90 protein-coding genes are annotated in these 91,038 nt (G+C 62.1%); 56 read left to right on the top strand and 34 right to left on the bottom strand.

The genetic code is table 11. The annotated features are described in order from the left end of the window. The 5 genes from EOC93_RS06350 to EOC93_RS06325 all read left to right on the top strand — a co-directional run. On the top strand, window positions 1-238 hold a 238-nt coding region (locus tag EOC93_RS06350), incomplete at its 5' end, for a hypothetical protein (protein ID WP_164759058.1). A gap of 182 nt (window positions 239-420) precedes the next feature. Further along, window positions 421-1,794 (top strand): 3-deoxy-7-phosphoheptulonate synthase class II, encoded by a 1,374-nt coding sequence (locus EOC93_RS06345; protein ID WP_029352996.1) that lies wholly within the window; start codon window positions 421-423, stop codon window positions 1,792-1,794. A 532-nt stretch (window positions 1,795-2,326) separates the two neighbouring features. Next, window positions 2,327-2,746, top strand: a complete 420-nt coding sequence (locus EOC93_RS06335; protein ID WP_095485580.1) for a GFA family protein — start codon at window positions 2,327-2,329, stop codon at window positions 2,744-2,746. 75 nt (window positions 2,747-2,821) lie between these two features. After that, entirely contained in the window at window positions 2,822-3,181 is a 360-nt protein-coding gene (locus EOC93_RS06330; RefSeq protein ID WP_095485357.1) for a diacylglycerol kinase, read from the top strand. Window positions 3,182-3,221: 40 nt separating this feature from the next. Further along, a complete protein-coding gene (locus EOC93_RS06325; protein WP_095485356.1) occupies window positions 3,222-3,806 on the top strand; it encodes a hemerythrin domain-containing protein in 585 nt (194 codons plus the stop codon). A gap of 3 nt (window positions 3,807-3,809) precedes the next feature. On the opposite strand, the gene EOC93_RS06320 is transcribed toward EOC93_RS06325, so the two are convergent. After that, complete coding sequence (locus tag EOC93_RS06320; RefSeq protein WP_095485355.1) at window positions 3,810-4,406, bottom strand: DedA family protein; 597 nt, start codon at window positions 4,404-4,406, stop codon at window positions 3,810-3,812. Continuing rightward, window positions 4,403-4,966, bottom strand: a complete 564-nt coding sequence (locus EOC93_RS06315; RefSeq protein WP_095485354.1) for a DUF1003 domain-containing protein — start codon at window positions 4,964-4,966, stop codon at window positions 4,403-4,405. The genes EOC93_RS06320 and EOC93_RS06315 overlap by 4 nt, the downstream gene beginning before the upstream one ends. 90 nt (window positions 4,967-5,056) lie before the next feature. Between EOC93_RS06315 and EOC93_RS06310 the strand changes: the two genes are divergently transcribed. The 5 genes from EOC93_RS06310 to gltX all read left to right on the top strand — a co-directional run bounded on the left by EOC93_RS06310 (window position 5,057) and on the right by gltX (window position 11,897). Then, window positions 5,057-5,770, top strand: coding sequence for a DNA-3-methyladenine glycosylase I (locus EOC93_RS06310; RefSeq protein ID WP_095485353.1), 714 nt, complete (start codon window positions 5,057-5,059; stop codon window positions 5,768-5,770). A 139-nt stretch (window positions 5,771-5,909) separates the two neighbouring features. Further along, complete coding sequence (locus tag EOC93_RS06305; RefSeq protein WP_127204153.1) at window positions 5,910-7,625, top strand: NAD+ synthase; 1,716 nt, start codon at window positions 5,910-5,912, stop codon at window positions 7,623-7,625. A gap of 55 nt (window positions 7,626-7,680) precedes the next feature. Beyond that, a complete protein-coding gene (locus EOC93_RS06300) occupies window positions 7,681-8,094 on the top strand; it encodes a GNAT family N-acetyltransferase (protein ID WP_127204152.1) in 414 nt (137 codons plus the stop codon). A gap of 489 nt (window positions 8,095-8,583) precedes the next feature. Next, window positions 8,584-10,389, top strand: coding sequence for an ABC transporter ATP-binding protein (locus EOC93_RS06295; RefSeq protein WP_127204151.1), 1,806 nt, complete (start codon window positions 8,584-8,586; stop codon window positions 10,387-10,389). A 134-nt stretch (window positions 10,390-10,523) separates the two neighbouring features. Continuing rightward, a complete protein-coding gene (gltX, locus tag EOC93_RS06290) occupies window positions 10,524-11,897 on the top strand; it encodes a glutamate--tRNA ligase (protein ID WP_127204150.1) in 1,374 nt (457 codons plus the stop codon). Here the strand turns inward: gltX and EOC93_RS06285 are convergent. The 3 genes from EOC93_RS06285 to EOC93_RS06275 form a co-directional block, all read right to left on the bottom strand. After that, window positions 11,815-13,011: a DUF2865 domain-containing protein gene (locus EOC93_RS06285; RefSeq protein WP_127204149.1), complete on the bottom strand. Its 1,197-nt coding sequence runs from the start codon at window positions 13,009-13,011 to the stop codon at window positions 11,815-11,817. The two genes, gltX and EOC93_RS06285, sit on opposite strands and share 83 nt — an antisense overlap. A gap of 85 nt (window positions 13,012-13,096) precedes the next feature. Beyond that, window positions 13,097-15,421: an NADP-dependent malic enzyme gene (locus tag EOC93_RS06280; RefSeq protein WP_127204148.1), complete on the bottom strand. Its 2,325-nt coding sequence runs from the start codon at window positions 15,419-15,421 to the stop codon at window positions 13,097-13,099. A gap of 201 nt (window positions 15,422-15,622) precedes the next feature. Further along, on the bottom strand, window positions 15,623-16,456 hold the full coding sequence (locus EOC93_RS06275; RefSeq protein ID WP_245461381.1) for a LysR family transcriptional regulator: 834 nt from the start codon (window positions 16,454-16,456) through the stop codon (window positions 15,623-15,625). A gap of 144 nt (window positions 16,457-16,600) precedes the next feature. Between EOC93_RS06275 and EOC93_RS06270 the strand changes: the two genes are divergently transcribed. Next, window positions 16,601-17,515 carry an alpha/beta fold hydrolase gene (locus EOC93_RS06270; protein ID WP_245461380.1) on the top strand — a complete coding sequence of 305 codons (915 nt, stop codon included), beginning with the start codon at window positions 16,601-16,603 and terminating at the stop codon, window positions 17,513-17,515. Between the two features lie 244 nt (window positions 17,516-17,759). Here the strand turns inward: EOC93_RS06270 and EOC93_RS06265 are convergent, their stop codons facing one another. Then, a complete protein-coding gene (locus EOC93_RS06265; protein ID WP_127204146.1) occupies window positions 17,760-18,539 on the bottom strand; it encodes an SDR family oxidoreductase in 780 nt (259 codons plus the stop codon). A gap of 119 nt (window positions 18,540-18,658) precedes the next feature. On the opposite strand from EOC93_RS06265, the gene EOC93_RS06260 reads away from it, so the two are divergent. Next, complete coding sequence (locus EOC93_RS06260; RefSeq protein WP_127204145.1) at window positions 18,659-19,480, top strand: UDP-2,3-diacylglucosamine diphosphatase; 822 nt, start codon at window positions 18,659-18,661, stop codon at window positions 19,478-19,480. A 127-nt stretch (window positions 19,481-19,607) separates the two neighbouring features. Beyond that, window positions 19,608-20,825, top strand: a complete 1,218-nt coding sequence (locus tag EOC93_RS06255) for an MFS transporter (RefSeq protein WP_127204144.1) — start codon at window positions 19,608-19,610, stop codon at window positions 20,823-20,825. Here the strand turns inward: EOC93_RS06255 and dgcA are convergent. Next, entirely contained in the window at window positions 20,796-21,779 is a 984-nt protein-coding gene (gene dgcA / locus EOC93_RS06250; RefSeq protein ID WP_127204143.1) for an N-acetyl-D-Glu racemase DgcA, read from the bottom strand. The two genes, EOC93_RS06255 and dgcA, sit on opposite strands and share 30 nt — an antisense overlap. Window positions 21,780-21,879: 100 nt before the next feature. Here dgcA and EOC93_RS06245 point away from each other — a divergent pair, with 100 nt between their 5' ends. From EOC93_RS06245 to EOC93_RS06220, 6 genes are all read left to right on the top strand, one after another. Further along, window positions 21,880-23,067 (top strand): ABC transporter permease, encoded by a 1,188-nt coding sequence (locus EOC93_RS06245; RefSeq protein WP_127204142.1) that lies wholly within the window; start codon window positions 21,880-21,882, stop codon window positions 23,065-23,067. 1 nt (window position 23,068) lies between these two features. After that, on the top strand, window positions 23,069-23,890 hold the full coding sequence (locus EOC93_RS06240; RefSeq protein WP_126106416.1) for an ABC transporter ATP-binding protein: 822 nt from the start codon (window positions 23,069-23,071) through the stop codon (window positions 23,888-23,890). A gap of 14 nt (window positions 23,891-23,904) precedes the next feature. After that, window positions 23,905-25,278 carry an MlaD family protein gene (locus tag EOC93_RS06235; RefSeq protein WP_126106417.1) on the top strand — a complete coding sequence of 458 codons (1,374 nt, stop codon included), beginning with the start codon at window positions 23,905-23,907 and terminating at the stop codon, window positions 25,276-25,278. A 46-nt stretch (window positions 25,279-25,324) separates the two neighbouring features. Then, on the top strand, window positions 25,325-25,993 hold the full coding sequence (locus EOC93_RS06230) for an ABC-type transport auxiliary lipoprotein family protein (RefSeq protein ID WP_206532214.1): 669 nt from the start codon (window positions 25,325-25,327) through the stop codon (window positions 25,991-25,993). A gap of 150 nt (window positions 25,994-26,143) precedes the next feature. Continuing rightward, the gene (locus tag EOC93_RS06225) at window positions 26,144-26,539 is read left to right on the top strand and encodes a DUF2314 domain-containing protein (RefSeq protein ID WP_126106419.1); all 396 of its coding nucleotides are present in this window, start codon (window positions 26,144-26,146) and stop codon (window positions 26,537-26,539) included. A 151-nt stretch (window positions 26,540-26,690) separates the two neighbouring features. Beyond that, window positions 26,691-27,134: an SRPBCC family protein gene (locus EOC93_RS06220; RefSeq protein WP_127204140.1), complete on the top strand. Its 444-nt coding sequence runs from the start codon at window positions 26,691-26,693 to the stop codon at window positions 27,132-27,134. Window positions 27,135-27,213: 79 nt separating this feature from the next. On the opposite strand, the gene EOC93_RS06215 is transcribed toward EOC93_RS06220, so the two are convergent. Beyond that, the gene (locus EOC93_RS06215; protein ID WP_127204139.1) at window positions 27,214-33,675 is read right to left on the bottom strand and encodes a kinesin; all 6,462 of its coding nucleotides are present in this window, start codon (window positions 33,673-33,675) and stop codon (window positions 27,214-27,216) included. A gap of 273 nt (window positions 33,676-33,948) precedes the next feature. On the opposite strand from EOC93_RS06215, the gene EOC93_RS06210 reads away from it, so the two are divergent. The 3 genes from EOC93_RS06210 (at window position 33,949) to EOC93_RS06200 (ending at window position 35,973) form a co-directional block, all read left to right on the top strand. After that, the gene (locus tag EOC93_RS06210) at window positions 33,949-34,317 is read left to right on the top strand and encodes an Hpt domain-containing protein (RefSeq protein WP_095485577.1); all 369 of its coding nucleotides are present in this window, start codon (window positions 33,949-33,951) and stop codon (window positions 34,315-34,317) included. Between the two features lie 100 nt (window positions 34,318-34,417). Beyond that, on the top strand, window positions 34,418-34,738 hold the full coding sequence (locus tag EOC93_RS06205) for a 2Fe-2S iron-sulfur cluster-binding protein (RefSeq protein ID WP_006334837.1): 321 nt from the start codon (window positions 34,418-34,420) through the stop codon (window positions 34,736-34,738). Window positions 34,739-34,944: 206 nt separating this feature from the next. After that, entirely contained in the window at window positions 34,945-35,973 is a 1,029-nt protein-coding gene (locus tag EOC93_RS06200; RefSeq protein WP_126106421.1) for an NAD(P)/FAD-dependent oxidoreductase, read from the top strand. Between the two features lie 270 nt (window positions 35,974-36,243). Here EOC93_RS06200 and EOC93_RS06195 read toward each other — a convergent pair whose 3' ends face one another. From EOC93_RS06195 to EOC93_RS06185, 3 genes are all read right to left on the bottom strand, one after another. Next, window positions 36,244-36,618 (bottom strand): type II toxin-antitoxin system VapC family toxin, encoded by a 375-nt coding sequence (locus tag EOC93_RS06195; RefSeq protein ID WP_095485336.1) that lies wholly within the window; start codon window positions 36,616-36,618, stop codon window positions 36,244-36,246. Beyond that, the gene (locus tag EOC93_RS06190; protein WP_280953365.1) at window positions 36,618-36,836 is read right to left on the bottom strand and encodes an AbrB/MazE/SpoVT family DNA-binding domain-containing protein; all 219 of its coding nucleotides are present in this window, start codon (window positions 36,834-36,836) and stop codon (window positions 36,618-36,620) included. Before EOC93_RS06190 ends, EOC93_RS06195 begins: the two co-directional genes overlap by 1 nt. Before the next feature lie 484 nt (window positions 36,837-37,320). After that, window positions 37,321-37,938 carry a DUF922 domain-containing protein gene (locus EOC93_RS06185; protein ID WP_164759056.1) on the bottom strand — a complete coding sequence of 206 codons (618 nt, stop codon included), beginning with the start codon at window positions 37,936-37,938 and terminating at the stop codon, window positions 37,321-37,323. Window positions 37,939-38,022: 84 nt separating this feature from the next. On the opposite strand from EOC93_RS06185, the gene folP reads away from it, so the two are divergent. The 3 genes from folP to folK all read left to right on the top strand — a co-directional run bounded on the left by folP (window position 38,023) and on the right by folK (window position 39,833). Next, window positions 38,023-38,865: a dihydropteroate synthase gene (folP, locus tag EOC93_RS06180; protein ID WP_127204137.1), complete on the top strand. Its 843-nt coding sequence runs from the start codon at window positions 38,023-38,025 to the stop codon at window positions 38,863-38,865. A 112-nt stretch (window positions 38,866-38,977) separates the two neighbouring features. Next, window positions 38,978-39,337, top strand: coding sequence for a dihydroneopterin aldolase (gene folB / locus EOC93_RS06175; RefSeq protein ID WP_095485333.1), 360 nt, complete (start codon window positions 38,978-38,980; stop codon window positions 39,335-39,337). Continuing rightward, window positions 39,321-39,833, top strand: coding sequence for a 2-amino-4-hydroxy-6-hydroxymethyldihydropteridine diphosphokinase (folK, locus tag EOC93_RS06170; protein WP_127204136.1), 513 nt, complete (start codon window positions 39,321-39,323; stop codon window positions 39,831-39,833). Before folB ends, folK begins: the two co-directional genes overlap by 17 nt. Window positions 39,834-39,881: 48 nt before the next feature. On the opposite strand, the gene EOC93_RS06165 is transcribed toward folK, so the two are convergent. Further along, a complete protein-coding gene (locus EOC93_RS06165) occupies window positions 39,882-40,430 on the bottom strand; it encodes a DUF924 family protein (protein WP_127204135.1) in 549 nt (182 codons plus the stop codon). A 17-nt stretch (window positions 40,431-40,447) separates the two neighbouring features. Beyond that, entirely contained in the window at window positions 40,448-42,283 is a 1,836-nt protein-coding gene (locus EOC93_RS06160; protein WP_127204134.1) for a monovalent cation:proton antiporter-2 (CPA2) family protein, read from the bottom strand. Window positions 42,284-42,530: 247 nt separating this feature from the next. Between EOC93_RS06160 and EOC93_RS06155 the strand changes: the two genes are divergently transcribed. After that, complete coding sequence (locus EOC93_RS06155) at window positions 42,531-42,797, top strand: hypothetical protein (RefSeq protein WP_095485329.1); 267 nt, start codon at window positions 42,531-42,533, stop codon at window positions 42,795-42,797. Between the two features lie 88 nt (window positions 42,798-42,885). Here EOC93_RS06155 and EOC93_RS06150 read toward each other — a convergent pair whose 3' ends face one another. The 4 genes from EOC93_RS06150 to EOC93_RS06135 form a co-directional block, all read right to left on the bottom strand. Further along, on the bottom strand, window positions 42,886-43,440 hold the full coding sequence (locus EOC93_RS06150) for a hypothetical protein (protein WP_095485328.1): 555 nt from the start codon (window positions 43,438-43,440) through the stop codon (window positions 42,886-42,888). A 190-nt stretch (window positions 43,441-43,630) separates the two neighbouring features. Beyond that, entirely contained in the window at window positions 43,631-44,722 is a 1,092-nt protein-coding gene (locus EOC93_RS06145; RefSeq protein ID WP_127204133.1) for a YcjF family protein, read from the bottom strand. Then, the gene (locus tag EOC93_RS06140) at window positions 44,719-46,197 is read right to left on the bottom strand and encodes a YcjX family protein (RefSeq protein ID WP_127204132.1); all 1,479 of its coding nucleotides are present in this window, start codon (window positions 46,195-46,197) and stop codon (window positions 44,719-44,721) included. Before EOC93_RS06140 ends, EOC93_RS06145 begins: the two co-directional genes overlap by 4 nt. Before the next feature lie 64 nt (window positions 46,198-46,261). Further along, window positions 46,262-46,765, bottom strand: coding sequence for a histidine phosphatase family protein (locus EOC93_RS06135; protein ID WP_127204131.1), 504 nt, complete (start codon window positions 46,763-46,765; stop codon window positions 46,262-46,264). Window positions 46,766-47,029: 264 nt separating this feature from the next. Here EOC93_RS06135 and dksA point away from each other — a divergent pair, with 264 nt between their 5' ends. After that, window positions 47,030-47,446 (top strand): RNA polymerase-binding protein DksA, encoded by a 417-nt coding sequence (gene dksA / locus EOC93_RS06130; protein WP_006202025.1) that lies wholly within the window; start codon window positions 47,030-47,032, stop codon window positions 47,444-47,446. 101 nt (window positions 47,447-47,547) lie between these two features. Here the strand turns inward: dksA and EOC93_RS06125 are convergent, their stop codons facing one another. Next, complete coding sequence (locus EOC93_RS06125) at window positions 47,548-48,288, bottom strand: flagellar biosynthetic protein FliO (protein ID WP_164759055.1); 741 nt, start codon at window positions 48,286-48,288, stop codon at window positions 47,548-47,550. Window positions 48,289-48,594: 306 nt separating this feature from the next. Between EOC93_RS06125 and EOC93_RS06120 the strand changes: the two genes are divergently transcribed. Both EOC93_RS06120 and EOC93_RS06115 read left to right on the top strand, forming a co-directional pair. Beyond that, window positions 48,595-51,165, top strand: a complete 2,571-nt coding sequence (locus tag EOC93_RS06120) for a PAS domain-containing sensor histidine kinase (protein WP_095485324.1) — start codon at window positions 48,595-48,597, stop codon at window positions 51,163-51,165. Between the two features lie 84 nt (window positions 51,166-51,249). Beyond that, window positions 51,250-51,960, top strand: a complete 711-nt coding sequence (locus tag EOC93_RS06115; protein ID WP_127204130.1) for a DeoD-type purine-nucleoside phosphorylase — start codon at window positions 51,250-51,252, stop codon at window positions 51,958-51,960. On the opposite strand, the gene EOC93_RS06110 is transcribed toward EOC93_RS06115, so the two are convergent. Then, entirely contained in the window at window positions 51,957-52,262 is a 306-nt protein-coding gene (locus EOC93_RS06110; protein ID WP_127204129.1) for a ribbon-helix-helix domain-containing protein, read from the bottom strand. The genes EOC93_RS06115 and EOC93_RS06110 overlap by 4 nt on opposite strands. Window positions 52,263-52,524: 262 nt before the next feature. On the opposite strand from EOC93_RS06110, the gene EOC93_RS06105 reads away from it, so the two are divergent. The 3 genes from EOC93_RS06105 (at window position 52,525) to EOC93_RS06095 (ending at window position 55,148) form a co-directional block, all read left to right on the top strand. Then, entirely contained in the window at window positions 52,525-52,920 is a 396-nt protein-coding gene (locus EOC93_RS06105; RefSeq protein ID WP_127204128.1) for a VOC family protein, read from the top strand. A gap of 80 nt (window positions 52,921-53,000) precedes the next feature. After that, window positions 53,001-53,531 carry a gluconate 2-dehydrogenase subunit 3 family protein gene (locus EOC93_RS06100; protein ID WP_127204127.1) on the top strand — a complete coding sequence of 177 codons (531 nt, stop codon included), beginning with the start codon at window positions 53,001-53,003 and terminating at the stop codon, window positions 53,529-53,531. A 45-nt stretch (window positions 53,532-53,576) separates the two neighbouring features. Continuing rightward, on the top strand, window positions 53,577-55,148 hold the full coding sequence (locus EOC93_RS06095; protein ID WP_126106437.1) for a GMC family oxidoreductase: 1,572 nt from the start codon (window positions 53,577-53,579) through the stop codon (window positions 55,146-55,148). A gap of 69 nt (window positions 55,149-55,217) precedes the next feature. Here the strand turns inward: EOC93_RS06095 and EOC93_RS06090 are convergent, their stop codons facing one another. Further along, a complete protein-coding gene (locus EOC93_RS06090) occupies window positions 55,218-55,613 on the bottom strand; it encodes a hypothetical protein (protein WP_127204155.1) in 396 nt (131 codons plus the stop codon). Window positions 55,614-55,914: 301 nt separating this feature from the next. On the opposite strand from EOC93_RS06090, the gene urtA reads away from it, so the two are divergent. From urtA to EOC93_RS06060, 6 genes are all read left to right on the top strand, one after another. After that, window positions 55,915-57,225 (top strand): urea ABC transporter substrate-binding protein, encoded by a 1,311-nt coding sequence (gene urtA / locus EOC93_RS06085; protein WP_095485318.1) that lies wholly within the window; start codon window positions 55,915-55,917, stop codon window positions 57,223-57,225. A 125-nt stretch (window positions 57,226-57,350) separates the two neighbouring features. Next, window positions 57,351-58,967 (top strand): urea ABC transporter permease subunit UrtB, encoded by a 1,617-nt coding sequence (urtB, locus tag EOC93_RS06080; RefSeq protein WP_127204126.1) that lies wholly within the window; start codon window positions 57,351-57,353, stop codon window positions 58,965-58,967. Next, window positions 58,964-60,196, top strand: a complete 1,233-nt coding sequence (gene urtC / locus EOC93_RS06075) for an urea ABC transporter permease subunit UrtC (protein ID WP_127204125.1) — start codon at window positions 58,964-58,966, stop codon at window positions 60,194-60,196. Before urtB ends, urtC begins: the two co-directional genes overlap by 4 nt. A gap of 3 nt (window positions 60,197-60,199) precedes the next feature. Then, window positions 60,200-60,946, top strand: a complete 747-nt coding sequence (urtD, locus tag EOC93_RS06070) for an urea ABC transporter ATP-binding protein UrtD (RefSeq protein ID WP_095485315.1) — start codon at window positions 60,200-60,202, stop codon at window positions 60,944-60,946. 70 nt (window positions 60,947-61,016) lie between these two features. After that, window positions 61,017-61,712 carry an urea ABC transporter ATP-binding subunit UrtE gene (urtE, locus tag EOC93_RS06065; protein ID WP_095485572.1) on the top strand — a complete coding sequence of 232 codons (696 nt, stop codon included), beginning with the start codon at window positions 61,017-61,019 and terminating at the stop codon, window positions 61,710-61,712. A 487-nt stretch (window positions 61,713-62,199) separates the two neighbouring features. Beyond that, window positions 62,200-62,376, top strand: coding sequence for a hypothetical protein (locus tag EOC93_RS06060; RefSeq protein ID WP_095485313.1), 177 nt, complete (start codon window positions 62,200-62,202; stop codon window positions 62,374-62,376). 38 nt (window positions 62,377-62,414) lie between these two features. Here the strand turns inward: EOC93_RS06060 and EOC93_RS06055 are convergent, their stop codons facing one another. The 8 genes from EOC93_RS06055 to EOC93_RS06020 all read right to left on the bottom strand — a co-directional run bounded on the left by EOC93_RS06055 (window position 62,415) and on the right by EOC93_RS06020 (window position 70,581). Beyond that, window positions 62,415-63,566, bottom strand: coding sequence for a GGDEF domain-containing protein (locus EOC93_RS06055; protein WP_127204124.1), 1,152 nt, complete (start codon window positions 63,564-63,566; stop codon window positions 62,415-62,417). Window positions 63,567-63,662: 96 nt separating this feature from the next. Next, window positions 63,663-64,469, bottom strand: a complete 807-nt coding sequence (locus EOC93_RS06050; protein WP_127204123.1) for a DUF72 domain-containing protein — start codon at window positions 64,467-64,469, stop codon at window positions 63,663-63,665. A gap of 26 nt (window positions 64,470-64,495) precedes the next feature. Then, on the bottom strand, window positions 64,496-64,966 hold the full coding sequence (locus EOC93_RS06045) for a GNAT family N-acetyltransferase (RefSeq protein WP_127204122.1): 471 nt from the start codon (window positions 64,964-64,966) through the stop codon (window positions 64,496-64,498). Between the two features lie 37 nt (window positions 64,967-65,003). Next, window positions 65,004-67,925: an excinuclease ABC subunit UvrA gene (gene uvrA / locus EOC93_RS06040; RefSeq protein ID WP_127204121.1), complete on the bottom strand. Its 2,922-nt coding sequence runs from the start codon at window positions 67,923-67,925 to the stop codon at window positions 65,004-65,006. Window positions 67,926-68,753: 828 nt separating this feature from the next. Then, window positions 68,754-69,023: a hypothetical protein gene (locus EOC93_RS06035; RefSeq protein WP_095485571.1), complete on the bottom strand. Its 270-nt coding sequence runs from the start codon at window positions 69,021-69,023 to the stop codon at window positions 68,754-68,756. A 122-nt stretch (window positions 69,024-69,145) separates the two neighbouring features. Beyond that, complete coding sequence (locus EOC93_RS06030; RefSeq protein WP_095485308.1) at window positions 69,146-69,751, bottom strand: ATP-dependent Clp protease proteolytic subunit; 606 nt, start codon at window positions 69,749-69,751, stop codon at window positions 69,146-69,148. Window positions 69,752-69,772: 21 nt separating this feature from the next. Continuing rightward, window positions 69,773-70,270, bottom strand: a complete 498-nt coding sequence (locus EOC93_RS06025) for an SRPBCC domain-containing protein (RefSeq protein WP_095485307.1) — start codon at window positions 70,268-70,270, stop codon at window positions 69,773-69,775. Beyond that, complete coding sequence (locus EOC93_RS06020; RefSeq protein ID WP_095485306.1) at window positions 70,267-70,581, bottom strand: metalloregulator ArsR/SmtB family transcription factor; 315 nt, start codon at window positions 70,579-70,581, stop codon at window positions 70,267-70,269. Before EOC93_RS06020 ends, EOC93_RS06025 begins: the two co-directional genes overlap by 4 nt. 236 nt (window positions 70,582-70,817) lie before the next feature. Here EOC93_RS06020 and ssb point away from each other — a divergent pair, with 236 nt between their 5' ends. Together ssb and EOC93_RS06010 are read left to right on the top strand one after the other, a co-directional pair. Further along, the gene (gene ssb / locus EOC93_RS06015) at window positions 70,818-71,342 is read left to right on the top strand and encodes a single-stranded DNA-binding protein (protein ID WP_127204120.1); all 525 of its coding nucleotides are present in this window, start codon (window positions 70,818-70,820) and stop codon (window positions 71,340-71,342) included. A 127-nt stretch (window positions 71,343-71,469) separates the two neighbouring features. Beyond that, entirely contained in the window at window positions 71,470-71,895 is a 426-nt protein-coding gene (locus EOC93_RS06010; protein ID WP_127204119.1) for an OsmC family protein, read from the top strand. Between the two features lie 51 nt (window positions 71,896-71,946). Here the strand turns inward: EOC93_RS06010 and EOC93_RS06005 are convergent, their stop codons facing one another. The 4 genes from EOC93_RS06005 to EOC93_RS05990 all read right to left on the bottom strand — a co-directional run bounded on the left by EOC93_RS06005 (window position 71,947) and on the right by EOC93_RS05990 (window position 74,098). Further along, window positions 71,947-72,345, bottom strand: a complete 399-nt coding sequence (locus EOC93_RS06005; protein WP_245461379.1) for a DUF4440 domain-containing protein — start codon at window positions 72,343-72,345, stop codon at window positions 71,947-71,949. Beyond that, window positions 72,342-72,971, bottom strand: a complete 630-nt coding sequence (locus tag EOC93_RS06000; RefSeq protein WP_029352879.1) for a MarC family protein — start codon at window positions 72,969-72,971, stop codon at window positions 72,342-72,344. Before EOC93_RS06000 ends, EOC93_RS06005 begins: the two co-directional genes overlap by 4 nt. A 180-nt stretch (window positions 72,972-73,151) precedes the next feature. After that, window positions 73,152-73,529, bottom strand: a complete 378-nt coding sequence (locus EOC93_RS05995; RefSeq protein ID WP_127204118.1) for a VOC family protein — start codon at window positions 73,527-73,529, stop codon at window positions 73,152-73,154. A 32-nt stretch (window positions 73,530-73,561) separates the two neighbouring features. Beyond that, window positions 73,562-74,098 carry a hypothetical protein gene (locus tag EOC93_RS05990; RefSeq protein WP_127204117.1) on the bottom strand — a complete coding sequence of 179 codons (537 nt, stop codon included), beginning with the start codon at window positions 74,096-74,098 and terminating at the stop codon, window positions 73,562-73,564. 137 nt (window positions 74,099-74,235) lie between these two features. On the opposite strand from EOC93_RS05990, the gene EOC93_RS05985 reads away from it, so the two are divergent. Continuing rightward, window positions 74,236-75,090, top strand: a complete 855-nt coding sequence (locus EOC93_RS05985; RefSeq protein WP_127204116.1) for an AraC family transcriptional regulator — start codon at window positions 74,236-74,238, stop codon at window positions 75,088-75,090. Between the two features lie 191 nt (window positions 75,091-75,281). Further along, on the top strand, window positions 75,282-78,083 hold the full coding sequence (gene gyrA / locus EOC93_RS05980; protein WP_126106452.1) for a DNA gyrase subunit A: 2,802 nt from the start codon (window positions 75,282-75,284) through the stop codon (window positions 78,081-78,083). 58 nt (window positions 78,084-78,141) lie between these two features. On the opposite strand, the gene EOC93_RS05975 is transcribed toward gyrA, so the two are convergent. Beyond that, a complete protein-coding gene (locus EOC93_RS05975; RefSeq protein WP_095485300.1) occupies window positions 78,142-78,294 on the bottom strand; it encodes a hypothetical protein in 153 nt (50 codons plus the stop codon). 297 nt (window positions 78,295-78,591) lie between these two features. Between EOC93_RS05975 and coaD the strand changes: the two genes are divergently transcribed. The 7 genes from coaD (at window position 78,592) to EOC93_RS05940 (ending at window position 84,505) form a co-directional block, all read left to right on the top strand. Continuing rightward, on the top strand, window positions 78,592-79,092 hold the full coding sequence (gene coaD, locus EOC93_RS05970; RefSeq protein ID WP_126106453.1) for a pantetheine-phosphate adenylyltransferase: 501 nt from the start codon (window positions 78,592-78,594) through the stop codon (window positions 79,090-79,092). Window positions 79,093-79,167: 75 nt separating this feature from the next. After that, entirely contained in the window at window positions 79,168-79,758 is a 591-nt protein-coding gene (locus tag EOC93_RS05965; RefSeq protein ID WP_127204115.1) for a peptidylprolyl isomerase, read from the top strand. A 28-nt stretch (window positions 79,759-79,786) separates the two neighbouring features. Beyond that, the gene (locus EOC93_RS05960) at window positions 79,787-80,299 is read left to right on the top strand and encodes a peptidylprolyl isomerase (protein WP_091593716.1); all 513 of its coding nucleotides are present in this window, start codon (window positions 79,787-79,789) and stop codon (window positions 80,297-80,299) included. Further along, complete coding sequence (locus EOC93_RS05955) at window positions 80,296-80,694, top strand: hypothetical protein (protein ID WP_127204114.1); 399 nt, start codon at window positions 80,296-80,298, stop codon at window positions 80,692-80,694. Before EOC93_RS05960 ends, EOC93_RS05955 begins: the two co-directional genes overlap by 4 nt. 12 nt (window positions 80,695-80,706) lie before the next feature. Beyond that, the gene (queA, locus tag EOC93_RS05950) at window positions 80,707-81,822 is read left to right on the top strand and encodes a tRNA preQ1(34) S-adenosylmethionine ribosyltransferase-isomerase QueA (protein ID WP_127204113.1); all 1,116 of its coding nucleotides are present in this window, start codon (window positions 80,707-80,709) and stop codon (window positions 81,820-81,822) included. After that, window positions 81,815-82,945 carry a tRNA guanosine(34) transglycosylase Tgt gene (gene tgt, locus EOC93_RS05945; RefSeq protein WP_127204112.1) on the top strand — a complete coding sequence of 377 codons (1,131 nt, stop codon included), beginning with the start codon at window positions 81,815-81,817 and terminating at the stop codon, window positions 82,943-82,945. Before queA ends, tgt begins: the two co-directional genes overlap by 8 nt. 174 nt (window positions 82,946-83,119) lie before the next feature. Beyond that, complete coding sequence (locus EOC93_RS05940; RefSeq protein WP_127204111.1) at window positions 83,120-84,505, top strand: hypothetical protein; 1,386 nt, start codon at window positions 83,120-83,122, stop codon at window positions 84,503-84,505. 27 nt (window positions 84,506-84,532) lie between these two features. Here the strand turns inward: EOC93_RS05940 and EOC93_RS34005 are convergent, their stop codons facing one another. Next, on the bottom strand, window positions 84,533-84,688 hold the full coding sequence (locus EOC93_RS34005) for a hypothetical protein (RefSeq protein ID WP_164759052.1): 156 nt from the start codon (window positions 84,686-84,688) through the stop codon (window positions 84,533-84,535). 231 nt (window positions 84,689-84,919) lie between these two features. Here EOC93_RS34005 and EOC93_RS05935 point away from each other — a divergent pair, with 231 nt between their 5' ends. The 7 genes from EOC93_RS05935 to EOC93_RS05905 all read left to right on the top strand — a co-directional run. Further along, window positions 84,920-85,156 carry an Lrp/AsnC ligand binding domain-containing protein gene (locus tag EOC93_RS05935; RefSeq protein WP_023674883.1) on the top strand — a complete coding sequence of 79 codons (237 nt, stop codon included), beginning with the start codon at window positions 84,920-84,922 and terminating at the stop codon, window positions 85,154-85,156. Window positions 85,157-85,328: 172 nt separating this feature from the next. Then, window positions 85,329-86,741: a circularly permuted type 2 ATP-grasp protein gene (locus tag EOC93_RS05930; protein WP_164759054.1), complete on the top strand. Its 1,413-nt coding sequence runs from the start codon at window positions 85,329-85,331 to the stop codon at window positions 86,739-86,741. A gap of 21 nt (window positions 86,742-86,762) precedes the next feature. Continuing rightward, window positions 86,763-87,704, top strand: coding sequence for an alpha-E domain-containing protein (locus EOC93_RS05925; RefSeq protein ID WP_095485293.1), 942 nt, complete (start codon window positions 86,763-86,765; stop codon window positions 87,702-87,704). A gap of 7 nt (window positions 87,705-87,711) precedes the next feature. After that, complete coding sequence (locus tag EOC93_RS05920) at window positions 87,712-88,506, top strand: transglutaminase family protein (RefSeq protein WP_095485292.1); 795 nt, start codon at window positions 87,712-87,714, stop codon at window positions 88,504-88,506. A gap of 31 nt (window positions 88,507-88,537) precedes the next feature. Further along, window positions 88,538-89,269 (top strand): peptidase, encoded by a 732-nt coding sequence (locus tag EOC93_RS05915; protein WP_095485291.1) that lies wholly within the window; start codon window positions 88,538-88,540, stop codon window positions 89,267-89,269. Window positions 89,270-89,293: 24 nt separating this feature from the next. Next, window positions 89,294-90,700: a pyridoxal-dependent decarboxylase gene (locus EOC93_RS05910; protein ID WP_127204109.1), complete on the top strand. Its 1,407-nt coding sequence runs from the start codon at window positions 89,294-89,296 to the stop codon at window positions 90,698-90,700. A 130-nt stretch (window positions 90,701-90,830) separates the two neighbouring features. Beyond that, window positions 90,831-91,038, top strand: a 208-nt coding sequence (locus EOC93_RS05905) for a DeoR family transcriptional regulator (RefSeq protein ID WP_164759053.1), incomplete at its 3' end; no start/stop codon positions are given.

Raw genomic sequence — 91,038 nt, 5'->3', positions numbered from 1 at the left:
GGCCAATGTCGAAAAGCTCGATGCCGGGCCAAAGGGGGTCGTCATACATTTCCGCAAGCGCGAGTTTTCCAATCCTGTCGGGCTGGTCACGTTCATCGGCGAGCAGGGCTCGCTGGCCAAGATCCGGCCGGATCACAGCGTCGTCTTCAGCCGCGACTGGTCTACGCCCGAAAAGCGGCTGGCGGGGTCCGCCGTCGTCATGACGCAGCTGGCAAGATTGGCGGAGAAGGTGGCTTAACACGGCGTCGGCTTGAGCCTTTCGCCGCAAACATTCCGACGCTTTTTCGCCGCGGCCGCCATTCGCCACACGTCCAAATCCGGTCTAGAATAGGAAATCGGCTTCGTGTATGGAGCCGCGATCCCATATTGGGGTGAAATGGCGGGCGATAGCACCCGCTGGAAAGAACGTTGGGTGCAACGATGACGAAATGGTCGCCGAATTCGTGGAGAGCAAAGCCGATCCAGCAGGTTCCTGCCTATCCGGATCTTGCCGCGCTGAAGAACACGGAAGCCCAGCTCGCCACCTTTCCGCCGCTGGTTTTTGCAGGTGAGGCACGCAAGCTGAAGAAGCAGCTTGCGACCGTCGCTGCCGGTGACGCATTCCTTCTGCAGGGCGGCGATTGCGCCGAGAGTTTTGCCGAGCATGGCGCGGACAACATCCGCGACTTCTTCCGCGTCTTCCTGCAGATGTCCGTGGTGCTGACTTTCGCCGGCGCGCAGCCGGTGGTGAAGGTCGGTCGTGTCGCCGGCCAGTTCGCCAAGCCGCGCTCGTCCGACAACGAGACCAAGGGCGGCGTGACGCTGCCCAGCTATCGCGGCGACATCATCAACGGCATCGAGTTCGACGCCAAGTCGCGCATTCCCGATCCCGCACGCCAGGAGATGGCCTACCGCCAGTCGGCGGCGACGCTCAACCTGTTGCGCGCCTTCGCCCAGGGCGGCTACGCCAGCCTGGAGAACGTGCATCAATGGATGCTGGGCTTCGTGTCCGACAGCCCGCAGGGCGAGAAATACGAGTCGCTCGCCAACCGCATCACCGAGACGATGGACTTCATGAAGGCTGTCGGCATCACCTCGGAGACCAATTACGCGCTGCGCGAGACCGACTTCTACACCAGCCACGAAGCGCTGCTGCTCGGCTATGAGGAGGCGCTGACCCGCGTCGATTCAACCTCAGGTGACTGGTACGCCACTTCCGGACACATGATCTGGATCGGCGATCGCACGCGCCAGCCCGACCATGCCCATGTCGAATACTGCCGTGGCATCAAGAACCCGCTGGGCCTGAAATGCGGCCCGTCGCTGACGCCGGACGGCCTGTTGCAGCTCATCGACCTGCTCAATCCGGAGAACGAGCCCGGCCGGCTGACGCTGATCGCGCGCTTCGGCTCCGACAAGGTCGCCGACCACCTGCCGAAGCTGCTGCGCGCGGTAAAAAAAGAAGGCCGCAGCGTGGTGTGGTCGTCGGACCCGATGCATGGCAACACCATCGAGGCCGCCGGCTATAAGACGCGGCCGTTCGACCGCATCCTGAAGGAGGTGCAGACCTTCTTCGAGGTGCATCGCGCCGAAGGCACGCATCCGGGCGGCATCCATATCGAGATGACCGGCAAGAATGTCACTGAATGCACCGGTGGCGCCCGCGCCATCACCGCCGAAGAGCTGCAGGATCGCTACCACACCCATTGCGACCCGCGCCTCAACGCCGACCAGGCGATCGAGCTGGCATTCCTGGTCTCGGATCTGCTCAAAAAGAGCCACCCGGTCCAGCACAAGCAGGCCGTGAACGGCTGAGGCTGTGATGGTTGCCGACTGATCTGCAACTGCCAATCTCCAACGCTGGCGATTAGCCTTAAGCCAACATGCCTTCGTCATCCTGGGGCGTAGCGACGCGAAGCGGAATGCAGACCGCAGGATCCATGCCGTTACATCAGCCGAAGAATGCAGCGGTTCGGAATAAAACTGCTGCGTAGCGATCCTTCGCGCCGGCATCAAAGGTTCTGCACCGCTGCACCCGGTTGTGCTGGGCGGCGGCAAGCCGTACTTCCAGTCCGGCCTGTCGCTGACGTTGAAGCCGCTTGGCACGGAAAGCCTTACCCAGGGCGTGACGCTGCTGCGCTACGCACCCGCCGGTTAGTTGTGGCCCGACATCGTTTTTAGCCAGGGTTCGGTCAGCGCCCGCGCTCCCAACCGCAAACCGTGCTGTGCGGAACATGCCCGCCGAATGTCGCATTTGCTTGGGCACAGTCGCTGCAAAACTGGAATCCTGACAACGATGCCGATGCCATGGATGGCGATTGGGATGGCGATTTCGTTGGAGGCCGAGATGGATGACAATCACAGCGGATCATGCCTGTGCGGAGCCGTGCGCTTCAGGACGCGGGGTCCGCTGCGCGGTGTCGTCTATTGCCATTGTTCACAGTGCCGGAAGCAGACCGGGCATTTCGTTGCCGCAACCGCTGCCAAGGACGCCGACATCGATATCGAAGGGAAGGATGCGCTCGCCTGGTATGGTGCTTCCGATGTGGCCAAGCGCGGGTTCTGCAGGACCTGCGGTTCGCTGCTGTTCTGGAAGCATGGCGAACTGGACTCAATTTCGATCATGGCCGGCTCCTTCGACAGGCCATCCGGCCTTTCCGGCCAAAGCCATATCTTTGTCGGCGACAAGGGAGATTATTATTCGATCGACGATGCGCTGCCGCAGTTCGAAAGGTCGGCCCCGTCGATCAAGGTCGCCGACGAATGATTTTTGCAGCGATCGCCTTATTCCCTTGATCCGGCCATTGCGCTATCCCCTGCCGGTGATTCGGAAAGGTTTGGTATGCAGCGGCTGATCGATGCTTTCTTCAATTCGGTGCGGGCGTTTCAGAAATTGGCCGCCAGCGAAAAAGCCTTCCAGCAGGAGCTGATGCTGCTCGTGCTGGCGCTGCCGCTCGGCTGGTTTGTTTCGGTGTCGTGGCGCGGCTATGCGCTGCTGATCGGCTCGGTGCTGCTGCTGATCATGGTCGAAGTGCTGAACACCGGCATCGAGGCGGCATGCGATGCGTTCAGCCGGGAGTTCAACGTCGATATCCAGCTCGCCAAGGATTGCGGCTCGCTGGCGGTGCTGATTTCGGTGGTGATCGTTGCCGGCGTCTGGGGCATCGCCATCATCGAGCGAATCTTGGGGCTACCGATCTAGTATCTCACCTCTTATATGACGGTCACCAAAGGAGACCGTCATGGGTGAAGGTGCCGATTTTCTGCTGCTCGAGCGGGCAGGCCTGCCGGACGATCTGGGCTGGCTGACTGAGAAATATCCGCGCGAGACCTGGCAGGCACATTCCAACATTCACGGCATCGCCACCATGTGGCTGCAGCGGCACGACATGTTCCGCGAGCTCGGCGGCATGCTGACCAATGGCATTGGCGACTATCGCGAGGGCAGGCTGACAGCGCCGGAGTTTGCGCGCTGGTTCGCGCCGCGCCTCAACCATTTTCTCGGGAATCTCGACGGCCACCACAATGTCGAGGACAATCATTATTTTCCGGTCTTCGCCAAGGCGGAGACAAGGCTGAAACGCGGCTTCGAGATTCTCGATGCCGATCATCACACGATCCATGAGGGGCTGGAGCGCAATGCCGAGACGGCGAACGCCTTCATCCGCACGCTTCAGGAGAGCGAGGACAAGCAGCGCTTTGCCGCCGATGCCTATGCCGACGAGAACAGCCGCCTGATCGCCATGCTGACCCGGCACCTTGCCGATGAGGAAGATTTGATCATTCCGCTGATCCTCGATCGTGGCCGCGCGCTCGGCATCGACTGATCCTCACGTCTCCTTAGCGTCCTTGACACGTTCTTTCTTGGCGACATGGTGGGCGATGAACCAGCCGAGGACGGCGGCTGCCAGGCCGATGGCCAGAGCGATCAGCAATCGCTCGTGACGGGCAAGCGCCTGGCCGACGATTCGCTCCGCGCCCAGCCCGAAGACATAGCCGATGGCGGCGAACAATGCGGCCCAGATGATCGATGAAATGGCGTTGAGGATGACAAAGCGCGCCACGGCGATGCCGGACAATCCAGCCGCGATGCCGCCGACCAGCCGCAGGCCATAGATAAAACGGTTCGACAGCACGAAAATGTCGGGATGGCTGGAGACGAGACGATAGGCGTGACTGAAGCCTGGCCGACCCCTCAATTTAATCACGAGCGGATGGTCGGCGAAGCTTCGGCCGAGGGTGAAAAAGAAGGTGTCGCCGACAAAGGCGCCGAAGGCAGCCGCGAGAAAGGCCTGCCACAGGACGAAGACATGCTGATGCGCGAAAAAACCGCCAAGGAGGGCGGCACTTTCGCCCTCGGCGATACAGCCCAGAAAGACGGCAATCAGCCCATATTGCTCGATGAGATTATGGATGGCATCCGTCATGGACGCGTCCGCTGCTTCGACAGAATCTCGTCGATCCGCTTCACCTGTTCGGCCAGTTGCGCAATCTCGTCGCGCATGCCGACGATCTGGCTGTGGCGCAGTTCGTCCAGCTTCTCATGCAACGCCATGATCTCGATCTCGGCCTTGAGATTGACCTCGTAGTCGTGCGCGGCATCGATACGATCGCGCTCGGTCTGGCGGTTCTGCGCCATCATGATCACCGGCGCCTGCAGGGCCGCGACCATGGAAAGCACGAGGTTGAGGAAGATGAAGGGATAGGGATCAAAGGCGTCGCGCGTCAAAAGCCAGACATTGCCCGCAGTCCACAGGATCAGGAAGGCAATGAATGTCAGGATGAAGGACCACGAGCCGCCGATCCGGGCGATGGTGTCGGCGAGGCGGTCGCCAAACGTCTGGTGAAAGGCGACAGCCTTGTTGGTATCCTTGGAGATCGTGGTGCGCTCGAGCGTTGATTGCAGCACCCGGTTTTCAAGTGCGCTGAGGCCGTCCGGCTTTCGCTTCAGCCAACGGTTTGCCAACTCTTCGATCGTCTTGTTCATCGTCGCCTCCGTCGTCAGCGTCCGCGATAGACCTAGAGGCTGCCGGTTCGCACGGGAAGTGGTAGATTGACGCGATAAGGTGAGGAAACAATGATGGATTTTCAGAAAGTCCGCGCCCGCGCGGCCAAACGCAAGGGCGGGGAAGCTGCGCTGGCGTCGCTGCTGGGTCCCATGCCTGACAACGCCGCGGTAGCTGACATTACCGACGACCGCATCCTCTCGACCATGGCCGAGCGTGTTTTCGCGGCTGGTTTCGTTTGGCGCGTCATCGAGCAGAAATGGCCGGGTTTCGAAGAGGCGTTTCTCGGTTTCGAGCCGAAGCGGCTGTTGTTCCAGCCTGACGATTTCTGGCACGAACTGACGGCCGACAAGCGCATCGTGCGCAATCCGCAGAAGATCAAATCCGTCCGCGACAACGCGGCCTTCGTCGAGCGGGTATCGAAGGAGCATGGCGGCTTCGGCAAATTCCTCGCCGATTGGCCGGCCGACGATCAGGTCGGGCTGATGGCCTATCTCGGCAAGCATGGCAGCCGGCTCGGCGGCAACACCGGCCAGTATTTTCTGAGGTGGCTGGAATGGGACGCCTTCATCGTCTCAACCGACATGGCGGCGGCGCTGCGCGACGCCGGCCTGGACATCGCCGAAAGCCCGACCTCGAAGAGGGATCTCGACAAGATCCAGAACCAGATCAATGCCTGGGCGGCGCAAACCCGGCTGCCGCGCCGGCATATTTCGCGCATTCTGGCGATGTCGATCGGCGAGAACCACTCGCCGGAGGCACTGCGCGAATATATGGGCGAATAGGCCGCGATCGATCCGTTGATCGGTCTGACACGATCGACATTCGTCGATCGGTCTGACACGAATGACATATGTCATTCGGTCTGGGTGGTCCAAATGAACGCCATTGCCCGGCGAATTCTGTCGCGCTAAGTCAGCAGGCATGACCGACAACACCGCTTCCGACATATTGCGCATCGCCGTCGCCCAGCTCAATCCGACGGTTGGCGACGTCGCCGGTAATCTCGCAAAGGCGCGCGAGGCGAGGGCGGATGCCGCTCGCCAGAGCGCCGACCTCGTGCTGTTCACCGAGCTTTTTCTTGCTGGGTATCCCCCCGAAGACCTGGTGCTGAAGCCGGCGTTCCTGAAGGCCTGCGAGCGGGCGGCGAAGGATTTCGCTGGTGATACCGCCGATGGCGGGCCGGGCGTCATCATCGGCACGCCACTGAAGCGCAAGAGCGGCACGCACAATTCGATCATCGTTGCCGATGGCGGCAAGATCCTTGCCGAGCGCTACAAGCTCGATCTGCCGAACTACGGCGAATTCGACGAGAAGCGCGTCTTCCAGGCTGGTCCTGAAATCCAGGGACCGGTCAATTTCCGCGGCGTGCGCCTGGGAATTCCGATCTGCGAAGACATATGGGGCGATGTCGGCATGTGCGAGACGCTGGCCGAAAGCGGCGCGGAAATCCTGCTGGTACCGAACGGCTCGCCCTATTATCGCGGCAAGGTCGACGTTCGCCACCAGATCGTCATCCGCCAGGTCATCGAATGCGGATTGCCGATCATCTACGCCAATCAGCTTGGCGGCCAGGACGAGCTGATCTTCGATGGTGCGTCGTTTGCTATAGGTTCTGACAAGACGCTGGCCTTCCAGATGAGCCAGTTCGAGGAGACGGTCAACGTCACCACGTGGAAGCGGAACCGCGCCGCCGCAGGCGCGCGAAGTGGAAATCACTCCGAGGGCTGGGTCTGCTCCGAAGGACCGATGTCGAAAATCCCGGAAAAGGAGGAGGCTGACTATCGCGCCTGCATGCTGGGCCTGCGCGACTACGTCAACAAAAACGGCTTCAAGAATGTGGTGCTCGGCCTTTCCGGCGGCATCGATTCGGCGATCTGCGCCGCACTTGCCGTCGATGCGCTCGGCGAGGAACGGCTGCGCGCCGTGATGATGCCTTACCGCTATACCTCGAAGGATTCGCTGAAGGATGCCGAGGATTGTGCCCGCGCGCTCGGCTGCCGCTACGATATCGTGCCGATCTTCGAGCCGGTCGAGGGATTCCTGCATACGCTGACGCAGCTTTTCGAGGGCACCAAGGAAGGCATCACCGAGGAAAACCTGCAGAGCCGTGCGCGCGGCACCATTTTGATGGCGATCTCCAACAAGTTCGGCTCAATGGTGGTCACCACCGGCAACAAAAGCGAGATGTCGGTGGGCTACGCCACGCTCTATGGCGACATGAATGGCGGCTTCAACCCGATCAAGGACCTCTACAAGATGCAGGTCTACGCGCTGTCGCGCTGGCGCAATACGCACGTGCCGCCTGGTGCGCTAGGCCCTTCCGGCGAGGTGATCCCGAACAACATCATCGACAAGGCGCCGTCGGCGGAACTGCGCGAGAACCAGACGGATCAGGATTCGCTTCCGCCCTATCCGGTGCTGGACGACATCTTGGAGTGTCTGGTCGAGAACGAGATGGGTGTCGACGAGATCGTTGCCCGCGGCCACGACCGGGCGACGGTGACGCGCGTCGAGCACCTGCTCTACATCGCGGAATACAAGCGCCGGCAGGCAGCGCCCGGCGTGAAGATCACCAAGAAGAATTTCGGCCGCGACCGCCGTTATCCCATCACCAACCGGTTCAGGGATGGCGGATAGGCGCCGTTTCTCGCCCCTGTGAAATGGCTGGGGCCGGATGCTCAATGGGATAGCCATGCCTGATTGTGAAATCAGCTTCGACGTGTCGCGGATTGACTTCCGGGCGACCTCCGACCTGCTGATGGCAAGCTATTGGGGCAGCGGGCGCAGCGACGAACTTCACCGCCGCGCCTTTGCCAACTCGCTTTGCGTTGGTGCTTATGCCGACGGTAAGCAGATCGGCTTTGGCCGGGCGATCACCGACCGCACGGTGTTTGCCTATCTGGCCGATATCATCATCTGGCCGGAATATCGCGGGCGAGGCATCGGCACGCGGCTTGTCCAGGCGCTTATCGATCATCCGGATTGCAAGACAGTCACCCATTGGAGCCTGTCGACGAATGATGCCCATGCGGTCTACGAGAAGCTTGGTTTCAGGCCGTCCACCGATGGCCGCTATATGCGTCTCGACCGCATTTCGACCGCCTGAACGAGGAAATTGCACAACCCGCGATTGTTGCAAAAACGTCTCACTGGTTGGACCAGATGCGCTTTCGGTCGCTCGCTGGCTTGGCGTGGCGGTGAGGCATCTCTATAAACGCCTTTCCGCGATTCCTACGCATCGGCCCGAAAATCGGCATCGATTTTCGGAAAGCACGATGCGCAGATTCAAAGTTAGAGCGTACTTTGTGCGTCCGAATGGACGCATGTCGCTCTAACGGGAGGACCGAATGGCAGGATTTGACATCGTTATGCGAGGCCGCGAAGCCTAGGTCTCAGAAGGCGCGCCGGAAGGTTTTCACCTTCACGCCCAAGCCCATCTGACATCAGGCGTTCGTCGATGCCGGTCGCCGCCCGTCTTCGGGCGAGCCGCCAAATATGCCGAACCTCCGCATTCCCGGGCGCTAATTCGCCCAACGCGGGTTTTTTCAATTTTCGACCTTACCGGGACCGGGTTCGCTTGCGCCCGAATGACATCATGGCTCGTTTTCAGATAGATTTGCGCGCGGGCGCCTTTCGCAGCGTCCTTGGCTTCACGCTTAGCCATTGGCGGCGCCAGCCGTGGCGGCTTACGCTCATCATGGGCACGTTCCTGCTGTCGACCTTGGCCGACGTGCTGACGCCGCTCTATTCGGGCCGGCTGGTCGACGCCGTTGCCAGCAGCGCTGCGGCCGACGATGTCGCGTGGAATGCGGCGATGGCGGCGTTTTCCATGCTGGTGGCGCTGGCGCTCACCGGTGTCGTGCTGCGCAACCTCGCCTTCATGGCCATCGTGGAGCTGACCCTGAAGATGATGGCGGATATCGCCGCCGACGCCTTCCACCGCGTCCAGCGCTTCTCCACCGACTGGCATGCCAACAGCTTCGCCGGGTCGACCGTGCGCAAGATAACGCGCGGCATGTGGGCGCTCGATCTGCTCAACGACACGATCCTGATCGCGCTGCTGCCGTCCGTCGTCATGCTTGTCGGCTCGACGCTGCTGCTCGGCTGGTTCTGGCCGCTGATGGGTGCCGTAGTCGCTGCAGGCTCGGTGCTGTTCATCGCGGTGACGGCGCTGCTGTCGCTTGGCTATGTCGCGCCTGCGGCAAGGCTTGCCAACGCATGGGACACGCGCCTGGGCGGCTCGCTGGCCGACGCGGTGAGCTGCAACGCCGTGGTCAAGGGTTTTGGCGCCGAGGAACGCGAGGAAACGCGCCTTGCCAAGGTCGTCGCCAGATGGCGCGCCCGCACGCGCCGCACCTGGGTGCGCGGCACCGTCAACGGCACCACGCAAGGGGCGATGCTGCTGCTTCTGAGAACCGCGGTGATCGGATTTTCGCTGCTTTTGTGGGCGTGGGGGCAGGCGAGCGCCGGCGATGTTACCTTCGTACTGACCTCGTTTTTCGTGCTGCAAGGCTATTTGCGCGACATCGGCACGCATATCCGCAATTTGCAGCGCTCGATCAACGACATGGAGGAACTGGTCGACTTCCAGTCCGAGCCGCTCGGGATCGAGGATGTGCCCGGCGCCAAGCCGATCCGCATCACCGACGGCCGCATCAGCTTCGACGATGTCACCTTCCACTATGGCAGCCACCGCCTGCCGCTCTATCGCGACTTTTCGGTGGATATCGCGCCGGGCGAACGCGTCGGGCTGGTCGGCCATTCGGGCTCGGGCAAGACGACCTTCGTCAAGCTGATCCAGCGCCTTTACGACGTGAATGCGGGAACGATCCTGATCGACGGCCAGGATATTTCCGGGGTGGCGCAGGCGTCGCTGCGCGGGCAGATCGCCATCGTCCAACAGGAGCCGATTCTGTTCCACCGGTCGCTGGCCGAAAACATCGCCTATGCCCGGCCGAGCGCCACGCAAGCCGAGATCGAGCATGCGGCGCGGCTGGCCAGCGCGCACGACTTCATCGTCGATCTGCCGAAGGGCTACGGCACGCTGGTCGGCGAGCGCGGCGTGAAACTGTCGGGTGGCGAGCGCCAGCGCGTGGCGATCGCGCGGGCTTTCCTCGCCGATGCGCGGATCCTCATCCTGGACGAGGCGACGTCGAGCCTCGATTCGGAATCGGAGGTGCTGATCCAACAGGCGATGGAGCGCTTGATGGTCGGCCGTACGACGCTGGTCATCGCGCACCGGCTTTCAACGGTGCGGGCGCTGGACAGGCTTCTGGTGTTCGATCGCGGCCGCATCGTCGAAGAGGGTTCGCATGACCAACTGATCCGGCTGCAAGGCGGCATCTACCGCCGGCTGTTCGAGCGCCAGGCGCTCGAATTGACCAAAGGGCTGGCGATCTGACGGGTTACAGCGCCGCGTGTCTTAATGGACACGCGGCGCTGCCGCCTTTTCATCGCCTTCGTCATGTTCTATGTCTGCCGCTGAGCGCGGGGGCGTGTCTTGTCAATACGAAAACCATCCGGTACGCCCAGCCCATGACAGTTACCGTCCGTTTCGCCCCATCACCGACCGGCCGCATTCATATCGGCAATGCGCGCACCGCGCTGTTCAACTGGCTGTTCGCCATGAACAACAAGGGCCGCTTCATCCAGCGTTTCGACGACACCGACGTCGCGCGCTCGACGCAAGAATTCTCCGACGCCATTCTCTACGACCTGCATTGGCTGGGCATCTTTCCTGACGCCACGGAATACCAGTCACGGCGCTTCGAGATCTACGATGCGATGGTGGAGAAATTGAAGGCGGCGCGCCTTCTCTATGCCTGCTACGAAACCCCGGAAGAGCTCGATCTCAGGCGAAAGGTGCGCCGCACGCGCGGCCTGCCGCCGGTCTATGGTCGGGAGGCGCTGACGCTGACACCTGAGCAGGTCGCCGAATACCAGGCAGATGGCCGCCGGCCGCACTGGCGCTTTCTCCTGCCCAATTTCAGCAGTGATCCCTTAGCGCCGGAGCGCACCGAAATCCACTGGAACGATCTGGTGCGCGGCGAGGAAACCGTCGATCTTGCCTCGCTTTCCGATCCGGTTCTGCTGCGCGAGGACGGCACCTATCTCTACACTTTGCCTTCGGTGGTCGACGATATTGAGATGGGCATCAGCCATGTCATCCGCGGCGACGACCACGTCACCAATACCGGCGTGCAGATCGCGCTGTTCCAGGCGCTGGGTGCCGAGCCGCCGGTGTTCGGCCACCATAATCTCTTGACCACCGCATCGGGCGAGGGCCTGTCGAAGCGGAGCGGCGCGCTCTCGATCGAGAGCCTGCGCGAGACCGGCATCGAGCCGATGGCCGTCGCCTCGCTGGCCGTGCTTGTCGGCACCTCGGAAAATGTCGTGGCGGTGCCTGACATGGCCGAGCTTGCCCGGCGCTTCGATCCGGCCGCGACGTCGAAATCTGCCGCCAAGTTCGATCCGGACGAGCTCTTCGTGCTCAATCGCACACTGCTGCACCATATGCCGTTTTCCGAGGCGCGCGACCGACTGATCGTGCTCGGCATCTCCGGCGAACAGGCCGAGCCCTTCTGGCTGGCGGTGCGCGGCAATCTCGACAGGTTGGCCGATGCAGCGATCTGGTGGCGCACACTTCGCGACGGCCCGCAGGAGCAGCCGGACTTTTCCGATATCGACCGCGATTTCCTTCGCCAGGCGTTCGATCTTTTGCCGGAAGATCCCTGGAACGGGTCGGTCTGGAAGGAGTGGACGGGCAGGATCAGGGAAGCGACCGGCCGCAAGGGCAAGGCGCTGTTCATGCCGCTCAGGCTGGCGCTTACTGGACAGCCTTCGGGGCCGGAGCTTGCAGACCTGTTGCCGCTGCTGGGTCGGGAAGGAACGCTGGCCCGACGGCCCTGACCTTGCGCTGCTCCGGCGGCAGCAAGGTCGTCGGCAAGGGCTTTACGGCGAGACGCTTGATGGCTTCGCGATCGAGCCCGCCTTCGACATTGGCCAAAGTCTCGGGGTCGGCGCCTGGATCGGGTTTGGCGACCGGTACCGGAACGAACGGCGTGGTCTCCACGTCGGCCTCGGACTGCTCCGGGCTTGGCGGATTGCCGGCGACGATCTCGAAATTCCGTCCGGCGTTGCAGCCGCAGGCCGGCTGGCGCGATGTTTCGGGCTGCTTGTAGAGATAGGCGGTCGGCAGTTCGCTGTAGGGCCTGCCGGTTATCGAAGACGTCATGTCAGCCGAATCGTCACCAATGCCGCGCGTATAGAACACCTGCATCTCGGTGCCGGGGCAGCTCGAATCACAATTCTTCTGGTCGCGCTCGAAATCGCCCAGCGAGGCGGCGTTCGACATCGGGAAGAAATAGCCGTCGCAGGTGCGCACGCACATTGTGCGGAATTCGCCGCCAAGACGTGGCAGGTCCATGCCGTCTGGCCGATTGATCATGGCGCGGATACCGCGTTGTTCATCGGGATCGCTCGGCTCATCCAGCGCATCGGGCTGACTTCTGGCGTCGCCCAAAAGCCGATCGAGCAGATTTCCTTTGCCGTTTTCACGGTTCGCTTCGAGGACAGGGGCACGCCTCGAAGGCACGGCGCTGTCGCGGCATCCATTGGCGTCGAGCGAGGCCAGTATGCGCGCTCGATCACGTCGCGAGCCGCCGCCGGCGAGCTGCGCGCGCTTGACCTGCAGGGCATCGAGATTGGCGTTCATGCGGTCGAGCGTGGCCTCGAGTGCAGCGCATGCGTTGCGATTGCGGCCGACCAGCGAAAAGCCGCAGCCGGCGCTGTCGAACTGGCGGCTTGCCTTTGAAATCTGCTCGCGCTGCCGCATGATCGCGTCATCGTATTTCCTGAGCAGAGCCGGCTTGCCACCGCCGCCACGCGCAGCGGCCGCGAGATCGGTCTCCAACTGGCGGCAAACACGGGAGGCGGCCTGCGGCTCCGTGACGGCAAAGCTTGATAACGCCAGGGCACCGAGCAGTACGGCGGCATGCGTCAGCTTCCACCCTCCGCGCGTCATTCGTCTGAGCTCCGTTTACCCGACCGTCGAGAAAGCTACCGCGTTTGTGGTTAACTGTTTGTTCAGCTTACCGTGAAAGCCCGCTCTAGCCCAGATTTACGACCGCCTGCGCCTTGTGAGCTGCTTCGACCACGGCGAGCGCCGTCATGTTGACGACGCCGCGTGACGTCACCGACGGCGTCAAAATATGCGCCGGTTTGTCGGTGCCGAGCAGGATCGGCCCGACATGCAGCGCGTCCATCATCGTGCGCAGCGCGGTGAGCGTGATGTTCGCCGAATCGAGATTGGGGAACACCAGCAGATTGGCCTCGCCCTTCAGCCGCGAATGCGGATAGACGCGCTGGCGCAGCTCCTCCGACAGAGCCGAGTCGGCATGCATCTCGCCGTCGCATTGCAGGTCTGGCGCGATACGCGCCAGGATCGCCGCCGCTTGCCGCATCTTGAGCGCGCTTGGCGAATCGCGCGAGCCAAAATCCGAATGCGACAGCAGGGCGGCCTTGGGCTCGATGCCGAAGCGCTGGATTTCTTCGGCCGCCAGCACCGTCATCTCGGCGATCTCCTCGGCCGTCGGATCGACGGTGACATGGGTGTCGGTGAGGAAAATGATGCCGCGCTGCGAGATCAGCATGGAAAGCGTCGACAGGTCGTGATCCCTGATACCGGCGCGCGGGCCAATGATCAGGGTGACATTGCGCAAATGCCGCTCGAAACGTCCTTCCAGGCCGCAGACCATGGCGTCGGCGTCGCCACGCTTGAGGGCAAGTGCTGCGATCACCGTGTTGTCGGTGCGCACCATGGTGCGCGCGGCTTCCGTCGTCACGCCGCGCCGGCCGGCGAGCTCGATCAAAAGATCGACATAGTGGCGATAACGGGGATCGTCCTCCGGATTGATCAGGCCGAAGTCGACGCCCGGCTTGATGCGCAGCCCGTAGCGTTTCAGCCTGACCTCGATGACATGCGGTCGGCCGATCAGGATTGGCTCGGCTATGCCTTCTTCCAGCACTACTTGCGCGGCGCGCAGCACGCGCTCGTCCTCGCCGTCGGCATAGATGACGCGCTTGGCGTTCGATGTCTTGGCCATCGTGAACACCGGCTTCATGACCAGGCCGGAGCGGAAGACGAAGCGGTTCAGCGTGTCGATATAGACCGTCATATCGGTGATCGGCCGTGTTGCGACGCCGGTGTCGCAGGCGGCCTTGGCCACCGCCGGCGCGATGCGCAGGATCAGCCTGGGGTCGAAGGGCGAGGGGATCAGGAAATCGGGCCCGAAGATCGGCGTTTCGCCGGAATAGGCGCGGGCGGCGACATCGGATGGCTCTTCGCGGGCAAGGGCTGCGATCGCCCGCACCGCGGCCATCTTCATCTCTTCGTTGATGGCGCTGGCGCCGCAGTCCAGCGCGCCACGGAATATATAAGGAAAGCAGAGTACGTTGTTGACTTGATTGGGGAAATCCGAACGGCCGGTGCAGATCATCGCATCGGGCCGTGCAGCTCGTGCTACTTCCGGCATGATCTCGGGATTGGGGTTGGCCAGGGCCAGGATCAGCGGCTTTGGCGCCATGTTCTGGAGCAATTCCGGTTTCAGCACGCCGGCGGCCGAAAGACCCAGGAACACGTCGGCGCCGGGCAGCACATCGGCCAGCGTGCGCGCCTCGGTATCTTTCACGTAGGGGTCTTTCCAGCGGTCCATCTCGTCGACGCGGCCCTTGTAGGCGACGCCGAAACGGTCGGTGACCCAGATGTTTTCGACGCGCGCGCCGAGCAAAACCAGCAAGTTGAGGCAGGCAAGGGCCGCAGCTCCGGCGCCGGAGGTGACGATCTTGATGTCTGAGATCGTCTTGCCGGCGAACTCCAGCCCGTTGAGCACGGCGGCGGCGACGATGATCGCGGTGCCGTGCTGGTCGTCATGGAAGACCGGTATGGCCATGCGGGCCTTCAGCCGTTCCTCGACCTCGAAGCATTCGGGCGCCTTTATGTCCTCGAGGTTGATGCCGCCGAAGGTCGGCTCCAGCGCCGAGATCGTCTCGACCATGCGCTCGATGTCAGGCGCGTCGATCTCGATGTCGAAGACGTCGATGCCGGCGAACTTCTTGAACAGCACCGCCTTGCCTTCCATCACCGGCTTGGAGGCGAGCGGGCCGATATTGCCAAGACCGAGCACGGCCGAACCATTGGAGACGACGCCGACCAGATTGGCTCGCGCCGTGTAGTCAGCGGCGGTTGCTGGATTGTCGCGGATTTCCAAACAGGGCGCCGCGACGCCGGGCGAATAGGCAAGCGCCAGGTCGCGCTGGTTGCCGAGCGGCTTGGTTGCCTGGATTTCAAGCTTTCCAGGCCTTGGATGCTTGTGAAAATAGAGGGCGGCTTCGTCGAGGTCCGACCGGGCTGCTTTTTTGCTTTCGCCTTCCATACGGGCCTCCCTGCGATCCTACCTTGACGCCCTTTTAGCATGCAGCGTTGGTTTTTCACGATGCCAAATGACGCAACCGCCAATTAGGCGGAAGAATCATCAAAAACTCATCTATGTCAGATTGTTGCAATGAAATTCTCACCTGCCGTGTCGCGGCCGGCGCGGCTGTCATCGAGCGCCTCGCGCGGCCGGGTGGTCCGGTCAAGTCGCGTCTGGACGACCATCAAGAAGTCTCCAGACGCTATCGACAATGGTCGGCCGTGGCCGCCGTTTCGCAATCACGGCAAGTGGCCACGCTGGCAGCGATACGCCGGTGATCGGTGCATAGCGGACGCCCCGAAACATAAGGCGCTGTGTCGATCGTGGCAGCAGGGCCGCGCCCAAGCCGGCGGACACGAGCGAGAGCATGGTTAGTGCCCGCGTTGCCTCCTGGACGATCCGCACGTCGAGGCCAGCCTTGGTGAACGTGTCCATGATGCGGGCATGGAGCGCCGGGCCTTGTGCAGCCGGAAACATGATGAGCCCATGGTGGGCAATGTCCGCCAGCGTCACCCCGTGTGTCTGCCGGTCATCTGGCAGAACGGCGACGAGATCTTCAGCAGGATAGTCATGGACGTCGAGACGTTCGTCGGTCCCGAGCGGTGGATGCACGAAACCGACGTCGATCTCACTGCGCGACAACGCCGCAATCTGCTCATTGGTGGACGCCTCGATGAGCTTTGGACGGATGTCCGGATATTTCTCGCGAAGCCGAGACAGGAGATGCGGCAGATGCTCGTAGAGAGCCGCCGAAACGAAGCCGACCCTGATCTCGCCAGCTTCGCCGTCATGCGCTGCGCGGGCGATGTGAAGCGCCGAATCGGCGTGCCGCACGGATGCCCGAGCCTCGTCTACGAAGGCCGAGCCTGCGCGCGTCAGGGTTAGGCGGCGGTTGGCTCGCTCGAACAGCTTGACGCCGAGCTCCTTCTCCAGACGCCCGATCGATTGACTAAGCGGAGGCTGCGCCATGGCCAGCCGCAGGGCTGCACGCCCCATATGCAATTCCTCCGCAACAGCGAGGAAATGTCGCAAATGCCGAAGTTCCATATCTTGATGATATCAAAAATCATTGAACACGTCATCGATAGGATATCGAATAGCTGACAGTCTTTCCGGAACGCAATTGCGACCGGAGATATCATGATGTCCCACTTTACCGTCCTCCCCCTCGTGCTCACAGCAGCCATGATGGCCGCCGCTCCAGCATCGGCAGGAGTGCCGGATCTCGTCCGGGTCGACAGGTTCGTCGAACTTCGGACGGGCGAGCGCCTCTTCGTCCGGGAGGTGCGCCGTCCTGGCGCAGCGTCCGAAGCCAACTCCGCCGTCCTCCTCATCCATGGCGCACGCGTGCCCGGCGTTGCGTCCTTCGATCTGCCCGTTGCGGGCGGATCGCTTGCCGCCGACCTCGCGGCTGACGGGCATCTTGTCTATGTCCTGGATATTCGCGGCTACGGCGCATCGAGCCGCCCTGCGGCCATGAACAGGCCGCCCGACCAGTCCGCTCCTCTGATCCGCACCGAAGACGTCGTGGCGGATATTTCCGCAACGGTCGACGCCATCGCCAAATGGAGCGACGTTTCAAGGGTCAGCCTCGTCGGCTGGGCCACCGGCGGGCATTGGGCCGGCGCTTATGCCAGCCGGTTTCCGCAGACGGTTGATCGGCTCGTCCTCTACAACACCCTGTATGGAGGCTCAGACCGGCATCCCACCCTTGGTACCGGCTCGCCGCTTGAAAATCCCGACCGGCCTGGGACGTTTAGTATCCAATCGTTCGGCGGTTATCGGCTGAATACACGTGCGACCCTATTCAACGCCTGGGACGACAGCATCCCGGTCGCGGACAAGGCTCAGTGGCGCGATCCCGCGGTGACGGCGGCCTATGGTGATGCGGCACTCGCCTCCGACGAGACGGCGTCGACGCGCCAGCCGCCGAGTTTCCGGTCACCGAGCGGCGCCATGGCCGACAGCTTCGAACTGGCATTCGATCGCCGGCAATGGTCTGCCGCGGCACTCACCATGCCAGTGCTCGTCATCCGCTCCGGACGGGATTTCTAGAGCCGGCCGGAGGATGCGAAGACAATCGTAGACGAAGCACCAAAAGCGGAACGTCTGGACATCCCGGACGCCACGCACTTCGTCCATCTCGACCGCGAGGCCGCAGGACGGGGCGTGTTCCTCGACGCTGTGAAGCGGTTTCTCGGTCGCCCGGAGGGATGAACCATGAAGGGTCGTTCATGTGTCCTGCGGGAGCAGCAGCTGCACCAACAGTGTCATACTGGCCGCTCCTTGCGCCGCGCGATCAGAACGCGCTGACATAGGCGCCGCCGTCGACCGGTATGTTCTGCCCGGTCAGGTAGCCGGCATGGACCGAGCACAGGAAGGCGCAGATCTGGCCGAATTCCTCTGGCGTGCCGAGCCGCTTGGCCGGAACGTTGGCTGCTGCCTCGGTCTTGCGCGCGGCGGCGGCAGCCGGATCTTCGGGAGTGCCGGCTTCGTGCGGGGGGCGCAGCCGGTCGGTGTCGATCTTGCCCGGCAGCATGTTGTTGATCGTCACATTGCGGTCGATCACCGTCCGCGCCACGCCGGCAAGGAACGACGTCAGGCCGGCGCGTGCGCCGGACGACAGATCGAGGCCCGGAATGGGAACATAGACCGACAGCGAGGTGATGTTGACGATGCGGCCGAAGCCGCGCTCGGCCATGCCGTCGATCACAGCCTGAACCAGTTCGACCGGGGTCACCATATTCTGGGTGACGCCTTCGAGAATCTTTTCGCGGTCGAGCTCGCGGAAATCGCGAAACGGCGGTCCGCCATTGTTGTTGACGAGGATATCGGGATCGGGGCAGGCGGCAAGCAGCGCCTTCTGCACCTCGCGCTTCGACACGTCGCCGACGATCTCGGTCACCTTGACGCCAAATCTTTCGCGCAGTTCGGCGGCGGTCTTTGCCAGTTGGTCGGCGTTGCGCCCATTGATGACCAGATCACAGCCGGCCTCGGCCAGCGCCATGGCGCAGCCCCGCCCAAGGCCCTTGCCCGAAGCACAGACGATGGCCTTTTTTCCGCGTATACCGAGATCCATGGCGATTTCTCCTCTGATTTGCGCGGCAAACTAGCCCTTTGGCTGGACCAATCGCAACCGTCATACGGTTGTTGCATGAATCGGGGCATAGCCAACGCGAAAGCAACGGTGAGAATCCCATGCCTGGCGCAGAGCCCCGCACTTTCCGCAGCATGTTCATCTCCGACGTCCATCTCGGATCGAAGGCTGCTAAGGCCGAGTTCCTGATCGATTTCCTGCGCCATCACGACGCCGATATCATCTATCTCGTCGGCGATATCGTCGACGGCTGGCGGCTGAGACGGAGCTGGCACTGGCCACAGAGCCACAATGACGTCGTCCAGAAATTGCTGCGCAAGGCACGCAAGGGCGCCACCATCACCTACATCGCCGGCAATCACGACGAGTTCGCGCGCCAGTTCCAGGGCGTGCATTTCGGCGGCATCGTCGTCGCCGATCGCGCCACCCACGAGACCGCCGACGGCAAACGTTTTCTTGTCATCCATGGCGACCAGTTCGATACCGTCGTCCACAATGCGCGCTGGCTCGCCTATCTCGGCGACTACGCCTATGACGGGGCCATGCTCGTCAACCGCGTGGTGACGCGGCTTCGCCAACTGCTTGGCCTGCCTTACTGGTCGTTTTCGTCCTGGGCCAAGGTCAACGTCAAAAAGGCGGTGAATTTCATCGGATCGTTCCAGACCATGCTGACCGAGGAAGCGCGCCGTTCGCATGTCGACGGCGTGATCTGCGGTCACATCCACCACGCCGCGATCGAAAACTACGAGGATGTGCAGTATATCAACACCGGCGACTGGGTGGAGAGCTGCACCGCGGTGGTCGAACATTTCGACGGCCAGATGGAGATCCTGCACTGGGCGCACGTCCTGCCGGAGGCGCCGGTCGGCAGCGAGCTGCTGGTGCCGATCGACATCAAGGGCAGGGCGGTCCAGGCGGCCTGACCAACCCGACCTCAACTCCCTCTAATCGATTAGTCCACGCGGTTCCGCCGACTTTTTCAGCATGTTATGAGATTGCGTGCGCTGCAGGCCGACTCAGCCCAACGGAGCGCCGACGGATTGCCCGCTGATGTCCTCCCTGCCGCCGCTTTCACCTGAACAGCTCGTCAAGCCGCGTCATTTCGAACTGCGCATGGGCCTGATTTTCTTCACGCTTTTCGTGCCGCTGGGGACGCATTTGCCATATTTCCCGCTGTGGCTGCAGGCGGAAGGTTTTGATGCCGAGCAGATAGCGGTCATTCTCGCAGCACCAATGTTCCTGCGTGTGGTGACGACGCCATTGCTGACGGCACTGGCAGACAGGGCGAGCGACCGCGCCCACGTCTATGTCGCGCTGATGGCCGCATCGCTGGCGCTGTCCGCGGGTTATTTCCTGACGCCGACCTACGCCATCGTGCTCGCCGTCTCGCTGGCGCTCGCTGTCGTCTGGACGCCGCATTCGCCGATCGCCGATTCGCTGGCGCTGTCGGGGGTGCGCCGCTTCGGCTCCAACTACGCAAGCATGCGCAAATGGGGATCGATCTCCTATCTGTGCGCAAATCTTGCGGGCGGTTTCATCCTGTCGCGGACCGGCGCCCAGGCTGTTCCGATGATCATTTTCGTGGCGTTTGGCGCTGCACTTGTCGTCGGACTGATCGCGCCGCGGCTCGGCCCCCCCCGCCGTGCTTCGCCGCTTTCGGCGACCGACATTCAGCAATCGGCACCAAAACTCCTCAACGCCTATTTCCTGTATTTCTCCATCGGCGTCGGCGTCATCACCGCCAGCCACGCATTTCTCTACGGCTTCGTGTCGATCTACTGGAAATCGATCGGCATCGGCGATCAGGTTGTCGGGCTGCTTTGGGGTTGGGGTGTGGTGGCCGAGATCGGCATGTTCATGATCTTCACCCGGGTTTTCGGCTCCTTCTCGGTCGTGTCGATCATGGTGATGGCCGGAATAGGCGCGATCGTGCGCTGGATTGCCTTCCCCTTGGTCTGGCCGCTCGGCCTTGGGGTTGCCGGATTTTTCGCAGTCCAGACGCTGCACGCGGTTTCCGTGGCGCTGGTCCTGATCGGCTTGCAAAAAATGATCGGCGAGACGGTCGCGGAGGAACGCACCGGGGCCGCTCAAGGCATCGCCTATTTCTCCAACGGCTTTTTCACGGCCGTGGTGACGCTCATGTCCGGCCCTCTCTATGACCGCTTCGGCGTGGATGGGTTTTTTGCCATGATCCCGATCGCTCTGATCGGCTTGGCGCTGATCGGATTTGCAGCGCGTTCAGCCCCACAGCGCCGTATCGGGCGGTGACACCAGCGAACCTTGGTAGACGAGACCGGGAACACGGTCGCGGGCAAGCAGCAGCGGACCGTCGAGATCGACGAAATCGGCATCCTGCGCCAACAGCACGGCCGGCGCCATGGCAAGCGACGTGCCGACCATGCAGCCGACCATGACGCCAAAACCCAGTTCACGGGCGCGGTCGCGAAGGACGAGGGCTGCGGTCAAGCCGCCAGACTTGTCGAGCTTGATGTTGACGGCGTCGTAGAGGCCGACAAGCGAGGCAAGGCCCTCTGCCTCATGCACGCTTTCATCGGCGCAGATCGGCACCGGATGCGCGATGTGGCGAAGGATGCCGTCACGGCCCGCAGGCAGCGGCTGTTCGATCAGCGCGATGCCGTGCTCGGCGGCAAAGGCCAGGTTTGCAATGACATTGTCGTCCGTCCAGCCCTCATTGGCGTCCAGTATGATACGGCTCGCCGGTGCTGCCTCTCTTACCGCGCGGATGCGGGCCATATCGTTGTCGCCGCCGATCTTGACCTTGAGCAGCGGCCGCGCGGCATTGGCGCGGGCCTGCGCCGCCATCGCTTCGGGCTCGCCGAGCGACAGCGTGTAGGCCGTCTCGATCGCCCTCGGCGGAGCCGCGCAGATGCTGGAGGCGACCGGCTTGCCTGTGATCTTCGCCTCCAGGTCCCACAGCGCGCAGTCGATGGCGTTGCGCGCCGCACCTGCCGGCATGGCGTCGAGCAGCGCGGCCCGGCTGATGCCGTCTTCAATCTGCTCTCGCATCGCCTCGATTGCATCGCGAACACCGTCCATGGTCTCGCCGTAGCGCCTGTAGGGGACGCATTCGCCCCGCCCGCTATGCTCGGCTTGGCTGATAGTGCAAGCGATCACCTCGGCCTCGGTCTTCGAGCCGCGCGAAATGGTGAAGGTTCCGGCGATGGGAAAGCGCTCGGACTCGACCGAAATGACACGCGCCATATTTTTCTGCTCCGGCTGTGCGACAACGAGCTTGTCGGCAAATCGACAGGTGGGTTCCGTCAGGTTAAACAGATTGGCCCGTCAGGCTAAACAGGACGCCATGTTGACCATCCGCAAACGCTTCGCAAGCGGCAAGACCGCCAGGGAGGCCGACCATCAGCCGCGCGTCGCGGTCGGTGAGGAGGGCGGCGTTCTGGGCTGCGCCTTCTCCGGAAACTGGACGACGCGCACCGTGACGCTGGTCGACGCCGAGATGCGCAAGATCGAGAAGCGCAGCGGTTTCCAGACGCTAGCGCTCGACCTTTCGCATATCGAGAAGATGGATACCGCCGGGGCCTGGCTGATCGACCGCCTGGTCAGCGCGTTCGAAAAGAAAGGCGTCGAGATCAGGCTGGAAGGGCAAAGCGAGATCGCCTCGATCCTGCTCGGCGCCGTTGGCGACGCAGTTCGGCGCGAGCCCGATTCCGGCGGCGCAAAGCCGCCCAACATCATCATTCGCGCGCTCGAGGCGGTTGGCCGGCGCGTCTATGAAATGCGCGACGATTTCCTGTCCTCGATGAACATATTGGGCGCCACTATACGCGGCTCGCAGATGAAGCTCGGCCGCGGCCATGCGGTCAATCCGGCGGCGATCTTCAACCAGATCGATCGCATGGGCGTCGGCGCCATCCCGGTGGTCGTGCTGATGTCGGCCATCGTCGGCGCGATCGTCGCCCAGCAAGGCGCCTACCAGCTCAGCTATTTCGGCGCCGATATCTTCGTCGTCGATCTGGTCGGCGTGCTGATCCTGCGCGAACTCGGCGTGCTGATGACCGCGATCATGATCGCCGGCCGTTCGGGCAGCGCCATCACGGCTGAAATCGGCTCGATGAAAATGCGCGAGGAGGTCGACGCGCTGAAGGTCATCGGGCTCAATCCGATCGGGGTGCTGGTGTTTCCGCGGCTGGTCGCGCTGGTGATCGCGCTGCCTTGCCTGACGATCATCGCCAATTTCGCCGCACTTGGCGGCGGCATTGCGGCGGCGTGGCTCTATTCCGACATCGCACCGGCCGCGTTCATCGACCGGTTGCGCGTCGCTATCGATCTCAGCACCATCTTTGCCGGGCTGATCAAGGCGCCGTTCATGGCCATGATCATCGGCACGATCGCGTCGGTCGAAGGCATGAAGGTTGGCGGCAGCGCCGAATCGCTGGGACAGCACGTGACCGCTTCGGTGGTGAAGTCGATCTTCGTGGTCATCATCCTCGATGGGCTTTTCGCCATGTTCTACGCGGCGATCGAGTTCTGACATGGCGACGCAAGGCAGCACAAAGGCGACTGGGGTTGCGGAAGGGGCCAGCGAAGATGAGATCGTGCTTTCCGCGCACGACATCACCGTATCCTTCGGCGACAAGGTCATTCTCGACAGATTGTCGCTCGATATCAGGCGCGGCGAGATCCTCGGCTTTGTCGGCGCCTCCGGCGCCGGCAAGTCGGTTCTCCTGCGCACCATCCTTGGCCTGGTGCACAAACAGTCGGGAACGATCAAGCTGTTCGGCGTCGATGTCGAAAAGGCGAGCGAGAGGGAGCGTCTTCGCATCGACATGCGCCTTGGCGTCCTCTTTCAGCACGGCGCGCTGTTTTCGGCGCTCACGGTTCTTGAGAACGTGCAGGTGCCGATGCGCGAATATCTCGATCTGCCCAGAAAGCTGATGGACGAGCTGGCGATGCTCAAGGTCGAACTGGTCGGGTTGCCGCCGGATGCGGCGCAGAAATTCCCGTCCGAGCTTTCCGGCGGCATGATCAAGCGTGCGGCGCTGGCGCGCGCGCTGGCGCTCGACCCCGACATCGTGTTCCTCGACGAACCGACATCCGGCCTCGATCCGATCAGCGCGGCTGAGTTCGACGAACTGGTCGTCAAGCTGCGCGATACTATGGATCTGACCGTATACATGGTCACGCACGATCTCGACACGCTGTTCACCGCTTGTGACCGGGTGGCCGTGCTCGGCAACAAGAAAGTGCTGGTCGAAGGCACGATCGACGACATGCTCAGAAGCGAGGAACCCTGGGTGAAATCCTATTTCCGCGGAAAACGTGCGCGGCAACTTGATCTTGCGGCGCGCGCATAGCCATAAGTGGGTAAATGGAAACCAGAGCCAACTACGTCATTGTCGGCATTTTCACGCTAGCCGCGATCCTGGCGGCATTCGCGTTCGTCTATTGGACGGCCGCGATTGGCGACAGGGGTGAGACGGCGATGCTGCGGGTGCGCATTCCGGGATCGGCTTCCGGCCTCGGTCGCGGCAGTTTCGTGCTGTTCAACGGCGTCAGGGTTGGGGATGTCAGGCGCGTCTATATCGACGTCGACAATCCGACCGCCGCCATCGCCGACACCGAAATAGACCGCATGACGCCGATCACCAAATCGACTCAGGCCGATATCGGCCTTGCCGGCCTCACCGGCCAGGCCAATATCGAACTCAAGGGCGCCGACCCCAAGGAAGCGAAGCTTCTCGACCAGGCGGAAGCGGAGGGCAAGGTCGCCGAGATCGTCGCCAATCCGTCGGCGGTCACCAACCTGTTGCAGACGGCGCAGAACATCTTCACCCGCGCCGATACGGTTCTCACCCAGCTCGAAGGCTTTACCAAGGACGTTCGCGGGCCGCTGACGCAGACGGTCAACAACGTGCAGACCTTCTCCGATGCGCTGGCCAAGAATTCCGACGGCATCGACAAATTCCTCGCCAGCGTTAGTTCGCTGTCGGACGAGTTGAGAGGGGTCTCAGGCAAGCTCGACGGCACGTTGAAGGCGGCGGAAGGGCTGCTCAACGCCGTCGACAAGGACCAGATCAAGAGCATCGTCGCCAATGTCGATACGGTGACCACGAATCTGAAGGAAACCTCGAAGCAGTTCGACAGGGTCGTCAGGAATGTCGACACCGCGGTGGGATCGATCAACGATTTCGCCCAAAGAACGCAAGGCACGCTGGCCAAGGTCGACGGCGTTCTCGACGGCATTGATCCGGCACAGGTTCGCACCGCGCTGGCCAACATTCAGAAGGCCAGCGAAAACGCCAACGAGGCTGCCGCCGACATCGCCAAGGTGACCAACAAATTCGCCAACCGCGCCGACGATATCGACCAGACGATCAAGGACGCGCAGCAGCTCGCGGAGCGCCTCAACGACGCTTCGGTGCGCGTCGACGGCATCCTCGCCAAAGTCGATACATTGCTCGGCTCGGGCCAGGCCGACGGGATGATAGCCGATGCCAGGAATACGCTGAGATCGTTCAAGCAGGTCGCCGACACGCTGAACGCCCGCCTCGGCACCATCACCGACAATCTGGCGCGATTCTCAGGTCAGGGCCTGCAGAATGTCGAAGCGCTGGTCCAGGACAGCCGCCGTTCGATCACCCGCATCGAAGAGGCGGTGACGGATCTCAGCCGCAACCCGCAGCGGATCCTGTCAGGCGGCGAAGGCGAGGTCCGGCAATTCGACGGCAGGGTGCGGCGTTGACTTCGGCTTTCGCCCGCCCCAAGAACAGCAGGCAAGTGCGCTACGGATGTGGATTGCTCATACGATTCGGGGACAACGGGGATCGCGTGTGAAGTCGGTCGTGCTTAAATTGGGCGGGGTCAAATCGGGCGGGCTCAAAGCGGGAGTGGCACTGCTTACGCTTTCGCTAGCCAGTTGCGCGTTTTTGCCGGGCGGCGGGCCGGCGCCCCTGGACACATTCGAACTGTCGGCACCGCCGCTCGATGCGCGCGGCCACAGCCGCCGCCAGATTCTCATCGCCCAGCCTTCCGCGCTCAAGGCGCTGGACAGCCAGAACATCGTCATCAAGCCGACCGTGCGTTCGATCCAGTACCTCAAGGGCGCGCAATGGGCCGATCGGCTGCCGCTGATCGTGCAGGCGCGGTTGGCCGAGACATTCCAGCGCTCGGGCAGCTTCGCCGGTGTCGGCAAGCCGGGCGAGGGGCTGGCGATCGACTACCAGGTGATCGTCGAGGTCCGTGCCTTCGAAGTCCGGGTCGACGGCGGCGAGCATGCCGAGGTCGACCTGTTCGTGCGGATACTGAACGACCGCAATGGCGAGGTACGCGCCTCAAAGAGCTTTACCGCGAGCGCGCCCGTCTCGGGCAGCGGCAATCAGGCCTATGTCGGCGCGCTCGACGCTGCGTTCGGCGACGCCGCCAAGGACATCGTTCGCTGGACCGATTCGGTGATCTGACACAGCCAGGGACGCCGGGCGCAGCTACTTGGCGGCGGCATGATGGTCAACAGGTTCCTTTGATTGCGACCACCGTGCGAAAACTCGGTAGTCGACGACAGTCGGTTTCGGGTGGTTTCCCGACATCCATGTGGCCGCTAAGATAGAGCAATGCGTGAACCGGATTTCCAATTGGACGGGTGGTGCCTGGATGATGGCGAGGAATATCGTCAGGCGTCGCCGGACACATTCTGGATACCCGATTCGCATGAACGAGAAGGATTGCAACCGGGAGATCACGCGAAACTGATCTTTCGAATTTCGGTCGATGATGAGAATGAACCCGTCGCCGTAGAGCGCATGTGGGTGCTGGTGCGCGAGCGGATCGACGGAGCCTACTTGGGGGTCCTCAATAACGATCCGTATGCAGTTGCTCAGAATGATGAGCTTTGGAGTGGGATTGAGTTACCGTTTTCCGCCCGTCATGTGATCGATATTCGCGAACGTGGCGAGGAAACCATTGCCTTGGCCGCACAAACACCGAAGAAGCGTTGGCCTCAAACGTGATCGCGGTCTCATGTCTGCAACGGGTCCGATAGCAGTCGCCAACATGAAGGTCTGCGGCCCCGGTTCCAAAAAATCCTAACTTGTTGTCGGATCGGTCAAGCCGCGTTCGTCCTTGGCATGGATCGACACTCCAACCATAGGGATAGATGATATGCTCAGTACCGTACGCCTGCACCGCGTTCTGGCAACCAGCCCAGAAAAAGTCTATCGCGCATTCCTTGAGGCGGACGCGCTTGCGAAATGGCTACCGCCCAACGGCTTTACCTGCACGGTCTATCATCTGGAACCCAAAGTCGGCGGCACATTCAAAATGTCGTTCCGCAACTTCACAACCGACAAAAGCCACGCGTTTGGCGGTGAATATGTCGAGCTCGTTCCTGGCGAACGCCTGCGCTATACGGACAAGTTCGACGATCCTAACTTGCCCGGTGAGATGCAGGTGACAGTGATCTTGAAGAAAGTATCGGTCGGCACGGAGCTGGATATCACGCAGGCAGGTGTTCCGGACGTCATTCCAGCTGAGGCTTGTTATCTCGGTTGGCAGGAGTCGCTGCGAAACCTGGCAAGGCTCGTCGAGCCGGAGATCAATCAATAGAGCATCATCCCGAGGACGTCGGCACTGCATAAAAAAGGCGGGAACATCTCCCGCCTTTCTTGTTTCGTTTATCGCCTGATCAATGCAGGCGGCCGCTTGCATGCGCCAGCATCGTGTAAACCTTGCCGGTGTCCGACGTCAGGTAGGTCTGCGCCATCATGTTGTCGCGGTCGTTGCGCGACACGTCCTTGAGCAGCTTTTCGAAATCATCGCAGTAACGGTCGACGGCGGCACGGAACTCCGCCTCCATCTGATATTTGCGGCGGATCTCATCGAAAGTCTGCTGGCCCTTCAGCGTGTAGAGACGCCGCGTGAACACGTCACGCTCGCCGCGCCGGTAGCGGTTCCACAACTCGATCGAGGCATCGTGATCGATGGCGCGGGCGATGTCGACGGAAAGCGAGTTGAGTGACTCCACGACATGAAGCGGCGAGCGCTGGGCAGGGGCCGAGCGTGGCGCTTCCGACGGCGCGGGCTTGGCGGCCTCTTCGCGCGACGCCCCAGTTAAGAGATCGCGCACCCAGCCGCCTTGCGGCGTACGGCCATTGGGGTCGCGCTGGCGCTGCGCCGTCTCAGCCGGGCGTTCCAGGTCGAGCGTGCCGCGCAGTGCGGTGTCACCCGATGGCGCCTGCGGGGCACGAGGTTCCGGTTGCGGGGCCGGAGGACGGCGCTGCGGTTCAGCGGCGCGCGCGGCAGGCGCTTGCGGTGCCGGACGCAGGTTGCGCGGCTCCGAGGTGTCGGTGCTGCGGCCCGATTTCGCAACGATATCCGAGAGTTCCTTCAGCGCGTTGATCTGCTCGGAAACGGCGCGGCGGATGGCCGTGGTCGATTCCTTTGCCTCTTCCGGCATCTCGATGACGCCTTTCTTAAGCTCGGCGCGGGTGAGGTCGAGCTCGCTCTTGATCGAGCCGGCGGTGCGCCGCATCTCCTCGGTCGCGTCGGCAAAGCGCTTCGTTGCCGAATCGACGACGTCGGAAATGGCGGCACGGATCTTGTCCGCCGACTCCAGCGTCTTGCCTTCGGCGTTCTGCAACGTCTGGCCGACCAGCGTCTCGAACGAGCGCATGACCTTTTCGAGATCCTCCGACTTCTTGACCAGGCCGACGGCGAGGTCCTCCAGCGACGACTGTCTCTCGAGCGTGTGTTCGAGGTTGCTCTGGGCCGAACTCAACAGGTCCGAAGCACTGGACAGCAGACGGCTGTGCTCGTCGAACTTGGTGGCAATCGAGGCGACCTCGCGCAAGGTGGAAGACGACAATTCGGTAAGCCGCGTCGTGTTCGAATCGACCAGGCGCGCCGAGCTAGCGAAGGTCTGCGCGGCTTTTTCCGTTGTCGCCGCAAAGCTTTGCGTGCTGCCGGTCAGGCGTTCGTCGACCTGGCCGAGATTGGCCGCCGCCTGCTCGATCAACTGACCGAGCTGCGAGCTCGAGGTGCTCATACGGCCGATGAGATCGGCGACACTGTCGGCGAGCGTCGAGCGTGCGCCTTCGACGGCCGACAATGTTTCGGCGGTGCGGCTGGCGAGCGCGTCGACCAAGGCGGCGTTTTCGCTGCGCAACTTCTCGGTCGCGCGCTCGGTAACCTCTTCCATGCTCTTTTGCAGCTCCGAGCCGCCCTGGGCGAAACGCTCGACCAGCGGCCGTGCCGTTTCGTCGAGGATTTTCGAGATCTCGGCCGAACGTGCCGCAAGCATGGTGTTGAGCTCGCGGGTGTTGGTGCCGATGGTCTTCGCGGCGTCGTTGGTGCTCTGGCCGATATGCTGGCCGACCGCGGTGAAGGTTTCGGCAATCGCGTTGGCGCGCGAAATGAGTTGCGCCTCGGCAGTCGAAACCTGCTCGTTGAGCTTCTGGCCTATCGTCTCGGTGGTGTAGACGAGACGGTTTTCGACGCCGGCAACCTGCTCCTCGACACGAGCCGCCGCCGCTGCTGCGCTGGATGCCAGGCGCTCGTCGGCGCCGGCCAGCGCCTGCTCGATTTCGCGGGCGTGGACGGCAAGTTCCTGACCGGTCAGCCTCGCACGTTCGGCAACCCGCTGCTCGGTGTTGGCAAATGCCCCGACGATGTTCTCGGTATGCTCTCCGATCGTCGACGAGCTGTCGGCGATGCGGGACACCAGACGGTGATCCGCCTCGTCGAAGATACGGCCGATCTCGGATGCGCGGGCCGACAGCGCTTCCGAACCTTCGGCAATACGCGACATCAGCTGCTGGTCGGCGGCATCGAAAATGCGGCCAAGGTCGGATGCCCGCGCCGCGAGCGCCTCGGCCGATTCGCCGATGCGCACGCCGAGCCGTTCGTCGGCGCCTTCGAAATTGCGCAAGATGTCGCCGGCGCGCGCGGCCAACGACTGCGCCGTTTCGACCGCGCGGGCCACGAGCTTCTGGTCCGCCGCATCGAATGTGCCGGCGATCTCGCTGGCACGGGCTGCCAGCTGATCGGCCGTTTCCTGGGCGCGCGCCAGCAAGGAGTTCGATGTATCGTCGACACGGGCCATGATGGTGCTCGATGTGTCTTCGGCGCGGGCAATGAGCGCGCTCGACGTATCCTCGGCACGTGCGGCGAGGCGGCGATCCGCCTCCTCGAAGGTGCGGGCGATATCCTCCGCCCTGGCGAGCAAGGCCGCCGAGGTCTGCTCGGCACGTTCGGCGATCTTGCGATCGGCGTCGCTGAACGCAGCACCCGCCTGCTCATGCAGCGCGCTGGTGACTTCCATGACCTTTTCACGCAGCGCTCCCGCAACGAAGACGGCGCTCTTTTCGAGCACGTTGCGGACGTTGTCGACACCGGTCGACAACGCACGCTCCATGGTTCCGGCGCGCTCCTCGATGATGCCGGTCTGCCGGCTGAACGCCTGCTCGATTTTTTCGACGTCGGCGGCGATTGCCGCGGAAATATCGGTGCTCCTGGCGGCGATCTGGTCGATATGGCCGGACAGCGAACGGTCGACATCCTTGCGGGTGTCGGCGAGCTTGGAGAGATCGTCCTCCAGCGCACGGGTCAGCGCGTCGCGGCCTTCGGCCAGCTTTCCGACATGGCCGGCGATGATGTCGTCTACGTCGCTGCGGCTCGCTGCAATTTTCTGCAGGTCTGCTTCCAGCGCACGTCTGAGGATGTCGCGGCCTTCGGCCAGTTTCTCGACCTGGCCGGCAACCAGCCCGTCGATGCTCGACCGGCTTTCCGCCAGCTTGGCGAGATCGTCTTCGAGCGCCTTGGAGAGGATCGAGCGGTCCTCGATCAGCTTCTCGGCATGGCTGTTTACAAGACCGTTGACGCTGCCGAGATCGGCCTCCAGGGCCCGCGTAAACTGTGCACGATTGTCGGTCAGTTGCTGGGACTGATCGGCGACGACACCCTTGATCGTATTGAGGTCTGCTTCCAGCGCACGTCTAAGGATGTCGCGGCCCTCGGATAGCTTCTCGACCTGGCCGGCAACCAACCCGTCGATGCTCGACCGGCTTTCCGCTAGCTTCGCGAGATCGTCTTCGAGCGCCTTGGACAGGGTCGAGCGGTTTTCCGCCAGCTTTTCGGACTGACTTGATATGACGTCCTTGATCGTGTTGAGATCGGCTTCCAGCGCACGTCTGAGGATGTCGCGACCTTCGGCTAGCTTCTCGACCTGGCCGGCAACCAGCCCGTCGATGCTCGACCGGCTTTCCGCCAGCTTGGCGAGATCGTCTTCGAGCGCCTTGGACAGGGTCGAGCGGTCTTCCGCCAGCTTTTCGGACTGACCTGATATGACGTCCTTGATCGTGTTGAGATCGGCTTCCAGCGCGCGCTTGAGTATGTCGCGGCCTTCGGCCAACTTCTCGACCTGGCCGGTAACCAGACCATCGATGCTCGACCGGCTTTCGGCCAGTTTCGCGAGGTCGTCTTCGAGCGCCTTCGACAGGGTCGAACGGTCCTCTGCGAGCCTGTTCATGTGATCGGAGATAAGGCCATTCACGCTCTGCAGGTCGATTTCCAACGCGCTTGAGAGCTGACCACGGTCTTCCGCCAGCTTTTCCGACTGGCTCGATATGACGTCTTTGATCGTGTTGAGATCGGATTCAAGCGCGCGCTTGAGGATGTCGCGGCCTTCGGCCAGCTTCTCGACCTGGCCGGCGACCAGCCCGTCGATGCTCGACCGGCTGTCCGCCAATTTGGCGAGGTCAGCCTCGAGCGTCTGCGAAAGCAGGCTGCGATCGTCGGCGAGCCTGCCCGAATGTTGCTCGATCAGGCCCCTGATGCCGGACAGGTCGTTTTCAAGCGAACGCGAAAGCTCGGTGCGGTCTTCCGCCAGTTTGGCGGAATGGTTCTCGATGAGACCCTTGATGCCGACGATGTCGCTTTCCAGCGCCTTGGCGAGGATGGCGCGACCTTCGGCGATCTTCTCGACCTGACCGGCGACCAGGCCGTCGATGCTGGCGCGGCTGTCGGCCAGCTTGCCGAGATCGGCCTCGAGAGCGCGTGAAAGAATGCTGCGGCCTTCGGCCAGCTTGCCAACATGGCCGGCAACCATTTCATCAATGATCGTGCGGGCTTGCACAAGTTTTCCGGAGTCTTCGTTCAAGGCCTGTGAAAGCCTGTTACGGCCCTCTTCGAGGCTTTCGAGATGGCTGCCGAGCGAAGCATCGATGGTGGCCCGCGACTCGTTGACCTTGCGCAGATCCTCTTCGAGCGCGCGCGAGATCAGGCTGCGACCTTCGGCAAGCTTCTGCACCTGATCGGTGACAGCCGCGTCGATGCCGGCGCGGCTTTCGGCGAATTTCGCCAGATCGGCCTGCATTGCCGCCGCCATGCGTTCGCGGCTTTCGGAAAGCTTGCGGCTGTGGTTCTCGACGGCTTCCTCGATGCCGACGCGGGCATCGGCAAGCCGCTGGATATCGGCATCGAAGGAGCGTGACACCACATGACGAGCCGCTTCCATGCGCCCGGCGAAATCGCCGGCGCGTGCTTCAAGCATGGACGAGGTCGACGAAACGATATCGGCCATGTCGGCGCCGATCTGGGTCTTGCCCTGATCGATCATCGCCGACAGCGTCTCCTTGCTTTCCTGGAAGGTGTGGGCGATTTCGCGCGCGCGCTCGACCAGGGTCTCGTTGATCTGGCGTGCACGGGCCTCGAGCGCGGCGTTGAGCTTCTGGGTGCCGGTGTCCAGCGCTTCGGCGCGGGTCTGGAACTCACTAATCAGCGTCTGGCCGCGTTCGGCCAGCGTCCGCTCAATGCCGTTAAGGCTGGCTTCAAATTCGGAGTTGAGCGTGCGCGCGGCGCCGCCGAGCAGCGACACCATGCCGGAGGTCCGATCGTCGAGCAGATCGGTCAGCGACCGGGTGAGGCCGTCGGTCGTGTCCGTCAGCTTGGCGATGCGTGTATCGAGAAGGCTGGCGAAGGCTTCGCCGGAGGTCGACAGCCGGTCCGTGATCGATTCGAGCCGGCCTTCCACCGAATCGAAGATCGACATCGAGCTCTGGTTGATCCTGTCGATCAGCGTGTCGCCGGAATTGGTGATGGTCATCGACAGGTTGGTCGAGGCGTTGAGAATGCTGTCGCGAATGATGTCGCTGGCAGCCCCGATTTCGTCCTTCAGCGTCTCATGCGCGCCGGTGATCGAGGCGCGCACGCGTTCGGCGTGGGTGACCACCGCTTCGCGCTCGCTGCCCAGCCCGTCGACAAGCGAACGGATGCGGGATTCATTCTCCGAGTAGGAGCGTTCGATCTGGTTGACTTCGCTGTGGACCAGGGTTTCGAGTTCGACGGCTCGCGCAAGCGTGCGCTCGATGCCTTCACCCATGGCCGCCACCTCGCGGCGAACGGCCTGCCCGATCATCATGACACGATCCTGGGCGATATTTTCCGGCTCGGTCAGGCGGAAGGCCACTTCCGTCATCGACTGAGCGGCAATGCGCATTTCCTGGGCGCGGCGAATCATGGCTGCAAACGCCCAGAACAGGAGGACGGGTAGGATCGCAGCGACCGCCAGGCCGATCAGTTCAGGACGGGCGAAAAACTGGTCGGGCGTGCGGATTTGCCAGATGCCAGGTCCAAACAGCAGATTGGCCAGCGCACCGGCGCCCGCGATCCAGGCGAGCGAAACGAGCGCAACGACCCAGTAGATCGTGTTCGAGGCACGCCGATTGAGGGTGTGCAGCAGCGTTTTGTAATCTTTTTGAAGAGGGTCATTGGCTGGTGTGAAACCGGCCGGCTGCTGGCTATTGCGCGTTTCCACAGGGCGCAGTTCAGCCAGCTTGGCCTTTGCCGCGGGCTTTGCTTTCTGGTCTTGGGCTTTCTGGTCCTGGTTGGCGGCAGGCTCCGCCTTCTGGCTCTGGTTGGCTAAAGGCTCGGCATTCTGGCCTTGGTTGGCGACAGGCTCGGCATTCTGGTTACGGCCTTCGCGTGCCAACTCGTCGGCAGCCTGCGATATCTGCGCTTCCAGGTCTTCCATCGACGCCGCGATGTCGAGGTCGCCGCCGGCATCCCCGCTCAGGTCGATATCAAGCGCTTTTTCGAGTTCCCTGGCTACGTCGCTATCGAGCGTTCTTGTCGTCGTTGTTTTCTTCGCCATGCCTTCGCTACCCTGTACAAGCTGCCGCGGGACTTATTGATTCTGCTTGTCGTGTCCCACGCAAGAGGCTGAAAATGGACCTGTCGTATCGTAATGACACACCGGGGTAAAGAAAACATGCATTCGGCGCGATACGTAAAACTTTAAATATAAGGTTAACAGAACTGTGATTCCGGCGCCGTTATCGCAACATTTTTCCGGGCCAATCATTAACCCGCCGTCCACAGGATGCGCCTATTTTTTTCGGCAGTCGAACAATGGAGTTGCAGATTCATGCGTGGCGAAAACGGCATTGCCTTCTCGATGCCCGGCGGCGACGTATCGGGAACGGCCGGGTCGCGGCCGGTGGACCTGGCGCATCTCGCGCGCCAGACGATGGGCGACCGCAGCCTCGAGCAGGAGGTGCTGGCGCTGTTCGTGCAGCAGGCGCTGTCCGTTCGCGACAAGATCGTCGACGCCGATGTGAGGCAACGACTGCTTCTGGCGCACGGGCTGAAGGGCTCGGCGCGCGGCATCGGCGCCTTCGCCATTGCCGATTGCGCCAGCGCGATCGAACTTCAGCCTGAAGATACCAATACCCTCAAGCGGCTTGGCTCGCTGATCGAAGAAGTCCGCGATTTCGTCGCCGCCATCAGCCGTTAAACCCATTTCCGAAAAAAACGGCATAGAGCGCCGCTTTTGCGCGGCAGTTGACTTGTCTGCCGGAGTGATTATCTCGGCTGAGACTCCCTTCAGGTGACAAATGACCAAGCTGACCTTCATCGCCCATGACGGCACACATTTTGACGTGGATGCCGAAAACGGCTCGACCGTCATGGAAAACGCGATCCGCAACGCCGTGCCGGGGATCGAGGCCGAATGTGGTGGCGCCTGCGCCTGCGCGACCTGCCATGTCTATGTCGACGAGGCATGGACGGCGGAGGTCGGCGAGCCGGAAGCCATGGAAGAGGACATGCTGGACTTCGCCTACGACGTCCAGCCGAACTCGCGGCTCTCCTGTCAGATCAAGGTGCGCGACGCACTCGACGGCCTGGTTGTGCGCGTGCCCGCCCGCCAAGGCTGAGGCGTGAAGGCTGAAGCGGGGTTTATAGCCGATTTTTCCGGCCCCGGCTTGGCAGCGGGCCAATGGTCATGCAGTGTCGCGCCGTTCTCTACAGCGCCGTGCGTCCGCTTGGACGCGCAAAGGGCGCTGTAGCACTGTGATTGGCGCATGATCCCCAGCGAAAATCGATTCCGGTTTTCGAGGCCCTGCGCATCGAAGGCGCATTCATGACCGATATCACCAGGACGGACGCATTGATTGTCGGGGCGGGGCCTGTCGGCTTGTTCGCCGTGTTCGAGCTCGGCCTCTTCGATATGAAATGCCATCTGATCGACATACTCGACCGGCCCGGCGGGCAATGCGCCGAACTCTATCCGGAAAAGCCGATCTACGACATTCCCGGCTGGCCATCGATCTCGGCGCAGGGCCTAGTCGACAAGCTGCTTGAGCAGATTGCGCCGTTCAAGCCCGACTTCACCTTTAACCGCATGGTCTCGAGCCTCGAAAAACTCGATGACGGCAGCTTTCGCGTCGTCACCGACGAGAACGAGGTGTTTGAAGCCAAGGTTGTGGTCATCGCCGCCGGCGGCGGCTCGTTCCAGCCGAAGCGGCCGCCGATCCCGGGCATCGAGCTTTACGAAGGCAAGAGCGTCTTCTACTCGGTTCGCCGGATGGAGGAATTCCGCGGCCACGACCTCGTCATCGTCGGTGGCGGCGATTCGGCGCTCGATTGGACGCTGAACCTGCAGCCGGTGGCCAAGAGCGTGACGCTGGTCCACCGGCGGCCGGAATTCCGCGCGGCGCCCGACAGCGTCAACAAGATGTACGCCATGCAAGAAATGAAGGAACTGGATTTCCAGGTCGGGCAGGTGACGGGACTGACCGGCACGGACGGCCAGCTTTCCTCCGCGACCATCAAGGGACCGGACGGTGACACCGAGGTGCCGTGCACGCGGATGCTGCCGTTTTTCGGCCTGACCATGAAGCTCGGACCGATCGCCGAGTGGGGCCTCAATCTTCATGAGAACATGATCCCGGTCGACACCGAGAAATTCCAGACGTCGGTACCGGGCATCTTTGCCGTCGGCGACATCAACTGGTATCCCGGCAAGCTGAAGCTGATCCTATCGGGCTTCCATGAGGTCGCCCTGATGGCGCAGGCAGCCAAGCGCATCGTCAGCCCCGGCGAGCGCATCGTATTCCAGTATACGACCTCGTCGACCAGCCTGCAGAAGAAGCTCGGCGTCGCCGGCTAGTGGTGAAAGCCTGACGCTTGGTACCCGACGCGTAGGGCAGCTCAGGGTGGAAAGCGGTCGCTCGGCCAATTCCTTTTCCTAGAGCGGAATGCGCCAACCCGTCATTTATTCCTGACGTAATCCTAAGTCGCTCGCAAAGTTCGGCTTTGCGAGCTTTTCAGGGCCTGCAATGGGGCCAGCCTCGGACATCGCCGCCGATTTCGGCGAGCGGCAGCAATGGGTCGTGAGCTGCCGGAGCCGACATCATCCCGCGGCCCAACAATGTCAGCGCTAGATCTTTTCGATGAGGGTGACGACTGGCAGGCTCTCGAAATGCTTGTCACAAGTCAGGAGCGTCGCGTCATGCGCCCGAGCGGTTGCGAAAATGATCGCATCTGCGGTCGCCAATTTGTGCTTCCGGCAGGCTTCGGCGGCCGCTAGGGCGATTTCCGTGTCAAGCGGGGCCACCGTGCAGACCTGCGTAAAGGCGATGGTCTGATCGGCTTTGTCTTCGCCTACTTCGCGAGTGAGCCATTTTGCGAGTTCCAACTGCACCATGGTCGGAACGAGCCAGTCGGCTTGCTCGGGCAGATGCTCGGCCACCTGCTCTCCCGTTGGAGAGCCTATCAGCCATTCGATCCAAGCCGAGGTATCGACGAGCACCATCACAAACGGTCCGACCGGTCGCGATATTCCGTCGCCGAAGCGCCCTTCGCCAGCCCCTTCAGCGCTTCCCGCTTCGGCACAGGGACGAGTAGCACGCCCGTTCCCTTCGGGATGAAGGCAAAGGTCAAACCCGCTTCCCAATGCTGGGCGGTCCGGATCGCCTTGGGGATCGATATCTGGAACTTCGAGGACAGGGTTGCAGTCTCCGGCATTATCATACCCTTACTTAATCGATGCGCCAAACGTAAGACGCAATGAGGGCCAGTGCAAGGAGCTTACGGCAGCCGTCTGGCCTCGGTACATTATTGAGACATCACGGATATACGGTAGCCCGGCTTGGGGATGTCAAATGCAGACGTGGGGCACGCAGGAGAAAAGTGAGACGGCGCCGCTATCGGCGCCGTGGCCGCTTCGCTGACAGATCTGTCAATCGATCCACTCCGTCCGTCCGCCGGCGGCACCGTTTCCAGAGGAAGAGCCGAGGTCGTCCGTCTAAGCGCCGGTGACGGCGATAGGCCGGAAATCGGACCCTCTGAATTTGGGCTGTGGACCTCGTTAGGGCAACGGGGCTTCGAATCCCGCCAGGCGGGATCGCCGGCCGGCATGCGTTTCGTATAACAGCGGCGTGGCAATAGCAGGCGATGCCTGATGTGTCGGGGCGAAGGCCCTGCCAGTGCCTAAATCGTTATCATCTGGCCCAAACTAACCCGGCAGCCGGCCGTTCTCGATGCGCTCCATGCGATAGCGCAGCAGCCGCAGGATGCGGCTTTCGAAATTGATGGTTTCGACGCGATCGAATTGCACCTGGGCCCGGTCGTGCTTGGCAAGAATAGCGGCAGCGATTTCCGCGGCCTTGGTCTTGGCCTCCTGGCAATTCTTCCGCGGGTAGGTCGCCTTCAGCGCATCCTCGAGTTCGCGGGCATGGTTCTTGGCGATTTCGACATGGCGGTCCTCATGGCGCTTGATGTCGGCCGACAACGTGTCCCAGAAAAGCCTTACGCCCGCATCGGCCTTGCCCGAGCGGCGCCATTCGGGAAGGATGACCTTGACCTTGACGGTGACGTTGGCGTCGGCAATCCGGCAGGAATTCGATTTTTCCGCGTAGCTTACGCGGGTGGTGAACGCCATCTGTGTGGCGCCTGGATGCCGCATCCCCGTGCTTTTCACCTGGGGCCCGAGTTTCGTAAGCTGGGTTCCGATATCATCGAGCGTTCTGCCGCCGATGCTGAAGTAGCTATATGTCTTCACCAAGCTCGCTGTGCCCGCCGGCAAGGCGGAAAAAGCGAGCATCAGGGCGCAAAGCAGGGATCGTTTCATCATGTTGCCTCTTTGCCCACCTTGCGTTACGGCCGTTGCCGGCGCAACGGAATTGATCTTTGGCGGATCATACATGGTTGATGGACAATGACGACAGGGCGATGGCAGCTGGCGCATGGGCGCCATCTCGACCTTGGCAGCAAGGCCGTGGTCGTCGGTATCCTCAATGTCACGCCGGACAGTTTTTCCGACGGCGGGCTGTTCGTTGCGCCCGAACAGGCGATGGCCCAGGCGCGCCGGATGGTGGAGGAGGGGGCCTCCGTCATTGACGTCGGCGGGGAATCGACACGCCCCGGCGCATCTGCGATAACCATCGAAGAAGAGCAGGCCCGCGTGCTGCCCGTCATCGAGGCGCTGGCCAGGCTTGGCGAGACGCTGATTTCGGTCGACACCTATCGCGCGGACACCGCCCGGCTTGCCGTCGCCGCCGGCGCGCATATCGTCAACGATGTCTGGGGCCTGCAGCGCGAGCCCGGCATCGCGCGCATCGCGGCAGAGACCGGCGCCGGGCTTATCATCATGCACACCGGGCGTGACCGGCAAAAACTGCCCGACGTGATCGAGGATCAGCTTTTCTTCCTCAGGAAATCGTTGGAAATCGCCCGGCGAAGCGGCGTTGCCGACGACCAAATCGTGCTCGATCCGGGATTTGGCTTCGCCAAGGAAACAGCGGAGGAAAATCTCGACCTGATGGCACGGTTTTCCGAACTCGATGCCTTGGGCTTTCCGCTGATGGCGGGCACATCGCGAAAGCGCTTCGTCGGCGCTGTCACCGGCCGCGACGCCTCGGCCAGGGGTGCCGGAACAGCGGCGACGAGCGTCATCCTGAGACTCAAGGGCGCGCAGCTTTTTCGCGTCCACGATGTCGCAATCAATGTGGATGCGCTGGCGCTTGCGGATGCTATGCTGGCGCGTGAAACCACCGCATAGGCTCGAAAATCGGAATCGATTTTCGAGCCTATGCGTAGATTTAAAGCGTTAGAGCGTCGTTTTGTGCATCCAAGTGGACGCGCCTCGCTCTAATCGAGCGGGACGCTGAGCGATGTATGTCATCCGCATGAAGAACTGCGCCTTTTTCGCCCGGCACGGCGTGCTGGATGAGGAGGAGACACTCGGCCAGCGCTTCTATGTCGACGCTGCGCTCACCGTCGAACCCGGCCGCGCGCTGGTCGATGATTCCATCGAGGATACCGTCCACTATGGTATCGCCTTCGGGGTGATCGAAAGGATCATAACCGGGGAGAGGCGTTTTCTGATAGAAGCGCTGGCGTTGGAGGTGGCCCGGGCGCTGACGGCCCGGTTTCCCCAGATCAAAAAGGCCGAGATCACTGTGCGCAAGCCGAACGCGCCGGTGCCCGGCGTGCTCGATCATGTCGAGGTGACCGTTGTCTGGCCCGAATAACACGGTTTACCTTAGCCTTGGCGGCAATCTCGGCGACCCGGCAAGGTCGATGGGCGCGGCGCTGCGCATGCTGGACGCCGACGAGAACACGCGCGTCGTCGTCGTCTCCTCGCTTTACCGCACGCCACCTTGGGGCAAGCTCGACCAGCCGGATTTTCTCAATGTGGCTGCCGAAATTTCGACTGCTCTCGCACCACATGCATTGCTCGATCTCTGCCTCGACGTCGAGCGCAGACTGAAGCGGGTGCGCGAGGAGCGCTGGGGTCCACGCCTGATCGACATCGACATTCTGGTGTTCGGCGATCGGATCATCCACGAAACCGGGCTGGAAGTGCCGCATCCGCGCATGCTGGAGCGCGCCTTCGTTCTGGCACCGCTGGCCGAGATCGCGCCTGGCCTCACCGTCGGCGGCAGAAGCGTACAGGAGCGGCTTGCCGCTCTCGACAGCGCCGGCATCGAGCAATTGCCGTCTGGTCGGGATTGGTGGCGGGCCTAAGCATCGGACGCAAGACCGGTAGCCACTTTTGGGTCCGACGCACTGAGCTCAGCCGGAAAATCCGCCCCCGTCGAGGAAGACCTGTTCTTCCGGCGTCGTCTCGCGGCCAAGCATCCTGTTTCGATGCGGAAAGCGGCCGAAGCGCTGAATGATCTCCAGGTGCTCGACCGCATATTTCAGGTTGGATTGGGCTTTGGCGGTAAAGAGGTCCATCGATTTGAGCTGGTCGGCGAGATGCTCCGAATGCTCATACGGCAAATAGAGGAAGGCGCGCAGGTCTTCGTCGAGCGCCAGATCCTGGCCGGCGGCGATCGCCTTTTCGGCGAAATGCCTTGCCAGCGGGTCGGTGGCATACATATGGCCGGTGCCACGAAAGCAGTTTCGCGGGAATTGGTCGAGCAGGATCATCAGCGCCAGTGAGCCTTCGGCATGCTCCGACCAGTCGTCACATTCACGCCGTGCGGCAGCGTAATGCAGATCGAGAAACCGGTTGCGGAACTCTGCGTCGAAGGCGTCATGCTTCTCGAACCATGCATCCTTCCCGGCGTCACGCCAGAATTTGGTGACGGAAAGCGCGCGCTCGTCCAGTTCGGTCATCTATTTGCTCCACGTGTTTAGTCCGCAGGCTCGGATTTATGCAGAACGTCGGCGGTCTCTTCATTAAGCGCCTGACCGGTGCGGCGCGGCTGGCTGAGCGGGGTCGGAATGGGCGTGCCGATATTGCCCTTGAGGAAGCGCGCTCCGGCGCGAACGCCTTCGGCAAGCTGCAACTCGAAACGGGCGGCGTCGCGGTGGCGGACATCCTCGATCACCACGGCGACTTCCGCCGGGTCGACGCCCAGCGCCTCCAGTGTAGAGCCGCCGAAGACAAGCGCTGATTCGAAGGTTTCGCGAATTTGGAAATCGACGTCGGCACGAATCAACTGCAGTGCGGTTCCGCGGTCGAAGGCGCGTGCGAGCACGGTCAGCAGGGGAAACTCTGCCTTGATGAGCTCTGCGATGCGGACGGCGACATCGGGCTTGTCGACGCAGATCAACACGGCGCGCGCGCGGCCGGCGCCTGCGGCACGCAGAATGTCGAGCCGCGTGCCGTCGCCATAATAGACCTTGAAACCGAAATCGGCCGCCGCCTGGATCATTTCGACCTCATTGTCGATGATCGACACGTCGATCCCGCGCAACAGCAGCGGCTGGCTGGCGATCTGGCCGAAGCGGCCGAAGCCGATGATCAGCACGCTGCCGGTAAGGCCATCGGCGATGTCGACGCCTTCGAGCGACTGCTCGTCGTGCGGCGTCAAGTACCGCAACGCCAGGGTGGCCAGCGGTGTCAGCACCATGGAGATGATGACGATCGCCGTCAGGGTCGCGTTAGCCTGACTGTCGATGATGCCGACGGTCGCGGCGGCGGAATAGAGAACGAAGGCGAATTCGCCGCCTTGCGCCATGAAGACGGCACGCTCGATCGCTTCCCGGTGACCAGCCTTGAGGATGCGGGCGACGAGATAGATGCCCATCGCCTTTATCACCATGTAGGCGACGACGTAGACGGCGACGAGCCGCCAGTTCTCGACGACCACCTGCAGGTTGAGCGACATGCCGACCGCAAGGAAGAACAGCCCGAGCAGCACGCCGCGGAACGGTTCGATGTCGGCCTCCAGCTGATGGCGGAAGGTGGATTCCGACAAAAGCACGCCGGCCAGGAAAGCGCCCATCGCCATCGACAGGCCGCTGAGCTGCATGGCAAGCGCCGACCCCAGAACGACCAGAAGGGCGGCTGCGGTCATCACCTCGCGGGCGCGGGCATCCGCCAGGATGCGGAAGAACGGATTGAGGAGGAAACGCCCGGCCAGCACCAGCCCGAGGATGGCGGCAAGGCCGATGCCCACCTCCGTCAGCCGCTGGGTCAAGCTCATATCGGCGCCGCCCGGTGCCAGGAAGGCGATCAGGGCCAGCAGCGGCACGATCGCCAGGTCCTCGAGTAGCAGGATAGAGACGATGCGCTGGCCTTTGGGCACGGCGATCTCACCACGTTCTTCCAAGAGCTGCATGACGATCGCCGTCGAGGTCAGCACGAAGCCGGCGCCGGCGACGAAGGATTGCGCGATCGGAAAACCTCCCGCCAGTCCGACGCCGGTCAGCAACAGCGCGCAGACGCCGACCTGCAGCGCGCCGAGACCAAATATCTCCCGGCGCAGGCCCCACAGCCGCGACGGCTGCATCTCCAGCCCGATGATGAACAGGAACATGACGACGCCGAGCTCGGCGACGTGAAGAATGGCTTCCGATTCGGAAAAGATGCCGATGCCGAACGGGCCGATGACCACGCCGGCCGCCAGATAGCCAAGGATGGAACCAAGCCCCATGCGCTTGAAGATCGGCACGGCGACAACACCTGCGGCGAGCAGCGCCACCACGTGGATCAGATCGCTGCCCGCTGCTTCTGCCGCCATGCCTGCCGTTCCGTTCTTTTTAAGGACCGCTGCACGTGCTGCGGCATCGAGCGGCCAAGATAGGGGCTTCGGCGGAAATCGAACAGTCCGAATCCGGAAACCGGTGCGGCAGTGTTGCAGGCGCGCTCCACAAGTTTATGCGCCGGCCGCGTTGCTTGTTTCGGCAATCGGGCGCTAAGGACGCCCGGCTTCGGCCAGTGGAGGGCGAGCGACGATCAAGTCGCGGCCCTTTTTGAGGGAGACTGACATGAAGACGTTTTTGCTTGTTGCCGTCGGCATCGCGGCACTTGCCGGCTCGGCCTGTTCGAAGGCACCTGAATGCACGACCGAAATGCTGACCAAGAAGGCTCAGGACATGACTGCTGCCCTTCAGGAGGCAATTACCAAGGATCCGGCCAAGGCAGCCGATCTCACCGCCAAGGTCCAGGCGATCACGACCAAGTTTCAAGGCACTACGACGGCCGACGAGGCCTGCAAGGCCTACGATGAGCTGACCACCGCCATCAAGAGCTGAGCATCGATTTGAGTTTTGCAAAAAGCGGTGGCCGTGGCTGCCGCTTTTTTGCAACCAGAGTAGGGCATCGCACGGCCTGCCGGCGCAATCAGTTCGGCGCGATGGAGCCGACTTCGAGTGTATCGACGCGCTTCAGCTTCATGCCGATGACCGGCACCAATTGCTGGTCGACGCGCACCGCAATCGTCACCGTCATCGAGTTGTCGTTGGGAACAAGAGCTTGCATGACGCCGCGCAACTGGTTGCGGTTGATGGTGAAGACGACCTTGTTGGCGTTGACCACGTTGCCGCCGACGATGTCGAGGCCGGAACCGGCGGCGCCGCCCATGAAGCTGCCCTTGTAGCCTTCGCGGCCCTTGCGCTGGATCGTCGCCGACATCTGCTGGGTGAACATGCCGACCCGGCAACCGCCGTCGAGCGACATGCCGATCTTGCCGTCAGGTGTCGAGCCGGTGAAACTGCAGGTGAATTTCGTTCCCTTGTACTTGCCGGCGACGATTTCTCCCGGGCCGACCCATTTGCCTTCCACCGATTGAAAGAACTGCTTGTCCGGTTCTGCTGCAAAGGTCTTTTCGACCAGGCCGGCAGTAGTTGAAACCACGACTGCCAGGGGCAGGACGTTGGACAAGATCACGCTTTTCATCGACGACACCCGGCAACAAAGAGACTGGTTTGGAACACGTCCGACCATGAACAAGATTGGTTAATGCTTCGTCACCGCTAGCGCATGGCCCTAAAAATCGGAATCGATTTGGGTTGAGGATCATGCGCAAAATCAAAGCGCTACAGCGTCCTTTGCGCGTCCAAAAGGACGCGGCGCTGTAGGTGGTTCTTCACTTGCCGGAGGCCACCGTTTCCCTTTCTTTCTTTGTCGCAAACGATGTCAGAGCGGACAGGAAATCACCCATGCCGGGCCGTCTCGTGGCGCTGAAGGGCAGGGGCCTCGCGGTTTCCATCGCCGCGATGCCGATGCGTGCGGTCATCATGCCGTTGACGACGCCTTCGCCAAGTTTTGCCGAGAGCCGGGCAGCGAGGCCATGGCCGACGATCTGCTGCACGAAACTGTCGCCGACGGCGATCGAGCCGGTCACCGCCAGATGGGCGAGAACGCTGCGCGCCAGCCGGAAGAACCCCAGCGTGCCCGGCCGGCCGCCATAAAGTTCCGACAGGCGGCGAATCAGCCGGCCGGCTTCGAACACGACATAGGCGACGTCGACCAGGGCGCGAGGGCTGACCGCCGTCACCAGCGACACACGCTTTGCCGCTTCGAGGATCATAACCTTGGCGCGCGCATCGAGGGGGCCGAGGATCTCGGTCTCGGCCAGGCGCACCAGATTGCCACCGTCGATGACCTCGTCGCGCAGCTCAGCCAGCGCGCGTCTGCCGGCCGCGGTTTCGGGCTTGGCCGCGACAAAGGCCGAGAGTTCGTCGACCACTGCACGAGCGGCTTTCGGGTCGTCGCGGGCGATGGCATCGAGTGCCCGCTTCTGAAGTTTTTCAACCTCGGCGAGGCGGGCGATCGCCAGGAATTCGCGGACAAGGATGACCAGAAGCGCCAGCACCGCGATCACGGCCATCCCGGCGGCCAGCCAGCCCAGCCATTCGGCGCGCGCGAACAGATCGCGAATCAGCTGGTCGGTCCAAAGTCCGACAGCCAGCGAAACCAGAACGCCCAATGCGCCGAAGAACAGGCTGCCGAACAACGAACGCTTCCGCGTCGCGATCGCTGGCGGCGGTTCGGCGACGACGATGTCGGGCTCGTCGAAGACGTCGATCTCGGCCGGCACGACGACCGCGCCATCCGTCTTCACCGCGCGTGGCTTTCGCGCTGACGGGGCGTCGGGCTGGCGCAAGGATGCCTGTTCCTTCCTCGGCGCGGCTTCCGGCTCGATGCGAAATGCCGCCGGCTTGCGGGGCGCGGTCATGCCAGATGATCTCCGATCAAGAACTGCAGGGCGCGGTCGAGCCTGATATGCGGCAGCGACAGCGTGACGCCTTCAGCGGTGCGTTCGAGCTTTGGCGGGCGAAAGCGCACAAAGCGGATCGCCGGGTCGTCGTTGCCCTGCCGATGGTCTGGTCCAGAGACATCGAACACTGCATCAATTTTTTCCGGTAAGTCGCCGGGAAATATGGCTGTTTCGGTCTTTCCATCAAATGCTTCGCCGTTGATCCTTTCACCCTTCAACGGTATGCCGATGATGACCGGCAGTGTTTCACGGCCTTGCTTGACCGTGCCCTCCCGGGTCGCCCGCACGGCCGCCAGGGCGACCACGTCGACATCGGCGCCGGTGAAATTTGCCCGCGCCACGGCACGGTCGGCAAGCCGCCGCACGATCGCCTGCAGCCGGTCGTGGCTTTCGTGATGCAGATGGTCCGCCTTCGTCGCCGCCACCAATATGCGGTCGATGCGCCTTGAAAAAAAGTCTGTCAGGAAATTGCCGCGGCCGGGGCGGAAACAGGCGAGGATTTCGGTCACCGCGCGTTCGAGATCGGCCATCGCGCCGGGGCCTGCGTTCAAGGCCTGCAAGGCGTCGATCAGCACGATCTGGCGGTCAAGGCGCGTGATGTGCTCCCGAAAGAACGGCTTTACGACATGCGTCTTGTAGGCCTCGTAGCGGCGCTCCATCATCGCCTGCAGCGACCCCGAACGCGCTCGCCGCTCGCTCAGGTCCGGCAAGGGCGCGAAGGTCAGCGCCGGTGAGCCCTCAAGATCGCCGGGCATCAGGAAACGGCCGGGTGGCAAGGTCGAAAGCGCCCGCTCGTCGAGCTTGCATGCCTTGAGATAGGCGGCGAAGCTCTCGGTGAGGCGGCGCGCCGTCATTTCGTCGGCGTCCGCCTTCGGGTCGACTGCGGCGGAGAGCGCGCGCCATTCCTGCGAAAGGTCGACGCGCACCGGCAGCACGGCCATCTCGAAGGCTTCGCGTGAGAAATCGCCGTAGGATTTGCCGAGCAGCGGCAGGTCGAGCAGCCATTCTCCGGGATAGTCGACGATATCGACCGACACTCTGCCTGATGAAAACATGCGGCTCCAGCCGGAGGCCGATTCATATTCGATGGTGAGCCTCAGTTCGGAAATGGCACGTGTCGAATCCGGCCAGAGGCGGTCGTTGACGAGGGCCGCGATATGATCCTCGTACTGGAATCGCGGTACCGCATCATCCGGTTGCTCTTCGAGGAAGGCACGGGCGATGCGTCCCGATTTCTGCGCGGCGAATAGCGGCAAGCGCCCGCCATGGAGCAAATTGTGGACAAACGCCGAGATGAACACCGTCTTGCCGGCGCGAGAAAGGCCGGTAACGCCGAGGCGCAGCGACGGCGAAAAAAGCCCTGTAGCGCGCCCCGACAGCGTATCCAGGGCAATCTTCGCCTCGTCGGTGAAAGTGGTCAGCGATGATGCCAAATCGGTTCTCTCGGGGCTTCGGTACGCTCCGATATAGACGCTGCCACCTGGATTTGAAACGGCGTCAGAGATCAACCGGCGTCAAGAAGGCTTCGAGATAGCCGGTGCCTTGCGCGGCGTCGGCAAGACTGCCTGGAAAACGGACGACCGCAATGCCGGCGGTCGGGAAGCCGTGGTCTAGCATTCCCTTCGCAGCCTCTTCGCCGTCGCCCGAAAGCGCGATAGTGAGATCTTCCGTCATCGGGTTGTGGCCGATGACGAGCAGCGAGTCTGGCCCGCCATTGCCGCGGATGATGTTGAGATAGAAGGCGGCATCCTCGCTGTAGAGCGCGTCCAGGAACAGGACCCGGCCGGTATCGGTGTGACCGGCAAGGCCTTCCAGCGTTTGCAGCGCTCGCTTTGCTTTGGAGCAAAGCGTGAGGTCCGGAATGTAGTTGCGGGCCCGCATGACCGCACCCATCGTTTCGGCGTCGGCGAGGCCGGATGCGTCGAGCGGACGATCGAAATCGCGCATGCCCGGCAGGGCCCATCCAGCCTTCGCATGCCTCAACAGATAAAGCTTGCTCACCGGCCCCTCGCTTGTGCCTAACACCGAAACTCGTCAAAAGGCGCTGCAGGATTAGCCATGAGAAAGCCCTCTTGCACAATGGCTGATACCCTTCAAACCCAACGAATCATAAACGAATTCGGCCGCGCCCTTCATGCGAATGATGCGGCCAGTGCCGTTTTGCCCGACATTAACAATTGCGTGAAACTGTCGTCGATTACGCTTGTGCAGCATTCGCTCCGCGAATATATAGGCGCCAAAATTGGGGCAGTTTGGGTGAGTCGAATGAACGACATCGTTACCGCCGATTACGTACCCTCCGAAGACGAGCCGTTCATGAACGAGCGGCAGAAATCCTACTTTCGCCTGAAGCTCGTCACCTGGAAGAATGACATATTGCGCGAAGCGCGCGAAACCCTCGAAATCCTGCAGCAGGAAAACGCCAACCACCCCGATCTCGCCGATCGCGCCTCTTCGGAAACCGACCGCGCCATCGAACTTCGCGCTCGCGATCGCCAGCGAAAACTCATTTCAAAGATCGATTCCGCGCTCCAGCGCATTGATGAAGGCACTTACGGCTATTGTGAGGAAACCGGCGAGCCCATCGCGCTGAAGCGGCTCGATGCGCGTCCGATCGCGACCTTGTCGATCGAGGCGCAGGAGCGCCACGAGCGCCGCGAGAAGGTCTACCGCGACGACTGAAGCACAGGCGAGGCGTCTAAAAAGCGGTCAAATAGCGAACTTTGTCATGGCCGGTCTCCGGCCATTTTTGTTGGCTATTCGCTGGGCCGGTTCCTGGCCGGTTACCGTTTCTGGCTGGAGAGCTCGCCGAGAAGCTTCGTCATCTCGTCATCGAGAGACGGCGGCACCTTTGCCGCCGGCTTACTCTCCGGCTTGGCGGGCTGTGGTTCGTCAAGCGAGACCTCGAGTTCCCTCATCAACGTATCGTCGATAGAATCCTGCCTTGCCGGGGAATCCTGTCTTGCCGGCGATGGCGCGTGTCGAACGGCATTGGCGTTCGCCGATCCATAGGCGGGCAGCGGCGTGATCGTCGCCGACTGATGGTTTTGCGCTGCTGGCTTCGGCGCCTGCGCCGTCTGATAGGGCCGGACAGGCGTTGGGGCCGCGCTTACCGGCTGCGGAGGCGGTGCTTGCCTCACTGGCGCAGGAGCGGGTTGAGGGGCGGGCGGCCGCGGTGCCAGCTGATGGCCGCCGCCATCTCCGGTCAGTGCAGGACGGCGCAGCGCCGACAGCCTGATGTCGCGTTCGACGACGACGTCGGTCGGACCTCCGATCAGCAGCAGGTGCTCGATATCGTCGCGGCGCACCAGCACCAACCGGCGGTGACTGTCGACAGCGGTGGCGTCCATGACGGCCAATCGTGTCTTGCGGTTCCTGCCGCCGGCGACGAATGTTCCGAAGGTCAGATTGCGGATCAGCTTGATGATAAGGAGAATGATGACCAAAAGGACAAGCGCGACAAGCGTCCACAGGATCGCCGCGGCATAACCAGGACCCGCCACGCTATCCAGCCACTGCAGCATTGGTGCCCCCAATCGTCTTTCGAAGAAGACGCGACACTAAACTGTTGCGGCAGGCCACTGCAAGTTGCCTTTCATGCTTCGTGAACAGCTTGAAACACCACACTGGATTTTCAGCAAGTTGCTGGTGTGACGAATCCGAAAATTCGCCTGGCGCTGCAGCAAGGTGACGCGAATTTCGAATTCACCACACCGGGCGCCGAACGGCCTCATTTTTAGCGGACATTTGCCGCCAAGGCCTTTTCTGGACCTTGAGAATGTGATTCAACCGGGCAGGGGCAAGTACCGGAATTCACGAGCAGGGGGCACATGGCCAAGGAAGCGCGGGGCGATTTCTATCCGGTACCGATCGTCGACCAGAACACGCGACCGGGTGCGGTAACCCGGCTCATCATCTTCATCGTTGTCTTGACGGGCGCCGCGATCGTCTTCGGCCTTTTCCGCGAGCGTCTTGGCGATCCATTCCTGCTTGGAATGCTTGGTGTGCTGGCGATGATCGGCGTCGGCTTCCTGTTCGCCACCGCCATCGGCTTCGTGCAGATCACACCGCGCTCGACGAGCGACGAGCTGTCGAAAGCCTTCGTCGATTCAATGTCGCAAGGTCTTCTCGTCACCGACACCAAAGGGCGTGTCGTTTACGCCAATCGGGCCTATGCCGACATGACGGGCGCGGCGTCGGCGGCGGATCTCAAGACGGTCGAAGGGTTGCTGTCCGATGTTCCCGAGGCCTCGGTGACCATATACCGGCTCGCCTCCGGCCTGCGCGACGGCCAGCCCGGCGACGGGGAGTTTCGGCTTGCTCAATCCATTCGACCCGGCGCCGAGCCGGGCGCGCGCTGGTATCGCGCCCGCGCCCGCGCCTTCAGCGTCCCGGGCCAGCGGCTGCCTTTGCTCGCCTGGCAACTCGCCGACATCTCGGAAGAACGGGCCGAGCAGGAGCGGTTCTTCCTCGACCTGCAAAAGGCTATCGACCATCTCGACCACGCGCCGGCCGGCTTCTTTTCGGCCGACCAGGAAGGGCGCGTCACTTACATCAATGCCACGCTTGCGGAGTGGCTGGGCATCGACCTGACGAGCTTCACGCCCGGTGCCGTCACGCTTCCGGAGATCGTCGCCGGCGACGGCATGGCGCTGGTCCGCTCGGTCAAGGCCGATCCCGGCACCACGCGCAACGCGGTCATCGATCTCGATCTGACGACAGTGAAGGGCGAGGCGCTGCCCGTGCGTTTCATGCATCGGGTGTCGGCCAGCCGCGAGGGCGTCAACGGTCCGACGCGCACCATCGTGCTCAACCGGACGCAAGGCGAGGACGCTTCCGCCGATCTTCGCGCCTCGGAGATACGCTTCACCCGCTTCTTCAATTCGACGCCGATGGCAATAGCGGCTGTCGACAACGGCGGACGCATCTTGCGCACCAACGCGCCTTTCCTGTCGCTGTTTTCCTCCGTCGTCGATGGGGACGCGGTCGATCGGCGCGTGCGGCTGGACACGGTGATCCATGAGCGCGACCGGCCCGCCTTTGCCGTGGCGTTTGAAAAGGCGCGACAACGGCAGGCCGACATCGAACCGATCGATACGCTGCTGCCCGGCAATGAGGAGCGGCACATGCGCTTCTACGTCAACGCGGTTGCCGACGGCACCAGCGAGGGCGCCGAAGAATCGGCCATCGTCTACGCCGTCGAAACCACCGAGCAGAAGGCGCTCGAAGGCCAGATGGCGCAAAGCCAGAAGATGCAGGCGGTCGGCCAGCTTGCCGGCGGCATTGCCCACGACTTCAACAATGTGCTGACCGCCATCATCATGGCGTCGGACCTTTTGTTGACCAACCACCGCCCGTCGGACCCGTCCTTCCCGGACATCATGAACATCAAGCAGAATGCCAACCGGGCGGCCTCGCTGGTGCGGCAGCTTCTGGCCTTCTCACGCAAGCAGACGCTGCGGCCGGAGGTGCTCAACCTGACCGATGTGCTTGCCGATCTCCGGATGCTGCTGGCCCGCCTGGTCGGCAACGACATCAAGCTGAAGGTCGATCATGGCCGCGACCTGTGGCCGGTGAAGGTCGATATCGGGCAGTTCGAGCAGGTGGTGGTCAATCTGGCGGTCAATGCGCGCGATGCGATGCCGGCCGGCGGCGACCTCACCGTGCGCACCCGGAACGTGACCACCGAGGAGAGCAAGAGCCTTTCCTACCGAGAGCTTGCGCCGGCCGACTATGTCGTGGTCGAAGTCGAAGACACCGGCAGCGGCATCGCCCCCGAAGTGCTCAAGAAGATTTTCGAACCTTTCTTCACCACCAAGGAGGTCGGCAAGGGCACCGGCCTCGGCCTGTCCATGGTCTATGGCATCATCAAGCAGACGGGCGGCTTCATCTTCTGCGATTCCGAAGTCGGCAAGGGATCCGTGTTCCGCATCTTCTTGCCGCGCTACATTGCAGAGGCGAGAAAGGCAGGCGAACCCGGCGAGGCGCCGGCTGCACCGGCAAAGATCGCCGACGCAGCCAAGGATTTGTCGGGCTCGGCCACGGTGCTGCTCGTCGAGGACGAGGATGCCGTGCGCATGGGCGGCATGCGAGCGTTGACGTCGCGCGGCTACACTGTCCACGAAGCGTCCTCGGGCGTCGAGGCGCTGGAAGTCTTCGAGGCGCTTGGCGGCAAGGTCGACATCGTCGTTTCCGACGTGGTGATGCCTGAAATGGACGGGCCGACGCTGCTTGGCGAATTGCGCAAGCGGCAACCGGACATCAAATTCGTCTTCGTTTCTGGTTACGCCGAGGATGCGTTCGCCAAAAACCTGCCGGCAGACGCGCATTTCGGTTTCCTGCCGAAGCCGTTTTCGCTCAAGCAACTGGCCACAATCGTGAAGGATGTGCTTGAATCTTAGGGTTTGCTAATCTCGCACTTGCGTAATGACGCGAGGCTGCCATGATTGCGGGTGAAACGGACGGCGGGTTTTGGGGAGCATGCCGTGACGCCGCACAACGAGGCAGGCAAGGGTGATTACGCCGCAACAGTGCTGTTGCCAGGCGATCCGCAACGCGCCGAATGGATGGCGCAAACCTTTCTGGAGGCGCCGCGCTGCGTCAACCGTCGCAGGGAGGCCCTCGGTTTTACCGGCCTGTTTCGCGGTAAGCCCATCAGCATCCAGGCAACGGGCATCGGTGTCCCGTCGTTCCTGATCTACGTGCATGAGCTGCTCGACTTCTACGGCGTCAGGACGCTGATCCGCACCGGTACCTGTGGCGCTCTGACCGCCGGGCTGAAACTGCGCAGCCTGGTGATCTCGCAGTCGGTACGAGGTGAGAGTGCAGAGAGCGGCCAGGTTTTCGGGCTCTACAACGATGCTGCCGCCCCCGATCCGGCACTATTCGTCCGCGCCTTGGCCAAGGCTGCCGAACTCGACATCGAGCATCAGGCCGGGCTGACGGCCTGCAGCGACATATTCTATCATCCCCAGGGACGGACCCGCTTTGCCGAGGTGCAGGCTGAAGGCGCGCTAGCGGTGGATATGGAGACCAGCGCGCTCTATCGCATCGCGGCACATTTCGGCGCCCGGGCGCTGTCGATCCTGACCGTCGTCGACAATGTGGTGACCGGCGAGCAAACCGACTATTCCGAACGCCAGGCGCTTTTCACCGACATGACTCGGCTGGCGCTCGACGTTGCAGCCGAAAACTAGGCTGCTTGCCGCTTAGGCGCCGTGTGTTCTTCGATGCCTGGCCGATGGCCTTTCAGATAGAGAGCACAGGTCGTGCGCAACATCGACGCGAAGTTCGGAATCTGGCCGTTGATCTCGATGGCCTCGTCATAGAGCTTCGAGATGAATTTCGGCGTCGTCAGACCCTGGCTGTCGGCGATCTCGTCGAGCAAAGCCCAGAACGTCGCCTCGAGCTGGATGCTGGTCGAGTGCCCGTCGATACGGATCGATCGGTTGATCTGTCGATAGCCCTCCGGATCCTGCCCGGCAAAAACCCTGCACATCGGTTACCTCCCTTCTTGTTGGCTTTGGCCATTCTTGTTGATTTTTGGGCGCAATCAGCAGTGATTCGCGCCTTTGAGCAGTGCCTATCGTGACCAATTATCTTCAGCTGGAAAGCGGAAAACAGCAATCGGACTTTCGTCCTTAAGCAGGATGCCACGCGGTCGTTAGATTAGCGCGTGGTAATCGGCTGCCACCATCTTTGCCGAAACGCGCGCATAATCATTCCGACGCGCATATGGCGCTGCTGCAAGGGAGTGTCATTTGGCGAAGGCGATCCACACTATGATCCGGGTTCTGGAAGAGGCCCGGTCCGTCGATTTCTACCGGAAAGCCTTTGGGATGGATGTCGCCGAACGACTCGATTTCGATACTTTCACGCTCGTCTATCTGAGCAATGCCGAGGCGGAGTTCGAGCTCGAGCTCACCGTCAACAAGGGCCGTGAAGAGCCTTATGCGCTCGGTGAGGGCTACGGCCATCTCGCGGTTTCGGTCATCGATCTGGACAGCGAACACGACCGGCTTGGCGCGCTTGGCCTGAACCCGAAAAAGATCGTCGAGTTCAATCGCGACGGAGCGCTGCTCGCGCGCTTCTTCTTCATCGAGGATCCCGACGGCTACAAGATCGAGGTCCTGCAGCGTCGGGGCCGGTTCAAATAGGAGATATCGCGGCCGCGCCGACCTGCGCGGCGCCAGCAACGGCACCTTCACGGTGCAAATAGCAAGCAAGGGAGGAAGAAATGGTCACGATTTACGAAAGCAAGCCCGGGCTGTCGCGCCGCGAGCTTCTGAAACGCGGCGGTGTCGGCGCATTGCTGGTCATTTCAGGCAGCGCCGTCATCAGTCCGCAACATGCCTGGGGTCTCCAAACATCCGCGCTAAAGCCCGAAACCATGGCGACCCTGATCCAGATGGCGCGCGACATCTATCCGCACGACCAGGTGCCTGACAAATATTACGCAATCGCCGTCAAGGCCCACGATGAGCAGGCAGGCAAAGACCCGGCCCACAAGGATCTCATCGAAAAGGGCATCGCCGATCTCGACCTGAAGTCTGGCAAGGACGGCTACACCGGTCTCGGCTGGGAGGAGCAGCGCGTCGCGGTGCTGAGAGAGATCGAGGACACGCCGTTCTTCCAGGCGGTCCGCGGCGGACTTGTCGTCGGCCTCTACAACCAGAAGGAGGTCTGGCCGATTTTTGGCTACGAAGGCGAGTCCTACTCCAAGGGCGGCTACATGGCGCGCGGGTTCGACGATATCGAGTGGCTCTGAGCCTCTCGTCGCAACCGCACACAACAGACATCATGGGAGGAAACCATGGCAGCACCATTTGATCTCAAGAACGATGGCGTGGTCGTCATCATCGGCTCGGGCGCCGGCGGCGGCACGCTCGGCAACGAGCTTGCCCAGAAGGGCATCGATGTCGTCATCCTGGAGGCGGGCGGCCGCCACGAATACGAGGATTTCATCAACGACGAGTGGGATTCATTCGCCCAGCTCGCCTGGACGGACAAGCGCACGACCTCGGGCGACTGGCGGGTGGCGAAGGATTTTCCAAACTTGCCGGCCTGGATCGTCAAGTCGGTCGGCGGTTCGACCACGCACTGGGCAGGCGCCTCGCTGCGCTTACAGGAGCACGAATTCAAGACGCTCTCGACCTACGGAAAGCTGGATGGCGCCAACCTGCTCGACTGGCCGATCACGCTTGCCGATCTTGAACCCTACTACGCAAAGGCCGAAGACAAGCTCGGCGTGACACTCACCAACAACATCCCAGGCCTTCCCGGCAACAACAACTTCAAGGTGATGAAGGCCGGCGCCGACAAGCTCGGCTACAAGGAGTGCCACACCGGCCGGATGGCGATCAACTCCGAGCCGCGCGACGACCGCAATGCTTGCCAGCAGACTGGCTTCTGCTTCCAGGGCTGCAAATGGGGCGCCAAGTGGTCGACACTGTATACCGAAATCCCGAAGGGCGAGGCGACCGGTCATCTCGAGGTCAGGCCGAATGCCATGGCTATCAAGATCAACCACGATGCGTCAGGCAAGGTGACCGGCGTCGTCTATGCCGACAAAGACGGCAAACTCCAGGAACAGAAGGCCCGCATCGTCGCCGTCGCCGGAAATTCGATCGAGAGCCCACGGCTGCTGCTCAATTCAGCATCGAGCCAGTTTCCCGACGGCCTTGCCAATTCGTCGGGACAGGTCGGCAAGAACTACATGCGCCACACCACGGGCTCGGTCTACGGCATCTTCGACAAGCCGGTGCATATGTATCGCGGCACCACCATGGCCGGTATCATTCGCGACGAGGCCCGCAACGATCCCTCGCGCGGCTTCGTCGGCGGCTACGAGCTAGAGACGCTGTCGCTCGGCCTGCCGTTCATGGCCGCCTTCCTTGACCCCGGCGGCTGGGGACGTTCCTTCACCACGGCGCTCGATCATTACGACCATATGGCCGGCATGTGGATCGTCGGCGAAGACATGCCACGCGAGGAAAACCGCATCACGCTGCATGCCGATATCAAGGACGAGCACGGCATGCCGGTGGCGGATGTCCATTTTGACGACCATGCCAACGACACCGCGATGCGCAACCACGCCTACAAACAGGGCTCGGCGCTGTACGCGGCGGTCGGGGCGACGCGGACCTTCCCGACGCCGCCCTATCCGTCGACCCACAATCTCGGCACCAACCGGATGAGCGAAAAGGCGGCCGACGGGGTCGTCAACAAGCATGGCCAGGCGCACGACATCAAGAACCTGTTCGTGTCGGACGGCAGCCAGTTCACCACCGGCGGTGCTGAAAATCCGACATTGACGATCGTGTCGCTGGCGATCCGTCAGGCCGATTATATCGCTGAACAGATGTCGGCTAAGAGCATCTAGCCGTAGCCCCTCCCGGCTGTCTGCTGGCGCGGGGCCTCGCAAGGTTCCGCGCCTCTTTTTGTCGGCTGTTCAACGTTTCGTGCAGGTCGAGGCGGTGAAGGCGCCGTCAGGCTGCTTCATGATGATGTCGAAGGATGGGCTGGTTTGGCCGTCCAGGGTGGCTTGCGTAAGCGAGATCGAGTTGCCGCCGGTCGTGTAGCCGCCCAACGGGCCTAGCCAGGTGATCTCGCCGTTTGCATTCATCTGATAATTGTAAGCCTGCGGAGCGGTCCCGAAGGTCACCGGGCCGCTATAGACGTTTCCTTTGATGATGATATCGCCAAGGCTGAGGAACATGCCAAGCAGATAGACTTCGCAGTGATAGGTGCCGTCGGGCAATTTGCCGTCGGTGAAGTCGGCGTGTGCGCCGCCGGTGGCCGCAGCCAGGAGCACTATGCTGAAAATACGAGAAATCCTGGGGGCCATGACGTCGCTCTTTTGAAGATCGAGCTTGCCCCATTTTCCTGCAGCGCTGCAACGGTTCGCGATCGTCGATGTGTCGTTGCTCAAAAAAAGTGCATTAGTTGGCATGTGAGCAAAATTTAGGCGGCGGCGGGTCATTTTCTCTCAAGCGGAACACGGGCGGCGGCGCTCATCTTTAGCGGCTAATATATTAACCGGCTGATAGAGCTAGGAAATCTCAGCCCACTCAATTTTGCTCCTGGGGTTGGCACAGCCGTTGCATGTTCTGTTTGCGATGCGATCAACCAGCTTGGGAGTTTGAAATATGAGGGGCAGTTTCTCGACAATAACAAAAATGTTTTCGGCAGGCGTGGTCACGGCCGGCCTGCTGATGAGCGTCCCCGCCAGAGCGGCTGACGACACGATCAAGGTGGGCATTCTCCATTCGCTGTCGGGGACCATGGCGATTTCGGAGACGACGCTGAAGGACGCCATGCTGATGCTCATCGAAGAGCAGAACGCAAAGGGCGGCCTGCTTGGCAAGAAACTCGAAGCGGTCGTCGTCGATCCGGCTTCCAACTGGCCGCTGTTCGCCGAAAAGGCACGCGAGCTGATCTCCAAGGACAAGGTCGCGGCGGTGTTCGGCTGCTGGACCTCCGTGTCGCGCAAGTCGGTGCTGCCGGTGTTCAGCGAGCTCGACAACATCCTGTTCTATCCCGTCCAGTATGAGGGCGAGGAGAGCGAGCGCAACGTGTTCTACACCGGCGCGGCGCCGAACCAGCAGGCCATTCCGGCCGTCGACTACCTGATGAGCGAGGATGGCGGTTCGGTGAAGCGCTGGGTGCTTGAAGGCACCGACTACGTCTATCCGCGCACCACCAACAAGATCCTCGAAGCCTATCTGAAGGCCAAGGGCGTCGCCGCCGAAGACATCATGGTCAACTACACGCCGTTCGGCTTCTCCGATTGGCAGACCGAGGTCTCGGCGATCAAGAAGTTCGGCTCGGCCGGCAAGAAGACCGCCGTCGTCTCGACCGTCAATGGCGACGCCAACGTGCCGTTCTACAAGGAACTCGGCAACCAGGGCATCAAGGCCGAGGATATCCCGGTCATGGCCTTCTCGGTCGGCGAGGAAGAGCTTGCCGGTCTCGACACCACGCCGCTCGTCGGCCATCTCGCCGCCTGGAATTACTTCCAGAGCATCGACACGCCGGAGAATGCGAAGTTCATTGCCGACTGGCACAAGTTCATCAAGAACGACAAGCGCACCACCAACGACCCGATGGAAGCCCACTATGTCGGCTTCAACATGTGGGTGAAGGCTGTCGAGAAGGCCGGCACCACTGATCCTGACAAAGTCATCGACGCCGTGGTCGGCGTCTCGGTGCCGAACCTGACCGGTGGTTATTCGACCATGATGCCGAACCACCACATCACCAAGCCGGTGCTGATCGGCGAAATCCAGGCCGACGGCCAGTTCGAGACCGTCTCGCAGACGCCCGGCCTGGTGATGGGCGACGAGTGGTCCGACTACCTGCCTGATTCCAAGGACCTGATCTCCGATTGGCGCGCGCCTCTGTCCTGCGGCAACTTCAATGTCGCTACCGGCAAGTGCGGCGGCAAGGGAACCAACTGATCCTCCCGGGTCTGACGGTCGTGGATTTCTCCACGACCTAGACCGCGAAGCGTCCGGGCGAGCTCCTCCTCTCCTCGAGTCCGCCCGGACGCGAATTTCAACCCTTCGAGAGCCTCCAGAAACCGATGACCTTCATCCGCGCAATTGGGCTGACGCTGCTGCTCCTCCTGGGGATGCTGTCGCCGTCGAATGCTGCCGAAGCGGATCTGCGCGCCATCATCGCCAAATTCGCCACTGCCTCGAATTTTTCGGCGATCGAAGCTGTCGTGCGCGAGCTCGCGGCCACCGGTGATACCGCCGTCGAGCGCCCGCTTGGCGCGCTTGCGGAGGGCGATCTTTACGTCCGCAAGACCGATTCGCAGGTTTTCATCGGTAAGGAAGGTGGCGGTAGCGTTGAGCTGCTCGACCCGCTGAGCGGTGAAAAGTCCGGCGATGCGGCCAAGGGCGAGATCACCAAGATCAAGGTCAACAATACGCTGCGCCGCGCCGTCCGCGATGCTTTGGGCACGCTGACGCTCGGCGCGAAAGACCCGGCTGCGCGCATCGCTGCCGCCGACACCATGTTCAAGACACCCGATGCCACAAACATCGAGCCACTCGATGCCGCAATCGCCAGCGAAACCGTGGCAAGCGTCAAAGCGCTGCTCGAACAGGCCCGCGCCGCATCCGTTCTGGTGTCGGACAGGCCGGAGGCCGACAAGCTGGCGGCGATCGCCCTGATCGGCGCGCGCGGCGACCGCGACGCGCTGTCCCTGCTCACCTCCGTCGAGGCCAATTCCGAGGGCGCGGTCAAGGACGCGGCGACGGCGGCGATCGCCAACATCAATTCGACGCTGGCGCTGTGGGATGCTGGCCAGAACATCTGGTACGGCATTTCGCTGGGGTCGGTGCTGCTGCTGGCAGCGATTGGCCTTGCCATCACCTTCGGCGTCATGGGCGTCATCAACATGGCGCATGGCGAGATGGTCATGCTCGGCGCCTACACGACCTTTGTCGTGCAGGAAGTGATCCGCAATTCCTTTCCCGGCCTGTTCGACTGGTCGCTGGCCATCGCACTGCCGCTCGCCTTCCTCGTCGCGGCGCTCGTCGGCCTTGCCATCGAGCGCGGCGTCATCCGTTTCCTCTACGGCCGGCCGCTGGAGACGCTGCTGGCGACATGGGGCGTCTCGCTGATCCTGCAGCAGGCCGTGCGCACCATCTTCGGGCCGACGAACCAGGAGGTCGGCAACCCGTCGTGGATGTCCGGTTCGTTCGATATCGGTCAGCTTGCCGTGACCTGGAACCGGCTCTGGATACTGGTATTCGCGCTCGGCGTGTTCGCGGTGCTGCTCTATGTGATGAAGCGCACGCCCTGGGGCCTGCAGATGCGCGCCGTCACCGCCAACCGCCGCATGGCCGCATCGATGGGGATCAGGACGCCATGGGTCGACGCGCTGACCTTTGCATTGGGGTCCGGCATAGCTGGCATTGCCGGCGTCGCGCTCAGCCAGATCGACAATGTCTCGCCCAATCTCGGCCGCGGCTACATCATCGACAGCTTCATGGTCGTCGTCTTCGGCGGCGTCGGCAATCTCTGGGGCACGCTGGTCGGTGCCTTCTCGCTCGGCATCGTCAACAAGTTCCTCGAACCATATGCCGGTGCAGTCCTTGGCAAGATCGTCGTCCTGGTCCTCATCATCCTGTTCATCCAGAAACGCCCGCGCGGCCTGTTCGCGCTGAAGGGCAGATCGGTGGAAGCATGATCACGGGACGCTTCTTCGCTGCTGGCGCCGACCGCCGCATCGCCATCACGATCTTCATCCTGCTGACGGTCGCCATCGTCGTGCCGCTGCTCAATCTTGCGGTCTCGCCGACAAGTGCGTTCTACGTGCCGTCCTATATCGTCGCGCTTACCGGGAAATATCTCTGCTACGCGCTGCTCGCCTTGGCGCTCGATCTCGTCTGGGGCTATTGCGGCATCCTCTCGCTCGGCCACGGCGCCTTCTTCGCGCTCGGCGGCTATGCGATGGGCATGTATCTGATGCGCCAGATCGGCTCGCGCGGCGTTTACGGCAATCCGCTGCTGCCGGATTTCATGGTGTTCCTGAACTACAAGGAATTGCCATGGTTCTGGTACGGTTTCGACCATTTCTGGTTTGCCGCGATCATGGTGCTTGCGGTGCCCGGCCTGCTCGCCTTCGTCTTCGGCTGGTTCGCCTTCCGCAGCCGCGTCACCGGCGTCTATCTGTCGATCATCACCCAGGCGATGACCTATGCGCTGCTGCTTGCGTTTTTCCGCAACGACATGGGTTTCGGCGGCAACAACGGCCTGACCGATTTCAAGGATATTCTGGGCTTCAACGTGCAGGCCGATGCAACACGCTCGGCATTGTTCGCGGCCAGCGCCGTCACGCTCGCGCTCGCCGTCTACGTCACCTGGGCAATCGTCGGTTCAAAATACGGCAAGCTGCTGATGGCGGTGCGCGACGCCGAGAGCCGCACGCGCTTTCTCGGCTGGCGGGCGGAGAACGTCAAACTGTTCGCCTTCACCGTGTCAGCTGTCATGGCCGGCATTGCCGGTGCGCTCTACGTGCCGCAGGTCGGCATCATCAATCCGGGCGAGTTCGAACCGTCCAATTCGATCGAGGTCGTGGTATGGGCGGCCGTCGGCGGGCGCGGCACCATCGTCGGGCCGATCATCGGCGCGCTCGTGGTCAATGCCGGAAAATCCTGGTTCACCGGCGTGCTGCCGGAGTTCTGGCTGTTTGCGCTGTGCGGACTGTTTGTCGCCGTCACGCTGTTCCTGCCCAAGGGCATTATCGGCATGTGGGATTCCTGGCGCGGCAATGCCAAGGCGCTGCGCGCGGCATCCATCGCCGAGGAAGCCGGCACCGATCCTGACGTCCCGGCGCCGCCGAAGGTCGTTCGCGGTGCCGCGAGAACGCCTGGCGACTGGTCTGGATCCAGCCCCGAACCGCAGCCGGCGGAGTGAGCGATGTCGAAGAGCAACACCATCCTCTATCTCGACGGCGTCTCAGTTTCCTTCGACGGCTTTCGCGCCATCAATAATCTGTCGCTGGTGCTCGACAAGGGCGAGATGCGCGCGATCATCGGCCCCAACGGCGCCGGCAAGACCACGATGATGGACATCGTCACCGGCAAGACGCGGCCCGACGCGGGCGAGGTTTATTTCGACGGCGAGGTCGACCTGACGAAACATGACGAGGCCGAGATCGCCATGATGGGCATCGGCAGGAAATTCCAGAAGCCGACCGTCTTCGAAAGCCACACGATCGAGGAGAATCTGATGCTGGCGCTGAAAGGCCCGCGCTCGATCTTCCCGGCACTGTTCCATCGCCGGTCGGCCGCGGAAGTGCGGCAGATCGACGACATCCTCGGCATCATCCGGCTCGGCGACAAACGCGACGAAATCGCAGCCAATCTCAGCCACGGACAAAAGCAATGGCTGGAGATCGGCATGCTGCTGGCGCAGGATCCGAAGCTGCTGCTGGTCGACGAACCGGTCGCCGGCATGACCGATGCCGAGACCGAGGAGACCGCGCGGCTGCTCAAGGATATTGCGCGCGACCATTCGGTCATCGTCGTCGAGCACGACATGCATTTCGTGCGCGAGCTCGGCGTCAAGGTCACCTGCCTGCACGAAGGCTCGGTCTTGTCCGAAGGCTCGCTCGATTTCGTCTCGGCCGACGAGCGTGTCGTCGAAGTCTATCTGGGGAGATGATCATGGTCTGGCGCGTTCCGTTTCATCATTTCGACCTTTCGTTCTTCAGGCGTTGGAGAAGGCGCTGACCATGCTCGAAGTCTCCAACGCCACGCTCCACTATGGCGCCGCCCAGGCACTGCGCGGCGTCTCGCTGAAGGCCGGCGCGGGCAAGATCACCTGCGTGCTCGGCCGCAACGGCGTCGGCAAAACCAGTTTGATGAGATCGATCGTCGGCCACCACCGGCTGACGAGCGGAAGTGTTGCCTTCGAGGGGAAGGCGCTCGACCGGAGCGCGGCGTATGATCGCGCCCGGTCGGGCATCGCATTTGTGCCGCAGGGCAGGGAGATCTTCCCGCTGCTCACCGTGCGGGAAAACCTCGAATCGGGCTTTGCGCCGTTGAAGCGCGCCGATCGCAACATTCCCGGCCACATCTTCGAATTGTTCCCGGTGCTGAAGCAGATGCTCGGCCGCCGGGGCGGTGATCTTTCCGGCGGCCAGCAGCAGCAGCTTGCCATCGGCAGGGCGCTGGTGATGCGGCCGAAGCTGCTGGTGCTCGACGAGCCGACCGAAGGCATCCAGCCGTCGATCATCAAGGATATCGGCCGCGCCATCCGCTATCTGCGCGACCAGGCAGGCATCGCTGTGCTGCTGGTCGAACAGTACCTCGATTTCTGCCGTGAACTGGCGGACGAGGTCAACATCATGGACCGCGGCCTGATCGTCCACACCGGCCCGGCCGAGGATCTCGACCGCGCGGACGTCAGGAAATTCCTGACCGTTTAGTATCGCAAACCTCTAGAATTAGCCGAACCATCCCTCCCTTCGTCATCCTGGGGCGAAGCAAGGAGCGAAGCGACGCGGCGCAGACCCCAGGATCCATGCCGCGCCGTCGGTCAAAGAATGCAGCGGTCAAGAACAGAAGCCGTTTTTCCGGCGCGCCCTATCCTGGATTCTGTGCGTGGCGATGCTCTGAAGTCACGGCATGGATCCTTGGGGTCTTCGCTCCGCTTCGCGTCGCTGCGCCCAAGGATGGCGAAATCACAAAGGCCTACGAGACTTTCTTCAATCACATCGTTTGCAACTCTAGCGCGCCGAAGATTGCATGCTAGGCTTTACTTGGCCTTGTTGAGTCGGCCGCTTTCCGTATCAGTCTCGTTGACAGATCAAGGTGAGGCGCGGGCTCATCTGGCATGTTCCATGCAAGCAACCTTCTCCCTGCGATCTGATCGTTGTTCAATGCATTTTGGGGCACTTGGGCCCGGGACAGCCGATGGAACGTTATGTCGAGGACTACCAGAAACGACGGCTCACCGAGCGCGTTGACATCATGACCGCCATCAACATTCTGAAATCGCAGGGATATGACCACGACGAGCTGATTGCCGAGATCACCAAGGTCTTCTACGTCGATCTCGATGCCTACAACGAGGTCGTCATGGCGGCATAAGAGCTGGCGGAGGGGCGGCTGCCCGCGCCGCCAAGCGGCTAGCTCGCGCGTCGGAATGTCGAAGCCTCGACGCGGTTGCGACCGCCGCGCTTGGCAGCATAGAGCGCCTTGTCGGCGGCGCTGAGCACTTCGTCGAAGCTCATGCCGTCCTTGCTGCCGAAAGCGTATCCGGCGCTGACCGTGCATGTCAGGTGACGGGTTTCGGTCTCGATGACACGCGCGGCGAAGGCGGTGCGTATACGCTCGGCGGTGAATTCCACCGTTTCGGGCAGGGTGCGCTTCAGAACCAGCGCGAATTCCTCTCCGCCCATGCGCGCGGCGACATCGGTCGGGCGAAGGTTCTCGACGAGTTCCTTGGCGAACACCTTCAGCACCTGATCGCCCGTGGCGTGGCCGAATTCGTCATTGATGGCCTTGAAGCCGTCGAGGTCGAACACGACCACCGCCGTGAAGGCCCCAATTGGGGCGCTGCCATTGAGATCGAACAGGGCGCGGCGATTGAGCAGGCCGGTCAGCGGATCGGTCAGCGCATCCAAACGGTGATGTCGGGCCAGACGGCCCTGGTTGAGCGCCAGCGAAAGGGCACCGATGCCGGTCATGCTGGCGATGACAATGACGAGGCTCAGATCTTCGGCCCAGTTGCTCGGCGCATGTCCGAGGACAAGCTTCCCATCCCACGCAAGAGCCACGGCGCACAGCACAAAGGAAACGCCGGTGGTCGAGTAGAGCACGGAGAGGCCGATGATCGGGACTGGGGCTTCGGCGCGCCCGATCCAGTACTGATAGGCCGTTGCAAACAGAAGCAGGGCGGCAAGGAGATTTTCGAACATGAAGCCGAGCCCGTCATATCCGAGCGCCATCGGCGGCAGCGCCAGGGCAAGCGAGATGCAGCTGCCGAGAACCGTCAGCGGGATCGGCGATCGGCCTGACCTGAACTGGTAGGCGGCACCCAGCATGGTCGAGAACCCAACCAGGAGCAGCGCGAACGTCGCGATGCCGAGGATGCGTCCGGGCGTCTCGATATAATCCTTGTAGATAAAAACATCGCCGACGACCAACAAGGCGCTGATCGCCCATGTCAGCAGGAACTTTTCCGTTCGTGCAGTCAGCCAGATGCCGAACAACGTCAGGCTCAGGCAGGCGGCGGAAAAACCGACGGCCAGCAGAAGTGAGTGGTAGTCGAGCGACATGCCCTAACCCGCGGCTGCCCTAGCTCCGCGGATTCATGCAGCAAGGAGGTATCGATAAGGTTACGAAGGTGATGAAGATGTCACAATTCGAGGCCGTCAGCCTGTGACGCGTTTCATCAGCGCCATCGCGCCGAAGGGCGCACGGACCTTGCCTTCGGTGATGAAGTAGACGAACACATCGCGCGGCTTTACCGGTGCGTCGGTCGACGGATCGGCGCGCGGCAGGTCGGCCGGCACCTTGCCTCCCGCCCAGGTTTTTGCGCGCGCCGCCCATTCGTCGAGCGCCTTTGGCGTGTAGCAGTCGGGATTGTCGTCGCTGCCGGTCTGCAACCGGGCATAGATGAAATCGCCGGTGACATCGGCGATCCCAGGATATTTGGCGTGGTCGGCGTAGACGATCGCGACCTTGTATTTGCGCCCCAGTGCGGCGAATTCCGGCACGATGAAGCTGTCGTTGCGCACCTCCACCGCATGGCGCAGGGCCACGCCGTCCTGCTTTTCCGGCAAAAGCTTGAGGAAGGCTTCGAAATCGTCCGGGTCGAATTTTTTGGTTGGCGCGAACTGCCACAGGATCGGGCCGAGCTTGTCGCCCAGCGCGGCGACGCCCGACCCCAGGAAGCGCATCATGGACTCGCCGGCCTCGCCGAGCACGCGGCGGTTGGTGACGAAGCGGTTGCCTTTCAGCGAGTAGACGAAGCCGTCCGGCGCCTCACCAGCCCATTTGACGAAGGTCGGCTCCTTGAAGCTCGAATAATAGGTGCCGTTGACCTCGATGCTCGGCACCTGCCGAGTTGCGTAGTGCAGTTGCTTCGCCTTGGACAGCTTGTCCGGATAGAAGGACGTGTCCCACGGCTCGAAGGTCCAGCCGCCCATGCCGGCGCGGATTTTTCCTGATTGGGTCATTGTCGTCCTCCCGAGTTTGAAATGGATCAGGCCGTAGCGATCGTCTCGACAGTCTTCGCCATGTCGACGATCGTCCATCCTGGCCGGTATGGATTGGGCCGACGACCCGTTTCGTGAAAGCCATACTCTTTGTAGAGCGCGATGTTCCGCTCCATCTTCGCGTTTGTATAGAGCCGCACCTCGGGCAACCTCCACGCCCGTGTCTGCTCGTCCGCGAAGTTGAGCAGCGCGATGCCAAAGCCCTTGCCCTGAAAGGCAGGGCAGACGGCGACGGAGAAGATCATCGTGTGATCTGGGTGGCGTTCGAGGACAATCAGTCCGGCCGGCTCGCCGCCGCTTTCCAGCAGCCAGGCCTCATCGCGCTGGATCCGCGGCGCATAGTCCTCTGTCACCGGGATCGGCGGCGCGCCCAGCAACGCAGTGTAGGGCGCGTAGGCGGCGGTGGTCAGCTGGACGACAGCATCAAGATCACCGGCAAGCGCTCTTCTGATCTTCATTTGAAGGTTCTTCCAAACGCCGCCAGCCAGTCCTCATTCACTCCGCCGCTTCGCGCTTGCCTCCGGGGCGCCGTTCCAGCAATTCCCGCAGGAACTGGCCGGTGTAGCTGCGCTTCTCGCGGACGATGTCCTCCGGCGTGCCGGAGGCCACCAGCTCGCCACCGCCGTCGCCGCCTTCGGGGCCTAGATCGAGCACCCAGTCGGCGGTCTTGATCACTTCGAGATTGTGCTCGATGACGACCACCGTGTTGCCCTGGTCGACCAGCTCGTGCAGCACTTCGAGCAGCTTGGCGACGTCGTGGAAATGCAGGCCGGTGGTCGGCTCGTCGAGGATGTAGAGCGTCTTGCCGGTCGCCTTGCGCGACAGCTCCTTGGCGAGCTTGATGCGCTGCGCCTCGCCGCCCGACAAGGTCGTCGCCTGCTGGCCGACATGGATGTAGCCGAGGCCGACCTGTTTCAGCGTCTCCAGCTTGTCGCGCACGCCGGGTACTGCGGCGAAGAAGTCGACGCCTTCCTCGACCGTCATGTCGAGCACGTCGGCAATCGACTTGCCCTTGAACAAGACGTCGAGCGTCTCTCTGTTATAGCGCTTGCCGTGGCAGACGTCGCAGGTGACGTAGACGTCGGGCAGGAAGTGCATCTCGATCTTGATGACACCGTCGCCCTGGCAGGCCTCGCAGCGGCCGCCCTTGACGTTGAACGAGAAGCGGCCGGGCTGATAGCCACGCGCCTTGGACTCCGGCAGGCCGGCAAACCAGTCGCGGATCGGCGTGAAGGCGCCGGTGTAGGTGGCAGGGTTGGAGCGCGGCGTCCGTCCGATCGGCGATTGGTCGATATCGATGACCTTGTCGAGGAATTCGAGGCCCTCGATGCGGTCGTGCTCGGCCGGATGCTCGCGCGAGCCCATGATGCGGCGAGACGCCGCCTTGAACAGGGTCTCGATCAGGAAGGTCGATTTGCCGCCGCCGGAGACGCCGGTGACGGCGGTGAAGGTGCCGAGCGGGATTTCGGCGGTGACGTTCTTCAGATTGTTGCCACGTGCGCCGACAATCTTCAGGCGCCGGCTCTTCTTGGCCTCGCGCCGCACGGCCGGCGTCGCCACTTCGAGCTCGCCGGACAAATATTTGCCGGTGATCGAGGCAGGGCTTGCCATGATCTGCTGCGGTGTTCCCTGCGCGATGATGTGGCCGCCATGGATGCCGGCGGCCGGGCCGATATCGACGACATAGTCGGCATGCAGGATGGCGTCCTCGTCATGCTCGACGACGATCACCGTGTTGCCGATGTCGCGCAGATGCTTCAACGTATCGAGCAGGCGCGCATTGTCGCGCTGATGCAGGCCGATTGACGGCTCGTCCAGCACGTAGAGCACGCCGGTAAGGCCGGAGCCGATCTGCGAGGCCAGCCGAATGCGCTGGCTCTCGCCGCCCGACAGCGTGCCGGAATTGCGCGACAGTGTCAGATAGTCGAGCCCGACATCGTTGAGGAAGCGCAGCCGCTCGCGGATCTCCTTGAGCACGCGCACCGCGATCTCGTTCTGCTTGTCGCTGAGCGAGGCGGGTAGCTCGGTGAACCAATGGTCGGCCTTGCGGATCGACAGCTCGGTGATCTCGCCGATGTGCTTTCCGGCGATCTTCACCGCAAGCGATTCCGGCTTCAGCCGGTAGCCGCGACAGGCCGGGCAAGGCGTGGCCGACATGAAGCGCTCGATCTCCTCGCGCATCCAGGCGGAGTCGGTCTCCTTCCAGCGCCGTTCGAGATTGGGAATGACACCTTCGAAGGTCTTGGTCGTCTTGTAGGAGCGCAGGCCGTCATCGTACTGGAAGGTGACCTCGCGCTCGCCGGTGCCATGCAGGATGGCTTGCTTTGCCTCTTCGGTCAGATCCCTGAACTTGTCGCCGAGCTTGAAGCCATACGCCTTGCCCAGCGCCTCGAGCGTCTGCACGTAATAGGGCGAGGTCGATTTCGCCCACGGGCTGACGGCGCCGGCACGCAGGGACAGATTGTCGTCGGGCACGATCAGGCTGGCGTCGATCGCACGCTGGCTGCCGAGGCCATCGCAAGTCGGGCAGGCGCCGAACGGGTTGTTGAAGGAGAACAGCCTGGGCTCGATCTCGGGAATGGTGAAGCCGGATACCGGACAAGCGAACTTTTCCGAGAACAGGATGCGCTCATGCGTCTCGTTCTTCGACTTGTTGACCGAATCCTCGCCGGTCTGGCTGGCATCGAGCGGCCGGTCGGCGAATTCGGCCACCGCCAGCCCGTCGGCGAGCTTCAGCGCGGTTTCGATGGAATCCGCAAGCCGCGTCGCTAGGTCGCCGCGCACGACGATGCGATCGACGACGACGTCGAGGTCATGCTTGTATTTTTTGTCCAGCGCCGGCACGTCGGCGATTTCGTAAAAGACACCGTCGACCTTGACGCGCTGGAAGCCCTTTTTCTGCAGCTCCAGCAGTTCCTTGCGGTACTCGCCTTTGCGGCCACGCACCATCGGCGCCAGGATGAACAGGCGCGTGCCTTCCTCGACCGCCAGCACGCGGTCGACCATTTGCGACACCGTCTGGCTCTCGATCGGCAGGCCGGTGGCCGGCGAATAGGGAATGCCGACGCGCGCGAACAACAGCCGCATGTAGTCGTAGATCTCGGTGACGGTGCCGACCGTCGAGCGCGGGTTCTTCGACGTGGTCTTCTGCTCGATTGAGATGGCCGGCGACAGACCGTCGATCTGGTCGACATCAGGCTTCTGCATCATTTCGAGGAATTGCCTGGCATAGGCTGACAGGCTCTCGACGTAGCGGCGCTGGCCCTCGGCATAGATGGTGTCGAAGGCGAGCGACGACTTGCCGGATCCCGACAGGCCGGTCATGACGATCAGGCTGTCACGCGGCAGGTCGAGATCGACATTCTTCAGATTGTGTTCGCGCGCCCCGCGAATGGAAAGATATTTATGGTCGGCCATCGCCGGTCGCCGCCTCAGATCTGGAATCTCATGGGATGGCGGGTTGTCCCGGCCATCCCCTATGTAGGTAATTTCGTCACCTTTTCGAGAGACGCCACAACTCTCGACCAAAGCCTTTAACCGTCTTTCGCGCGGGCGAGCAAGCGCAAAGAACAAAGACCGAACACGCTCCTGACAAAAGCGTCCATGAAACCAGCTTCACAAACCGCCGTATCATGATGGATTTAAAGTTCCACGCGTTTGCTAGCTCACGAACGCAGCACGGCCGATGCCGCGCTGCTCAAAACTGCAGCGGATTTCGGATTTGCCGTATAAGCGATCACATTTTTTGTAATCGGCTATCCAACTGTTGACGTCTCAGCCTCAGGGAGTCAGACTCCCAAACGTCACCGAAGCCGGCCGTCTTTCGATGGCCTCGCCACCCCAAGGTGGCCTGCTAGACGTCGCAGGCTTTTGCGATATGTGCTTCGGACGACACTGGTCGCGATGGACAGAAGAGGAGAGCAGAAGGAATGACTCCACCGGACAGTCCCTTGAGGTTCCACGTGTCGGTGGAGCCGCGGCAGGCATAAGTGCCAGGGCCAGGCGTTTGCGCCGCCCGACAAACCGTGACCTGTCGATCCTTATAAAAATCAGAGACCACTAGTCGGATCAGCGGCTGAACACCGCGAAGCATCCGAAATCGAACGCCGGCAGTATATTCCCGGCAAGTTGGATTTTAAATCCAAGAAAGCCCCGACCGTTTTGCTGAAGCAACGGCGGGGCTATTCGTTTCAGATGACCGCAAGCGCACGGGCTGCCCTTGTGGCAGCGATGAAGGCAGATGGCCTATCGCCGGGAGGGCTTGATCGAGCCGGCGCTGACATCGAAGGTTAAGCTGCCGGAAATCCTGACATCGGTATCGCCGATCTTGAATTGGCCGTTACCGTTGCCGGGCACGGCATCGTCGGGCTCGGGAGCCGGCTTGGCGATGCGATAGTCGTCGGCCACGCCGGGCAGCGTGCCTTTGTGCGAAGGCGTTGAATTGTCTTCGGCGAACGCCGTGCTGGATGTCATCGCCGCGGCAGCGATGCCGACGACAAGCCTGTTCAAACGCATGCGTGAATCTTTATCGACCATCGAACGACCATATCGCCGCACATGGCCCGAAGCCAGACCGGTGGCGATCAAACTTGCCGAACGGCTTGGCTGTTGTCTCACATGGTGGTTCGGCTACCCCTTCACGCCGCCTGCTTGCGCGTATCGAAAACATGATCGACAAGGCCCCATGTCTTTGCCTCCGCGGCGGTCATGAAATAATCGCGGTCGAGCGTGCGTTCGACCTCCTCGTAAGTGCGGCCGCAGTGATGCGCATAGAGTTCGGTCATGCGCTTCTTGGTGCGCAGGATGCCTTCGGCGTGACGCTGGATATCGGAAGCCTGACCCTGAAAGCCACCCAGCGGCTGGTGCAGCACGATGCTGGTGTTGGGCAGCGCGATGCGCCGTCCCGGCGTGCCCGCCATCAGCAGGAACGAGGCCATCGAGGCGGCAAAACCCATGCAGACGGTGGATACCGGGCTGCGGATATACTGCATCGTGTCGTAGATGGCGAAGCCGCTGGTCACCACGCCGCCCGGCGAATTGATGTAGAGGGATATCTCCTTGTCGGGATTGTCGGATTCCAGCGACAGGAGCTGAGCACAGACCAGTGCCGACACATTGTCGTCGATCGGGCCGTTGATGAAGACGATGCGCTCTCGCAGCAGCCGCGAAAAAATGTCGAAGGCGCGTTCGCCGCGGCTCGACTGCTCGATCACCATTGGCACCAAATTGGCAAAACCGCTCATCGCTTTTCTCCGTTGTGTGGCTCAGGCCGCGCGCAGGAACAGGCGAGGCGTGTTTGCGGCAATTGTCTGTTTGGTGCTGTGTGCGTTGAGCGAAAGCCGGCAACCGCCGCCCACCATCGCAACCGCAGATGTAGCTACCCGCGCAAATCCATCGTGGACGATGCGCAGATGCGTGCCGCCCGACACGGTGCGGTCGAGCGTGAAGGTGACAATGCTATCCATTGGGCTATCCAGCGGGCCGGCGAGCGGATCCGCTGCATTGCCAGGCTCCGGCCGCTCCCGCCAGGAGTAGCGCAGCAGGCGTTCAGGCTCGGCGTCGAGGACTTCGCACTCGATCGGTGCGTCCGGCTTGGCAAAGGCAAAGCGGCTGCCGATCTCGGGCTTGATGTCGTTCGGCATCATCCAGGCCGCGAGCAGGTCCGGCACCGTCAGCGCCCGCCACACTTTTTCTGGCGGGTCTGGAAGCTCGCACTCGAACTCGATCGAGTCCGTCGCGTCCGAATGCTGTTTTGGCGTCATTGATCCATATCCTTCAAAACCGCCTTGAGCCGTTCGATACGCTCGGGCCAGAACGCACGGTAGCGCTCGACCCAGCCGAGCAGAGGGTCAAGCCCTTGCGGATCGGCGCGATAATAGGCGTGGCGGCCGGCTCGCCGCTCGACCACCAGGCCGGCGCCGCGCAGCACCGCGAGATGCTGCGACACGGCCGGTTGCGACACGGTCATGCCGCTGCGCAGTTCCGATACGGTCATCTCGCCGGCGGCGAGCCGTTCGTAGACGGCGCGGCGCGTCGGGTCGGAAAGCGCTCGAAAAATCTCTGCTTCGATCATGATAGAAGCATAAGTCTACACTTATCGATTTGGCAAGCGATCTTTTCGCGCCCATATGAAATGGCGCGGCGAACCCCATCGATTGCTGACATTCCTTGACACTGGGGGTCGATGAGCCTAGAACGAAAAGAGAACAAAAACCTTGTGGGAAAAGGCAGCCGTGGCAGGCGGCGATTGTCCGCAGCCTATAAGGTGAGCGACAGAAATTTTGTTTCGGATGAGCGCGGAGAAGTATCATGGCGGGTAGCGTCAACAAGGTCATTCTGGTGGGCAATCTCGGGGCGGACCCGGAAATCCGCCGTTTGAATTCGGGTGAGCCGGTCGTCAACATCCGCATCGCCACGTCGGAAAGCTGGCGCGACAAGACGTCCGGCGAGCGCAAGGAAAAGACCGAGTGGCACAACGTCGTCATCTTCAACGACCAACTCGCCAAGGTCGCCGAGCAGTATCTGAAGAAGGGTGCGAAGGTTTATGTCGAGGGCCAGTTGCAGACGCGCAAATGGCAGGACCAGACTGGCAATGACCGCTACACCACCGAAATCGTGCTGCAAAAATTCCGCGGCGAGCTGCAGATGCTCGACGCACGCGGGCAGGGCGAGGGCGGTCAGGTCGGTAGCTACGCCGGTGGCGGCAGCAGCCGCGGCTCCGATTTCGGGCAGTCCGGCCCGGGCGAGAGTTTCAATCGCGGCGGCGGTGGCGGCAACAAGGGCGGTGGTGGCGGCGGTTCGTCGCGCGAACTGGACGACGAAATTCCGTTCTGATCCCTCGGAGCGAGCGGCTCTGCCACAACGCTAGCTACTTGAGGCCACGCTTTGGCGTCCCGAAATCTCTCCTGGGGTTTTCGGGACGTTGTGCGTTTGAGTAGTGCGCGGTGAAAGGACTTATCAGGTGAAAGCACGGGTCAAATGGGTCGAGGACCGCACTTTCGTCGGCGAGTCCGGCAGCGGTCACAAGGTGGTGCTGGGGACCGCGTTCGGACCGGACGGCAAGACGCCGGGGCCAAGCCCGATGGAACTGGTACTGCTCGGCACTGGCGGCTGCTCGGCCTATGATGTCGTCCAAATCCTCGAAAAGGGGCGGGAGGCGGTCGAAGACTGCGTGGTCGAACTCGACGCCGACCGGGCGGAGGTCGATCCCAGAGTATTCACGCGCATCCATATGCATTTCATCGTCAAGGGCCGGGCACTCTCGCCCGACAAGGTTAAGCGGGCGATCAATCTTTCGATCGAAAAATACTGCTCGGCCTCGGCAATGATAGCCAAGACCGCCGAGATCACCCACGACTTCGAAGTTATCGACACGACGGCTAAGTAGGATAGCGTCGTCGCGCGAGCTTGACGACGAAGCCCGTATGACGACCGGCGTTCAGGGGCCGTTTGTTTCTTGGGATGCGGCTCGGGTTCCCTGATGGAATATCAATCGCCAGTGTCCATCGGTGCGTTTCCATATGGAACTGCGCAGTGATGGAATAGCTTTTTCTTTCTTGGGCCTTAGCCGGTAAGTCAAAAGCACCACCTCAGGCGCCAATTGAACTGTTCTGACGTCGGTCATTTCCAGCTCATCATCCGGTGCCGGTTCGGCTTTCGACGCAGGAAGCCCTGCCAGAATCGATCTCTTGCCATATTCATTGCCGGATTTTCCGAACTCGATCATGCCGTCGTCGAGCACGGTTTCAAGAAAATCCGGGTCATAGCGGGTCGGCGCCCGCAACAATGCGAGTTCCAGCTCGACGATCTTGGGGTCGGTTACCGTATCTGACATCATGCCGCCATCAGCGCCTTGATGCCGTCGGCGACGAACTGCACGGCGAGTGCCGCCAGGATGACGCCGAGCAACCGCGTCAGGATGGAGCGGCCGGTCTGGCCGAGGATGCGGTCGATGCGCTCGGCCAGCACGAACACCAGATAGGTGATGACAAGGCAGATCGCGATGATGCCGACAAGGGCTGCCTGCGCGCCAAAACCTGGAAATGAGCCGGACAACAGGACGGTCGCCGAAATCGCGCCCGGACCGGCGATCAGCGGGATCGCCAGCGGGAAGGCGGCGATGTTGTGGATCATGTCCTTGGTGATGGCGACATCGCCGATCTTCTCCTTGCGGTCCTGCCTGCGCTCGAACACCATTTCGAAGGCGATGAAAAACAGCAGAAAGCCGCCAGCGACGCGGAAAGCCGGCAGCGTGATGCCGAACACCGACAGGATCGATGCGCCAGCGATTGCGAACAGCGCCATCACCAGGAAGCCGATGATCGAGGCGCGCACGGAAACCTGGTTGCGCTCCTCGCGGTTCATGCCGCGGGTCACCGCGAGGAAGAGTGGTGCCAGGCCAGGCGGATCGATGGTCACGAGAATGGTGACGAAGGCGTTGAACAGGCTGTCGAAGCTCGGCATCTCTGACCCTCCCCGCCGGGCCGTGCCCGAATACTGGCATTGCCCCAATATTGGCATTGCCCAATCTTGGCATTGCCCAATCTTGGCATTGCCCAATCTTGGCATTGGTAGAGCAAAGCAGGGTCAGTGGAAACCGTTTGAGCAGCGGGAGTTCGGCAACCTTGATGAGGCAGGGTGAGCCTAGCCGGCCGCTCCGCAATAGGCCTCGATGCGATAGCCGTCCGGGTCGATGACAAAGGCGGCGTAGTAGTCTTCGCCGTAGCTGGCGCGCAGGCCAGGTGCCCCATTGTCACTGCCGCCCGCACGCAAGGCGCCCGCATGGAAAGCGTCGACGCTGCTCCGCGTCGGCGCCGCAAAGCAGAAATGCAGGCCGGACTCGCCGTCGGCCGAAACCGGGCGCTGAGCCTCGTTCACCCACAGCGACACCGCCTCCGCACCATAGCCGAGCGAGCCCGGCGACTGGCTGAGACAGGTATAGCCAAGCGGCTTCAGCGCGGCATCATAAAAACGCTTCGAGGCGTCGGTATCGCGGACGCCGATCGAGACATGATCCAGCATCTTTTTCTCCTTTTTTACAATACGTTGGGCCGTCAGTTTCCAGTCGTGCGCCGCGCCAGGAACTCGACTTCGAGCCGCCAGGTCGCGCCATCGTTCTGTGAGCGTTCGCCCAGCCAGCGGAACGAATTTTCGGTAATGCGGGAAAAGCTCCAGCGCACCGAGGCGCCGGTGCCGTCTGCGCCTTGCTGGACGATGGTGTCGCCCTCGGCGCGGCCGAGCTGACGGCTGTAATATTGGGTGCGCGGATCGCTCCAGAAGATGTGCCAGGCGTCGACGCCGGGGTCATAGACGCGCAGTGTCGTGCCATAGAAGGTCCATTTGCCGAGCGACGGCGAGGGGCCGGCGTCGCGTGCTGGCAGGATCCATACGTCCTGGATTGCGCGGCCCTCGAGCACCCAGCCGAAATGCACCTCGCCGCGCCCGGTCAGCACCTGGCCGTCTTCGAGATGGCGCGTGGCATCGAATGTCCAGGCGCCGACGAAGCGGCCGTAAAGGTTCAGTTTTTCGGCAAGGTCCCCCGCAGGCCCGTCGCTGTGCAGGGCTTCGGCAAAGGAAGATGAATTGAGCATGATTTCGACCTCATCTTGGCAGGAGCCCCGTCTTGTCAGGAGCCCCATCTTGTCAGGAGCCCCATCTTGTCAGGAGATTGGGAAGAATAGGCGGCAGCAGGGTTCTGTGCTTGGGAAAAATTGCTATCTTTCAAGCCATGACGACAAGCGCGCATACACTGGCGTCTGGGCGAGGCTGGCAGGTGTCGGACGTGGTCTGCACCGCCGGCGCCGCTGATCGCCCGTTCGAGGAAGAGCATCGCAAGTTCTGCGTCGCCGTGGTGACCAGCGGCACCTTCCGCTACCGAGCGCAACAGGGAACAGCGATGCTGGCGCCGGGCGCGCTTCTGCTCGGCAACCCCGGCACATGCTATGAATGCGGACACGAGCATGGCGCTGGCGACCGTTGCCTCTCCTTCCATTTCGAGCCGGCCTATATGGAACAGATCGTCGCCGGCATGCCGGATGCAAAGAAGCTGAATTTCAAGATGCCGCGCCTGCCGCCCTTGCCGGCGCTGGCAGCGCTGCTTGCCGAGGCGGAAGCCGCGCGCGAGATGGCCGACATCGACGCGTTCGAGGAACTCGCCCTGCGCATTGCCGGCGCGGCCGTCGCCTCCGGCGTCACGCCTGCTGCCCGGGTGCCGAGCCGCCGCGACCAGAAACGTGTCGCAGAGGCTGTACGGCGCATCGAAAAGGACGCCGAAAGGCCGATCTCGCTTGCCGAGCTTGCAAGCGAGACGGCGACCAGTCCCTACCATTTTCTGCGCAGCTTCCGGCACGTGGCGGGCGTGACGCCCTACCAGTTCCTGCTGAAGACCCGGCTGCACAGGGCGGCGGTGCGGCTGCGCATGTCGGACGAGGCGATCTCGACGATCGCCTTCGAGGCGGGGTTCAACGATTTGTCGACCTTCAACCGCCGTTTCCGGCGCGTGATGGGGGAGGCGCCTGGCGCCTACCGGCTCCGGCAGCGAGGTGATAAAGCGCCGAGCACATCTGCCGTTCCGGCGTTGTGAAGCAAAATTGGCCTGACAATGAGCTTTGCGCCGGTCGCCACGAAATGCGCCTCGGCCATATCGTCGCAATCGGTGATATCCTTTTGAAATCACCACAAAAATCGCCACTGGAAAACTGCCGCGGACATTGGAGTTTCGGCCCGGCTTCCTATATAAGCACCGAGTGATTCCTGATTAGATTGTGACCTGATTTGACCGACCAGAAGACACCGCGCGGCGCCGACGGCGGCCCCACCGGCATCGAGCCGATATCCATCATCGAGGAGATGCAGCGCTCCTATCTCGATTACGCCATGAGCGTGATCGTCAGCCGTGCGCTACCCGACGTGCGCGACGGGTTGAAGCCGGTGCATCGCCGCATCCTCTACGCCGCCCATGAGAGCGGCTACCACTGGAACCGCAAATATGTGAAGTCGGCCCGCCCGGTCGCCGACGTGATGGGTAAATACCATCCGCATGGCGACGCCTCGATCTACGACGCCTTGGTGCGCATGGCGCAAGACTGGTCGCTGCGCGTGCCGCTGATCGACGGGCAGGGCAATTTCGGCTCGATCGACGGCGATCCGCCGGCGGCGATGCGCTACACCGAATCGCGGCTGACCAAGGTCGCGCATGAGTTGCTGGAAGACATCGACAAGGACACCGTCGATTTCCAGGACACTTATGATGCGTCCGGCAGCGAACCGAAAGTCCTGCCGGCGCGCTTCCCGAACCTGTTGGTCAATGGCTCCGGCGGCATTGCCGTCGGCATGGCCACCAACATCCCGCCGCACAATCTGGGCGAGGTCTGCAACGGCGCCATTGCCCTCATCGACAATCCGGCAATCGACCTGCCGGCGCTGATGGAGATCATTCCGGGGCCGGACTTCCCGACCGGCGGCATCGTGCTCGGCCGTTCCGGCATCTACAGCGCCTATTCGACCGGCCGCGGCTCCATCGTCATGCGCGGCCGCGTCAATATTGAGCAACGCGGCAATGACCGTGAATCGATCATCATCACCGAAGTTCCCTATCAGGTGAACAAGTCGTCGATGATCGAGAAGATGGCCGAGCTTGTGCGCGACAAGCGCATCGAGGGCATTTCCGACATCCGCGACGAGAGCGACCGCCAAGGCTACCGCGTCGTCATCGAATTGAAGCGCGACGCGGTCGCCGACGTCATTCTCAACCAGCTCTACCGTTTTACGCCGCTGCAGACGTCGTTCGGCGCCAATATGGTGGCGCTGAACGGCGGCAAGCCGGAATTGCTGACGCTAACCGACATGCTGAAGGCGTTCGTCGCCTTCCGCGAGGATGTGATCAGCCGGCGCACGAAATTCCTGCTGCGCAAGGCGCGCGATCGCGCCCATGTGCTGGTCGGCCTTGCCATTGCTGTCGCCAACATCGACGAGGTGATAAAACTGATCCGCAGCGCGCCGGACCCGCAGACGGCGCGCGAGCAGTTGATGGAGCGGCGCTGGCCCTCGGGCGACGTCGAATCGCTGATCCTGCTGATCGACGATCCGCGCCACCGCATCAATGAGGACGGCACCTACAATCTTTCCGAGGAACAGGCCCGCGCCATCCTCGAACTGCGCCTGCAGCGCCTGACCGCCCTCGGCCGCGACGAAATCGCCGACGAGTTGAACACGATCGGCGACGAGATCAAGGATTACCTGGACATCCTGTCGTCCCGCGCCCGCATTCAGCAGATCGTCAAGGACGAGCTTGCCGCCGTGCGCGACGAGTTCGGCACGCCGCGCCGCACCGAGCTGTCCGAGGGCGGGGCGGATATGGAAGACGAGGACCTGATCCAACGCGAGGACATGGTCGTGACGGTCAGTCATTCCGGCTACATCAAGCGCGTGCCGCTGTCGCTCTATCGGGCGCAGCGTCGCGGCGGCAAGGGCCGTTCCGGCATGTCGACCAAGGAAGAGGATTTCGTCACCCGGCTGTTCGTCGCCAACACGCACACGCCGGTGCTGTTCTTCTCCTCGCGCGGCATCGTCTACAAGGAAAAGGTCTGGCGCCTGCCGATCGGCAACCCGCAGTCGCGCGGCAAGGCGCTGATCAACATGCTGCCGCTGGAGCAGGGCGAACGCATCACCACCATCATGCCGCTGCCCGAGGACGAGACCAGCTGGGGCGAGCTCGATGTGATGTTCGCCACGACGCGCGGCACGGTGCGCCGCAACAAGCTGTCGGACTTCGTCCAGGTCAACCGCAACGGCAAGATCGCCATGAAGCTGGAAGAGGAAGGCGACGAGATTCTCGGCGTCGAGACCTGCACAGACAATGACGACGTGCTTTTGACCGCAAGCTCCGGCCAGTGCATCCGCTTCTCGGTCAGCGACGTGCGCGTCTTCCAGAGCCGCAACTCGGTCGGCGTGCGCGGCATCGCCATGGCTCCCACCGACCGGGTGATCTCGATGGCGGTGATCGAACATGTCGAGGCGCCGCCGGCCGAGCGCGCCGCTTATCTCAAGCGGGTGGTGGCCGAACGACGGCTCGCCGCCGGCATTGCGGCCGGCGAGGACGAAGACATCCAGCTTACCAATGAAGAGGTTGGCGAGGAGACGGAGCTTTCCGACGAGCGCTACGAATTCCTCAAGGCACATGAGCAGTTCGTGCTGACGGTGACGGAATATGGCTACGGCAAGCGTTCGTCTTCCTATGATTTCCGCCTTACAGGGCGCGGCGGCAAGGGCATTCGCGCCACCGACGTGTCGAAAGCGGCCGAGATCGGTCGCCTGGTGGCGACCTTCCCGGTCGGCAACGACGACCAGATCATGCTTGTCTCGGACGGCGGCACCGTCATCCGCGTGCCGGTCAACGGCATTCGTTTCGCCAGCCGCGCCACCAAGGGCGTGACCATCTTCAACACGGCCGACGGCGAGAAGGTCGTTTCGGTGGAGCGGATATCGGAACCGCAATCGGACGAGGAAGCCGAAGAGAGTGTTGAGGGCAACGCCAGCCCGGATGCCGGTGCTGACCCGGACAACAGCGGCGAGTAGGCCTTGATGGGGAAATGCCGGCCCGATGGGCCGGCGCCGTCAACAAATAACGGCCGGTTCAGAAGTGGCGATAAGGCTTGCGGATACCGAAGCCCTCGAACCGTTTGGTATTGGCCTTGGCGCGGACACGCCCTGCTTCCTGATGCAACCCGAATACGGTGGCAATCAGCATGGCGACGGTCATTGCGGCGGCGAGCATGTAGATCAGCATGTGCGTGTTCTCCTGCGCCTAACAACGTTCAAATGGGGTTTTGGTTTCATCTTCTGAAGCTGCAACCTAGTGAACGCTGCGTGAAGCCTCTGTGATCGGCCCGTTCATCTGTCGTTCATTTCGGTCAAAAGGTTCACTCAAAGCGCATCGCGAATAACGTGGCCCAGGCGATGCGCATTGAGTCCCTATCTGGGTGCATGTCGTTGTCCCAAAACCGCTGCGCACTTTGGGCGACATGCATCGGCGGCTCGCTGACCGGATTGCCTTTGCGAGACAGGCTCGCTAGAAGCACCTGCCATGACAGAACGCATCGCTCTTTATGCCGGCTCCTTCGACCCGCTGACCAACGGCCATCTCGACGTGCTGAAGGCGTCGCTGGCCGTGGCGGACACCGTCTATGCGGCGATCGGCATTCATCCCGGCAAGAAGCCGCTGTTTTCCTTCGAGGAACGGGTCGGCCTCATCGAAGCGGCGACGAAGGCCGAATTCGGCCGTGACGGCGCCCGCATCAAGGTTGTCGCTTTCGACGGGCTGGTCATCGACGCGGCCAGGAAGCAGGGTGCCTCGATCATGATCCGCGGCCTGCGCGACGGCACCGATCTCGACTACGAGATGCAGATGGCCGGCATGAACGAGACCATGGCGCCGGAACTGCAGACGGTTTTTCTGCCCGCCAGTCCTTCGGTGCGAACCATTACCGCCACACTTGTCCGTCAGATAGCCTCGATGGGAGGCGACATCCGCCCCTTCGTGCCGGCGGCTGTGGCTGGCGTACTCACCGCCAAATTCGCGAAATAAGGCATGTCGCCCAGAAGTCGAACCCGGTTTCGGGACAGCGATATGCATGAAACAAAGGTTTTCGGAGAAAGATCCATGCAGCTCAAAAGGCTCGCCACCTGCTTTGTCGTTCTTTTCGGCCTTGTGGCTGCATCCGTTTCGGCCTTCGCCGCCGATCCGGAAAACACCATGATCATCACGCTGAAGGGTGGCGACGTGACCGTCGCACTCAGGCCTGATCTCGCGCCGAAGCATGTCGAGCAGATCAAGAAGCTGGTGCGCCAGGGCGCTTACGACAGCGTCGCTTTCCACCGCGTCATCGACGGCTTCATGGCACAGACCGGCGACGTGAAGTTCGGCAACATGAAGAACGGTTTCAACGCCGATGCTGTCGGCACCGGCGGTTCCGATCTTCCCGACCTGCCGGCCGAATTCTCGACATCCGAGCGCTACGTGCGCGGCGTGGTCGGCATGGCCCGCTCGCAGGACCCGGATTCCGCCAATTCGCAGTTCTTCATCATGTTTGCGCCCGCGCCGCCGCTCGATGGCCAGTACACCATCGTCGGCAATGTCGAGAAAGGCATGGAGTTGGTGGACCAGATAAAGAAAGGCGACGAGGCGCAGAACGGGGTTGTCACCGGTCCCGATCGCATGATCAAGGTGCGCATCGCCGCCGACGGCAAGTAAACCCATTAGTTTCAAAGGATATTCTGACATGGCCGAGATCAAGGACCGCGAGAACGCGCTCATCATGGAAACGACCAAGGGCAAGGTCGTCATCGAACTGTTTCCCGATCTGGCGCCTGGCCATGTCGGCCGCATCAAGGAACTGGCGCGCGAAGGCGCTTATGACGGCGTGGTGTTCCATCGCGTCATCGACGGCTTCATGGCGCAGACCGGCGATGTGAAATTCGGCAATTCCAGCAAGCCCTCTTTCGCGCCCGCCCGTGCCGGCACGGGCGGCTCCGACAAGCCCGACCTGAAGGCCGAGTTCTCCAACGCCAACCATGGCCGCGGCACCTGCTCGATGGCGCGCTCGCAGAACCCGAACTCGGCCAACTCGCAGTTCTTCATCTGCTTCGACGATGCCGCCTTCCTCAATCGCCAATACACGGTCTGGGGCCAGGTCATCGAAGGCATGGACAATGTCGACAAGATCAAGCGCGGCGAGCCGGTGCCGGATCCCGACAAGATCGTGTCGCTGAAGGTCGCGGCCGACGTGAAATGATCTACCGGGCTGTCGCGGCTATCATTCTGATGCTTGTCGCGGCGGCCACTTCGGCGCTGGCGACGGAATCGATCGTTTGCAGCGCTGAAGGCGACGCGGCGTCGATCGATGTCCTGATGGGAAACACCGCCGCGATCGCAGTCGCGCGCGTGTGGCTGGATGCCGGCGGCAAGACATGGACCACCGACGGCCAGCCGGGATCGACGAAAGTGATCGTCGGACAGGCATTCGAGGACGACCAGCACATGGCGATCGATCTCACCGACGAGGGTATCAGCTCGATTGTCGCCAAACTGCGACTGGTCAAGGCCCGCGAACAGTCCAATTTCGCAATGGGCGGCACGCTGAGCATCGACGGTGTTGGCGCCTGGGCGGTGACCTGCCCGGAACCTTGAGTTGGGATTTCCTTGCGCGTCGACCTTTTCGACTTTGAACTGCCGGAGGAGCGCATCGCGCTTCGACCGGCAGAACCGCGCGACAGCGCCAACATGCTGGTTGTCAGGCCGGGTGAGGGTCTCGAAGACCGTACGGTGCGTGAGCTGCCGTCCCTGCTCGAGGCCGGTGACGTGCTGGTCTTCAACGACACCAAGGTCATCCCGGCGCAGTTGAAAGGCATCAGGCGGCGCGGCGAAGCGGCGGCGCAAGTCGAAGCCACGCTGCACATGCGGGTGGCTCCCGACCGCTGGCTGGCTTTCATGCGGCCGGGCAAGCGCATCGCCGTTGGCGACCGCATTCATTTCGGCCATGACGCCAATTCCTGCTTTCTCGGCCAGCTCGATGCCACGGTGATCGAGAAGGGCGAGGCCGGCGAGGCGTTGCTTGGCTTTGACCTGTCAGGTCCATTCCTCGACGAGGCGCTGCATGCCGTCGGCCACATTCCGTTGCCGCCCTACATCGCCTCGAAGCGCGATGACGACGAGCGCGACCGCAGCGACTACCAGACCATCTATGCCAGGGAGGAGGGCGCCGTGGCGGCACCCACGGCCGGCCTGCATTTCACGCCGGAGCTTTTCGCCGCGCTCGATGCCAAAGGCGTCGAGCGGCGCTTCGTCACCCTGCATGTCGGCGCCGGCACGTTCCTGCCGGTGAAAGTCGACGACACCGCCGATCACAAGATGCATGCCGAGATCGGCTCGGTCAGCCCGGAAACCGCCGAGGCGCTGAACGCGGCAAAGGCGCGTGGCGGGCGCATCATCGCCGTCGGCACGACGTCGCTGCGCCTGCTTGAAAGCGCTGCGCGGGAGGACGGCCGGCTCGCCGCGTGGTCCGGCCCGACGGACATCTTCATCACGCCCGGCTACCGTTTCAAGGCCGCCGACATGCTGATGACCAATTTCCATCTGCCGCGCTCGACGCTGTTCATGCTGGTTTCGGCGTTTTGCGGTCTGGAAACGATGCGTGCGGCCTATGCGCAAGCGATCGAGAACCGCTACAGGTTTTATTCCTACGGAGACGCAAGTCTGCTGTTCAAGGAGGCGAACGATGGACGCGCGTCCGGTATACACAAGGAATTCAATGACTAAGGCGTTTACCTTCGAGGTGCTGGCGACCGACGGCAAAGCGCGGCGCGGCGCGATCACCATGCCGCGCGGAGAAATCCGCACGCCCGCCTTCATGCCGGTCGGCACCGGCGGCACGGTCAAGACCATGTATATGGATCAGGTGCGTGGCGTCGGCTCGGACATCATCCTGGGCAACACCTATCATCTGATGCTGCGGCCCGGCGCCGAACGTGTGGCGCGGCTTGGCGGCCTGCATGAATTCGCCCGCTGGCCGCATCCGATCCTGACCGACAGCGGCGGCTTCCAGGTTATGTCGCTGTCGAAGCTGAGGAAACTCACCGAGAAGGGCGTCACCTTCCGCTCGCACATCGACGGCGCCGCCTATGAGATGTCGCCCGAGCGCTCGATCGAGATCCAGGGACTGCTCGATTCCGACATCCAGATGCAGCTCGACGAATGCACAGCGCTGCCGGCCATGGAGAAAGAGATCGAGCGGGCCATGGAGCTGTCGCTGCGCTGGGCCGAGCGTTGCAAGACGGCATTCGGCGATCAGCAGGGCAAGGCGATGTTCGGCATCGTCCAGGGCGGCGACATACCGGCCTTGCGGCTGCGCTCGTCGCAGGCGCTGAAAGCGATGGACCTCAAGGGCTATGCGATAGGCGGGCTGGCCGTCGGCGAGCCGCAAGCGGTGATGCTCGAAATGCTCGAAATCACCTGCCCGGAGCTGCCGGCGGACAGGCCGCGCTATCTGATGGGTGTCGGCACGCCTGACGACATCTTGAAATCGGTGGCGCGCGGCATCGACATGTTCGATTGCGTGATGCCGACGCGCGCCGGCCGTCATGGCCTCGCCTATACACGGCGCGGCAAGGTCAATCTGCGCAACGCTCGCCATGCCGACGATCCGCGCCCGCTGGACGAGGAGAGCGACTGCCCGGCCGCCAGAGATTATTCGCGCGCCTATCTGCACCATCTGGTCCGCTCGCAAGAGGCGTTGGGGGCGATGCTGCTGACCTGGAACAATCTTTCCTACTACCAGAAGCTGATGCAGGACATTCGTGCCGCCATCGAGGCCGGCGCCTTCGAGGCTCGGGCGGTGGAAATTTCTGAGGGCTGGGCAAGGGGCGATATTCCAGCCCGCTAAAGCCTGTCCGGGAACTGTTTTGAAACGACTGACGAATAAGCATTGCCGGCATGGCATTGGGCGGGGACCAAGAACCTGTTCGTCTCGGGACAAGCTTCAGCTTCAGAAGTGACGGCGCGGACGAACGGCGTTGCCGAACCTTGCGCCTCTTCTTTCATGTCGGTCCGGCGATGGATGGCCAAGCCATCGCTTGCGATTTTTGCGATCGTTGTGGCTGGCCTTGTTCTGCGGTTGCTGGGCGCACGCGGCGATCTCTGGCTGGACGAGATCTGGAGTTTTTCTCTCATCGAGCCGCTCACCTCGATCAACCAGATCTTCTGGCGCGTAAATCACGACAACAATCATTTCCTCAATTCGGCCTATCTGTATCTAATCGGCCCTGATACTTCGCCGCTGCTCCAACGAGGCCTGTCCATCGCGTTCGGCGCCAGCACGATTGTTGCAGCTGCAGCAGTGCCACGCGGGCGATGGGCGATGATTTCCACAAGTCTGCTGTTTGCAGTGAGCTATCCGATGGTCCACTACGGCTCGGAAGCGCGCGGCTACGCCGGGCTGGTGCTGTTCACGCTCCTTTCTGTGGTTTTTCTGGAACGCTGGCTCGACAAAAGAGGTTCATCGGTCATCGCTTTGGCCGCGGCGATCCTGCTGGGCCTGCTGTCTCACCTCACGATGATCGAAATGGTGCCGGTCCTTGTAGCCTGGACCACATGGGTCACTTGGCTGCGCACGGAAAGGATTGGCCGCACACTCGCTGACGTCGGTTTGACTTTCACGCCTGCCGTCCTTGCGGTGCTGCCGTTGGCCATCTGCGTGGTCGTCGGCGCCCAGCTGTCCGGCTTCGTCGTCGGGGGTGTTTCGCCTTTCTCGTTCCAGGCGTTCGCAAAGGGATATGGCGGGGTGATCAGATATCTGCTGGGCCTGCCGTCCTGGATTGGCGATTGGACCTGCATCGCTGCTGCCTGCGGCATGGTCTGCATCTCTGCCGGCATATGGCGTGATCGTCGGGCCAGTCTCTATGTCATCGGAATTGTGGGATTGCCTGCCCTCATGTGCGCAGCGAATCTGCCCAATCTCCAGATCCCACGCTATTTCATCGTCAGTGGAACGTTGTTGCTGCTTTGGACTGGCGAGATGCTCGGTCGCGGCTTCGATGCGGGCGGGTTCAAAAGATATCTGGCGGCAGGAGCGCTCGCGGTCATGATGAGCGGCAGCATATCGTCGCTGCTGCAGTTCTACGAATATGGCCGCGGTTGCTATGCCTTGATCGTGGGGCAGATGACGCAAAACGGTGCCACCACCTATGCCAGCAACCACGACTTCCGGACTGCGATGGTCGTCGACTACTTTGCAGCGCGGACAGGCCGTCAGGCTTGGTTCGTCCCGAAAGACGAACTGTGCATTCGACGTCCCGCTTGGCTGATCATGGAGGGTGATCCTGACATACAATCGAAACGGGTCGAACCCGCGTCGGCTTGCGCACTTGCCTATGAGCGAATTGATGCGTCAAGGAACTGGGGCCTATCAGGGCTGAGCTGGACGCTTTACCGGCGGCGCGATTGATCAGACCGTCGCGGCTCGGGCACGCGCTCAGGTGCTCAGCGAAGTGGAAGCGCGCAGGCTGCAGCCGGTGATGCGGAAGCTGCCGTCGGGCTGTTGCGTGTAGACGGCCGTGTAATCCTTGCCATCCGGCCCGACGATAACATACGGTCGGCGGCGCTTCACGGTTTCAGCAGCCGCGAACATTCGCCGTCCGGCCGCAGTTAAGCTTCTCCTTTAAATCGGGTTCTGCCTGAGCGCCGTCCTGATGCTTGAAAGCCGGGCGGCAGTCTGCCACAAGGGCCGCCTATGCGCATGACCCCGAAAATCGGATTCGATTTTCGGAAAGGATCATGCGCAATCAAAGTGCTACAGCGTCCTTTGCGCGTTCTAAAGGACGCGCGGCGCTGTAGGCGCAAGCTTGAGCAGGACCGGTCAATGAAGGCATTTTTCGTGCAGATAAAGTGCGATCTGGGCAAGGCCTATGACGTTGCCAGCGCTTTGGCCGATGCCGAGATCGCTTCGGAAATCTACTCGACAGCCGGCAACTACGATCTGCTCGCCAAATTCTACGTCGACGACGAGGAAGACATCGGCCATTTCGTCAACGAGAAGGTGCAGATTCTTCCAGGCATCAAGGACACGTTCACGGTCGTCACCTTTCGCGCGTTCTGAGCAGCGCCTGCCGCCTGCCTGGACATAAGGCAAAGCCTGATCGCAGCCATATTGGTGCTGCCCTAATTTTAGGCAGCCACCACATACTGATCGCCCGCATCCTCCAAATCGCCGATTGCGCTTGATTTTCTCCGGTGACGCCAGTGAAATGGCCTCACAGGGGAGTATGCGATTGGCAGCGTTCGACGAAATGCTTCCGGAAATCTCCGGATTGAGAAAACCGTATTCGGCTTACGATCGCTGGCTGAAGGAGCAGGATCCGGCCAGGCTTACTGAAAAGATGCAGGACGCCGAACGCGTCTTTCGCAAGACCGGCATCACCTTTGCCGTCTATGGCGAGCAGGAAGCCTCCGAACGCCTGATTCCCTTCGATATCGTTCCGCGCATCATATCCGGCAATGAATGGCGACGGCTGACGCAAGGCATCGAGCAGCGCGTCCAGGCGCTGAACGCCTTCCTCGACGATATCTACCACCGCCAGGAGATCTTGCGCGCCGGGCGCGTCCCCAAGGAATTGATCGCCAAGAACGAGGCGTTCCTGCCGGAGATGATCGGAGTGCGGCCGCCGGCGGGCGTCTACACCCATATCATCGGCGTCGATATCGTGCGCATCAGCGAGAACGAGTTCTACGTGCTGGAGGACAATGCGCGCACGCCGTCCGGCGTCTCCTACATGCTGGAGAACCGCGAGACGATGATGCAGCTCTTTCCCGAGCTGTTCCAGCAGATCAAGGTACGGCCGGTGGAAAACTATCCGCAGCTCTTGCGCCAGTCGCTGGCAGCGGTGCGGCCGCAAAGCACCAAGGGCGCGCCGACCATCGCCGTGCTGACGCCTGGCAGCTTCAACTCCGCCTATTTCGAGCATGCCTTCCTTGCCGATCAGATGGGCGTGCAGCTTGTCGAGGGACAGGATCTGCGCGTCGTCGACGGCCATGTCGCGATGCGCACGACCGAAGGCTACAAGCAGATCGACGTGCTTTATCGAAGGGTCGATGATTCTTTCCTCGATCCGCTGACCTTCCGTCCGGACTCGGCACTTGGCGTGCCGGGCATCATGGATGTCTACCGCGCCGGCAACATCACCATCGCCAATGCGCCGGGAACCGGCATCGCCGACGACAAGGCGATCTATTCCTACATGCCCGAGATCGTCGAATTCTACACCGGCCGCAAGGCGATCCTCGGCAACATCCCGACCTGGCGCTGCTCGGAGCCGGACAGCCTGAAATATGTGCTCGAACACATCCATGAGCTGGTGGTGAAGGAAGTTCACGGGTCCGGCGGCTACGGCATGCTGGTGGGGCCGGCGGCGACCAAGAAGGAATGCGAGGATTTTTCCAAGAAACTCGCGGCAAAACCGTCGAACTACATCGCCCAGCCGACACTGGCGCTGTCGACCTGTCCGATCCTGACCGACAAAGGACTGGCGCCGCGCCATGTCGATCTCAGGCCCTATGTGCTGGTTTCCGACCGCATCCAGATCGTGCCGGGCGGGCTGACGCGCGTGGCGCTCAAGGAAGGCTCGCTGGTGGTCAACTCATCGCAGGGCGGCGGCACCAAGGATACGTGGGTGCTCGATGATTAATTTTCACTTGAAGGTTTTTTGATGCTTTTAGGCCGCACCGCCAACGGGCTCTACTGGATGAACCGCTATATCGAGCGGGCGGAAAACATGGCGCGGCTGGTCGATGCCGGGCTGCGCATGGCGCTGACCCGCACCCAGAATGCCTCCGAAGAGTGGAATTCGGTGCTGCTCAGCGCCGGCTCGGATGCTGCCTTCACGCAGAAATATTCCGACTATACCGCCGCCAACGTCGCCGATTTCCTGCTGCGCGACACATCCAACCCGTCGAGCACGATGGCGTCGATCGAGACGGCTCGCAACAATGCCCGCATGGTGCGCACCGCGCTGACGCGCGAAACTTGGGAAAGCATCAACGAAGCCTGGATGTCGCTTAAGCGGATGCTGGCCAGGCCGATCGACGAGCGCGACCTGCCCAGTGTGCTCGACGCGATCAAGCGCGAGACGGCCCTGATCCGCGGCTCGTTCTACGGCACCATGCTGCGCAATGAGATCTTCGATTTCTCGCAGCTCGGCACCTATGTCGAACGCGCCGACAACACGGCACGCATCCTGGATGTGAAATACTACGTGCTGTTGCCGTCGATCTCGTGGGTCGGCTCCACGCTCGACAATTACCAGTGGGAATCGATCCTGCGCTCGGTGTCGGCGCATCGCTCCTATCGCTGGGTCTACGAGGCCGACTACAAGCCGAGCAACATCGCCGACTATCTGATCCTCAACGTTCGCATGCCGCGCTCGCTGACCTTCTGCTACCGTTTCCTGACGGAGCATCTCAGATTCCTGGGCGACGATTATGGCGAGCGCCATGCCTGTCATGCGACAGCCGGCAAGACCCAGGCCATGCTGGCGGCCGGCTCGATCAAGGACATATTCGACGCCGGCCTGCATGAATTCCTGGCGAATTTCATCCGCGACAACATCAGGCTCGGCGACGAGATCGCGCAGGACTATCGATTCTATTGAGGAAGCCATGCGGTTGAAGATCACCCACCGGACCGAATACCGCTACGATGCGCCGGTGCATTATCTGCTGCAGCGGCTGCGGCTGCTTCCGGTCAGCGGATCGACGCAGACCGTCTTGTCCTGGTCGCTGAAGATCGAAGGGGCTCGCGAGGAAGTGCGCTTCAGCGACCATTTCGGCAACGACACGCGACTGTTGAGCGTCGAAGGCGAGCGCGATTTCATCACCGTCGAGGCATCAGGCGAGGTGGTGACACGCGACACATCGGGCGTCTCCGGGCCACATCAGGGCTTCGCGCCGCTCTGGCTGTTTGGCCATGAAACGCCGTTGACCACGATCGGCAGCGGCATTCGCGAACTCGCGGCGTCGGTCGGCGAGGGGACCGATATCGAAAGGTTGCACCGGCTGATGGCCGTGATCGGCGAGCGTGTCGCCTATACGCCAGGCACTACCAACGCGACGACCCCGGCCGAGGACGCTCTGGCGCTCAAGACCGGCGTCTGCCAGGACCACAGCCACATCTTTGCCGCCGCCGCGCGCGCCATGGGGTTTCCGGCCCGCTACGTCAGCGGCTATCTGATGATGGATGCTGCGGTCGAGCAGGCGGCAAGCCATGCCTGGGCCGAGGCGCATGTTGCGGGCCTGGGCTGGGTCGCGTTCGACGTCGCCAACGGCATTTCGCCCGACGAACGCTATGTAAAGGTGGCGACCGGCCGTGATTACCGCGACGCCACGCCCGTATCGGGAATTCGGCTGGGACAAGCGGAAGAACAGCTTGCGGTCACCGTCACGGTAGAGCAGTAATCCCCGGCAAGATTGCTGCCAAAGAGATTCGATGACCTATTGCGTCGGCCTGAAGATCGATCGCGGGCTCGTGTTCATGTCCGACACGCGCACCAATGCCGGCATGGATTCGATCTCGACCTTCAAGAAGATGCATGTCTGGGAGGAACCGGGCGAGCGCGTCATCGTGCTGATGTCGGCCGGCAATCTGGCGACGACGCAGGCGGTCGTCAGCCTGCTCGACGAGCGCACCAAGGCAGTTGGCGATCGCCACGCGACACTGCTCGAAACGCCCTCCATGTACCAGACGGTGCGGATGGTCGGTGATACCGTCAAGGAAGTCATCGCCAGTTCGTCACCAACCGGCGACAGGGCGGATTCCTATTTCAATGCCTCCTTCATCCTCGGCGGCCAGATCAAGGGCAGCGCGCCGCGGCTGTTCATGATCTATCCGGAAGGCAATTTCATCGAATCGACCGACGACACGCCGTTTTTCCAGATCGGCGAGACCAAATACGGCAAGCCGATCATCATCCGCGCCTATGAAAAGACGATGAGTTTCGCCGAGACGGTGAAGCTACTGCTGGTCTCGTTCGACTCGACGCTGAAATCGAACCTGTCGGTCGGTCTGCCGCTCGACCTGCTATTCTACGAAAAGGACGCCTACAAGGTCAGCCTGAAGAAGCGGATAGCCCAGGACGATCAATACTACCGCACCATCTCAGACGGCTGGTCGAACGCGCTGAAGACTGCCTTTGCGAGCTTGCCTGATTTTCCCGAATAGACGGCCCGTCTTTCCGGAGGTGCGATGAACAACGACGATTTCCGGCAATGGTCGAGGCGCGCTGCGGATTGGGGCGCCGACTATCGCAACTCGCTGCGCGAAAGACCGGTGCGGCCGCTGGTCGAGCCGGGTGGCATTTTCAAGAGCGTAGAGACTTCGCCGCCTGAAGCGGCGGAGCCGATGGATGAGATCTTCGCCGACTTCGAGCAAAAGATCCTGCCGGGCATGACGCATTGGCAGCATCCGCGCTTCTTCGCCTATTTCCCGGCCAACGCCGCACCGGTTTCGGTGGTGGCCGAATATCTGGTCTCGGTGATGGCCGCGCAATGCATGCTCTGGCAGACCTCGCCGGCAGCGACCGAACTCGAGACGCGCGTCGTCGACTGGATGCGTCAGGCGCTTGGTCTGCCGGAAGGGTTTTCCGGCGTCATGCAGGATTCGGCATCGTCGGCGACGCTCGCCGCCGTATTGACCATGCGCGAGCGCGCGCTCGACTGGCAGGGCAACGAGAAGGGCCTGCAAGGCCAGCCGACATTGCGCGTCTATTCTTCCGACCAGGTTCATACCTCCATCGACCGGGCGATCTGGGTATCGGGCATCGGCGAGGACAACCTCGTGCGCATTCCGGTTGCCGGCCGCTTTCGCGCCATGGATGTCGCAGCCCTGGAAGAGGCGATCGTCGCCGACCGGGAGGCGGGCATGCTGCCGGCCGGCATCATTGCCTGTGTGGGCGGCACCAGCACCGGCGGCACCGATGATATCGCCGGCGTCGCCGCGGTGGCAAAGCGGCAGGGGCTCTATGTGCATGTCGATGCCGCCTGGGCCGGTTCGGCGATGATATGTCCGGAATACCGGCATTTCTGGGCGGGCGTGGAGCACGCGGATTCTATCGTCTTCAACCCGCACAAATGGCTGGGTGCGCAATTCGACTGCTCGGTCCAGTTTATCCGCCGGCCGGAAGACCTGGTGCGGACGCTCGCCATCAAGCCGGATTACCTGAAGACGCACGGGCGCGACGGCATCATCAACTATTCCGAATGGTCGGTGCCGCTCGGGCGGCGCTTTCGCGCACTGAAACTATGGTTCCTGCTACGCGCCCACGGGCTTGAAAATCTCCGGAGCATGATCCGCAACCATGTCGCCTGGAGCGAAGGCCTTGCCGAGCGGCTGGCCGGGGAACCGGATTTCGAGATTGTCACGGAGCCGATGCTGTCGCTGTTCTCGTTCCGGCATCTGGTGGCGGCCGGAATCGACGAACACAATCTGCGGCTGGTCAACGCGATCAACGACGATGGCCGCATCTACCTGACCCAGACACCGGTGGGCGGACAGGTGGCGATCCGCTTTCAGGTCGGCCAGTTCGATACGACGGCGGCGGATGTCGACACCGCTTTCGAAGTCATCACCGAAATCGCCCGCGGTCTGGGTTGAGTTGAATTGGTCGGCAAAGTTGCGCCGAGGTTTGTCTTTGGACGCATGTGATTTCGTTAGCCGGCTTATGCCTTTTCATCGCTTTCGTTTTCCTCTATAGACAAGAAAAACGAAAACGGGAGCTTCCCCAATGTACCTGTCGCCGCGTCATTCCGAAATCATCCAGATGGCCAAGGACCATGGCCGCGTGCTGGTCGACGATCTGGCAACGCATTTCAACGTGACGCCGCAGACCATCCGCAAGGATCTCAACGATCTGTGCGACCAGCGGCTGCTGTCGCGCATTCATGGCGGGGCGCTGTTTCCCTCCGGCATCGAGAACATGGAATATGAGGCAC

This window comes from Mesorhizobium sp. M6A.T.Ce.TU.002.03.1.1 (assembly GCF_003997275.1).
Lineage (GTDB): Bacteria > Pseudomonadota > Alphaproteobacteria > Rhizobiales > Rhizobiaceae > Mesorhizobium > Mesorhizobium mediterraneum.
Note: the sequence above shows the minus strand (reverse complement) of the source record. Positions and strands in the feature narration are given on the sequence as shown.

Excerpts from the sequence above, each read along its gene's own strand:
- EOC93_RS06345 (WP_029352996.1), top strand. The coding sequence starts at position 421 with ATGACGAAATGGTCGCCGAATTCGTGGAGAGCAAAGCCGATCCAGCAG.
- EOC93_RS06335 (WP_095485580.1), top strand. The coding sequence starts at position 2,327 with ATGGATGACAATCACAGCGGATCATGCCTGTGCGGAGCCGTGCGCTTC.
- EOC93_RS06330 (WP_095485357.1), top strand. The coding sequence starts at position 2,822 with ATGCAGCGGCTGATCGATGCTTTCTTCAATTCGGTGCGGGCGTTTCAG.
- EOC93_RS06325 (WP_095485356.1), top strand. The coding sequence starts at position 3,222 with ATGGGTGAAGGTGCCGATTTTCTGCTGCTCGAGCGGGCAGGCCTGCCG.
- EOC93_RS06320 (WP_095485355.1), bottom strand. The coding sequence starts at position 4,406 with ATGACGGATGCCATCCATAATCTCATCGAGCAATATGGGCTGATTGCC.
- EOC93_RS06315 (WP_095485354.1), bottom strand. The coding sequence starts at position 4,966 with ATGAACAAGACGATCGAAGAGTTGGCAAACCGTTGGCTGAAGCGAAAG.
- EOC93_RS06310 (WP_095485353.1), top strand. The coding sequence starts at position 5,057 with ATGATGGATTTTCAGAAAGTCCGCGCCCGCGCGGCCAAACGCAAGGGC.
- EOC93_RS06305 (WP_127204153.1), top strand. The coding sequence starts at position 5,910 with ATGACCGACAACACCGCTTCCGACATATTGCGCATCGCCGTCGCCCAG.
- EOC93_RS06300 (WP_127204152.1), top strand. The coding sequence starts at position 7,681 with ATGCCTGATTGTGAAATCAGCTTCGACGTGTCGCGGATTGACTTCCGG.
- EOC93_RS06295 (WP_127204151.1), top strand. The coding sequence starts at position 8,584 with ATGGCTCGTTTTCAGATAGATTTGCGCGCGGGCGCCTTTCGCAGCGTC.
- gltX (WP_127204150.1), top strand. The coding sequence starts at position 10,524 with ATGACAGTTACCGTCCGTTTCGCCCCATCACCGACCGGCCGCATTCAT.
- EOC93_RS06285 (WP_127204149.1), bottom strand. The coding sequence starts at position 13,011 with ATGACGCGCGGAGGGTGGAAGCTGACGCATGCCGCCGTACTGCTCGGT.
- EOC93_RS06280 (WP_127204148.1), bottom strand. The coding sequence starts at position 15,421 with ATGGAAGGCGAAAGCAAAAAAGCAGCCCGGTCGGACCTCGACGAAGCC.
- EOC93_RS06275 (WP_245461381.1), bottom strand. The coding sequence starts at position 16,456 with ATGGGGCGTGCAGCCCTGCGGCTGGCCATGGCGCAGCCTCCGCTTAGT.
- EOC93_RS06270 (WP_245461380.1), top strand. The coding sequence starts at position 16,601 with ATGATGTCCCACTTTACCGTCCTCCCCCTCGTGCTCACAGCAGCCATG.
- EOC93_RS06265 (WP_127204146.1), bottom strand. The coding sequence starts at position 18,539 with ATGGATCTCGGTATACGCGGAAAAAAGGCCATCGTCTGTGCTTCGGGC.
- EOC93_RS06260 (WP_127204145.1), top strand. The coding sequence starts at position 18,659 with ATGCCTGGCGCAGAGCCCCGCACTTTCCGCAGCATGTTCATCTCCGAC.
- EOC93_RS06255 (WP_127204144.1), top strand. The coding sequence starts at position 19,608 with ATGTCCTCCCTGCCGCCGCTTTCACCTGAACAGCTCGTCAAGCCGCGT.
- dgcA (WP_127204143.1), bottom strand. The coding sequence starts at position 21,779 with ATGGCGCGTGTCATTTCGGTCGAGTCCGAGCGCTTTCCCATCGCCGGA.
- EOC93_RS06245 (WP_127204142.1), top strand. The coding sequence starts at position 21,880 with ATGTTGACCATCCGCAAACGCTTCGCAAGCGGCAAGACCGCCAGGGAG.
- EOC93_RS06240 (WP_126106416.1), top strand. The coding sequence starts at position 23,069 with ATGGCGACGCAAGGCAGCACAAAGGCGACTGGGGTTGCGGAAGGGGCC.
- EOC93_RS06235 (WP_126106417.1), top strand. The coding sequence starts at position 23,905 with ATGGAAACCAGAGCCAACTACGTCATTGTCGGCATTTTCACGCTAGCC.
- EOC93_RS06230 (WP_206532214.1), top strand. The coding sequence starts at position 25,325 with ATGTGGATTGCTCATACGATTCGGGGACAACGGGGATCGCGTGTGAAG.
- EOC93_RS06225 (WP_126106419.1), top strand. The coding sequence starts at position 26,144 with ATGCGTGAACCGGATTTCCAATTGGACGGGTGGTGCCTGGATGATGGC.
- EOC93_RS06220 (WP_127204140.1), top strand. The coding sequence starts at position 26,691 with ATGCTCAGTACCGTACGCCTGCACCGCGTTCTGGCAACCAGCCCAGAA.
- EOC93_RS06215 (WP_127204139.1), bottom strand. The coding sequence starts at position 33,675 with ATGGCGAAGAAAACAACGACGACAAGAACGCTCGATAGCGACGTAGCC.
- EOC93_RS06210 (WP_095485577.1), top strand. The coding sequence starts at position 33,949 with ATGCGTGGCGAAAACGGCATTGCCTTCTCGATGCCCGGCGGCGACGTA.
- EOC93_RS06205 (WP_006334837.1), top strand. The coding sequence starts at position 34,418 with ATGACCAAGCTGACCTTCATCGCCCATGACGGCACACATTTTGACGTG.
- EOC93_RS06200 (WP_126106421.1), top strand. The coding sequence starts at position 34,945 with ATGACCGATATCACCAGGACGGACGCATTGATTGTCGGGGCGGGGCCT.
- EOC93_RS06195 (WP_095485336.1), bottom strand. The coding sequence starts at position 36,618 with ATGGTGCTCGTCGATACCTCGGCTTGGATCGAATGGCTGATAGGCTCT.
- EOC93_RS06190 (WP_280953365.1), bottom strand. The coding sequence starts at position 36,836 with ATGATAATGCCGGAGACTGCAACCCTGTCCTCGAAGTTCCAGATATCG.
- EOC93_RS06185 (WP_164759056.1), bottom strand. The coding sequence starts at position 37,938 with ATGATGAAACGATCCCTGCTTTGCGCCCTGATGCTCGCTTTTTCCGCC.
- folP (WP_127204137.1), top strand. The coding sequence starts at position 38,023 with ATGACGACAGGGCGATGGCAGCTGGCGCATGGGCGCCATCTCGACCTT.
- folB (WP_095485333.1), top strand. The coding sequence starts at position 38,978 with ATGTATGTCATCCGCATGAAGAACTGCGCCTTTTTCGCCCGGCACGGC.
- EOC93_RS06165 (WP_127204135.1), bottom strand. The coding sequence starts at position 40,430 with ATGACCGAACTGGACGAGCGCGCGCTTTCCGTCACCAAATTCTGGCGT.
- EOC93_RS06160 (WP_127204134.1), bottom strand. The coding sequence starts at position 42,283 with ATGGCGGCAGAAGCAGCGGGCAGCGATCTGATCCACGTGGTGGCGCTG.
- EOC93_RS06155 (WP_095485329.1), top strand. The coding sequence starts at position 42,531 with ATGAAGACGTTTTTGCTTGTTGCCGTCGGCATCGCGGCACTTGCCGGC.
- EOC93_RS06150 (WP_095485328.1), bottom strand. The coding sequence starts at position 43,440 with ATGAAAAGCGTGATCTTGTCCAACGTCCTGCCCCTGGCAGTCGTGGTT.
- EOC93_RS06145 (WP_127204133.1), bottom strand. The coding sequence starts at position 44,722 with ATGACCGCGCCCCGCAAGCCGGCGGCATTTCGCATCGAGCCGGAAGCC.
- dksA (WP_006202025.1), top strand. The coding sequence starts at position 47,030 with ATGAACGACATCGTTACCGCCGATTACGTACCCTCCGAAGACGAGCCG.
- EOC93_RS06125 (WP_164759055.1), bottom strand. The coding sequence starts at position 48,288 with ATGCTGCAGTGGCTGGATAGCGTGGCGGGTCCTGGTTATGCCGCGGCG.
- EOC93_RS06120 (WP_095485324.1), top strand. The coding sequence starts at position 48,595 with ATGGCCAAGGAAGCGCGGGGCGATTTCTATCCGGTACCGATCGTCGAC.
- EOC93_RS06110 (WP_127204129.1), bottom strand. The coding sequence starts at position 52,262 with ATGTGCAGGGTTTTTGCCGGGCAGGATCCGGAGGGCTATCGACAGATC.
- EOC93_RS06100 (WP_127204127.1), top strand. The coding sequence starts at position 53,001 with ATGGTCACGATTTACGAAAGCAAGCCCGGGCTGTCGCGCCGCGAGCTT.
- EOC93_RS06095 (WP_126106437.1), top strand. The coding sequence starts at position 53,577 with ATGGCAGCACCATTTGATCTCAAGAACGATGGCGTGGTCGTCATCATC.
- EOC93_RS06090 (WP_127204155.1), bottom strand. The coding sequence starts at position 55,613 with ATGGCCCCCAGGATTTCTCGTATTTTCAGCATAGTGCTCCTGGCTGCG.
- urtA (WP_095485318.1), top strand. The coding sequence starts at position 55,915 with ATGAGGGGCAGTTTCTCGACAATAACAAAAATGTTTTCGGCAGGCGTG.
- urtB (WP_127204126.1), top strand. The coding sequence starts at position 57,351 with ATGACCTTCATCCGCGCAATTGGGCTGACGCTGCTGCTCCTCCTGGGG.
- urtC (WP_127204125.1), top strand. The coding sequence starts at position 58,964 with ATGATCACGGGACGCTTCTTCGCTGCTGGCGCCGACCGCCGCATCGCC.
- urtD (WP_095485315.1), top strand. The coding sequence starts at position 60,200 with ATGTCGAAGAGCAACACCATCCTCTATCTCGACGGCGTCTCAGTTTCC.
- urtE (WP_095485572.1), top strand. The coding sequence starts at position 61,017 with ATGCTCGAAGTCTCCAACGCCACGCTCCACTATGGCGCCGCCCAGGCA.
- EOC93_RS06060 (WP_095485313.1), top strand. The coding sequence starts at position 62,200 with ATGGAACGTTATGTCGAGGACTACCAGAAACGACGGCTCACCGAGCGC.
- EOC93_RS06055 (WP_127204124.1), bottom strand. The coding sequence starts at position 63,566 with ATGTCGCTCGACTACCACTCACTTCTGCTGGCCGTCGGTTTTTCCGCC.
- EOC93_RS06050 (WP_127204123.1), bottom strand. The coding sequence starts at position 64,469 with ATGACCCAATCAGGAAAAATCCGCGCCGGCATGGGCGGCTGGACCTTC.
- EOC93_RS06045 (WP_127204122.1), bottom strand. The coding sequence starts at position 64,966 with ATGAAGATCAGAAGAGCGCTTGCCGGTGATCTTGATGCTGTCGTCCAG.
- uvrA (WP_127204121.1), bottom strand. The coding sequence starts at position 67,925 with ATGGCCGACCATAAATATCTTTCCATTCGCGGGGCGCGCGAACACAAT.
- EOC93_RS06035 (WP_095485571.1), bottom strand. The coding sequence starts at position 69,023 with ATGCGTTTGAACAGGCTTGTCGTCGGCATCGCTGCCGCGGCGATGACA.
- EOC93_RS06030 (WP_095485308.1), bottom strand. The coding sequence starts at position 69,751 with ATGAGCGGTTTTGCCAATTTGGTGCCAATGGTGATCGAGCAGTCGAGC.
- EOC93_RS06025 (WP_095485307.1), bottom strand. The coding sequence starts at position 70,270 with ATGACGCCAAAACAGCATTCGGACGCGACGGACTCGATCGAGTTCGAG.
- EOC93_RS06020 (WP_095485306.1), bottom strand. The coding sequence starts at position 70,581 with ATGATCGAAGCAGAGATTTTTCGAGCGCTTTCCGACCCGACGCGCCGC.
- ssb (WP_127204120.1), top strand. The coding sequence starts at position 70,818 with ATGGCGGGTAGCGTCAACAAGGTCATTCTGGTGGGCAATCTCGGGGCG.
- EOC93_RS06005 (WP_245461379.1), bottom strand. The coding sequence starts at position 72,345 with ATGATGTCAGATACGGTAACCGACCCCAAGATCGTCGAGCTGGAACTC.
- EOC93_RS06000 (WP_029352879.1), bottom strand. The coding sequence starts at position 72,971 with ATGCCGAGCTTCGACAGCCTGTTCAACGCCTTCGTCACCATTCTCGTG.
- EOC93_RS05995 (WP_127204118.1), bottom strand. The coding sequence starts at position 73,529 with ATGCTGGATCATGTCTCGATCGGCGTCCGCGATACCGACGCCTCGAAG.
- EOC93_RS05990 (WP_127204117.1), bottom strand. The coding sequence starts at position 74,098 with ATGCTCAATTCATCTTCCTTTGCCGAAGCCCTGCACAGCGACGGGCCT.
- EOC93_RS05985 (WP_127204116.1), top strand. The coding sequence starts at position 74,236 with ATGACGACAAGCGCGCATACACTGGCGTCTGGGCGAGGCTGGCAGGTG.
- EOC93_RS05975 (WP_095485300.1), bottom strand. The coding sequence starts at position 78,294 with ATGCTGATCTACATGCTCGCCGCCGCAATGACCGTCGCCATGCTGATT.
- coaD (WP_126106453.1), top strand. The coding sequence starts at position 78,592 with ATGACAGAACGCATCGCTCTTTATGCCGGCTCCTTCGACCCGCTGACC.
- EOC93_RS05965 (WP_127204115.1), top strand. The coding sequence starts at position 79,168 with ATGCAGCTCAAAAGGCTCGCCACCTGCTTTGTCGTTCTTTTCGGCCTT.
- EOC93_RS05960 (WP_091593716.1), top strand. The coding sequence starts at position 79,787 with ATGGCCGAGATCAAGGACCGCGAGAACGCGCTCATCATGGAAACGACC.
- EOC93_RS05955 (WP_127204114.1), top strand. The coding sequence starts at position 80,296 with ATGATCTACCGGGCTGTCGCGGCTATCATTCTGATGCTTGTCGCGGCG.
- tgt (WP_127204112.1), top strand. The coding sequence starts at position 81,815 with ATGACTAAGGCGTTTACCTTCGAGGTGCTGGCGACCGACGGCAAAGCG.
- EOC93_RS05940 (WP_127204111.1), top strand. The coding sequence starts at position 83,120 with ATGGCCAAGCCATCGCTTGCGATTTTTGCGATCGTTGTGGCTGGCCTT.
- EOC93_RS34005 (WP_164759052.1), bottom strand. The coding sequence starts at position 84,688 with ATGTTCGCGGCTGCTGAAACCGTGAAGCGCCGCCGACCGTATGTTATC.
- EOC93_RS05935 (WP_023674883.1), top strand. The coding sequence starts at position 84,920 with ATGAAGGCATTTTTCGTGCAGATAAAGTGCGATCTGGGCAAGGCCTAT.
- EOC93_RS05925 (WP_095485293.1), top strand. The coding sequence starts at position 86,763 with ATGCTTTTAGGCCGCACCGCCAACGGGCTCTACTGGATGAACCGCTAT.
- EOC93_RS05920 (WP_095485292.1), top strand. The coding sequence starts at position 87,712 with ATGCGGTTGAAGATCACCCACCGGACCGAATACCGCTACGATGCGCCG.
- EOC93_RS05915 (WP_095485291.1), top strand. The coding sequence starts at position 88,538 with ATGACCTATTGCGTCGGCCTGAAGATCGATCGCGGGCTCGTGTTCATG.
- EOC93_RS05910 (WP_127204109.1), top strand. The coding sequence starts at position 89,294 with ATGAACAACGACGATTTCCGGCAATGGTCGAGGCGCGCTGCGGATTGG.